General features: G+C 68.1%; 112 protein-coding genes and 1 tRNA gene (2 of these 113 only partly in view). 46 read left to right on the forward strand and 67 right to left on the reverse strand.

All coding sequences use genetic code 11. The features are described 5' to 3' along the window. Positions 1–417, reverse strand: the 5' portion of a protein-coding gene (locus BLV57_RS15745; RefSeq protein WP_245757341.1) for a choice-of-anchor P family protein. It extends 258 nt beyond the left edge of the window; the window shows 417 of its 675 coding nt (coding positions 1–417); the start codon lies at positions 415–417; the stop codon falls past the left edge of the window. 190 nt (positions 418–607) lie between these two features. Between BLV57_RS15745 and BLV57_RS15750 the strand changes: the two genes are divergently transcribed. The 4 genes from BLV57_RS15750 (at position 608) to BLV57_RS15765 (ending at position 3,980) form a co-directional block, all read left to right on the forward strand. Then, complete coding sequence (locus BLV57_RS15750) at positions 608–1,192, forward strand: biotin transporter BioY (RefSeq protein WP_091289485.1); 585 nt, start codon at positions 608–610, stop codon at positions 1,190–1,192. 96 nt (positions 1,193–1,288) lie between these two features. Next, a complete protein-coding gene (locus tag BLV57_RS15755; protein WP_425426000.1) occupies positions 1,289–3,334 on the forward strand; it encodes an ATP-dependent DNA helicase in 2,046 nt (681 codons plus the stop codon). A 56-nt stretch (positions 3,335–3,390) separates the two neighbouring features. Beyond that, positions 3,391–3,738, forward strand: coding sequence for a hypothetical protein (locus tag BLV57_RS15760; RefSeq protein WP_091289487.1), 348 nt, complete (start codon positions 3,391–3,393; stop codon positions 3,736–3,738). After that, on the forward strand, positions 3,735–3,980 hold the full coding sequence (locus BLV57_RS15765; RefSeq protein WP_091289488.1) for a hypothetical protein: 246 nt from the start codon (positions 3,735–3,737) through the stop codon (positions 3,978–3,980). Before BLV57_RS15760 ends, BLV57_RS15765 begins: the two co-directional genes overlap by 4 nt. Here the strand turns inward: BLV57_RS15765 and BLV57_RS15770 are convergent. The 5 genes from BLV57_RS15770 to ctaD all read right to left on the reverse strand — a co-directional run bounded on the left by BLV57_RS15770 (position 3,977) and on the right by ctaD (position 10,122). After that, entirely contained in the window at positions 3,977–5,755 is a 1,779-nt protein-coding gene (locus BLV57_RS15770; protein ID WP_091289489.1) for a serine/threonine-protein kinase, read from the reverse strand. The two genes, BLV57_RS15765 and BLV57_RS15770, sit on opposite strands and share 4 nt — an antisense overlap. Before the next feature lie 87 nt (positions 5,756–5,842). Beyond that, positions 5,843–6,250, reverse strand: coding sequence for an OsmC family protein (locus tag BLV57_RS15775; protein WP_091289490.1), 408 nt, complete (start codon positions 6,248–6,250; stop codon positions 5,843–5,845). A 21-nt stretch (positions 6,251–6,271) separates the two neighbouring features. Further along, the gene (locus BLV57_RS15780; protein WP_091289491.1) at positions 6,272–7,036 is read right to left on the reverse strand and encodes a peptidyl-tRNA hydrolase; all 765 of its coding nucleotides are present in this window, start codon (positions 7,034–7,036) and stop codon (positions 6,272–6,274) included. Then, positions 7,033–8,262 carry a phosphoserine phosphatase SerB gene (gene serB, locus BLV57_RS15785; protein WP_091289492.1) on the reverse strand — a complete coding sequence of 410 codons (1,230 nt, stop codon included), beginning with the start codon at positions 8,260–8,262 and terminating at the stop codon, positions 7,033–7,035. The genes BLV57_RS15780 and serB overlap by 4 nt, the downstream gene beginning before the upstream one ends. Positions 8,263–8,340: 78 nt before the next feature. Beyond that, positions 8,341–10,122 carry an aa3-type cytochrome oxidase subunit I gene (ctaD, locus tag BLV57_RS15790; protein ID WP_091289493.1) on the reverse strand — a complete coding sequence of 594 codons (1,782 nt, stop codon included), beginning with the start codon at positions 10,120–10,122 and terminating at the stop codon, positions 8,341–8,343. A 126-nt stretch (positions 10,123–10,248) separates the two neighbouring features. Here ctaD and BLV57_RS15795 point away from each other — a divergent pair, with 126 nt between their 5' ends. Beyond that, positions 10,249–11,076 carry a phosphotransferase gene (locus BLV57_RS15795; RefSeq protein WP_091289494.1) on the forward strand — a complete coding sequence of 276 codons (828 nt, stop codon included), beginning with the start codon at positions 10,249–10,251 and terminating at the stop codon, positions 11,074–11,076. Positions 11,077–11,556: 480 nt separating this feature from the next. Here BLV57_RS15795 and BLV57_RS15800 read toward each other — a convergent pair whose 3' ends face one another. Further along, positions 11,557–12,309 carry an alpha/beta fold hydrolase gene (locus BLV57_RS15800; RefSeq protein WP_091289495.1) on the reverse strand — a complete coding sequence of 251 codons (753 nt, stop codon included), beginning with the start codon at positions 12,307–12,309 and terminating at the stop codon, positions 11,557–11,559. 39 nt (positions 12,310–12,348) lie between these two features. Between BLV57_RS15800 and BLV57_RS15805 the strand changes: the two genes are divergently transcribed. Continuing rightward, a complete protein-coding gene (locus tag BLV57_RS15805; protein ID WP_091289496.1) occupies positions 12,349–12,855 on the forward strand; it encodes a GNAT family N-acetyltransferase in 507 nt (168 codons plus the stop codon). 39 nt (positions 12,856–12,894) lie between these two features. On the opposite strand, the gene BLV57_RS15810 is transcribed toward BLV57_RS15805, so the two are convergent. Together BLV57_RS15810 and BLV57_RS15815 are read right to left on the reverse strand one after the other, a co-directional pair. Continuing rightward, the gene (locus tag BLV57_RS15810; RefSeq protein WP_091289497.1) at positions 12,895–13,188 is read right to left on the reverse strand and encodes a hypothetical protein; all 294 of its coding nucleotides are present in this window, start codon (positions 13,186–13,188) and stop codon (positions 12,895–12,897) included. A gap of 23 nt (positions 13,189–13,211) precedes the next feature. Next, the gene (locus BLV57_RS15815) at positions 13,212–13,958 is read right to left on the reverse strand and encodes an AraC family transcriptional regulator (protein WP_245757342.1); all 747 of its coding nucleotides are present in this window, start codon (positions 13,956–13,958) and stop codon (positions 13,212–13,214) included. Between the two features lie 55 nt (positions 13,959–14,013). Between BLV57_RS15815 and BLV57_RS15820 the strand changes: the two genes are divergently transcribed. Then, complete coding sequence (locus BLV57_RS15820) at positions 14,014–14,583, forward strand: class I SAM-dependent methyltransferase (protein WP_091289499.1); 570 nt, start codon at positions 14,014–14,016, stop codon at positions 14,581–14,583. On the opposite strand, the gene BLV57_RS15825 is transcribed toward BLV57_RS15820, so the two are convergent. Both BLV57_RS15825 and BLV57_RS15830 read right to left on the reverse strand, forming a co-directional pair. Next, a complete protein-coding gene (locus tag BLV57_RS15825; RefSeq protein ID WP_245757343.1) occupies positions 14,570–15,619 on the reverse strand; it encodes an NAD/NADP-dependent octopine/nopaline dehydrogenase family protein in 1,050 nt (349 codons plus the stop codon). The genes BLV57_RS15820 and BLV57_RS15825 overlap by 14 nt on opposite strands. Before the next feature lie 79 nt (positions 15,620–15,698). Further along, positions 15,699–16,772 carry an alkaline phosphatase family protein gene (locus tag BLV57_RS15830; RefSeq protein ID WP_091290402.1) on the reverse strand — a complete coding sequence of 358 codons (1,074 nt, stop codon included), beginning with the start codon at positions 16,770–16,772 and terminating at the stop codon, positions 15,699–15,701. 99 nt (positions 16,773–16,871) lie between these two features. Between BLV57_RS15830 and BLV57_RS15835 the strand changes: the two genes are divergently transcribed. After that, positions 16,872–17,096: an FmdB family zinc ribbon protein gene (locus BLV57_RS15835; protein WP_091289500.1), complete on the forward strand. Its 225-nt coding sequence runs from the start codon at positions 16,872–16,874 to the stop codon at positions 17,094–17,096. Between the two features lie 27 nt (positions 17,097–17,123). Here the strand turns inward: BLV57_RS15835 and BLV57_RS15840 are convergent, their stop codons facing one another. Next, positions 17,124–18,242 carry a trans-sulfuration enzyme family protein gene (locus BLV57_RS15840; RefSeq protein WP_091289501.1) on the reverse strand — a complete coding sequence of 373 codons (1,119 nt, stop codon included), beginning with the start codon at positions 18,240–18,242 and terminating at the stop codon, positions 17,124–17,126. A 58-nt stretch (positions 18,243–18,300) separates the two neighbouring features. Here BLV57_RS15840 and BLV57_RS15845 point away from each other — a divergent pair, with 58 nt between their 5' ends. Continuing rightward, positions 18,301–18,786, forward strand: coding sequence for an Lrp/AsnC family transcriptional regulator (locus BLV57_RS15845; protein WP_091289502.1), 486 nt, complete (start codon positions 18,301–18,303; stop codon positions 18,784–18,786). Between the two features lie 32 nt (positions 18,787–18,818). Here BLV57_RS15845 and BLV57_RS15850 read toward each other — a convergent pair whose 3' ends face one another. The 12 genes from BLV57_RS15850 to nucS form a co-directional block, all read right to left on the reverse strand. Next, positions 18,819–20,600 (reverse strand): 3-hydroxyacyl-CoA dehydrogenase family protein, encoded by a 1,782-nt coding sequence (locus tag BLV57_RS15850; RefSeq protein WP_091289503.1) that lies wholly within the window; start codon positions 20,598–20,600, stop codon positions 18,819–18,821. A gap of 95 nt (positions 20,601–20,695) precedes the next feature. Then, a complete protein-coding gene (locus tag BLV57_RS15855) occupies positions 20,696–21,610 on the reverse strand; it encodes a hypothetical protein (protein ID WP_091289504.1) in 915 nt (304 codons plus the stop codon). Further along, positions 21,607–22,278, reverse strand: a complete 672-nt coding sequence (gene dhaM, locus BLV57_RS15860) for a dihydroxyacetone kinase phosphoryl donor subunit DhaM (RefSeq protein WP_091289505.1) — start codon at positions 22,276–22,278, stop codon at positions 21,607–21,609. Before dhaM ends, BLV57_RS15855 begins: the two co-directional genes overlap by 4 nt. Further along, positions 22,275–22,907: a dihydroxyacetone kinase subunit DhaL gene (gene dhaL, locus BLV57_RS15865; RefSeq protein ID WP_091289506.1), complete on the reverse strand. Its 633-nt coding sequence runs from the start codon at positions 22,905–22,907 to the stop codon at positions 22,275–22,277. Before dhaL ends, dhaM begins: the two co-directional genes overlap by 4 nt. Before the next feature lie 2 nt (positions 22,908–22,909). Next, positions 22,910–23,911, reverse strand: a complete 1,002-nt coding sequence (gene dhaK / locus BLV57_RS15870) for a dihydroxyacetone kinase subunit DhaK (RefSeq protein ID WP_091289507.1) — start codon at positions 23,909–23,911, stop codon at positions 22,910–22,912. Positions 23,912–23,980: 69 nt separating this feature from the next. After that, positions 23,981–24,937, reverse strand: coding sequence for a DUF3558 family protein (locus BLV57_RS15875; RefSeq protein ID WP_091289508.1), 957 nt, complete (start codon positions 24,935–24,937; stop codon positions 23,981–23,983). A 74-nt stretch (positions 24,938–25,011) separates the two neighbouring features. Continuing rightward, positions 25,012–25,269: a hypothetical protein gene (locus tag BLV57_RS15880; protein WP_091289509.1), complete on the reverse strand. Its 258-nt coding sequence runs from the start codon at positions 25,267–25,269 to the stop codon at positions 25,012–25,014. A 9-nt stretch (positions 25,270–25,278) separates the two neighbouring features. After that, a complete protein-coding gene (locus BLV57_RS15885) occupies positions 25,279–26,976 on the reverse strand; it encodes a sodium:solute symporter family protein (protein WP_091289510.1) in 1,698 nt (565 codons plus the stop codon). A gap of 67 nt (positions 26,977–27,043) precedes the next feature. Then, a complete protein-coding gene (locus BLV57_RS15890) occupies positions 27,044–27,643 on the reverse strand; it encodes a rhomboid family intramembrane serine protease (protein WP_091289511.1) in 600 nt (199 codons plus the stop codon). A 132-nt stretch (positions 27,644–27,775) separates the two neighbouring features. Then, positions 27,776–28,552, reverse strand: coding sequence for a hypothetical protein (locus tag BLV57_RS15895; RefSeq protein ID WP_091289512.1), 777 nt, complete (start codon positions 28,550–28,552; stop codon positions 27,776–27,778). A 358-nt stretch (positions 28,553–28,910) separates the two neighbouring features. After that, positions 28,911–29,552 carry a hypothetical protein gene (locus tag BLV57_RS15900; RefSeq protein ID WP_091289513.1) on the reverse strand — a complete coding sequence of 214 codons (642 nt, stop codon included), beginning with the start codon at positions 29,550–29,552 and terminating at the stop codon, positions 28,911–28,913. A 149-nt stretch (positions 29,553–29,701) separates the two neighbouring features. Continuing rightward, positions 29,702–30,361 (reverse strand): endonuclease NucS, encoded by a 660-nt coding sequence (gene nucS, locus BLV57_RS15905; RefSeq protein ID WP_176968639.1) that lies wholly within the window; start codon positions 30,359–30,361, stop codon positions 29,702–29,704. Between the two features lie 37 nt (positions 30,362–30,398). Here nucS and BLV57_RS15910 point away from each other — a divergent pair, with 37 nt between their 5' ends. Further along, complete coding sequence (locus BLV57_RS15910) at positions 30,399–30,947, forward strand: NUDIX domain-containing protein (protein WP_091289515.1); 549 nt, start codon at positions 30,399–30,401, stop codon at positions 30,945–30,947. 31 nt (positions 30,948–30,978) lie between these two features. On the opposite strand, the gene BLV57_RS15915 is transcribed toward BLV57_RS15910, so the two are convergent. After that, a complete protein-coding gene (locus BLV57_RS15915) occupies positions 30,979–31,752 on the reverse strand; it encodes an enoyl-CoA hydratase-related protein (protein WP_091289516.1) in 774 nt (257 codons plus the stop codon). A gap of 11 nt (positions 31,753–31,763) precedes the next feature. After that, entirely contained in the window at positions 31,764–32,705 is a 942-nt protein-coding gene (locus tag BLV57_RS15920; RefSeq protein ID WP_091289517.1) for a GlxA family transcriptional regulator, read from the reverse strand. Between the two features lie 71 nt (positions 32,706–32,776). Between BLV57_RS15920 and BLV57_RS15925 the strand changes: the two genes are divergently transcribed. Beyond that, positions 32,777–33,304: a cysteine hydrolase family protein gene (locus tag BLV57_RS15925; RefSeq protein ID WP_091289518.1), complete on the forward strand. Its 528-nt coding sequence runs from the start codon at positions 32,777–32,779 to the stop codon at positions 33,302–33,304. A 38-nt stretch (positions 33,305–33,342) separates the two neighbouring features. Here BLV57_RS15925 and BLV57_RS15930 read toward each other — a convergent pair whose 3' ends face one another. Both BLV57_RS15930 and BLV57_RS15935 read right to left on the reverse strand, forming a co-directional pair. Then, positions 33,343–35,367 carry a protein meaA gene (locus tag BLV57_RS15930; RefSeq protein ID WP_091289519.1) on the reverse strand — a complete coding sequence of 675 codons (2,025 nt, stop codon included), beginning with the start codon at positions 35,365–35,367 and terminating at the stop codon, positions 33,343–33,345. 125 nt (positions 35,368–35,492) lie between these two features. After that, positions 35,493–36,665 carry a DUF418 domain-containing protein gene (locus BLV57_RS15935; RefSeq protein ID WP_091289520.1) on the reverse strand — a complete coding sequence of 391 codons (1,173 nt, stop codon included), beginning with the start codon at positions 36,663–36,665 and terminating at the stop codon, positions 35,493–35,495. 90 nt (positions 36,666–36,755) lie between these two features. Here BLV57_RS15935 and BLV57_RS15940 point away from each other — a divergent pair, with 90 nt between their 5' ends. The 4 genes from BLV57_RS15940 to BLV57_RS15955 are packed head-to-tail and all read left to right on the forward strand — an operon-like array spanning position 36,756 to position 39,480. Continuing rightward, positions 36,756–37,460 carry a TetR/AcrR family transcriptional regulator gene (locus tag BLV57_RS15940; RefSeq protein WP_091289521.1) on the forward strand — a complete coding sequence of 235 codons (705 nt, stop codon included), beginning with the start codon at positions 36,756–36,758 and terminating at the stop codon, positions 37,458–37,460. 49 nt (positions 37,461–37,509) lie between these two features. After that, positions 37,510–38,136: a LysE family translocator gene (locus BLV57_RS15945; protein WP_091289522.1), complete on the forward strand. Its 627-nt coding sequence runs from the start codon at positions 37,510–37,512 to the stop codon at positions 38,134–38,136. Positions 38,137–38,145: 9 nt separating this feature from the next. Then, positions 38,146–38,760, forward strand: a complete 615-nt coding sequence (locus BLV57_RS15950) for a LysE family translocator (protein ID WP_091289523.1) — start codon at positions 38,146–38,148, stop codon at positions 38,758–38,760. A 57-nt stretch (positions 38,761–38,817) separates the two neighbouring features. Then, entirely contained in the window at positions 38,818–39,480 is a 663-nt protein-coding gene (locus BLV57_RS15955; protein ID WP_143047068.1) for an LPXTG cell wall anchor domain-containing protein, read from the forward strand. Positions 39,481–39,522: 42 nt separating this feature from the next. Here BLV57_RS15955 and murA read toward each other — a convergent pair whose 3' ends face one another. Both murA and BLV57_RS15965 read right to left on the reverse strand, forming a co-directional pair. Then, positions 39,523–40,797 carry a UDP-N-acetylglucosamine 1-carboxyvinyltransferase gene (gene murA, locus BLV57_RS15960; RefSeq protein WP_091289524.1) on the reverse strand — a complete coding sequence of 425 codons (1,275 nt, stop codon included), beginning with the start codon at positions 40,795–40,797 and terminating at the stop codon, positions 39,523–39,525. A 72-nt stretch (positions 40,798–40,869) separates the two neighbouring features. Next, the gene (locus BLV57_RS15965) at positions 40,870–41,778 is read right to left on the reverse strand and encodes a DMT family transporter (protein ID WP_091289525.1); all 909 of its coding nucleotides are present in this window, start codon (positions 41,776–41,778) and stop codon (positions 40,870–40,872) included. An 81-nt stretch (positions 41,779–41,859) separates the two neighbouring features. On the opposite strand from BLV57_RS15965, the gene BLV57_RS15970 reads away from it, so the two are divergent. Both BLV57_RS15970 and BLV57_RS15975 read left to right on the forward strand, forming a co-directional pair. Beyond that, positions 41,860–42,735 carry a LysR family transcriptional regulator gene (locus tag BLV57_RS15970; RefSeq protein ID WP_091289526.1) on the forward strand — a complete coding sequence of 292 codons (876 nt, stop codon included), beginning with the start codon at positions 41,860–41,862 and terminating at the stop codon, positions 42,733–42,735. A 473-nt stretch (positions 42,736–43,208) separates the two neighbouring features. Continuing rightward, on the forward strand, positions 43,209–43,586 hold the full coding sequence (locus tag BLV57_RS15975; RefSeq protein WP_091289527.1) for a hypothetical protein: 378 nt from the start codon (positions 43,209–43,211) through the stop codon (positions 43,584–43,586). Here the strand turns inward: BLV57_RS15975 and BLV57_RS15980 are convergent. The 10 genes from BLV57_RS15980 to BLV57_RS16025 form a co-directional block, all read right to left on the reverse strand. Then, positions 43,579–44,013 (reverse strand): DUF2550 domain-containing protein, encoded by a 435-nt coding sequence (locus BLV57_RS15980; RefSeq protein WP_091289528.1) that lies wholly within the window; start codon positions 44,011–44,013, stop codon positions 43,579–43,581. The genes BLV57_RS15975 and BLV57_RS15980 overlap by 8 nt on opposite strands. Positions 44,014–44,038: 25 nt before the next feature. Beyond that, a complete protein-coding gene (locus BLV57_RS15985; RefSeq protein ID WP_091289529.1) occupies positions 44,039–44,404 on the reverse strand; it encodes a F0F1 ATP synthase subunit epsilon in 366 nt (121 codons plus the stop codon). A gap of 114 nt (positions 44,405–44,518) precedes the next feature. Beyond that, a complete protein-coding gene (gene atpD / locus BLV57_RS15990; RefSeq protein WP_091289530.1) occupies positions 44,519–45,943 on the reverse strand; it encodes a F0F1 ATP synthase subunit beta in 1,425 nt (474 codons plus the stop codon). Continuing rightward, positions 45,943–46,851, reverse strand: a complete 909-nt coding sequence (locus BLV57_RS15995; protein WP_091289531.1) for a F0F1 ATP synthase subunit gamma — start codon at positions 46,849–46,851, stop codon at positions 45,943–45,945. Before BLV57_RS15995 ends, atpD begins: the two co-directional genes overlap by 1 nt. An 11-nt stretch (positions 46,852–46,862) precedes the next feature. Next, positions 46,863–48,503 (reverse strand): F0F1 ATP synthase subunit alpha, encoded by a 1,641-nt coding sequence (gene atpA / locus BLV57_RS16000; protein ID WP_091289532.1) that lies wholly within the window; start codon positions 48,501–48,503, stop codon positions 46,863–46,865. Positions 48,504–48,564: 61 nt separating this feature from the next. Next, the gene (locus BLV57_RS16005) at positions 48,565–49,368 is read right to left on the reverse strand and encodes a F0F1 ATP synthase subunit delta (RefSeq protein WP_091289533.1); all 804 of its coding nucleotides are present in this window, start codon (positions 49,366–49,368) and stop codon (positions 48,565–48,567) included. 6 nt (positions 49,369–49,374) lie between these two features. Continuing rightward, positions 49,375–49,926, reverse strand: a complete 552-nt coding sequence (locus tag BLV57_RS16010; RefSeq protein ID WP_425426001.1) for a F0F1 ATP synthase subunit B — start codon at positions 49,924–49,926, stop codon at positions 49,375–49,377. Between the two features lie 33 nt (positions 49,927–49,959). Beyond that, positions 49,960–50,214, reverse strand: a complete 255-nt coding sequence (locus tag BLV57_RS16015) for an ATP synthase subunit c family protein (protein WP_091289535.1) — start codon at positions 50,212–50,214, stop codon at positions 49,960–49,962. A gap of 63 nt (positions 50,215–50,277) precedes the next feature. After that, complete coding sequence (atpB, locus tag BLV57_RS16020; RefSeq protein WP_091289536.1) at positions 50,278–51,057, reverse strand: F0F1 ATP synthase subunit A; 780 nt, start codon at positions 51,055–51,057, stop codon at positions 50,278–50,280. A gap of 337 nt (positions 51,058–51,394) precedes the next feature. After that, the gene (locus BLV57_RS16025; protein ID WP_091289537.1) at positions 51,395–51,841 is read right to left on the reverse strand and encodes a Cg1360 family ATP-synthase-associated protein; all 447 of its coding nucleotides are present in this window, start codon (positions 51,839–51,841) and stop codon (positions 51,395–51,397) included. A gap of 114 nt (positions 51,842–51,955) precedes the next feature. Here BLV57_RS16025 and BLV57_RS16030 point away from each other — a divergent pair, with 114 nt between their 5' ends. Then, positions 51,956–52,342: a hypothetical protein gene (locus tag BLV57_RS16030; protein WP_091289538.1), complete on the forward strand. Its 387-nt coding sequence runs from the start codon at positions 51,956–51,958 to the stop codon at positions 52,340–52,342. Here the strand turns inward: BLV57_RS16030 and BLV57_RS16035 are convergent. Beyond that, positions 52,339–53,484 carry a glycosyltransferase family 4 protein gene (locus BLV57_RS16035; RefSeq protein ID WP_091289539.1) on the reverse strand — a complete coding sequence of 382 codons (1,146 nt, stop codon included), beginning with the start codon at positions 53,482–53,484 and terminating at the stop codon, positions 52,339–52,341. The genes BLV57_RS16030 and BLV57_RS16035 overlap by 4 nt on opposite strands. Then, on the reverse strand, positions 53,481–54,131 hold the full coding sequence (locus BLV57_RS16040; protein ID WP_091289540.1) for an L-threonylcarbamoyladenylate synthase: 651 nt from the start codon (positions 54,129–54,131) through the stop codon (positions 53,481–53,483). Before BLV57_RS16040 ends, BLV57_RS16035 begins: the two co-directional genes overlap by 4 nt. A 198-nt stretch (positions 54,132–54,329) precedes the next feature. On the opposite strand from BLV57_RS16040, the gene BLV57_RS16045 reads away from it, so the two are divergent. After that, entirely contained in the window at positions 54,330–55,223 is an 894-nt protein-coding gene (locus BLV57_RS16045; RefSeq protein ID WP_091289541.1) for an endonuclease domain-containing protein, read from the forward strand. A gap of 55 nt (positions 55,224–55,278) precedes the next feature. Here the strand turns inward: BLV57_RS16045 and prmC are convergent, their stop codons facing one another. After that, positions 55,279–56,151 (reverse strand): peptide chain release factor N(5)-glutamine methyltransferase, encoded by an 873-nt coding sequence (gene prmC, locus BLV57_RS16050; RefSeq protein WP_091289542.1) that lies wholly within the window; start codon positions 56,149–56,151, stop codon positions 55,279–55,281. Between the two features lie 139 nt (positions 56,152–56,290). Here prmC and BLV57_RS42840 point away from each other — a divergent pair, with 139 nt between their 5' ends. After that, complete coding sequence (locus BLV57_RS42840) at positions 56,291–56,896, forward strand: hypothetical protein (RefSeq protein WP_143047069.1); 606 nt, start codon at positions 56,291–56,293, stop codon at positions 56,894–56,896. Positions 56,897–56,948: 52 nt separating this feature from the next. Here BLV57_RS42840 and prfA read toward each other — a convergent pair whose 3' ends face one another. Together prfA and rpmE are read right to left on the reverse strand one after the other, a co-directional pair. Then, complete coding sequence (gene prfA / locus BLV57_RS16060; protein WP_091289544.1) at positions 56,949–58,019, reverse strand: peptide chain release factor 1; 1,071 nt, start codon at positions 58,017–58,019, stop codon at positions 56,949–56,951. A 79-nt stretch (positions 58,020–58,098) separates the two neighbouring features. Beyond that, positions 58,099–58,329, reverse strand: coding sequence for a 50S ribosomal protein L31 (gene rpmE / locus BLV57_RS16065; RefSeq protein WP_091289545.1), 231 nt, complete (start codon positions 58,327–58,329; stop codon positions 58,099–58,101). Between the two features lie 229 nt (positions 58,330–58,558). On the opposite strand from rpmE, the gene BLV57_RS16070 reads away from it, so the two are divergent. Next, positions 58,559–59,110 carry a CHAP domain-containing protein gene (locus BLV57_RS16070; protein WP_091289546.1) on the forward strand — a complete coding sequence of 184 codons (552 nt, stop codon included), beginning with the start codon at positions 58,559–58,561 and terminating at the stop codon, positions 59,108–59,110. Positions 59,111–59,247: 137 nt separating this feature from the next. Here the strand turns inward: BLV57_RS16070 and rho are convergent, their stop codons facing one another. The 6 genes from rho to argS form a co-directional block, all read right to left on the reverse strand. Beyond that, positions 59,248–61,239 carry a transcription termination factor Rho gene (gene rho / locus BLV57_RS16075; protein WP_091289547.1) on the reverse strand — a complete coding sequence of 664 codons (1,992 nt, stop codon included), beginning with the start codon at positions 61,237–61,239 and terminating at the stop codon, positions 59,248–59,250. A 320-nt stretch (positions 61,240–61,559) separates the two neighbouring features. Then, entirely contained in the window at positions 61,560–62,438 is an 879-nt protein-coding gene (gene thrB, locus BLV57_RS16080; protein WP_091289548.1) for a homoserine kinase, read from the reverse strand. Positions 62,439–62,538: 100 nt separating this feature from the next. Further along, positions 62,539–63,600 carry a threonine synthase gene (gene thrC, locus BLV57_RS16085; protein ID WP_091289549.1) on the reverse strand — a complete coding sequence of 354 codons (1,062 nt, stop codon included), beginning with the start codon at positions 63,598–63,600 and terminating at the stop codon, positions 62,539–62,541. After that, the gene (locus BLV57_RS16090; RefSeq protein WP_091289550.1) at positions 63,597–64,910 is read right to left on the reverse strand and encodes a homoserine dehydrogenase; all 1,314 of its coding nucleotides are present in this window, start codon (positions 64,908–64,910) and stop codon (positions 63,597–63,599) included. The genes thrC and BLV57_RS16090 overlap by 4 nt, the downstream gene beginning before the upstream one ends. 3 nt (positions 64,911–64,913) lie before the next feature. Next, positions 64,914–66,347, reverse strand: coding sequence for a diaminopimelate decarboxylase (gene lysA / locus BLV57_RS16095; protein ID WP_091289551.1), 1,434 nt, complete (start codon positions 66,345–66,347; stop codon positions 64,914–64,916). Positions 66,348–66,353: 6 nt separating this feature from the next. Then, positions 66,354–68,015 (reverse strand): arginine--tRNA ligase, encoded by a 1,662-nt coding sequence (gene argS / locus BLV57_RS16100; RefSeq protein ID WP_091289552.1) that lies wholly within the window; start codon positions 68,013–68,015, stop codon positions 66,354–66,356. Positions 68,016–68,078: 63 nt separating this feature from the next. Here argS and BLV57_RS16105 point away from each other — a divergent pair, with 63 nt between their 5' ends. The 3 genes from BLV57_RS16105 to BLV57_RS16115 all read left to right on the forward strand — a co-directional run bounded on the left by BLV57_RS16105 (position 68,079) and on the right by BLV57_RS16115 (position 70,341). Further along, the gene (locus tag BLV57_RS16105) at positions 68,079–68,711 is read left to right on the forward strand and encodes a thioredoxin-like domain-containing protein (protein WP_245757390.1); all 633 of its coding nucleotides are present in this window, start codon (positions 68,079–68,081) and stop codon (positions 68,709–68,711) included. Between the two features lie 83 nt (positions 68,712–68,794). Continuing rightward, positions 68,795–69,643, forward strand: coding sequence for a thioredoxin-like domain-containing protein (locus BLV57_RS16110; protein ID WP_091289554.1), 849 nt, complete (start codon positions 68,795–68,797; stop codon positions 69,641–69,643). A 5-nt stretch (positions 69,644–69,648) separates the two neighbouring features. After that, entirely contained in the window at positions 69,649–70,341 is a 693-nt protein-coding gene (locus BLV57_RS16115) for a DUF305 domain-containing protein (protein WP_425426006.1), read from the forward strand. A 107-nt stretch (positions 70,342–70,448) separates the two neighbouring features. Here BLV57_RS16115 and BLV57_RS16120 read toward each other — a convergent pair whose 3' ends face one another. From BLV57_RS16120 to BLV57_RS16130, 3 genes are all read right to left on the reverse strand, one after another. After that, positions 70,449–71,372, reverse strand: a complete 924-nt coding sequence (locus tag BLV57_RS16120; protein WP_091289556.1) for a cation diffusion facilitator family transporter — start codon at positions 71,370–71,372, stop codon at positions 70,449–70,451. Between the two features lie 161 nt (positions 71,373–71,533). Further along, positions 71,534–72,091 carry a GNAT family N-acetyltransferase gene (locus BLV57_RS16125; RefSeq protein ID WP_091289557.1) on the reverse strand — a complete coding sequence of 186 codons (558 nt, stop codon included), beginning with the start codon at positions 72,089–72,091 and terminating at the stop codon, positions 71,534–71,536. Between the two features lie 8 nt (positions 72,092–72,099). After that, positions 72,100–72,510, reverse strand: coding sequence for a MarR family winged helix-turn-helix transcriptional regulator (locus tag BLV57_RS16130; RefSeq protein WP_091289558.1), 411 nt, complete (start codon positions 72,508–72,510; stop codon positions 72,100–72,102). Positions 72,511–72,607: 97 nt separating this feature from the next. Here BLV57_RS16130 and BLV57_RS16135 point away from each other — a divergent pair, with 97 nt between their 5' ends. The 3 genes from BLV57_RS16135 to BLV57_RS16145 all read left to right on the forward strand — a co-directional run bounded on the left by BLV57_RS16135 (position 72,608) and on the right by BLV57_RS16145 (position 74,212). Further along, the gene (locus tag BLV57_RS16135; RefSeq protein ID WP_091289559.1) at positions 72,608–73,435 is read left to right on the forward strand and encodes an SDR family NAD(P)-dependent oxidoreductase; all 828 of its coding nucleotides are present in this window, start codon (positions 72,608–72,610) and stop codon (positions 73,433–73,435) included. An 87-nt stretch (positions 73,436–73,522) separates the two neighbouring features. Further along, positions 73,523–73,595 (forward strand) — tRNA-Arg (locus tag BLV57_RS16140). Between the two features lie 233 nt (positions 73,596–73,828). Next, the gene (locus tag BLV57_RS16145; RefSeq protein WP_143047070.1) at positions 73,829–74,212 is read left to right on the forward strand and encodes a hypothetical protein; all 384 of its coding nucleotides are present in this window, start codon (positions 73,829–73,831) and stop codon (positions 74,210–74,212) included. 5 nt (positions 74,213–74,217) lie between these two features. On the opposite strand, the gene BLV57_RS16150 is transcribed toward BLV57_RS16145, so the two are convergent. Continuing rightward, entirely contained in the window at positions 74,218–74,880 is a 663-nt protein-coding gene (locus tag BLV57_RS16150) for a response regulator transcription factor (protein ID WP_091289561.1), read from the reverse strand. Further along, a complete protein-coding gene (locus BLV57_RS16155; RefSeq protein WP_091289562.1) occupies positions 74,877–75,947 on the reverse strand; it encodes a sensor histidine kinase in 1,071 nt (356 codons plus the stop codon). The genes BLV57_RS16150 and BLV57_RS16155 overlap by 4 nt, the downstream gene beginning before the upstream one ends. A 209-nt stretch (positions 75,948–76,156) precedes the next feature. On the opposite strand from BLV57_RS16155, the gene BLV57_RS16160 reads away from it, so the two are divergent. The 3 genes from BLV57_RS16160 (at position 76,157) to BLV57_RS42845 (ending at position 79,183) form a co-directional block, all read left to right on the forward strand. Then, the gene (locus tag BLV57_RS16160; protein WP_245757344.1) at positions 76,157–77,593 is read left to right on the forward strand and encodes an alpha/beta hydrolase family protein; all 1,437 of its coding nucleotides are present in this window, start codon (positions 76,157–76,159) and stop codon (positions 77,591–77,593) included. A 109-nt stretch (positions 77,594–77,702) separates the two neighbouring features. Beyond that, on the forward strand, positions 77,703–78,407 hold the full coding sequence (locus tag BLV57_RS16165) for an excisionase family DNA-binding protein (protein ID WP_091289564.1): 705 nt from the start codon (positions 77,703–77,705) through the stop codon (positions 78,405–78,407). Beyond that, the gene (locus tag BLV57_RS42845; protein ID WP_143047071.1) at positions 78,404–79,183 is read left to right on the forward strand and encodes a hypothetical protein; all 780 of its coding nucleotides are present in this window, start codon (positions 78,404–78,406) and stop codon (positions 79,181–79,183) included. The genes BLV57_RS16165 and BLV57_RS42845 overlap by 4 nt, the downstream gene beginning before the upstream one ends. Positions 79,184–79,185: 2 nt before the next feature. Here BLV57_RS42845 and BLV57_RS16170 read toward each other — a convergent pair whose 3' ends face one another. Genes BLV57_RS16170 through BLV57_RS16180 form a run of 3 tightly spaced genes read right to left on the reverse strand, consistent with a single transcriptional unit; the run spans position 79,186 to position 83,179 of the window. Continuing rightward, a complete protein-coding gene (locus BLV57_RS16170) occupies positions 79,186–80,481 on the reverse strand; it encodes a TfuA-like protein (RefSeq protein WP_091289565.1) in 1,296 nt (431 codons plus the stop codon). Further along, complete coding sequence (locus BLV57_RS16175; protein WP_091289566.1) at positions 80,474–81,685, reverse strand: YcaO-like family protein; 1,212 nt, start codon at positions 81,683–81,685, stop codon at positions 80,474–80,476. Before BLV57_RS16175 ends, BLV57_RS16170 begins: the two co-directional genes overlap by 8 nt. Before the next feature lie 36 nt (positions 81,686–81,721). Next, positions 81,722–83,179 carry an MFS transporter gene (locus BLV57_RS16180; RefSeq protein WP_091289567.1) on the reverse strand — a complete coding sequence of 486 codons (1,458 nt, stop codon included), beginning with the start codon at positions 83,177–83,179 and terminating at the stop codon, positions 81,722–81,724. Positions 83,180–83,370: 191 nt separating this feature from the next. Here BLV57_RS16180 and BLV57_RS16185 point away from each other — a divergent pair, with 191 nt between their 5' ends. From BLV57_RS16185 to BLV57_RS16205, 5 genes are all read left to right on the forward strand, one after another. Beyond that, a complete protein-coding gene (locus BLV57_RS16185) occupies positions 83,371–85,023 on the forward strand; it encodes an AMP-dependent synthetase/ligase (RefSeq protein WP_091289568.1) in 1,653 nt (550 codons plus the stop codon). 843 nt (positions 85,024–85,866) lie between these two features. Further along, positions 85,867–86,454: a flavoprotein gene (locus BLV57_RS16190; protein WP_091289569.1), complete on the forward strand. Its 588-nt coding sequence runs from the start codon at positions 85,867–85,869 to the stop codon at positions 86,452–86,454. Between the two features lie 59 nt (positions 86,455–86,513). Continuing rightward, positions 86,514–86,930, forward strand: coding sequence for a cupin domain-containing protein (locus tag BLV57_RS43270; protein WP_176968641.1), 417 nt, complete (start codon positions 86,514–86,516; stop codon positions 86,928–86,930). A gap of 25 nt (positions 86,931–86,955) precedes the next feature. Continuing rightward, on the forward strand, positions 86,956–87,888 hold the full coding sequence (locus BLV57_RS16200; protein ID WP_091289570.1) for an NAD(P)/FAD-dependent oxidoreductase: 933 nt from the start codon (positions 86,956–86,958) through the stop codon (positions 87,886–87,888). Between the two features lie 73 nt (positions 87,889–87,961). Further along, positions 87,962–88,669, forward strand: coding sequence for a DUF899 domain-containing protein (locus tag BLV57_RS16205; protein ID WP_091289571.1), 708 nt, complete (start codon positions 87,962–87,964; stop codon positions 88,667–88,669). Between the two features lie 648 nt (positions 88,670–89,317). On the opposite strand, the gene BLV57_RS16210 is transcribed toward BLV57_RS16205, so the two are convergent. The 3 genes from BLV57_RS16210 to BLV57_RS16220 form a co-directional block, all read right to left on the reverse strand. Beyond that, on the reverse strand, positions 89,318–90,292 hold the full coding sequence (locus tag BLV57_RS16210; protein ID WP_091289572.1) for an NAD-dependent epimerase/dehydratase family protein: 975 nt from the start codon (positions 90,290–90,292) through the stop codon (positions 89,318–89,320). Continuing rightward, on the reverse strand, positions 90,289–91,635 hold the full coding sequence (locus BLV57_RS16215; protein WP_091289573.1) for a nucleotide sugar dehydrogenase: 1,347 nt from the start codon (positions 91,633–91,635) through the stop codon (positions 90,289–90,291). The genes BLV57_RS16210 and BLV57_RS16215 overlap by 4 nt, the downstream gene beginning before the upstream one ends. An 83-nt stretch (positions 91,636–91,718) precedes the next feature. Beyond that, positions 91,719–92,432, reverse strand: coding sequence for a class I SAM-dependent methyltransferase (locus BLV57_RS16220; RefSeq protein ID WP_091290403.1), 714 nt, complete (start codon positions 92,430–92,432; stop codon positions 91,719–91,721). 105 nt (positions 92,433–92,537) lie between these two features. On the opposite strand from BLV57_RS16220, the gene BLV57_RS16225 reads away from it, so the two are divergent. Both BLV57_RS16225 and desII read left to right on the forward strand, forming a co-directional pair. Beyond that, positions 92,538–93,734 (forward strand): aminotransferase class I/II-fold pyridoxal phosphate-dependent enzyme, encoded by a 1,197-nt coding sequence (locus BLV57_RS16225; protein WP_091289574.1) that lies wholly within the window; start codon positions 92,538–92,540, stop codon positions 93,732–93,734. Further along, entirely contained in the window at positions 93,731–95,131 is a 1,401-nt protein-coding gene (gene desII / locus BLV57_RS16230; protein WP_091289575.1) for a dTDP-4-amino-4,6-dideoxy-D-glucose ammonia-lyase, read from the forward strand. Before BLV57_RS16225 ends, desII begins: the two co-directional genes overlap by 4 nt. A gap of 283 nt (positions 95,132–95,414) precedes the next feature. Here desII and BLV57_RS16235 read toward each other — a convergent pair whose 3' ends face one another. Beyond that, entirely contained in the window at positions 95,415–97,328 is a 1,914-nt protein-coding gene (locus tag BLV57_RS16235; protein ID WP_091289576.1) for a KedN5 family methylcobalamin-dependent radical SAM C-methyltransferase, read from the reverse strand. A gap of 208 nt (positions 97,329–97,536) precedes the next feature. Between BLV57_RS16235 and BLV57_RS16240 the strand changes: the two genes are divergently transcribed. From BLV57_RS16240 to BLV57_RS16260, 5 genes are read left to right on the forward strand one after another with little or no spacing between them, the layout of a single operon-like run. Next, positions 97,537–98,250, forward strand: a complete 714-nt coding sequence (locus tag BLV57_RS16240; RefSeq protein WP_091289577.1) for a class I SAM-dependent methyltransferase — start codon at positions 97,537–97,539, stop codon at positions 98,248–98,250. 13 nt (positions 98,251–98,263) lie between these two features. Next, entirely contained in the window at positions 98,264–100,102 is a 1,839-nt protein-coding gene (asnB, locus tag BLV57_RS16245; protein WP_091289578.1) for an asparagine synthase (glutamine-hydrolyzing), read from the forward strand. Beyond that, on the forward strand, positions 100,099–101,523 hold the full coding sequence (locus tag BLV57_RS16250; RefSeq protein ID WP_218134823.1) for a DHA2 family efflux MFS transporter permease subunit: 1,425 nt from the start codon (positions 100,099–100,101) through the stop codon (positions 101,521–101,523). Before asnB ends, BLV57_RS16250 begins: the two co-directional genes overlap by 4 nt. Next, complete coding sequence (locus BLV57_RS16255) at positions 101,520–102,227, forward strand: DUF899 domain-containing protein (protein ID WP_091289580.1); 708 nt, start codon at positions 101,520–101,522, stop codon at positions 102,225–102,227. The genes BLV57_RS16250 and BLV57_RS16255 overlap by 4 nt, the downstream gene beginning before the upstream one ends. A 5-nt stretch (positions 102,228–102,232) precedes the next feature. Beyond that, a complete protein-coding gene (locus tag BLV57_RS16260; RefSeq protein WP_176968642.1) occupies positions 102,233–102,646 on the forward strand; it encodes a DUF3224 domain-containing protein in 414 nt (137 codons plus the stop codon). A 90-nt stretch (positions 102,647–102,736) separates the two neighbouring features. On the opposite strand, the gene BLV57_RS16265 is transcribed toward BLV57_RS16260, so the two are convergent. Next, positions 102,737–103,822, reverse strand: coding sequence for a DegT/DnrJ/EryC1/StrS family aminotransferase (locus tag BLV57_RS16265; RefSeq protein WP_091289582.1), 1,086 nt, complete (start codon positions 103,820–103,822; stop codon positions 102,737–102,739). Between the two features lie 151 nt (positions 103,823–103,973). Between BLV57_RS16265 and BLV57_RS16270 the strand changes: the two genes are divergently transcribed. From BLV57_RS16270 to BLV57_RS16280, 3 genes are all read left to right on the forward strand, one after another. After that, positions 103,974–104,654, forward strand: a complete 681-nt coding sequence (locus BLV57_RS16270) for an alpha/beta hydrolase (protein ID WP_091289583.1) — start codon at positions 103,974–103,976, stop codon at positions 104,652–104,654. A gap of 78 nt (positions 104,655–104,732) precedes the next feature. After that, the gene (locus tag BLV57_RS16275) at positions 104,733–106,022 is read left to right on the forward strand and encodes an activator-dependent family glycosyltransferase (protein WP_091289584.1); all 1,290 of its coding nucleotides are present in this window, start codon (positions 104,733–104,735) and stop codon (positions 106,020–106,022) included. Positions 106,023–106,049: 27 nt separating this feature from the next. Further along, positions 106,050–107,588 carry an MFS transporter gene (locus BLV57_RS16280; protein WP_091289585.1) on the forward strand — a complete coding sequence of 513 codons (1,539 nt, stop codon included), beginning with the start codon at positions 106,050–106,052 and terminating at the stop codon, positions 107,586–107,588. A gap of 49 nt (positions 107,589–107,637) precedes the next feature. On the opposite strand, the gene BLV57_RS16285 is transcribed toward BLV57_RS16280, so the two are convergent. Together BLV57_RS16285 and BLV57_RS16290 are read right to left on the reverse strand one after the other, a co-directional pair. Next, a complete protein-coding gene (locus BLV57_RS16285; RefSeq protein WP_091289586.1) occupies positions 107,638–108,129 on the reverse strand; it encodes a YybH family protein in 492 nt (163 codons plus the stop codon). Between the two features lie 112 nt (positions 108,130–108,241). Then, the gene (locus BLV57_RS16290) at positions 108,242–108,946 is read right to left on the reverse strand and encodes a DUF2306 domain-containing protein (protein WP_143047072.1); all 705 of its coding nucleotides are present in this window, start codon (positions 108,944–108,946) and stop codon (positions 108,242–108,244) included. Between the two features lie 169 nt (positions 108,947–109,115). On the opposite strand from BLV57_RS16290, the gene BLV57_RS16295 reads away from it, so the two are divergent. Continuing rightward, positions 109,116–110,663, forward strand: coding sequence for a GMC family oxidoreductase (locus tag BLV57_RS16295; protein WP_091289588.1), 1,548 nt, complete (start codon positions 109,116–109,118; stop codon positions 110,661–110,663). 191 nt (positions 110,664–110,854) lie between these two features. Here BLV57_RS16295 and BLV57_RS16300 read toward each other — a convergent pair whose 3' ends face one another. Then, a protein-coding gene (locus BLV57_RS16300) for an acyl-CoA dehydrogenase family protein (RefSeq protein WP_218134834.1) crosses the window boundary here: on the reverse strand, positions 110,855–111,936 show its 3' portion. It continues 97 nt past the right edge of the window; 1,082 of the gene's 1,179 nt are visible here — the last part of the coding sequence; its start codon lies off the right edge, out of view — the gene reads right to left on this strand; it ends in the stop codon at positions 110,855–110,857.

Genomic DNA, 111,936 nt, shown 5'->3' on the forward strand with positions numbered 1-111,936 from the left:
GTTGCTGCCGACCGCGGTGGTGCTGCACTTGACATCGAAGGTGCGGACGGTGATCACCGGCCCGCCGAACTGTTTCAGTATCGAGGTCTCGAAGCGCGAACCCCGCGCCTGCCCGACGGCGACATAGGTCCCCTCCTGTGTCGTCCAGCCGCAGTCGGAGTCCGCGACCCCGTACTTGATCATGTCGCCGACCGAGCCGCCGTTGGACTTGGCCTTCTTCGGCCCGGCCACCGAGCACAACGCCAGTGAGTCCATGTAGAGGTGGTCGGTGCCGACCGTGACATCGACCTTGCCCGCCGACGCCCAGGCCGACGGCGGTTTGTCCTCGTCCGCGTTCGCCACGGCCGGTGCCGCCACCAGCCCGCCGCACGCCAGCGCGGCCATCGCGGCCGCACGCGTCCTCTCGCCCCACGCCATGGGCGCCTCCTTACCTCGTGTTTCCCCACTTCGACATCGGCGTGTGACGGATTCACCCTGACTATCCGGTGAAAACACCACCCGAAGGTGTAGACGTGATCCACGAGTGAGGAATGCGACTTTGCCCAGCCGTGCACGAGCGGTGGCGATTAGTCTCGCCTGGTTCCACGATGATCTCTGGAGGACACCCATGGCATCGCTGTCCGTCGACGCGCGGCGCACCGTACTCGCCGACCTCATCCCCGGCACGCTCGCGCGCGACCTCGCGCTGGTGGCGGGCGGCGCGGGGCTCACCGGCCTCGCCGCGCAGCTGTCGGTGCACATCCCCGGCACGCCCGTGCCGCTGACCGGCCAGACCTTCGCCGCGCTGCTGGTGGGCGCCGCGCTCGGCTGGCAGCGCGGCGCCGCGTCGATGCTGGTGTACCTGCTCGTCGGCGCGGCAGGCGTGCCCTGGTTCCAGAACGGCACCTCGGGCCTGACCGGCGCCAGCGCGGGCTACATCGTCGGCTTCGTCTTCGCGGGCGCGCTGGTCGGCGCGCTGGCGGGCCGCGGCGGCGACCGCACCCCGCTGCGCGCCGCGGGCACCATGGTGCTCGGCAACGTCGCGATCTACGCGTTCGGTGTGCCGTGGCTGATGGCCTCGACCGGCTTCGGGCTGGCGACCGCGCTCGACAAGGGTGTCGTCCCGTTCCTCGTCGGCGACGCGATCAAGATCGTGCTCGCCTCGGCGCTGCTGCCCGCGACCTGGGCGCTGGTCAACCGCTTCCGCCGCTGATCCGAACGGACCGTTGCCCCCGGATTTCGCGGGCAACGGTCACCGATGGCCCGGTACCGCCCGATCTTGACGGTGGTCCGGGCTATCTTCTTGGGCGTGGCCCGCTCTGAACTCCCCGGCGTACTCGAACTCCTCACCCACGCGGTCGAGGCGGTCGGCGGCGCCGAGCGCGCGGGTCAGGTCGAGATGGCGGACGCGGTCGGCCGCGCCATCCGCACCGGCGAGCACCTCGCCGTGCAGGCGGGCACCGGCACCGGGAAGTCACTGGCCTACCTCGTGCCCGCCATCCGCCACGCGGTCGAGAAGGAGGCGACCGTCGTCGTCTCGACGGCGACCATCGCGCTGCAGCGCCAGCTCGTCGACAGGGATCTGCCGCGCCTGGCGAAGGCGTTGAAGAAGGTGCTCGGCCGCGAGCCGACATTCGCCATCCTCAAGGGCCGCCGCAACTATCTCTGCCTGCACCGGCTCGACACGGGCGCCCCCGACGAGCCCGACGACCAGGCGCTGTTCGACCCGTTCGCCGTGTCGCGGCTGGGCAAGGACGTCAAACGGCTCTTCGAATGGTCATCCGACACCGAGACCGGTGACCGCGACGAGCTGGTGCCCGGCGTCGCCGACCAGGCGTGGCGCCAGGTTTCGGTCACCGCCAAGGAATGTCTCGGCGCCGCACGCTGCCCGATCGGCACGGACTGCTTCGCGGAGAAGGCGCGCGCCGAAGCCGGCCGCGCGGACATCGTGGTCACCAACCACGCGCTGCTCGCCATCGACGCGCTCCAGGGCTACCAGGTGCTTCCCGAGCACGACGTGGTGATCATCGACGAGGCGCACGAGCTGGTCGACAGGGTCACCTCGGTGGCCACCGGCGAGCTCACCGCGTCCATGGTCTCGGTCGCCGTCCGCCGCTGCGGCAAGCTCATCGACGCCGACATCGCGGACCGGCTGATGGAGTCCAGCGACGCGATGGCCCTCATCCTCGACGACCTGCCGTCCGGCCGCTTCGACACGCTGCCCAAGCCGCTGGCCGGCGTGCTCGCCGGGGTCCGCGACGCGGCGCACGCGTGCATCACCGCGATGGGCCCCGACCGCAAGGAAGAGGTCGAGGACGCGACAGCGCGCAAGCTCGCCCGCACGCTGCTCGACGAGATCCACGACAACGCCATGCGCATGCTCGAGGCCTTCGACCCGGACCAGGCGCACCAGCGCGACGTCGTCTGGATGACGGCGGACACCTTCTCGGCCAACCCGCGCCCGCCGTCACTGAAGGTCGCGCCGCTGGCGGTCGCCGGCCTGCTCCGCGAGAAGGTCTTCGGCCTCAACACGACCATCCTGACCTCTGCCACGCTGACGCTGGGCGGCAACTTCGACACCCTCGCCCGCCAGTGGGGCCTGCCCGCCAAGCAGCTCAAGGTCGTCAAGGCCGAGGGCGCCGCGACGGACAAGGAAGCCCCGTCCGACCTCGAGTCGATCAAGTGGACCGGCATCGACGTGGGTTCTCCGTTCGACCACAAGCGCAACGGCATCCTCTACATGGCCAAACACCTGCCCGCACCGGGCAGGGACGGGCTCCAGAAGTCCACATTGGACGAGATCGCCGAGCTGGTGGACGCGGCGGGCGGCCGCACGCTGGGCCTGTTTTCGTCGATGCGCGCGGCGAAGCAAGCCGCCGAGGAACTGCGGGACCGCATCAAGTACCCGATCTTGTGCCAGGGCGAGGATTCGACGTCCCTGCTGGTCCAGAAGTTCGCGGAAGACGCCCGCACCTGCCTGTTCGGCACGCTGTCGCTCTGGCAGGGCGTCGACGTGCCCGGCCCGTCGCTCCAGCTGGTGCTGGTCGACCGCATCCCGTTCCCCCGCCCGGACGACCCGGTGTCCTCGGCCCGCCAGCGCGCGGTGGAAGCCCGTGGCGGCAACGGTTTCTTGACGGTCGCCGCCACCCACGCGGCGCTCCTGCTCGCCCAGGGCACCGGCAGGCTCCACCGGTCCATCAGCGACCGCGGCGTCGTGGCCGTGCTCGACTCCCGCATCGCGACCGCACGCTACGGCGGGTTCCTCCGCGCGTCGCTGCCCCCGCTCTGGCCCACCACCGACCCCCAAGTGGTGCGCGACGCGCTGCGCAGGCTCGACGCGGCGGCCCCCGCCTGAGCTCACCCAGCGCGCCCGGCTACCGTTAAGGAATCAGAAGTTCTTAGGAGAACCGCTTGTCCCAGGACTCGGCCAACGCACAGTCCCGAACCGTCAGCGTCGACGACACCGGTGTCCGACGCCAGCTCGCCGACGGCAGCGAAGAAGCCGTCACCTGGCAGGAACTGACCGCGGTCGTGATCAGAGTGATTCCCGAGGGCCTCTCGAAGGAAGACGTGTTCTTCATGCTCGCGGGCGCCGACGGCAAGGGAACCGCCATCCCCAGCGCGGACCCGGCGGCGGACGCGCTGATCGAGCGCCTCCAGACGCTCCCCGGCTTCAACCACGAGAAGTTCGTCGAGGCCATGACCACGGACGCCGACGAGGCCTACGTGGTGTGGAGCGCCGACAAGGCCGCGAAGTGAACCTGCACTGCGGGGTCTGCGGCTCCGAGCGGCTGACCCCGCCAGGCGAGATCCAGGTGCCGGGCACGAGCGCCGTCACGTTCACGCTCAAGCCCCGCGCCGGCATGTTCAAGTCCCGTCCCAAGCTCGACATCACGAAAGCCCGTGCCTGCCGGGACTGCGGCACGATCTTCCCCGTCGTCAGCCGGACCCTCCTCGCCAGGCACCTCGACGAGGGCTCCACAGAGGACTACGGCGACTAGATCGCGGGCAGCCTGGCGGCGACCATCGCCGCGACGGCCTTCGCCACACCGCAGTGTGTCGATCCTTCGGTACCTCGTTGTTCGACATGCAGCATCACCGTCTCGACCCAGTGTTCACTCAGCGATCCGGCAGCTCCGGTGAAGGGCCGATGCGCGATTTCCGCCTTACAGCCCTCTTCCCAACCCTGGTCGCCGCCCTTCACGTACACCTCGCGCCCACCGATGGTTTCGCGTGTGCCTTCGTCGGCCTCCAACGGCGCCCACTCACGGTTGAACTCGACTGTCAGCTGACGATTCTGGCTCGTCCAGTAACAGGTCCAATTGCCGTAGCCTGCCTCCATCGTCGCTCGCCCACCAAGCTCTTTCGAGCTTTCCTCGCCACTGACCAACGCGCAAGCGTCGAGCGCTTGCAGTGATCCCTTGGCGGGCGGCTGCTGGCGTCGGGGAATCTGCCCCCGGTTGAGCACTTTCAGCGCCCCGTCGACAACCGGCTCAGCGATCCCACAAAGGTCGTGGAACCAGTTACCACTGTTGTGTTTGACGACCAACTTGACCTGGTTTCCGTCCGGCAGCCAAATGATCCTCTCGCATTTCTCGTCCTTCGCGGGCGGGCGCTCAGGTATGCCGATGTGCCCCGGTTCCGGCAGTTTCGGAGGTGGCGGCAATTCACCGGGCAGCTCGATCGCCACCCGCACGTCGACGAGGTTGCCCTTCTCAGGGCCGCGCTTGATATGCGCCTCGCAGCCGTTGAAATTCCCGTAATCGGGGTCCGGGCTCACCGGCCCGAACTTGGCGAGCACGACCGGGTCGAGCAGCGAGCACGGGTCCGCCGTGCGCTGATCCCCCACGGTCGCGGCGGTCACCGCGCCATCTCGAAACGCGAACAACAACCCGGCGACGAGCAAGGCGACCAGCGCCAGTGCGCCCCCGACGAGCACGCGGCGCGGCAACCGGCGGCGCCCCCGCCTGGGCGCACGCTGTTCGGGAACGGTGGCCCCGGCGACCTCCGCGAGCAGGCGCGCGGCCTCGTGCGCACTCGGTCTCCTGGCGGCCTGCTTGCTCATCAGTTCCGTGAGCACCGGTGTCAACGCGCCCGGCTTACGCGGCGCCTCCAGCTGAAACGCCGCGGCACGCCGCAGTTGCCGCAGCGGGGTGTCCTCGGAATCTCCCCACGGCGACCCGCCTTCGACGGCGGCGAACAAGGTCGCGCCCAGCGAGAAGACATCGGACGCCTTGGTCGCGTCGAGCCCGTCGGCGACTTCGGGCGCCAGGTAGGCAGGCGTGCCGCCGACCAGCCCGGATTCCGTCCTGGTCACTTCGGCCCATTGCGCGATCCCGAGGTCGGTCAGCTTCGCGGTGCCGTCCTCGGCCACCAAGACGTTGCTCGGCTTGATATCGCGATGCACGATCCCCTTGTCGTGCATCGCCGACAGCGCGTTCGCCAGCTGCACCCCGATCCTGGCGGCCTCTTCGTGAGACAGGACTCCGTCGGTCTCGAGGATCGTGGCCAGGCTTCGTGACGGCAGGTACTCCATGACCAGCCAGCGGTCATCCTCGTAGGTGACCGCGTCGTACACGCTGACCACGTTCGGATGCTGCAGCCCGGCGCCGATGCGTGCTTCGCGGCGGATCTGCCCGCCGTCACCCGATTGCGACTTCTTGAGCGCGACCGTCCGCCCCAGTTCCAGGTCGGTGGCACGCCAGACGATGCCCATTCCGCCGGCGCCGACCTGTTCCTCCAGCCGGTAACGCTCAGCGACCAGTCTCCCACCCATGGCGGGGATTGTAGAGGTCAAGAACGTCCGGGAGGCGAAAAGAGCGACTTATTTTTTGGGTCTCGCCGGGTATGACGGAATTGGCCGTCAAATGCCGGTCGGCAGGTTCTCGGTTACCGGAATGCCTTTCTTCAGCGTCCGGCTCACCGTGCACAGCCGCCCGATCGAGCGATCCACGGCCGCGGCCAGCGCCACCCGCTGTTCTTCGTCCAAAGACGACAGGTCGACATCGAATTCGACGTGCACGGCGTCCAGCTCGGACGCGCCTTCGCGCCGGTCCGCGGTCACCTCGACGCGGAACTTCGAGTCTTCACCGATCCGCCGGGTGATGAGGTTCTCCGCGGTCACCGCCGAACAGCCCGCGGCCGCTATCTGCAGCAGTTCAGCGGGCGAAAACGACCCCTGCTGCCCATTCCGGCCGATGCGGACCTCGGCCCCACGCTCGTTACGCCCGACGAACTCGTGCTCGCCCTCACGCTGAACTTCCAGTGCCATATCGAGGTGAACCGCCTCGGCTCAGCCGTTGTTCCATTGGCCGAGCACCGTCACAGTGCCCGGATCCACCTCGGTGAACCCGGCGTCCCGCACCGCGATCACCCGGCGCTCACGCCAGGCACCGGCCGGGTCGTCGCCGGGGTGCAGTTCTTTCCAGCGCGCGACGCTCGGTGTCCGCACCGCGCAGCGATACCCGTCGGCCGCCCAGGCGGCGACCTGCTCGGTGTCCAGGAGCGAAGCCAGGATCATCGTCGCGTGCCCGACTTGCGCCGCCGCCTTGCCGACCGTCATGGGCACCTCGGGGTTCAGCCACAGCACCGGGACCCCGTCCGGCACCGGCCCCGGCTCGTCCGCGGGCAGCTCGCTTCCGGAGATCTGCAGCCTGCTGACCTCCTTCGGCGCCTCCACGACCAATCCCGGCACCAACGCGCGCGCTTCGGCGCCGTCGACGGTCACCGTGATGCCCGGCAGCGCCTGCACGGCCTGCCAATGCGCACCCCGTGCCCGCCGCGCGACCTTGCGGATGCGCTCGTCGACCCACGCGCTGACCTCGGCGTGCCACTCGCCTTCCGGCTCGGCACGCTCGTCGAGGCAGACGGCGATCGCGGCCGCCGCGGCCGCCTCGAGCAGCGCGGTCCGCCCCGGCGGCTCTGCCCGCTCGATCCGCAGGATGATCGGCATCGCCCTGACCAGCTCGGGCACCTCGTCGGAGGTGTCGTTCGTGTCCTCGGCGGACAACCCGAGCCAGTAGGCGTAGCGCGCGCCCAGCGATTCCAGCACGCTCATGGCCGCTGCGATTCCAGCCCGTCGGCGGCGTCGGCCGCCTCGACCTCGGCACGCGTGACACCCAGGACGAACAGCACCGCGTCCAGGTACGGGTGCGAGATGGCAGTGTCCGCGACCTCGCGCAACGCGGGCTTCGCGTTGAACGCGACGCCCATACCGGCCACCGAAAGCATGTCGATGTCGTTCGCCCCGTCGCCGACCGCGACGCACTGTTCGAGCGGGATCTCGTACTCGGCCGCGAACCGCTGCAACGCCGTCGCCTTGCCCGCACGGTCGACGATCTCCCCGACGACCCGCCCGGTCAGCTTGCCGTCGACGATCTCCAGCTCGTTGGCCGCCGCGAAGTCCAGCCCCAGGTCCTCGACCAGGTTGTCGATGATCGTCAGGAACCCGCCGGAGACGACCCCGCACCGGAAGCCCATCCGCTTCAACGTCCGCACGGTTGTCCGCGCGCCCGGCGTCAGCTCGAGCGAGTCCGCGACGTCCTTGAGCACGCTGGCCGGGAGCCCTTCGAGCAGCGCGACCCGCTTGATCAGCGACTCCGAGAAGTTCAGCTCACCGCGCATGGCGGCTTCGGTGATCTCACGGATCTGCGCCTCGTTCCCGGCGTACGCGCCGAGCATCTCGATGACCTCGCCCTGGATGAGCGTCGAGTCGACATCGAACACGACCAGCCGCTTCGCCCGCCGTGCGATGCCCGCCCGCTCGACGGCCAGGTCCAGCTCGACCTTCGCCGCCAGGTCCGCCAGCTCCGATCGCAGCTGGGCATCGGCCTTCTCGGTGTCGTCGGCGACCGAGACGTACATTTCGAGACCGGTGACCGGGTAGTCGGCGACGCTGCGGATCGAGTCGATGTTCGCCCCGATCCCGGCCAGGCCCCGCGCGACCTCGGCGAACCCGCGCGCGGTCACCGGACGGCCGAGCACGACCACGACATGGGTGGAGTCGATCCGCCCCAGCGCGAACGGGTCCTCACCGATCTCCGAGCCGATCCGCACGTCGACCTGCATGCCGACCGAGGCCATCGCCTGCTCGACGGACTCCTGCAACCCTTCCGGGTCGCGGTAGACCCCGGCGAGCACTCCCAGGATGAGCTTGCCCCGGATGACGACCTGCTCGACGTCGAGCACGTCGACGTCATGCCGGGTCAGCACGGCGAACAGCGCGGAGGACACACCGGGCTTGTCGGGACCGGTGGTGGTGATGAGGACTGGGGTCTGCGTCACTGTGGTCTTCCTCTAGTCGGCGCATGAAAAACGACGCGTGCCCAAAGAGCAGGCACGCGTCGTTTTCCGGTCCATTTACTACTGCTCGCTCGCGTTGTCCTTGTCGTGGGACCCCGGCATCGCGGCTTCGGTCAGCACCTGCGAAGGAGCCTTCGCGTGTGAGTTGGGCTTCTGGTTGCCGAAGAAGCCAATCTCACCTTCGGCGTGCAGCCGCTCCACCATGTGCGGGTAGTGCATCTCGAACGCCGGGCGCTCCGAACGGATGCGCGGCAGCGAGGTGAAGTTGTGCCGCGGCGGCGGGCACGAGGTCGCCCACTCCAGCGAGTTGCCGTAGCCCCACGGGTCGTCGACCGTGACGATCTCGCCATACCGGTAGCTCTTGAAGACGTTCCAGATGAACGGCAGCGTCGAGGCACCGAGGATGTACGCGCCGATCGTGGAGATCGTGTTCAGCGTGGTGAACCCGTCGCCGGCGAGGTAGTCCGCGTATCGGCGCGGCATGCCCTCGTTGCCCAGCCAGTGCTGGACGAGGAAGGTGCCGTGGAAGCCGATGAACGTGGTCCAGAAGTGCCACTTCCCGAGCTTCTCGTCCATCATCCGGCCCGTGATCTTCGGGAACCAGAAGTAGATGCCCGCGAAGGTGGCGAACACGATCGTCCCGTAGAGCACGTAGTGGAAGTGCGCCACCACGAAGTAGCTGTCCGAGACGTGGAAGTCGATCGCCGGGGCGGCCAGCAGGATGCCGGTGAGGCCACCGAAGAGGAAGGTCACCAGGAAGCCGATCGAGAAGATCATCGGCGTCTCGAAGGAGATCTGCCCCTTCCACATGGTGCCGATCCAGTTGAAGAACTTCACCCCGGTCGGGACCGCGATCAGGAAGGTCATGAAGGAGAAGAACGGCAGCAGCACCGAACCGGTCGCGTACATGTGGTGCGCCCACACCGCGATGGACAGCGCGGCGATCGCCAGCGTCGCCCAGACCAGGCTCTTGTAGCCGAACAGCGGCTTGCGGCTGAAGACCGGGAAGATCTCCGACACGATCCCGAAGAACGGTAGCGCGACGATATAGACCTCTGGATGGCCGAAGAACCAGAACAGGTGTTGCCAGAGGATCACGCCGCCGTTCGCCGGATCGAAGACGTGGGCGCCGAGATGCCGGTCCGCCAGCAGGCCCATCAGGGCCGCGGTCAGGATCGGGAACGCCAGCAGGATCAGGATACCGGTGATCAGGATGTTCCAGGTGAAGATCGGCATCCGGTACATCGTCATGCCGGGCGCGCGCAGGCAGATCACCGTGGTGATCATGTTGACCGCGCCGAGGATGGTGCCGAGACCGGACACCACCAGGCCGGAGATCCAGAGGTCCGCGCCGACACCCGGCGAGTGGATCGCGTCGGACAGCGGCGTGTAGGCGAACCAGCCGAAGTCCGCGGCGCCACCCGGGGTGAGGAAGCCGGACATCACGATGAGGCCGCCGAACAGGTACAGCCAGTACGAGAACGCGTTCAACCGCGGGAACGCGACGTCGGGCGAGCCGATCTGCAGGGGCAGGATGAAGTTCGCGAAGCCGAAGAGGATCGGGGTCGCGTACAGCAGCAGCATCACCGTGCCGTGCATGGTGAACAGCTGGTTGTACTGCTCCTGCGAAAGGAACTGCTGCCCTGGGCGGGCCAGCTCCGTCCTGATGAGCATCGCCATCGCGCCGCCGCCCATGAAGAAGGCGAACGACGTCACGAGGTACATGATGCCGATCTGCTTGTGGTCCGTCGTGCGGAACAACCGCAGCAGGTACGAACCCTTAACCGACTCGCGCGCGGGGTATGGGCGCGTGGCGATCGGCTTGGGGGCTACGGCCGTCACTCCTGCCTCCAACACTGTGGTGGTCATCATCGGGTCGTCGAAGCGCGCTCGGGCCCACTTCGACGGCTGAGGGGATCGTAGCCCTCACTACCGACAGTCGCGCGCACCGGCTGGCAAGATCACGCGATGCGCGACGAGTACACGGTTTCAGGGGTGGCCGCTGCGGTACAAGTGGCCAAGCGTCTGGGTCTTCCGCACGAGGACCCCGAGTTGCTCCACGAGCGGTCGAACGTGCTGGTGAGACTGGGTTCGGTGGTCGCACGCGTGCCCGCGACCACCAGCCTGGTCCGGCCGGAGCCACACGATTGGCTGGCACGCGACGTCGCGGTGTCGTCGTTCCTCACCGAGCGTGGTGTGCGAGTTGTCTCACCTTTGTCAGATCCGGGGCCGGGCCCGCACTTCGCCGCAGGTCACTGGGTCACTTTGTGGCATTTCACCCCGCATGACCCCAACCACCGGTTCACCGCCTCGGAGGTCGCCACGTCCTTGCACGCGGTCCATGTCGCGCTCAGTGACTACGAGGGCCCGCTCCCCTCCGATGGGCCGCTCGCGGAGACCTACCGGGCGCTCGATCTCTGGGAGCACGTGCTCGAAGGCGCCGCCGACCGGCTGCGCGCCGAGACGGACCGGATCGCCGCGACCCTGCCTGTCGGGCCGGTGCAGGCGCTACACGGTGACGCGCACCCGGGCAACCTGATCGCCACCGCGGCCGGGCCGTGCTGGCTCGACTTCGAAGACACCTGGCGCGGACCGCTCGCCTGGGATCTCGGCGTCCTGCGCGGCAGCTTCCCCACCGCGCTCGACGCCTACCCAGCGCACGCCGATCCGGCCGCTTTGGACCCGTTCGAAAATTTGCGGAAACTTTTTGAAGTGCCTTGGCGATTCATTGTGGCACAACGGTTTCCGAATGAAATCGAGGCCGCCCGCGAGTGCCTCGCGAGGTACTTCGCGTGAAACTTGTCGGTGCGCCCCGCTAGCGTCCTGAGCGTGAAGATTGACAACCTCACACCGAGCTCGCGGCGCTCCGGCGCCGCACTGGAACCGGCGGCTCACAACTGAGCCTGCCGAGCCCGGACTGTCCGGAAAAGACGGTCTGGAGCCCCGGTATCACGTGGGCGAGGTGCGCCTTCTCCGGTATCCACTGGCTTCCCGGGAGTCAGCCGGACCGGAGAACGGACGCACCGAGCGACGCATTGAACGTGGGCTCCGGCCGCCATCGGCGAAGTGGCCAATTCGCCGGGCTGGATCGACGAGTTCCTGGAGCCGTGACAGCGCTCCGCTGACCGGAGGAACTCGTCGATGCGGTCTCCGCAGTACGGACGACGGGGGATGGTGATCGCTCAGCCCGACCGGCACGGGCTGAGCGATCACGCCCGCCCGCAGGCCATGAGCTCGGGCACCGGCTCGGACACGAAAACGGCCCCGCACAACCGGTCAGCCGCGTGGATACCACTCCAGGATCGCCCGCGAAACGAGGTCAGGGACCTCCAGCGGCGTCAGGTGGGCCGAATCGGGCAATACCTGGAGCGTCGAATTCGGCGCGGCCTCCGCGATCAGTTTCGCCTGATCGACCGGGGTGACTTTGTCGTGCTCGCCGACCAGGACGAGCGTCGGCACGTCGGTCTCGCGCAGCAGCGCGAGCGAATCCGGCCTGGCGGCCATGGCACGGGCCGCCCAGGCGATCCCGGACGCGGGCTGCGCTTCGATCAGCTCACGCGTCGAAGCGACGAGATCGGGACGCTCGGCGAGCGTGGCGTCCGCGAACATCAGCGGCATGGCGAAGTCGGCGAGCCAGCCGTCGATGCCGTCCGCCTCCGCTCGGTTCGCCTGGTCGAGCCTGGCCTGCGCGGCCTCCGGCGCGTCGGCGGTCGCCTTGGTGTCGATGAAGACGAGCCCGCCGACCCGGTCCGGCGCGGCGCGCAGCACGGCCTGCGTCAGGTAGCCACCCATCGAGCAGCCGCCGAGCACGACCTGATCCAGCTCCAGCTTGTCGAGCAGGGCGATCACGTCGCGCGCGGCGTCGTCGAGGCTGGGCTCGCGGTCCGTCTCGGGCAGCGGTGACCTGCCCAGTCCACGCTGATCCGGCGTGATCACCCGGATTTGCGCGGCGAGCGGCGCTCGGACCGCGTTCCACATGCGGGAGTCGACAGGAAAGGCGTGCAGCAGGACCAAAGGCAGTTCGACCATGACAACATTCTGTCGGACATCGCCGCTACCGTCCTCGATATGACGATCAAGTTCGGAGACCTGGCCACCGCCCGCCTGCTGCTGCGCCAGGTCCGTGAGACGGATCGCCAGGCCGTGGTCGAAATCCAGACCGACCCGGAAGCCAACCGCTTCCACCCCGAGCCGCCGGACGAGCAGGCCGCGGTCAAGGAACTGGGCAACTGGCTCGAGCACTGGACGGAGTACGGCTATGGCTACGTCGCCGTGCTCGAAGCGGGCTCCGACGAGATCATCGGCATCGGTGGCATCCGTCACCGCCGTTTTCACGGCAGACGGGTGCTGAACCTCTACTACCGGTTCCGACCCAGCGCCTGGGGCAAGGGCTACGCGCTCGAGACGGCACGCGCGATCGTCGACTGGGCCGAACGCGAGCTACCGGAATTCCCGGTGGTGATCAGCGCGGCGGAGGTGAACGAGCCGTCATGGCGGCTCGCGGAACGCCTCGGCTTCACGGACTACGTCGTCGAGCCCTATGCGGGCTTGATGACGCGGCATTACCGACGCTGAGCTTGATCACCGGGCCTTGCCGATGAGCCTGCCGCGGCGCTACCGGCGCTGACTCGGCCGCCGCCTGGCCCGTGCCTCCCAGCATGGCCGGTGCCAATGCCTGCGATCGGCGACGGACCCGGTCTCGTCGGCAGGCCAGACCACCACGTGTGGTGTGCCCGGCCGGATCTCGTGGTCACAGCCGGGGCAGCGGTACTCCTTGGTCGCCTGCGCGCCCGGCACGCTGCGCACCAGCCATTCGCCGTCCTGACCGGCCTCGGCCCGCGCCCAGCCCATCGAAGCTCCCATTTCGGGTGCGCGGCGGCCGGGATCAGGGCGATTGCGTCGAGGCACGTGCTCCACGCTAACGCCCACTTCTAGCCGGAGAAGTACTGACCCGGCGGTATCCCGACGGCCCGCCGGAAGGCCGCCACGAACGCGCTCGCCGACGAATACCCGACCCGCCTGGCCACGCCGTCGAGCGGCAAACCCTCGGCCAGCCAGGGCAGGGCCGCCCGCAGCCGGGCCTGAGTCCGCCAAGCACCGAACGTCAGATGGCACTCGGCGAGGAACAGCCTGGCGAGTGTGCGTTCCGCGGCGCCGACCACCTGCCCGAAGCCGGCGAGCCCCCGATCGTCGGCGGGATCGGCGACCAGCATCTCGGCCACCTGGCGAGCGCGAGGGTCAGTGGGCATCGGCACGGTGATCGGCACGACGTCCACCGGCTCAAGCAGGTCGAAGGCCACCGCTTCGGCCCGGCGGCGGGGCTCGTCGCCGATATCGCCGGTCAGGTACTCCAACAGCTCGCGCAGCAAGGGCCGGACGGTGAGCAGCCTCGGCTCAGGCCAGTCGACCGGGCAGCGGCCGACCTCGGCATAGATGCCGCGCAGCAGCGCGTGGTCCATCGCGCCGGTCCGGTGCACGACACCCGCCGGGATCCACAGCGCCCTGGTCGGCGGGAGCACCCACTGCGCGTCGCCGACGTTCACCGCGACCACGCCCTGCGCCGACCAGGCCAGCTGGTGCGACTCGTGGGCGTGCCACGGGAACCAGGTGCCCGCCGGCAGGTCGAGGACGCCCAGGATCATGGCCGTGGACGAGGGTGAAAGTCCGGATTGCGACATCGGTTGTCAGGCTATCGCCTTTCGGCCACTCACCTCGGTCTCTTAGCGTCGAGGTATGCCAATGAACCTCCTCCACCGCAAGCTGTGCTCGTCGGGAAAATGGGCGGACTACGTCGCCGAGGAACTGCCCCGGCGGCTCGAAGGCTTCGAGCTGGGCGACAACGTGCTGGAGCTCGGGCCCGGGTTCGGAGCGACCACCAGCGTGCTGGCCGAGCTCGCGCCGAAACTGACGTCACTCGAGATCGACGACGCCTCGGTCGCGCATCTGCGCGCGAAGTTCGGGGATCGTGTGACGGTCGTGCACGGCGATGGGGCGCGAATGCCGTTCGAGGACAACACTTTCTCCGCGGTCGTCTGCTTCACGATGCTCCACCATGTGCCGACGACCGCGCTCCAGGACGCGATCTTCGCCGAGGCACACCGGGTGTTGCGGCCAGGCGGCATCATCCGGGCGACCGACAGCCAGCTGAGCTTTTGGTTCCGGTTGCTGCACATCGGCGACACGATGAACGTCCTGGACGTGTCCACGCTGCCGGACCGGCTCGCCCGCGCGGGGTTCGCCGAGGTCGAGATCGAGCACGTCCCGAAGCAGATCGTCACGTTCTCGGCCGTTAAATCCGGCTGAGGATCTCCTTGTGTGACAAGGCTTCCCAGTCCAGACGAGCCAATGTCCGGCCGCTCGCCGCGTAGTCGGCCCTGCCGATCGCGGACTTGATGGTGATCGCCGCGTCGACCATCGGCGTCGCGACGCCCGCCCGGGCGGCGAGCGCTTGGAGCGGGACGAGCGTCGAGGAGATGTCCTCGCGCAGGAAACGGTGGTCGAGGCTCTGCGGCGCCTGGATCGCCTTGTACGGCTCGACCGAGCGGATCGCGTCGAGCAGGCTCGTGGTCGTGCAGCCGTAGTACCGGTCGAGCACTTCGGTCATCGGGAGCAGCTGGGCGCCGTAAGCGGCGGCGACCGCGCCGAACTCGCGCTCGACCTGCTCCAGCAGGACGACCGTGCGCTCGGACAGGCCTTCGACGTAGAACAGCAGGTCCTCGGCGCGGTCGATGGTGCCGAGGTTGGCCAGTGCGATCGGCACGTGGGCGACGGCGCCGAAGTCGGTCAAGCCGCGCTCGATCGGGTTGCGGGCCCGCTCCAGCATCGGGAACCACTCGATGAGCATGTCCGCGTGGCGGTCGACGGCGCCGGGGGTGGCGCCCGAGATGAGGTTCCATCCCTTCATGCCGAGCACGTCGACGCCGTCGTCGCCGTCAGGGCGAGCCGCGAACAACGCGTCGGTCTCGACCACGTCGACGCCGGTCACCCCGGCTTGGCGCAGGAGGCACGAGAACTCGACGCTGCCGCACAGCTTGCTCGAGAACAGCACCACCACGTGCTCCGGCGTCAAGTGCGGCGCGAGCTTGGCGGCGACCTCGGGGTAAGCGGTGGTCACGGTCGCGACGAAGACCACCCGGCAGGCGGCCAGCAGTTCCGCGGGGTCGTCGGTGACCAGGCTGAGCGGGAACGCGCCCTTGAGCCGGCCTCGTGCGTTGAGCGTGCCGCCCACCCGGGTGTCCCGGGTGCACAGGTGCACGGGCAGTCCTCGCGACGCCAGGTAGGCGGCGAGAGCCCGCCCTTCACCACCGGCTCCGACGACCCCGATTCCGTTCAGCGTCACGTTTCCTCCTCGCGCTCGGCCTCTGCGCAGGAGTGGTCGGGCGAATCAGGGGGAAAGTTCCTCTCTCATCGGACGGGATTCACGAAAACGCGAGCGCGAGAGGAACGTGCTGCTCCGCCGTGGTCAGCGAACCGTGCTGACCGATCAGCGACGACTCGACCGCCTCGGCCATCTCCAGCTTCATGCCGAAGCGGTCGCGTGCGGCCGCCACGACATCGCCGATGCGGGGGCGGACCCAGTCGTTGACCCGCGGGCCGAACCAGCCCGCCGCGATCGCCTCGTCGCGGGAGAGGATCCAGGCACGCTCGCCGATCACCGCGCGCCAGGCGGCGAGCACGTCGGCTTGGGCGCCGTCTTCGGTGTAGACGTGGCGTGCGCGTACCTCACCGCCGATCGCGCGGACGCCTTCCAGCAACTCAGGAGTCGCTTCCACGTCGAGGGCGTCCTCGACGGTCACCATGCCGTGGTCGGCGACGACGGCGAGCATCGCGCCGGGAGGCAGGTTCTCGACGATCGACTCGACGAGCCGGTCTACCTGGCGCAACTGCATCCGCCACGCGGTCGAACCGGGACCGTAGACATGGCCGAGCATGTCGAGTTCGCTGTGATAGGCGTAGCAGAAGCTCGGCTTGGCCTCCAGCACGCGCAAGGTCTGCGCGGCGAGGTCGCCGAACGCGCGGACACCCACATACTGCCCGCCGCGCTGCACCGCCCTGGTCAGGCCGGAGCGTTTGAACTGCGCGTAGTTGACGACGCTCGTGGTGACCCCGGCTTTGGCCGCGCGCTCGAAGGTGGTCGCCAGCGGCTGCGCCTCCTCGGGCACGAGCACGCCCAGCAGGTTCGACCCGTCGACGTGGCTGGTCCAGCGCAGTGCGTTGAGCACGCCGGCGCCCGGCACCTCGAAGGTGTAACCGGCCATCCCGTGTTCGCCCGAAGCGACGCCGGTGCCGATCGCGGCCACTCCGGCGGCGGTGGTGGACGGGAAGCCCACCCGCAACGGGCGTTTCACCAGTTCGGTCAGCACGGGCGCGCAGTCGGCGTGTTCCGCGAGCAGTTCCCAGCCGAGGCCGTCGACGAGCAGCACGCAGGCGCGGGCGACGGTCGGTAAGCCGAGGGTGTTGGCGAAGCCGTCGACGCCGAGCGCGGCGAGCATCGACGGGACGACCTGGCTCAGATGCGGGCGGTCGTCGGGTAGCGGCAGGTGCACCGGGCCAGCTTCCCACCCGGGGCCCGGTGCGGCGATAATCCGGGTATGCCGACTTACGCCTATCGCTGCCGTGAATGTGGCGGCACCTTCGACCTGATGCGCCCGATGAGCGAGTCCGGCACCCCGGCCACCTGCCCGGACGGACACCAGGACACCGTCAAGCTGCTCACCACCGTCGCGCTCACCGGCTCGGGTTCCGGCTCCGGCGCGAGCGCCCCCGCGCCCTCGGGTGGGGGCGGGGGCTGCTGCGGCGGCGGGTGTTGCGGCTAAAAAAGGGCGCGTTACCGGGAAACTCGCCTAGCTCGCCTTCAGCGCCTGGTCGAGGTCGTGCCAAAGGTCCTCGACGTCTTCGAGGCCGACCGACATCCGAAGCAGGTTGTCGGTCACGCCCGCGCCATGGCGATCGCCCTCTTCGACGATGCGGTGGCTGATCGAAGCCGGGTGCTGGATCAGCGTGTCGACACTGCCCAGGCTGACCGCGGGCGTGATCAGCCGGACCGCGGCGATGACCGCGTGCGGGTCGCCTTCGACCTCGAACGCGACCAGCGGCCCGCCGATACCCGGGTAGTGCACGGCACGGACACCCGGGTGCTCGCGCAACCGCTCGACCAGCACGGCCGCGGTCGCCGAAGCGGCCGTCACGCGTAGCGGCAGCGTGGAAAGCCCGCGCAGCAACAGGTACGCGGCAAGCGGGTGCAGGATTCCGCCGGTGGCAAAGCGAATCTGACGCAAACGCGCGGCTTCCTCGGCGCCACAGGCGACAACGCCGCCCATGACGTCTCCGTGCCCGCCGAGGAACTTGGTCGCGCTGTGCAGCACCAGGCTCGCGCCGAGCCTGCCAGGACGCTGCAGCACCGGCGTCGCGAAGGTGTTGTCGACCAGCAACGGCACGTCACCGCACACGGCGACGAGCGCGGCGATGTCGACCTCGCTCAACGTCGGGTTCGCCGGTGTCTCAACGAAAACGAGGCCGGTGTCGGGACGCAGCTCGCTCGCGAGCGTCTCCGGCGAGGCCCAGGTGACCTCGGTGCCGAGCAGCCCCGACGTCAGGATGTGGTCCGTGCAGCCATAAACCGGGCGGACCGCGACCACGTGCCGCTTGCCCTGCGCGACCGCCGCCAGCAGGCTCGCCGAGACCGCGGCCATCCCGCTCGCGAAGGCGACCGCGTGCTCGAAGCCTTCGAGTTCCGCGATGGCCCGCTCGAACCGCTCGACGGTGGGGTTGGAGATCCGGCCGTAGACCGGGGTGCCCGGATCGAGCGCACCGGTCGCGAACACGTCCAGCCTGCGCGCCTCGTCGGCGCTGTCGCGGGACGGGTAGGTGGTGGACAGGTCGAGAGGGGCAGCGTGCAGGCCGAGGTCGGTGAGATCGTCACGCCCGGCATGCACGGCTCGGGTCCGCATCGCTGAGGTCATGCGGGAAGGGTCGCCCGTTCACCGGAACATCCGCAATGGACTCGGATATAATTCGCGGATGTCCGGATCCGTCGAACTGAGTACGGTTGATCTTGAAATCCTGCGCATCCTGCAGAACGATTCGCGGGTCACGAACAAGGAGCTCGCGGCCGCGGTCGGCATCGCGCCGTCGACCTGTCTCGACCGCGTCAACCGCTTGCGCGCCACCGGCGTGATCACCGGCCAGCGCGCCACAGTGGACGCCGCGAAACTCGGCCGTCCGCTGGAGGCGTTCCTGTTCGTCCAGGTCCGCCCGCACCGCCGTCCGCTGGTCGACCCGTTCATCGAACACCTGCTGGCCCAGCCCGAAGTCCGCGCCGTCTACCACCTCACCGGTCCCGACGACTTCCTCGCGCACGTCGCCACCACCTCGGCCGGTGACCTCCAGCGCCTCGTCCTCGACGAACTCACCGCGCGCGACGAGGTCGCCCGCGTCCACACCAACCTCGTCTTCCAGCACTGGGCAGGCGGGCCACTGCTCCCGCCCACGGCGGGAGCGGAGTAAAGCGGGCTTTGTCCCGTACCGGCGCGACCGGCTTACCGCGCGGTGTAGTCCTTGAAGCCCTTGCCGGTCTTGCGGCCGAGCCGCCCGGCGGTCACCAGGTGCTCCAGCAGTGGCGCCGGCGCGAAACCTTCTTCGCGGAACTCGTTGAACAGGGTGCGCTGGATCGCCAGCGACACGTCGAGGCCGACGACGTCCAGCAGCTCGAACGGCCCCATCGGCAGGCCGCAGCCGACCTTCATGGCCGTGTCGATGTCCTCGGCCTCCGCGTAGTGCGCTTCCAGCATCTTCACCGCGTCGTTCAAATACGGGAACAGCAGCGCGTTGACGATGAAGCCCGCCCGGTCGCCGCAGCGCACCGGGTGCTTGCCGAGCGCGCCGCACAATGCCCGCACGGTCGCGAGCACGTCGGGCGCGGTCGAAATCGTCGACACGATCTCGACCAGCTTCATCACCGGGGCCGGGTTGAAGAAGTGCAGGCCGACCACATCGGACGGCCGGGAGGTCGCGGCCGCGCATTCGATGACCGGCAAGGAGGACGTGGTGGTCGCCAAGATCGCGCCCGGCTTCACGACGTCGTCGAGCGCGGCGAACACGGCCTGCTTGATCGCGAGTTCCTCGGCCACGGCCTCGACCACCAGGTCGACGTCGGCCAGTTCCTCGAACTCGACCGCGGGCGTGATGCGGGACAGCGCCGCCGCAGCGTCCTCTTCGGACAGTTTGCCCTTCACCACGGCCTTGTCCAGCGACTTCTTCACCCGCGCGACGGAAGCCGCCGCCTTGTCCGCGCTGCGTGCCCGCAGGATGACGTCGTAACCGCGCTTGGCGAAGACCTCGACGATGCCGGTGGCCATCGTGCCCGTGCCGACCACGCCGACCTTGCGCACCGGGCGCACCGCCGCCGAGTCCACAGTGGCCGAAGGCGTCTCACCGTCGGTGACCACGTTGGGCGAGTCGACACCGTCGTAGCTGTAGAAACCACGGCCGGACTTACGGCCGAGCAGGCCCGCGGTGATCATCTGCTTCAGCAGCGGAGCCGGTGCGTGCAAACGATTGCGCGACTGGTGATACATCGTGTCGAGGATCTCGTACGCGGTGTCCAGGCCGATCAAGTCCAGCAGCGCCAGCGGCCCCATGGGGTAGCCGCAGCCGAACCGCATCGCGGCGTCGAGGTCCTCGCGGGTGGCGTAGCGCTGCTCGTACATCCGCACCGCGTGGTTGAGATAGCCGAACAGCAACGCGTTGGCGATGAAACCCGCCCGGTCACCGATCACCACCGGTGTCTTGCCCAGCTTCTCGGCGAACGCGACCACGTCGGCGACCACGTCCGGCTCGGTGACCACGCTGCGGACGACCTCGACCAGCTTCAGCACGGGAGCGGGGTTGAAGAAGTGCATCCCGACGACCTTGCCGGGGCGCGAAGTGTGCACACCGATCTCGGTGATCGACAGCGAAGACGTGTTGGACACGAAGATCGTTTCGGGGCCGGTGATCTTGTCCAGCTGGATGAACAAATCGGCCTTGGCGTCGAAGCTCTCCGGGATGGCCTCGATCACCAGGTCCACATCGGACAGATCCGAGAGCGAGGTCGTGTAGCGCACCCGATCGAGCAGTTCCACACGCGACGCCTGATCCAGCTTGCCACCGCTCAGCGCTCGCTCGGTGGAGTGCTCGAGGTGCCCACGCCCCCGCTTGACGCCCTCGTCGTCGATCTCGACGGCGACTACCGGCACGCCACTCCTGGCCAGGACCTCGGTGATCCCCGCACCCATGGTGCCGAGACCGATCACTCCCACACTCGCGATTTCCCGTGCCACAACCGGCCTCCGGTGGTTACTCGCTGGTAGTTTCTCCTGATAGTGCCATGCGAGACCGCCCGAAGCCTGTCGGAATCGAGTCAGAACGACCTAACTCACGCCGCGGGCAGCTTCGGCCAGGCCACGCTCGCGAGTGCGCGGCCGACCTCGCACGGCTCCTTGTCGGTCGTCGAGTTGACCGTCAGCGAAGCGAACTCGACCTCGCCGACCTTCGCGCCGGGTGCGGGTCCGAGCACCTTCTGGACCTTGCAGAGCTTCGGCGGATACGGGGTGACCTCCGACGCGCCCGGCGGGAGGACGTCGTTGACGAAATTGAGCAACACCGACGAGCCGCCGTGCGCCACCCACTCACAGCGATGCTTCGACGGGATGACCGACTTCGACACGGTCGCGCCGAGCTCCGCGCTCACCCGCGCGTCGTCGAGCAGCGCGCAGGCGTCGGCCGTGCCGAGCGACCCCGCCCTGAACAACTGATGGCGGACCTGGTTCGCCGAGACTGACGCGATGATCCCGTCCAGCACGTCGGCGCTGATGTCACACAACGCCGACTTCGGCACTCCGTCGTTCGGGTACCGGCTCGCGGTCGCCCGGACGGTGACCTGGTCGACGAACCGGAGGTAGTACGCGCAGTCCCCCTCGCCGGACGACGTGCCGCGCTCGGCGACCAGACCGTGCGGGAGTTTCTTGCTTTCGTCGGGCACGCGGTCGCCTGCCCGGCGGGATTCCTTGGTGCCGAGATAGCCGACCTCGACGGTGACCTCTTTGCCGCCGACCTTGACCAGCAGCGAGCAGTAGTCGAACGACGAAAGCCCCTTGGTCGGCTCAGTGCCACCGTGCTTGGTCGCCGCGGCCGGGTCGAGCAGGCTGCAGTAGTCGACGGTGTTGAAGTCGCCGAAGACGGCACGCCCGGCCAGCTGCAGGTAGTCCGGGGTTCTCTCGGGCCCTTCGGGGACCGTCGCGGTGCACCCCGCCAGCGCCAGCACGGCGGCGAGCACCGCGAACAGTCTCATTCCCCGAAGTTTCCTTCCACCAGGCTCTTGACCTTCGCGACGGCGTCGGCCGCCTGGGCGCCACGCGCGCGCACCACGATCCGGTCGTCTTGGCGCGCGCCGAGCGACATGAGCGCGAGCACGCTGTGTGCGTCGGCCTCCTGCTCGCCGAGCCGGACGCTGACTTCCGCGTCGAGGTCCGCGATGCTGCGCGCGAGCAGCGCCGCCGGCCTGGCATGCAGGCCGACGTCGTTGCGCAGCCGCAGTTCGACGACGAGGTCGCCTTCGACCTCCGCCAGCTCGTCGAAATCGGGCGGAGCGCCTGCCGCCGCCGCGGCACCGGCGACATCCGAGACCGAAGCCCCGCCTTGCGCGGCGACGGCGGCCGCGACGGCGCCTTCGACGAGCGGGGCGTCCGCGACGAGCGCGGTCGACGGGTTGGGCAGCGACTCGACGGCCAGCTCGGCCGTCATCTGGGCGCTGCCGAGGTCGTAGAGCAGCACCACGCCGTCGCCGGAGTCGGCGCGCTGCGCGGCGGCGACCACTTCGTCGTAGTCGGTGCCGATGCTGCCGTCCTCAAGGCCACCGGCCGGGATGATGACCACGTCGGGCGCCATCTGCGCGGCCAGTTCGGCCAGGCCTTCGGCGAGTTTCGCGCTGTGTGAAACGAGAACCAGGCCGACGGTCACCGTGCCGCCTCCGCGAAGGCGCGCAGGATCAACGCGGTCGAGCGCGCGCCGGGATCCATGTGCCCGACCGCCCGCTCACCCAGATACGACGCCCTGCCCTTGCGCGGCACGAGGTCCACTGTGGACTCCGCGCCCTGGTCGGCCGCGTCGGCCGCCGCGCTCAGCACGGCCGCGATGTCCGCGCCCGCCACGGCCGCGGCCGCTTCGGCGGCGGCGACGGCCGGGGTCAGTGCGTCGATCATCGTCGCGTCGCCGACCTCGGCCTTGCCGCGCGCCCGCACGCCGTCCAGCGCCGCGCGCAGCAGCTCGACGACGGCCTGAGCGTCTACTTCGGACTGATCGGCCGCCTTGGTCGCGGCGCGCAGGAAAGCCGTGCCGTACAGGGGCCCGGCCGCACCGCCGACCTTCGAGATCAGCGTCTTGGCCGCGATCTTCAGCACCTCACCCGGGGTTTCCGGGGTGGCGTCCGCGAGCGCGGCCACGACCACGGTGAACCCGCGGTTCATGTTCTCGCCGTGGTCGGCGTCGCCGATCGCCCGGTCGAGCTCGATCAGTTCGGTCCGGTGCTCGGCGACCACCCCCGCGGCCGCGAGCACCGCCTTCGTCACCCCTTCGGCTCCACAACCCATGGTCAGATCCCCCAGCGCAACGCCGGTGTGTTGACCGGTGCGTCCCAGAGCGCGGTGAGTTCGGCGTCGAGCTTCAACAGTGTCAAGCTGATCCCCTGCATTTCGAGGCTGGTGATGTACGGTCCCACCAGTCTGCGGGTGACGGTGATCCCGCGCTCCGCGAGCAGCTTTTCGGCGATGCCGTGCGCCAGGTAGAGCTCGACCAGCGGGGTGGCGCCCATCGAGTTGGTGAACAGCAGCACCTCGTCGCCCGAAGCGAACGGCAGGTCCTCGACGATGGCCGTGACCAGCCGTGCGACGAGCGCGTCGGCGGATTCGAGCGGTATCCGCTCGCGGCCGGGTTCGCCGTGGATGCCGATGCCGAACTCGATCTCGTCGTCGGCGAGGTCGAAGCTGGGCGTGCCCGCGTGCGGCACGGTCGGCGCGGTGAGCGCGACGCCGATCGAGCGGACCTGGCCGATCACCTTGCGCGCCAGCGTTTCCACGTCGTCAAGCGAATCACCGCGCTCGGCGGCCGCGCCAGTGATCTTCTCCAGTAGCACGGTCCCGCCGACGCCGCGGCGGCCCGCGGTGTACGTCGAGTCCTTGACCGCGACGTCGTCGTCGATCACCACGCTGCGCACCGGGGTGCCTTCGGCCTCGGCGAGCTCGGCCGCGGTCTCGAAGTTCAGCACGTCACCGGTGTAGTTCTTGACGATCAGCAGCGCACCCGCCGGGCCGGCGGTGGCCGCGACGGCGGCTTCGACCGCGTCCGGCGTCGGCGAGGTGAACACCGCGCCGGGCACGGCGGCGTGCAGCATCCCGGTGCCGACGAAGCCGCCGTGCAGCGGCTCGTGGCCGGAGCCACCGCCGGAGATCACCGCGACCTTGCCCTCGACCGGCGCGTCGGCGCGGATGACCAGCGCCGGATCCTCCTGGACACGCAGCACGTCGCCGTGGGCGAGCGCGAGCCCGCGCAGTGACTCCGCGACCACGTCCGCCGGATCGTTGATGATCTTCTTCACGACTTGCCTCCGTGCATCTTCGGACAGGGCAAAGCCTGTCTACCGCGCAGCGGAGCTGACGACAACCCGCTACGGCTTCGGCAGTTTCGGCACGACGGTCTTCGCCGCCTTGACCGCCTTGGCGCAGGAGCCGTCCGCGACCGGGTCCTTGCTGTGGTCGTTCTGGAAGCCCACGGTGACGAGCTCGACGCGGTCGCCTTCGAGCGGCAGGTGCGTCCACCTGACGCTGCATTTCGCCATGCCGGTCTCCGGCTTCTGGAACGCGGTCACCCCTGGCACGTCGGCCTTGACGTAGCCGCGGCCCTCGGAGGGCGCGATACCGTCGTTGTCGTACTCGATCGTCAGCCGCTGACCGCTGCCGCTCCAGGTGCAGTGATGCAGGTCGACGATCACCTTGTTGGCCGCGGGCGCGAGTTCCTTGATCACCGCGTCGTCCACGCTCACGCACGGGTCCGCCGCGACCAGCGAGCCCTTCGCCAACGCGTACTTGGGCGGGTTCGCGTCACGCAGCCGCTTGACCACCTTCTCCATCAGCGCGGTCGCGGTCTTGCACGCGTCGCCGCCCGGGTAGGTCACGTTGACCGTGATGCCGATCCCGAGCTGCTTGGACGTCACCGCGCCGAGCGCGCACTCCGGGGCACCGTCCTTACCCGGCCTGAGCACCTGCGGAAGCCCCGCGACCACGCCCTGCGGGTTGGACGCCTGGAGAATGGCGGTGCCCAGCTCGAGCGAGATGTCGATCTTCTTGCCACCGACGTCCTTGACGTCGTTGCGGCAGTTCGAGGGATCGGACATCCTCGGCTCGGAGGCCGTGCCCAGGTCCGCGAGCGCCGTCTTGTCGATCAGCTTGCACGTGTCGATCGCGCGCAGCGCGTCGGCGGACACCGCCTTGTCGGTGATCTCACCGGTCGGCACGCCGTCGCCGCTCGCCGCGGGGATCGTGGTGCGCGCGAAGTTCTCCTTGCCCAGGTCGGCGCCGCAGCCGGCCACGAGCAGGAGGGCTCCGAGCAAAACCGTGCCGGACAAGGGCGTGAGACGGTATCGAGGTAGCACGCGGAGCACGGTAGCGGGCTGATCGACGGTGTGCTGGGACAACCCGGTTATTCGCCCTGTTCTTCCGGCGGCGTCACCACGATCGGCCTGACCTTCGCCCACACCACGAAGAGCAGGGTGAACACCAGCATGCCGATCCCGGCCCACAGGTTGATGTTCACGCCAGCCGCCTTCGCCAGGTCGGCGTCGGTGGTGAAACCGATCCCCATGATGGTGAGCACCAGCCCGTACACGCCGGTGAGCATCGCGATGATCAGGCGGATGTCGAAGGCACCGGCCTTCTGTGTCTTCTTCGGATCAGCCATGGTTACCTCCTAGAAGGCGATGTTGAGGGCGATGGTGATGACCAGCACGATGCCGGCGAGCAGCGCGGGCTTGCGATACCACCCGGAGTTCTCCCCGGTGTCGTCGTGCTTGAGCGAGTCCTTCGGAGTCAACGAGTAGACGAGCCCGACGAGCTCGCTGTCCGGCTTCGGCTTGGTGGCCAGCGAAACGACCACGCTCACCAGGATGTCGACGGCGAACGCGACACCCGCGGCGACGAAGCTGGTGCCCTGGCCCTTCAGCCCGATCACCTCGGCCTGCGACAGCGCCCAGATGGTGATGGCCGAACCCGTGCCCGCGACGAGGCCGATCCAGCCGGCGGCGGGCGTCATCCGCTTCCAGAACATGCCGAGGATGAAGGTCGCGAACAGCGGCGCGTTGAAGAAGGAGAACAGGTCCTGCAGGTAGTTCAGGATGTTCGCGGAGTTCGACGCGATGAACGCGGTGCCGATCGCCAGCACGGTGGCGGCGGCGGTGACGATCCGGCCGAGGTTGAGGTAGTAGCCGTCCGGCTTGTCCTTCTTGACGTAGGTCTGCCAGATGTCATAGGTGAACACCGTGTTGAAGGCGGACAGGTTCGCCGCCATGCCCGCCATGAACGACGCCAGCAGACCGGCGATCGCGACACCGAGCATGCCGTTCGGCAGCAGGTCGCGCATGAGCAGCAGCAGCGCGTTGTTGAAGGTGACGCCGCTTTCGGCCTTGCCGCCGTCGAGCAGCACCTGCTTGTCCTTGACGTACTCGGACACGCTGACCGCGGCGATCATGCCGGGGATGATCACGATGAACGGGATGAACATCTTCGGGAAGGCGCCGATGATCGGCGTCCGGCGGGCCGCCGACATGCTCTTCGACGCCATCGCGCGCTGGACCTCGACGAAGTTCGTCGTCCAGTAGCCGAACGAGAGCACGAACCCCAGTCCGAAGACCAGGCCGAGGATGGAGAGGAAGTTGTTGCCGAAGCCGGTGAGGTTGTCACCGGGCCACGAGTGCAGCTGCTCGGCGCCGCCCGGCGAGTTGGTGACCTTGTCGACCAGGCCCTGCCAGCCGCCGACCTTGACCAGGCCGACGATCGTCAGCGGCAGCAGCGCGGCGACGATCACGAAGAACTGCAGCACCTCGTTGTAGATGGCGGCCGACAGCCCGCCCAGCGCGGTGTAGGAGAGCACGATGAACGCGGCGGCGACGATCGACACCCACAGCGGCCAGCCGAGCAGCAGGTTCACCACGCTGGCCAGCAGGAACAGGTTCGCGCCCGCGATGAGCACCTGCGCCGCGGCGAAGCTGATGCCGTTGACCAGGTGCGCGGGCTTGCCGAACCGGCGGCGCATGAACTCGGGAACGCTGCGCACCTTCGAGCCGTAGTAGAACGGCATCATCACGATGCCGAGGAACAGCATCGCCGGGACCGCGCCGATCCAGAAGTAGTGGAACGTCGGCATCCCGTACTGGGCGCCGTTGGCGGACATGCCCATGACCTCGACCGCGCCGAGGTTCGCCGAGATGAACGCGAGACCGGTGACCCAGGCGGGCAGCGAACGACCGGAGAGGAAGAAGTCGAGGCTGCTCGACACCTGCCTCCTGGCCAGCGCGCCGATGCCCAGCACGAGAACGAAGTAGAACGCCAGCAGCACGTAGTCGATCGCGCTGGCGTCCAGCCGCAGATTCGCCTCCGCAAGGACGTGCACCGAGCCACCTCCAGTTGTCCACCAAAAACGCTGGTATCGCGTTAATCGCGGACCCTACTGCATGGATTCAGGCGCGGCAGCCCGGCCGGGTGACAGTCCGTCGGTTGTCCTGCTTTTTTGTCCGCACCAGTAAGAACCCGGCGGCCGCGCCGGCCAGTATCGCGGGCCCGTGGATGTCGGTGCTCACGCTCAGCACGGCCGCGCCGGCGAGCACGATCCCGGCCGCGACGACCTGGCGCCGCCGGCTGAGCGAGTACACGGCCAACGCGCCGAGCGGACCGCAGAACGCCACGGACACACCACCGGAAAACGGTTGCCACAGCTCGCCCACGCCATGGCCGGCGAGCGCCCCGGCCGTCAGCAGCACGACGAGGCGACCGGTTCCCAGCGTCCGCTCGGCGATGGTCCCGACCACAGCTGCCAGCACGGCCAGCCCGAGTACGGACGGCAGCGGGTCCGGCTGGACCAGGACGGGTGAGATCAGCCGCCACACCTGCCCGGCCGCCAGCGCGTCCGGATCCCGTCGCACCGCCAAGAACAATCCGACGGCCCCGAGGTGGTACAGCGCCGTGCCCGTCGCCCAGCAGGCGAGAACCACGATCGTGCCCACCGGGACACGGGTCCGCACATCGGGCAGCGGCGGAAGCGGGGTGGCGTTTTCGGTCATGCGGCGAGCTTAAGAAGCCCACGCCTTCGAAACGCCCGTCGTCTGTCACGGCTCTCCCATGACAAATGGCACGGCCGTCGTGACGGGCTCGAAAACGCCGGGCAGGGCGGGGCCTGCCCGGCGCATCGGGGTTCAGCGGTCGGTCGGGACGGCGATCTCGCCTTCCTCCTCGAGCAGGCGGGCGAGCACGTCGTCGGGCATGTAGGTGCGGTGCGGATAGCCCATGCCCCACGAGTTGAGGAAGGGCACCGCGCCGAGCTTGTCGGCGCGCTCGTTGCCGAGTACGGCGTGGACGTCCTCGACGTTCTTGGCCCAGCGGAAGACCTTGAGTCCCTTGTTGACGTCCGGTGTGTACTTCTCGCGCTTGTGCCAGTCGTCGTCGACGTACATGTCGCTCCAGGTCACGTGCCCGAGTTCGACGAGTGCCTCGGCGGCCGCGCGGACCGAGGTGCCGTTGTCGTCGCCGGGGTTCGTCTCTGGCCACTGGTCACGCTTCTTGGCCGTGTCCCACAGCCAGCGCGCGGCGTAGAGGTCCGAGTTGAAGATCGACATCGCTCGCGACCAGCCGAAGCCGACACAGGCGCCTTCACGGCCCTGGTCGTAGAACTTCTGCCGCCCGTCGGTGTCCGGGTCGCCGCCGGGCTCGAGGCAGACGCAGTGCCCGCCGCGGATGCGGGTGAGCGACTTCGCGCCCTTCTTGGCGACGAAGAACTCGCCGGAAACGGCGTCTTTCTCCGGCTTGTCGAATTCGGTGTACCAGTTGACTCCGATGACGACGGGGACGCGCGTGGGCAGTTCGTCGGCGGCGAGCGCGGTGAGCGGATAACGCTCAACGTGGCGCCAGTCATCCGGAATGAAACGGCCGAGTCTGGGGTCGGCCGGATCGGTGTCCATCGGGCGATAACGCATGGGATTCCTCCTGTCCCGTTACAGCGGGCGAGCATGGAGGCGGACGAAAAACCATTGGTACGACGGCAAGTCGTGCGACCAGGCGGCCACCCCTCCAGCCACGACGGGCGTCCGTCATGGCTCCTCGAATTCGAGTGTGACACAGCACACAACGGCCAGGTGGGGATCTCACCTGAATGGCGCAGGGATTTCCGGAAAAGTAATGATCGTGCACCATTCAACTAAGCTAATCCGTTACTTTCTCGCGCCCCGTGAGAGGCGCGGGACACGCAATAAATACGCGAACAAGAGAACGGTTTGGTCTCGGATCCACAGAGGAACGCAGCGAGGCCATACCGGACAAAGGGCGTTTACGACGCTACCGAAGGCTTACTTTCGATGCGTACTCGTCGCAGTGGGCCACTTCGAGTGACTCCGGGATATGCACCCAGCCGCGATGCTGGATCCCCGCGAGCTGCAACGTGACGAGCGGGGCGAACCGGCCGACGTCGATGCCCTCATAACCGTGCTTCACCACGCAGCGGTAAATGTCATCGGAAACCACCAAAGCGACCGGCTCGTCCGTCTGCTCCAATGCCGCTTTGACCGCGGGCGCGTCCAGCAACCGGAAGGCGACGTCGAGCGCTTCGCCGAAGTTGCCGTGGCCGTCGTGGTGGACCTCGCCGGCGTGGACCACCGCGCGCAGGCGGAAGCGGTGGTCGGGGTGGAGTGAGTCGTGGGCGGCCAGCAGCTTGCTCAGCGTCGGGATGACCGGGTTGAGCAAGGCCGTCTTCGGGACCTCGTCGACGGGGCGGATCAGGGCGAGCACGCCGTCGCCGCGGTCGACCAGCGCGTCGCGGTGGGCCTCGGAAATACCGCCGGCGAGCAGGGCCTCGTCGAGCAGTTCGTACATGACGCGGCGCAGTTCGGCCTTGGCGGGGTTCGTTCTGGCGGTCGAGCCTTCGATGTCCAGCGCCAGCATGACTCGGTAGCGCGGCAGGTCCGGAGGCTCAGCAGTCATGTCGAAATCTCCCCTCGCCCTGGGCTCGACCGTGCAAATGCATGTGCCAGATGCACGTGCACCAACGGTACCGCGTTCGGCGGTTGCTTGGGGAATTTCAGCCGGGACAGGCGGGGAAATTCTTGCCGGTGGCCTGAGCCACAAACCCTTTAGAACAGGCGGAATTCGTCGCTTTCGATGCCGCGCAGCGCGTCGTAGTCCAGGGTCAGGCAGCGGATGCCGCGGTCCTCGGCGAGGGTGCGGGCCTGCGGCTTGATGATCTGGGCCGCGAAGACGCCCTGCACGGGGGCGAGGAGCGGGTCGCGGTTGAGGAGCTCGAGATAACGGGTGAGCTGCTCGACGCCGTCGATCTCGCCGCGGCGCTTGATCTCGACGGCGACACTGCGGCCGTCGGCGTCGCGGGCCATGATGTCGACCGGGCCGATGGCCGTCGGGAACTCGCGGCGGACCAGGGTGTGGCCCTCGCCGAGGGTGGTGATGTGCTCGGCGAGCAGTTCCTGCAGGTGCGCCTCGACGCCGTCCTTCTGCAGGCCGGGCTCGGCGCCGAGTTCGCGCGTGTGCTCGTGGAAGATCTCTTCGATCGTGATGACGAGCTTCTCGCCCGCCTTGTTCTCGACGATCCACGTCTTGCCGTCCTCGATGAGCCAGCACGGCGGCGTCATCCAGTTCAGCGGCTTGTAGGCGCGGTCGTCGGAATGCACGGACACGGAGTTGTCCGACTTGACCAACAGCAGCCTGTTCGCCATGGGCAGGTGGGCGGTCAGACGGCCGGCGTAGTCGACCTGGCAGCGAGCGAGAACGAGGCGCACCCGCCGAGGGTAGGACAACACCGGAGATACTGATCGGGTGGACCCCATTGAGAGCGTGAGCTCACGCGAGGTGTATCGCAACGCCTGGATGACCGTGCGCGAGGACGAGATCCGGCGCCCCGATGGCTCCGCCGGGATCTACGGCGTGGTCGACAAACCGGCCTACGCGCTGGTCATCCCGTTCGACGGCGACCGGTTCCGGCTGGTCGAGCAGTTCCGGTATCCGCTGGGGCTACGGCGCTGGGAATTCCCGCAGGGCACCGCTCCCGACCTCGCCGACGTCGAACCGGGTGAGCTCGCCGCGCGTGAGCTGCGCGAGGAAACGGGGCTGCGGGCCGGTTCCCTGGTCGAGCTCGGGCTGATCGACTGCGCGCCGGGGTTCGTCAGCCAGCGTGGACGCGTCTTCCTCGCGCTCGACCTCACCGAAGGCGAGCCCGAGCGCGAGACCGAGGAGCAGGACATGCGCAGTGCGTGGTTCAGCCGCGCGGAGCTCGAAAAGATGATCTCCACCGGAATGATCACCGACTCGCAGTCGATCGCCGCGTACGCGCATCTCCTGCTCTACGAACGGGATAAAGCCCGCTAAATCTCGCGGAGTTCAGCGGGCTTTATCCCGGTCAGTCGGTCCATTCGGGGGCGCGCTTTTCGAGGAAGGCGGCCATGCCCTCACGGGCGCCGGGCAGCTGGGACGCCGCGGCCATCACTTCGAGCGCGAGCGCGTAGGCGTCCTTCTCCGGGCGGTCGAGCTGGGCGTAGAGCGTCTGCTTGCCCAGCGCCTTGCTCGCGCGGCTGCCCCTGGTGGCGCGGGCGAGCAGGTCGGCGACCGCCGTGTCGAGCTCGGCGTCGGGGACCACGCGGTTGACCATGCCCCAGTCGAGCGCGGTCGCGGCGTCGATGACGTCGCCGGTCAGCGCGAGCTCCATCAGGCGCTTGCGGCCGACCGCGCGGGCGACGGGCACCGCGGGCGTGTGGCAGAACCAGCCGCCTTTGCCGCCGGGCAGGGCGAAACCGGCCGACTCGGCGGCCACCGCGAGGTCGCACGAGGCGACCAGCTGACAACCCGCCGCAGTGGCGAGGCCGTGCACCCTGGCGATGACGACCTGCGGGATGGACTGCATGGTCGCCATCAGCTCGGTGCACAGCTGCAGGAGCTCGCGCACGCCCATCAGGTCACGCGAGGAGACGTCGGCGAAGTCGTGCCCGGCGGAGAAGACCGGCCCGGCACCGGCGAGCACGACGCCGGTCGCGTCCGAGTCCCCGGCCTCCAGGAACGCGACGAGCAGCTCGGCCAGGTGCTGGTCGGACAGCGAATTGCGGCGCGCGGCCCGGTTCATCGTGATGGTGATGGTGTCTTCCTCGCGCTTGACGAGGATGTGCTCGTACTCAGCCATGGTCAGGGACGTTACGCGCTTTGCCGGAAGGTGCGCCGGTAGGAATCGGGGCCGACGCCGAGTTCGGCGTGCATCCGGCGGCGCAGGTTCGCCGCGGTGCCGAGTCCCGAACGCCGCGCGATCCGCTCGACCGGCAGGTCGGTGGCTTCGAGCAGGCGCTGCGCATGCCGGACGCGCTGCACCCGCAGCCACCGGCCGGGGGTGGCGCCCGCGGCGGCGGTGAACTCCCGGTGGAACGTCCGCGCGCTCATGCCCGCGTGCGCCACCAGGTCCTCGACGCCAATCTCGCTGCCGAGCCTGGTCATCGCCCAGTCCATTGTGGACGCGATGCCGGGGCGCGACGGCCGTGGCGGCACCGGCAGGTCGACGTACTGCCGTTGCCCGCCTTCCCTGGCGGGCGGCATGACCAGCCGCCTGGCGAGCGCGGCGGCGACGTCCGCGCCGTGGTCCTTGCGCACCAGGTGCAGGCAGAGGTCGAGGCCGCCGACGACGCCCGCCGAGGTGAGCACGTCGCCGTCGTCGGTGTACAGCACGTCGCGCTGGACGTCCGCGGCGGGCGCGACGCGTTCGAGGTCGTCGAGCAGGCGCCAGTGCGTGGTGGCGGCGCGGCCGTCGAGCAGCCCGGCGGCCGCGAGGGTGAACGCGCCGGAGCACAACGCGGCGACCCGGTCCGCGCTCCGCAGTGCGCGGACGGCCGAATCGGGGACGGCCGCGAGCGGGTCGACGCGGCCGCTCGCGAGCACGAGATCGCAGTCCTTGAGCCCGGAAAGCCCATGCGTGGCAACGACTTTGCCAACCGGACGCAGGTCGACCGGCGCGCGGCCGGCACTGCACAACCGCAGCTCGAACGGGCCGATGCCGTCGTCGGTGCGGTCGACACCCCAGACCTCCCCGATCACGGCGAGGTCGAACGACCGGCTGCCCGGCAGCAGGAGGACACCCACGGTACGCATGGCAGAAAAGTACCGCATCGCGCGTTCTTCGCCACTCCCGTCCGGCAGGGCGACGCGCGCAGACTGGCCGTATGACGACCGCATTGATCGTGATCGACGTGCAAAAAGGCTTCGACGACCCGTACTGGGGCAAGCGCGACAACCCTGACGCCGAGGCGAACATCAAGGCGCTGCTCGACGCGTGGCAGGAGCGGAGGCAGCCGATCGTGCTGGTGCACCACGACTCCACCAAACCGGACTCGCCCCTGCGGCCCGGTCAGGAAGGCAACGACTTCCAGTCCATTCTGGACGGTGTGCGCGCGGATCTGGTGTTCGGCAAGAAGGTGAACTCGGCGTTCCACGGCGACGTCGACCTCGACGGCTGGCTGAAGACGCGGGGCATCACGAGCATCGTGATCGCGGGCATCCAGACGAACATGTGCTGCGAGACCACGAGCCGCGTCGGCGGAAACCTGGGCTACGACGTCACTTTCGCACTCGACGCCACGTACACCTTCGACCTGGAAGGCCTCACGGCCGGCCAGCTCAGCGAAGCCACCGCCACCAACCTGCGGGGCGGCGGCTTCGCGAAAGTCGTGACCACCAAAGAACTTCTGTAGTCGTGAGTGGTACGGCCGGTTCTAACCGGCCGTACCACTCACGACTCCTTCAACCCATGCCTTTCCCGGACCAGGCTCACGATGCCGTCCATGATGTCGGTCAGCTCGTAGTCCTTGGGCGTGAACACCCGCGCGATCCCGCGATCGGTCAGCAGCTTCGCGTCGTCGGGCGGGATGATGCCGCCGACGATCACCGGCACGTCACCCGCGCCCGCGGCGCGCAGGCCGTCGACCACCTGCGGCACGACCTCCAAATGCGAGCCGGACAGCACCGAAAGCCCGACGACGTGCACGCCTTCCTGCACGGCGGCCGCGACGATCTGCTCCGGAGTCAGCCGGATGCCCTGGTAGACGACCTCGAACCCGACGTCACGCGCGCGCACGGCGACCTGCTCGGCGCCGTTGGAGTGACCGTCGAGCCCGGGCTTGCCGACCAGGATCCGCAGCCGTTCGCCTATTTCCTCGCCGGTCGCCTTGACCCGGTCACGCACGCGCAGCAGCTCGGCGTTGCCACTGCCGGTCATGGCCGAGGCCGAAACCCCGGTCGGCGCGCGGTATTCGCCGAACACCTCGCGCAGCGCGCCCGCCCATTCGCCGGTGGTGACCCCGGCACGCGCGCACGCCAGCGTCGCCTCGAAGAGGTTGTCGGTCGTCTTGGCGGTGAGCTTCAGCTTCTCCAGCGAACGCTCGACGAGGTCGTTGTCGCGCTGGTTGCGCCATTCTTCGAGCGCCGCGACGGCTTCCTTCTCCACCGCGGGGTCGATCGTTTCGATGGCCTTGGCGCCTTCGGCCTGCAACGGGCTCGGCTCGGTCGTGTCGAACTTGTTGACACCGACCAGGATCCGCTCGCCGTTCTCCACCCCGCGCCGGTATTCGGCGAGCGAGGTCACGAGCTGCGACTTCATGTAGCCGCTTTCGACGGCGGCGACCGCGCCGCCGAGATCCTGCACGCGCGCGATCTCCTCGCGAGCGCCGGTCATGATCTCGTCGACCTTGGCCTGGATGACGTGCGAGCCGTCGAAAATGTCTTCGTACTCAAGGAGATCGGTCTCGAACGCGAGCACCTGCTGCATCCGCAGCGCCCACTGCTGATCCCACGGCCTCGGCAGGCCGAGCGCCTCGTTCCACGCGGGCAACTGGATCGCGCGCGCCCGCGCGCCGCGCGAGAGCGAGACCGCGAGCATTTCCAGGACGATGCGCTGGACGTTGTTCTCCGGCTGCGCCTCGGTCAGCCCGAGCGAGTTGACCTGCACGCCATAGCGCAGGCGGCGGGCCTTCGCGTCGGTCACGCCGTAGCGTTCGCGCGTGATCTCGTCCCAGAGCGCGGTGAACGCGCGCATCTTGGACATCTCCTCGACGAACCGCACGCCCGCGTTGACGAAGAAGGAGATGCGGGCGACCACCTTCGCCATGTCGCCGGGCTCGACCTGACCGGAGTCACGGACGGCGTCGAGCACGGCGATGGCGGTGCACAGCGCGTACGCGACCTCCTGTGTCGGCGTCGCGCCCGCTTCCTGCAGGTGGTAGCTGCAGATGTTGATCGGGTTCCACTTGGGCACGTGGTGCACGGTCCAGGCGATCATGTCGGTGATCAGCCGCAGGCTCGGCCCCGGCGGGAAGATGTAGGTCCCCCTGGACAGGTATTCCTTGATGATGTCGTTCTGGGTGGTCCCGGTGAGCTTCGCGAGCACCTCGTCGACGGGCCTGCCCTCGGCGTTGGCCTGATCCTCGGCGACGCTCACGTACAGCGCGAGCAGCCACATCGCGGGCGCGTTGATGGTCATCGAGGTGTTGGCCTCGGCCAGCGGGATGCCGTCGAACAGCCGCGCCATGTCACCGATGTGCGCGATCGGCACGCCGACCTTGCCGACCTCGCCCTTGGACAGCTGGTGGTCGGCGTCGTAGCCGGTCTGCGTCGGCAGGTCGAACGCGACCGAAAGCCCGGTCTGGCCCTTGGCGAGGTTGCGGCGATACAGCTCGTTCGACGCCTTCGCCGACGAATGGCCCGCGTAGGTGCGCATGACCCACGGCCGGTCCCGTTCGCGATCCGTTGGATAGGGCACGTGAACCTCCCGGCTCGGACACAGCACGATTCATCGACTATACCCGCCGGTAACATGCCCGACCCAGTGGAATCAGACACGTCTGGGGTGTCCCCCGACCCCTAAAGAGGCCGGGGGACACGAGGTCACCGGCGGCCGTAGGTCAGCCGCCGCAGCACGAACTCCGCGGGACCGGGCCGCGACCCGAGCCTGCCCGCCGCGAACACGCTGACCAGCCACACCACGACCGCGAGCAGGATCGCCGTGACCGTCGGGCTGCCGAAGCGGGTGCCCAGCGCGAGCGTGAACGGCGCCAGCGCCAGCAGCCACACGACCGACTGGAGCAGGTACCCCGACAGCGAGCGCTGCCCCAGCGCGGCGATCGATCCCACGAACGGGCCCGGCTTGGCCAGCCGCAGCGCGAGCAGGCCGAACAGCGCGACATAACCGGGACCGGCGAACATGCCGCTCACGCCGTGCAGCATCAGCATCGCCGACGCGGACGACTCGTCGACCGAAAGCAGCCCGGCGCTGACCAGAGCGATCGGCAGACCACCGACGACAGCGACGCTCAGACCGCCGACCGCGACGCGGCGCAGGAGGACGCGGTTGGCCGCCGGGTCTTCCAGCAAACGCTTGCGTGCCGCCCACATGCCGAGCCAGACGATGAGGATGAAGCCCAGCACGGTCGCGGTGTGCGCCGGCCATTCGCCGAGCCGGTCGAGCACCGAGGTCGCGTAGTCCGGCGCGACCAGGGAACCGACCTGCTCGACCGGGACGCTCGCGGTGCCCGTGGTGACCCCGGTCAGCGTGATCACGAACAACACGAGCGCGTACACCAGCTCGGCGCCCCAGATCCACGGCACGAAGCGGTAGACGCGATCGCTCCGGCGCAGCAGCAAGAGTGTCGCGACAATGCCGACCAGGCCGTACGCGCCGAGGAAGTCACCGAAGTAGAGCAAAACCCCGTGCACCAGGCCGAAACCGACCAGCCAGGCGTTGCGCCGGAGCAGGACCGAGCGCACTTGGCCCGGCTCGGCGCCCGACCGCTCCTGCCGCCGGGCGAGCTGCACGAGGCCATAGCCGAACATCACCGCGAACACCGGGTACGCGCGGCTGTGCACGAACGTGAACATGAAGAAGTCGAGCCCGCGGTCGAGACCGGACGCCGTCGGGACGAAGCCGGGCATGCCGCCCGCCACGCAGCCGAGCGCGTTCGCCACCGCGATGAACAGCAGCATTCCCCCACGCGCCAGGTCGGGCGCCAAGGCCCGCTCGGTGCGCTGTACCGGGCCACGAGTGGCCGTGTGAACCGTCATGAGTTCCCCCGAACTTTCCATACGTCATAAACTATATAAGTTATACTATATAGGTGCGACATACTGCAACCAGCTTCGAGAGGGGATGCCATGACCGACGACCTGCCGGACCAGCTGCGCAGGCTTTGGGGAGTTCCGGCGGAGTCCCGGCTGGGGCGCCCGGCCGAACTCGATGTCGCACGCGTGGTCGGCGCCGCCGTCGACCTGGCGGACCGTGATGGGCTGCCCGGCGTGACGCTGCCCAAGGTGGCGAAGGAACTCGGCGTCACGCCGATGTCGCTCTATCGCTACGTGGGCTCCAAGGACGAGCTGCTGGAGCTCATGCGCGACTTCGCCATCGGACCCGCGCCCGAGCTCTCCCCTGACGCGGGCTGGCGCGAGGGCCTGACGCTGTGGGCGTACGCGGAACTCGAGGTCTACCAGCGGCGGCCGTGGCTGCCCCAGGTGCCGATCAGCGGCCCGCCGTCCGGCCCGAACCAGATCGCCTGGATGGAAAGCGCGCTGCGCGTGCTGCGTGACACCGGGCTGGCCTGGCCCGCGAAGGTCGGCACGCTGATGCTGTTCAGCGGCTACAACCGCAACCACGCGCTGCTCTTCCAGGAACTGGGCGAGGACCGGCTCGAAGAGGAGCAGCGCTACGGCATGGCGCTGATGAAGCTCATCGATCCCGAACGTTTTCCCGAGACCGCGAAACTGTTCGCCTCGCCCACGTTCCAGACGCCGGGCGACGACTACGCGTTCGGCCTCGCGCGGCTGCTCGACGGTACGGCGGCCGCCATCGCGCAGGCACTGTGACGGAAATCCGCGAGCTTTCACCCGGCCCGGCCGTCTACTGTCGACAGCTGTGACGTGGAGTGTTTACGGCAGCTATCTGCTGATCGTCGTACTGATCGTGCTGGCGCCCGGCCCGGACACCATGGTCGTGCTGAAGAACTCGCTCGCGGGCGGCTGGCGCGGCGGGCTGCTGGCCAGTTTCGGCATCTTCGTGGGCAACGCCGTGCAGGGCAGCGCCGCGGCGCTCGGCCTCGGCGTCGTCATCGCCCGGTCGCAACCCGTCTTCGTCACGCTCAAGTGGGTCGGCGCCGCGTACCTGGCGTACCTGGGTTTCCAGGCGCTGCGCGGAGCCTGGCGCGGTGACTACACCGGCCTCGAGGACTCCGGGCGCTCGCGCGCCAAGGGGTTCCGCCGCTTCCGCGAGGGCTTCCTGTCGAACATCACCAACCCGAAGGTGCTGGTGCTGTACCTGTCGGTGCTGCCGCAGTTCCTCGACCCGGCGACGACCTCGACGTGGGACGCGCTGCTGCTCGCCTACACCGTGGCCGTCCTCGGCATGGCGTGGCTGCTGGTGCTCATGCTCTTCATCCACCGCGTGCGCGCGTGGCTCGGCAAGCGCAAGGTCCGCCGCACGCTCGACGGCGTCACCGGCACCGCTCTCGTGGGATTCGGTGCGGCGCTCGCGCTCGAAGGCTAGCGTGGCCTCATGACCTGGGGTTTGTACGGCAGTTACGTGCTTTTCGTGCTTCTGGTGCTCGCGGTGCCCGGTCCGGACACCGCCGTGGTGCTCAAGAGTTCACTGGCGGGCGGCACTCGCGGCGGGGTGCTGGCGAGCGTCGGCATCGGCGCCGGGAACCTGACGCAGGGCGTCGCGGCAGCGCTCGGGCTGAGCGCGCTGATCACCCGCTCCGAGCCGGTGTTCCTCACGCTGCGCTGGGCAGGCGCGGCGTACCTCTGCTATCTGGGCGTCCGCGCGCTGATCGGCGCGTGGCGTGGCGACTACCGCGCGCTCGAACCCGCGCAGGCGAGCGGCGGACGTTATTGGCGCCAAGGGTTGCTGTGCAACCTGACCAACCCGAAGGTGCTCGTGTTCTACGTGTCGATGCTGCCGCAGTTCCTCTCGCCCTCGTTCAGCGTCGGCGAGGCGTTGCTGCTGGCGGGCACCGTCGCGACAATGGCGACGCTGTGGCAGCTCGTGCTCGTGTTCTTCGTGCACCGGGTGCGCGCGTGGCTCGGCAAGCGCAAGGTCCGCCGCGCGCTCGACGGCGTCACCGGCACCGCGCTCGTCGGCTTCGGCGCGGCCTTGGCCTTCGATAACTGAGTGTAACGCCAGTCACAGTTCGGCCGATCTTGCCTGGGGGCCGAGCTTGGAGGCGTCATGAAGTCCAAGACCATGGTGGGCGCATCGGCGGCGCTGTTGACCATGCTGCTGCTCACCAGTCCCGCCTGGGCGGACCAGGGCGGAAATCCGAACGCCAACGCGCAGGACCACGCCAAGCACTCGAAGTCCACACCGGACACGAACAGCCCGCAACCACCGTCCGGCGCCGACTTTTCCGGCCACGGCGCGAACACGCACGGACCGTACGACTCCACCCGTGACGGCTCGGCCTCCGCCAATGGCAACGGCGGCGGCCAGGCCAACGGCAAGCCGTGCGCGGGCTGTGTCGGCAAGGCGGACAACAAGAATCCGCACGGCCAGCTACCCGGCGGCTCCGACGCCAACGCGGGCTACGAATGCGACACCAACCACGGCGTCGGCCGTGGCAACCCGGCACACACCGGGTGCACGCCCGGCGAGACCCCGCCGGGCAAGACGCCGCCCGGCGACACGCCTCCCGGTGGGCGGCCGCCCGCCGGTCCCGAGACCCCGGCGATGGTGGTCGCGGCCGTGGCGCCTGCCGACGTCGCGACCGAGCGCGCGCAATCGCTGGCGCACACCGGGTTCGACCTCGAACTGCCGCTGCTGACCGGGCTCGGCCTGCTCGGCGCCGGTGGCGCGGCGCTGGTCGCGGTCCGCCGACGCCGCCAGGGGTCGTGAGTGTTTTGGCCGGTTAGAACCGGCCAAAACGCTCACGAGCCCTTAGGTGCGGTCGGGGTCGCCCGCGACGCGCTGGATCCGCGCGCCGAGGCGGTTCAGGTTCTCGACGAAGTGCGGGTAGCCGCGGTCGATGTGGAAGACGTCCCAGACCTCGGTGACGCTGTCCGCGCACAGCCCGGCCAGCACCAGGCCGGCGCCCGCGCGGATGTCCGACGCCCACACCGGCGCGCTCGACAGCTTCTCGACGCCGCGGACGACGGCGTGGTGGCCGTCGGTGCGCGCGTCGGCCGACAGGCGCATCATCTCCTCGATGAAACGGAACCGGGCCTCGTAGAGGTTCTCCGTGATCATCGCGGTGCCCTCGGAGACCGCGGAGAGCGCGACCGCGAACGGCTGCAGGTCCGTCGCGAAGCCCGGGTAGGGCAGGGTGACGAAGTCGACCGACTTCGGCCGGTCGTGCTGGACGACCCGGAAGCCCTTCTCGTCGAACGTGGTGATCTCGGCGCCCGCGTGCCGCAGCTTCTCGAGCACGAGGTCGAGATGATGCGGGTTGACGCCGGTGACCGTCAGGTCGCCGCGGGTCATGACCGCGGCGAACGCCCACGTCGCGCCGACGATCCGGTCGCCGATCACGCGGTGCTCGGTCGGGTGCAGCGTCTCGACGCCGTGCACGGTCAGCGTCGAGGTGCCCGCGCCTTCGATCTTGGCGCCCATCTCGGTGAGCATCGTGCAGATGTCGACGATCTCGGGCTCGCGCGCGGCGTTGTCGATGACCGTGGTGCCCTCGGCGAGCACGGCGGCCATCAGGATGTTCTCGGTGGCGCCGACGCTCGGGAAGTCCAGCCAGACCTGCGCGCCCTGCAGCGTCTCCGCGTCCGCGACGACACAGCCGTGCTCGATGGTGGTGGTGGCGCCCAGCTTGCGCAGGCCGCTCTGGTGCATGTCCAGCGGGCGCTGGCCGATCGCGTCACCGCCCGGCAGCGCGACGATGGCCTTCTTCAGCCGCCCGACCAGCGGGCCCAGCACGCAGACGGACGCGCGCAGCTTGCCCATCGCTGGCGAGTCGGCGCGGTGCGACAGCTCAGCCGGGGTGGTGATGGTGGCCGTGCCACCGTCGATGACGACCTCACAGCCGACACTGCGCAGTACGTCCGCCATCAGGGGGACGTCGAGGATCTGGGGACAGTTGGTGATGGTCGTGGTGCCCTCGGCCAGCAGTGCCGCGGCCATCAGTTTGAGCACGCTGTTCTTGGCGCCGACGACCTCTACCTCGCCGACCAACCGGGCCCCGCCATGGACGTCGAAGTGCTCGCTCATGGGGGCCAATCATGCCTTCCCGCCTGGTTTTGCCTTCCGGCAGGGCGGTGGTCCCGGCGGCGCCGAAGCGCGCTAGGCGGACTGCCGCCGCCGGGAGATGGCGACACCGAGCAGGCACAGCGCTCCGCCGAGCAGCCCCAGCGCCGCCGGGATCTCGGCGAGCAGCAGCCAGGACAGCAGCACCGACACGGCGGGCACCGCGTAGGTCACCGCCGACAACCTGCTCGCGTCCGAGCGGCGCAACGCGTACGCCCAGGCGACGAACCCGATCGCCGTCGGGAACACCCCGAGGTAAGCGGCGCTGAGCATGGCCCCGGCGGGCGCCGTGCTCAGCTCACCCAGCAGCTGCGGCAGCCACGGAAGCAAGACCACGGTGGCCACGACGCTCCCGAGCCAGATCACGGTGAGCCCGTCGGCGTGGCGCAGCGCCACCTTCTGGATCATCACCCCGGCGGCGTAGAGCACGGCGGCCAGCAGGCACAGCAGCACACCGCCCCACTCGCGCTGCGCGGACGCGCCCGTCGCGATGAGCGTGGCGCCGGCGAGCGCGACCACCGAGCCGATGATGAGCCAGCGCGAGACGCCTTCGCCGAGGAACTTCCCGGCGGTCACGGCGACCAGCAGCGGCGCGAGGTTCACCAGCAACGCCGCGGTGCCGGCGTCGACGTGCCGCTCGGCCGCGTTGAGCGCGACGGTGTAGCCGGCGAGCCACAACACCGCGTAGGCCGCGATCAGCAGGAAGGCCTTGCGGGACAACCGCACCCGGAGGCCACGCTTGACTCCGACGAACACGGTGAGCGTGACGGCCGCGACGCCGAGCCGGAACAACGCCAGCGGCGCCGGTGACAACGCGTGCCCGATCCCGCGGATCGCGACGAACGACGAGGCCCACAGCAGCACCGCCAGCCCTGCCGCGGCGGAGGTCTTTCCCCAGGCCGTCTTCGCGGCTTCCTGCCGGGTGAATTCCAGAGTTGTGGTCACCCAGCCATCGTCATGGCGTCATCCGTACAGCACAAGCGATGATTTCTACCCTATTGTTAAGTGATGCCGTACAGTTGACGGATGCTGGACATCCCCCGGCTCCGCGTGCTGCGGGCCGTGATCGCGACCGGTTCGATCCGCGCGAGCGCCTCCGCGCTCGGCTACACCCCCTCAGCGGTGAGTCAGCAGCTCACCACGCTGCAACGGGAAACCGGCCTGCGGCTGTTCGAGCGGTCCGGCCGCGGCATCGAGGCCACCGCCGCCGCGCGCACGCTCGCGGAGGAGGCCGACGCGGTGTTCGCGGCGTTCGGCCGGGTCGAGCAGATCGTCGGCGATCTGCGTGCCGGGCGAGTGGGCAGCCTCTCGATCGGCTACTTCGGTTCGGCTGGCGCGGCCTGGCTGGCGCCGACCGTCGCGACCTTGCGTGCCGAATTCCCCGAGCTGCGGCTGGATCTGCGGCTGTCGGAGTTCACGCCCGGCGACCCGGACCTCGACATCTTCGTCGAGGAGACCGGTGCCGAGCACTCCGCGGCCGTCGACGTCCGGCGGCTCGCCGAGGACCCGTACCTCGCCGTCGTCCGCGCCGACGATCCGCTGGCCGGAGCAGGCGAGGTGCCGCTCGCGGAGCTCGCCACGCGGCACTGGGTGGACAACGACCACCGCGCGGGTCCGTGCCGCCAGGTGCTGCTGAACGCCTGCGCGCAGGCCGGGTTCTCCCCCGGCTTCGTGGTGGAGACCCACGACTACCGGACGGCGATGGCCTTCGTGGCGACGGGGATCGGGCTGACCGTGGTGCCGTCGCTCGGCATCGGCGAGCTGCCGGAGACGCTGGCGACCGTGGCCGTGGTGTCGCCGACCCCGGTGCGGACCATCAGCGTCGCGGTGAAGAAGTCGGCGGCCGAGCACCCGGCCGCCCGGCGCGCCGTGGAGGTGCTCGAAGAGCTCGTGCGGTCGTGAGTGTTCCCGGCGGTTCTGTTTGGGCGGAAGGTCAAAGGTGGCGCGTTTCGTTTGCTCGGCCGCGGCCGAGGTGCCTGTGGTGGAAATGCGTCGTTGAACGCCGCAAAACCCGCACAGCCAAGCCACTTGACCAGGTACGGGGGCGTTCGGGATGAGGTGAGTGCGGTTTGCGGCGTTGAACGACGCAAACGGCACTCAGCCAGGTACGGAGCCCAGGTATGAGGGGAGCCCTCATCCACGCTCGGCGTGAGTGAGGGCCTCCCTCACCCGGGTCGAGCGAGTCAGGGCCTCCCTCACCCGCATATACGGTCGAACTAGGACCCCACCCCACGGATCCGAGCGGAGTAGGCCCTCACCCGCACTCGACCACGCCACCGACACGGGCGAAGCAGCCGAAAAGGGGTCGTGAGTGTTTTCGCCGGTTAGAACCGGCCGTACCACTCACGACCGGCCTGAGGTGCCAAGCTGGGGGCATGCATGCCGATGAGGTCAGGCTGGGCGAGACGTACCGCGTCCGCGTCACGCACGAGGACAACCCGGCGCAGTACGCGACGGGAAACGTCGAGTTCATGACGATCTTCGCGTTCTCGATGGAATCGGCGATCGAGTTCGACTTCACGGTGACCGCGACCGGCGAGACGCTCAGCGGCGAGCCCGCGGTCACCGGGATCCGGGTGTCCGAAAGCTCGCGGGTCAGCACACCGCTGCCACCGGAGATCGCGGAACGGCTCGCGTTGCCGCCCGACGGCGATTACGTCGTGGAAGGCGTGCTCAAAGATGCCAAGACGGGCCAGATCGTCACGCTGCCGACCGATCACACACTGACGATCCCGGCGGCGTGGCTCAGCTAGCGCGGCGGATGCGGTGCCCGGGCGGCGCCGATTCGAGCCAGGACAGGAAGCCGGTCAGCGCGCCGGGGCCCATCGCGATCTCGATCGCCTCCTGGGTGTCGGACTCGCACCGCAGCACGGTCGAACCGGCGGGGACGGCGTACGCCTCGGAGCCGGACGGGTCACGGCGATCGGCGATTTCCAGCGCATCGCGTTCGAAGACGCGATCTGGGCCGGTACGCAGGCTCCAGACCCGGTACCAGGCGAAAGACTCACCTTCGTAGCGGCCGAGCCCCAGATGCCAGCCCGCGCGAGCCGAATCGGGGCTCCAGCGCAGCGCGACACTGACGCCGCCGCCACGGCGCATGCGCACCCACCGCAGCGAGTACCACAGCGCCACTACGACGAGCACGAGCAGGAGCCCTAGGACAACCAGTGTGATCGCCACGTCCGGCCCCTGCCCGTCGCTCGCTCTAGACCGACTGGCCGGCGGCGCGAAGCCTCGCGGCGGCCCTGGCTCGTTCGGCCTCGTCCTCGGCCGACAGCGCGGCCTTGGCCTCCGCCACGTCGATCTCGTCCGACAGCTCGGCGCTTTCCGCCAGGATGCTGACCCCGGTGGCCGTCACCGACAGGAAACCGCCGTGCACCGCGGCGCACACCGTCTCACCATCCGTGGTGGTCACCTTCACCACGCCACCCTCGACGAGCTGGCCCAGCACGGGCTCGTGACCGGGCAGAATGCCGATCTCACCCTCGGTGGTCTGGGCCACCACGAACGAGGCCGTGCCCGACCACAGACGGCGTTCGACGGCCACCAGCTCGACAGCGATCTCAGCCACGTCGCACTCCTTCAACTCGGGCGCTACAACCGAGTGTAATAGTTCCAAGTCCAGTTACGAGAACGACGGGGCCCGGGTCCACAAAGGACACCCCGGACCCCGCCGCCACCGAAATCACTTCTTGGTGATTTCCTTGTACTTCTTCTCGAGGTCTTCGAGGCCACCGATACCCAGGAACGCCTGCTCCGGGTAGTGGTCGAAGTCACCCTTGGCGATGCGGTCGAACGACTCGATCGTCTCGGCCAGCGGCACGGTCGAGCCCGGGATCTGCGTGAACGCCTCCGCGACCAGCATGTTCTGGGAGAGGAAACGCTCGATCCGGCGGGCGCGCTGGACGGTCAGCTTGTCCTCTTCGGACAGCTCGTCCATACCGAGGATCGCGATGATGTCCTGGAGCTCCTTGTACTTCTGGAGGATCCGGATGACCTCGGACGCGACGCGGTAGTGCTCCTCACCGACGATGGCCGGGTCGAGGATGGTGGAGGTCGACGCCAGCGGGTCGACCGCCGGGAAGATGCCCTTCTGGAACACCGACCGGGAAAGCTCGGTGGTGGCGTCCAGGTGGGCGAAGGTCGTCGCCGGTGCCGGGTCGGTGTAGTCGTCCGCGGGCACGTAGATCGCCTGCATCGAGGTGATCGAACGACCCTTGGTCGAGGTGATCCGCTCCTGGAGCTGACCCATCTCGTCGGCCAGCGTCGGCTGGTAACCCACCGCGGAAGGCATGCGGCCCAGCAGGGTCGACACCTCGGAACCCGCCTGGGTGAACCGGAAGATGTTGTCGATGAACAGCAGCACGTCCTGGTTCTGCACATCGCGGAAGTACTCCGCCATGGTCAGCGCGGACAGTGCGACGCGCATACGCGTGCCCGGCGGCTCGTCCATCTGGCCGAACACGAGCGCGGTGTCGTTGATGACGCCGTCCTCGCTCATCTCCAGGAAGAGGTCGTTGCCCTCACGGGTGCGCTCGCCGACACCGGCGAACACCGAGGTGCCACCGAAGTTACGGGCGACACGGGTGATCATCTCCTTGATGAGCACCGTCTTGCCGACGCCGGCACCGCCGAACAGGCCGATCTTGCCACCCTGCACGTACGGGGTCAGCAGGTCGACGACCTTGAGGCCGGTCTCCAGCATCTGGGTCTTGCCCTCGAGCTGGTCGAACGACGGCGGGTTGCGGTGGATGCCCCACCGCTCCAGGTCGTCGCCGTAGCCGGGGGTGTCGAGGCACTCGCCGAGCGCGTTGTAGACGTGACCCTTGACCTTGTCACCCACGGGCACGGTGATCGGGCCGCCGGTGTCGGTGACCTCGGCGCCACGCACCAGGCCGTCCTGCGGCTGGAGCGAGATGGTGCGCACGAGGTTGTCGCCGAGGTGGCTGGCGACCTCGAGGGTCACGGTCTTGCGGAGCTGCTCGAACTCGATCTCGACCTTGAGCGCGTTGAACTGGTCGGGAACGGAACCGCGCGGGAATTCGACGTCGACGACCGGGCCGGTCACCGAGACGATGCGCCCCTTGGCACGGGCTTCAGTACTGGTCATCAGTCATCACTTCCTGCTGCGGTGAGCGCGTTCGCGCCACCGACGATTTCGGAGATCTCCTGGGTGATCTGCGCCTGGCGGGCCTGGTTGGCCTCCCGGGTCAGCGTGTTCACCAGTTCGTTGGCGTTGTCCGAGGCCGCCTTCATGGCGGTACGGCGCGCGGCGAGCTCGGACGCGGCCGATTCCAGCAACGCCGCGTAGATCCGCGTGTTGATGTACTTCGGCAGGAGCGCGCCGAGCAGCGTCTCGGCACTGGGCTCGAACTCGTAGGTGGACTGCAGGCCGTCCGGGGCCTGGTCCGCCTCCTCGGTGTACTCGACCTCGAGCGGGGCGACCCGCTTGGCGATCGGGCGCTGGGTCAGCATCGAGACGAACTCGGTGTAGACCACGTGGATCTCGTCGACGCCCTCGGTCTCGGCGAGGAACGACTCGACGAGCGCCTCGCCCGCCGCGACCGCGTTGACGTAGCCGGGCTGGTCGGAGAAACCGGTCCAGCTTTCGACGACGGGACGGCCGCGGAACCGGTAGTAGCTCAGCCCCTTGTTGCCGACGATGTAGACCTGCGGCTCCTTGCCCTCTTCGCGCAGCAGGGCGAGCAGCTCTTCGGTCTGCCGCAGCACGTTGGAGTTGTAACCACCGCACTGCCCCTTGTCACTGGTCACGACCAGCACGGCGGCCCGCGTGGGGTTCGGCCGCTCGGTCAGCAGCGGGTGGTCCAACGAGGACGCGCCGCTCGCCAGCGCCGAGAGCACGTTGGTGATCTCGTCGCTGTACGGGCGGGAAGCGGCCACCTTGGCACGCGCCTTGGTGATGCGCGAGGTGGCGATGAGCTCCATCGCCTTGGTGATCTTGCCGATCGACTTCGTCGCCTTGATCCGCGACCGGAGTTCTCGGAGTTGTGCGGCCATGAGCTACCAGCTCACTTCTTCGGCGCGGGCTTGTTGACCTTGACGGTCTCGTGCCCGACCTGGTCGGCGTCCATCGCCTCGGCACCGGCCTCGATCAGGGGCTTGCCCTCGGAGGTGGTGAACTCCTTCTTGTACTCCTCGGCCGCGTCGACGATCGCCTTGGCGGTCTCGTCCGAGAACTTGCCGCTGTCCCGGATGTCGGCCAGCAGGTCCGCGTGACGGCGGCGCAGCGCGTCGGCCAGCTCGTGGTTGAAGCGGCGCACGTCCTCGGTCGGGACCGAGTCGAAGTGACCGTTCGTGCCCAGGTACACCGTGACGACCTGCTCCTCGACCGGGATCGGGGAGTACTGCGGCTGCTTGAGCACCTCGTACAGGCGGGCACCACGCTCGAGCTGCGCCTTGGAGGCGTCGTCGAGGTCCGAGGCGAAGGCGGCGAACGCCTCCAGCTCGCGGTACTGCGACAGGTCGATACGGAGCGAGCCCGCGACCGACTTCATCGCCTTGACCTGCGCGGCGCCACCGACTCGGGAAACCGAGATACCCACGTCGATGGCCGGGCGCTGACCGGCGTTGAACAGGTCCGACTGGAAGAAGCACTGGCCGTCGGTGATCGAAATGACGTTCGTCGGGATGTAGGCCGACACGTCGTTGGCCTTCGTCTCGATGATCGGCAGACCGGTCAGCGAGCCCGCGCCCAGCTCGTCGGAGAGCTTCGCGCACCGCTCGAGGAGACGCGAGTGCAAGTAGAAGACGTCGCCGGGGAACGCCTCGCGGCCCGGCGGGCGGCGCAGCAGCAGCGAGATCGCGCGGTAGGCGTCGGCCTGCTTGGTCAGGTCGTCGAACACGATCAGGACGTGCTTACCCTCGTACATCCAGTGCTGGCCGATGGCCGAGCCGGTGTAGGGGGCGATCCACTTGAAGCCGGCGGAGTCGGAAGCCGGGGCGGCGACGATGGTGGTGTACTCCATCGCGCCCGCGTCCTCGAGCGACTTCTTGACCGAGGCGATCGTGGAGCCCTTCTGGCCGACCGCGACGTAGATGCAGCGGACCTGCTTCTGCGGGTCGCCGGTCTCCCAGTTGGCCTTCTGGTTGATGATCGTGTCGACCGCGACCGCCGTCTTGCCGGTCTTGCGGTCACCGATGATCAGCTGGCGCTGGCCGCGGCCGATCGGGGTCATCGCGTCGATCGCGGTGATACCGGTCTGCAGCGGCTCCGACACCGGCTGGCGCTCGACCACCGAAGCGGCCTTGACCTCCAGCGGGCGGCGGTCGGTGGTCTCGATCTCGCCGAGGCCGTCGATCGGCGCGCCGAGCGGGTTGACCACGCGGCCGAGGTAGCCGTCGCCGACCGGGACCGAGAGGACCTGGCCGGTCCGCTTGACCTGCTGGCCCTCTTCGACCGTCTCGAAGTCACCCAGGATCGCGGCACCGATGGAGCGCTGCTCCAGGTTCAGCGCGACGCCGAGCACCCCGCCGGGGAACTCGAGCAGCTCGTTGGCCATGGCCGAGGGCAGGCCCCCGACGTGGGCGATGCCGTCACCGGCGTCCAGGACGACGCCGACCTCTTCCCGGCTTACATCCGGGGCGTAACTCGAGACGTAGTTCTCGATCGCACTGCGGATCTCATCCGAGGAGATCGTCAGCTCCGCCATTTCGTTCCCGCTCTCGCTTCGTTCTTACCAGTGTCAAAAGTCTGTGGTTGCCGGCGCCGGGTCAGCCGGCCAGCCGCTTGCGCAGCGCTTCGAGCTGACCCGCGACGCTGCCGTCGATGACCTCTTCGCCCACCCGGACGACGAGACCTCCGCCGAGCTTCTCGTCGACCTCGACGTGCAGCGCGATGGCCCGCCCGTAGATGCGCGTGAGCTTCTCGGACAGCTGGGCCTTCTGCTCGTCGGACAGCGCGCTCGCGCTCGTCACGTGGGCGACCGAGCGGTCACGCCGCTCCGCGGCCAGCTCGACCAGTTCGTCGAGGCCCTTGCCACGCAGGACGGTCGCCTCGACCAGTGTCTTGGTGACCAGGTCCACCTTGTCGGCGAACAGGCCTCGCACCAGGTTCCGCTTGGCTTCGGCTGGCGCCGTCTGGTCGGACAGTGCCCGCTCGAGCTCCGGCTCACCCTCAACGATACGGGCGACCTGGAACAGCTGTGCCTCGACGGCGTCGAGCGTTCCGCTCTTCTCCGAGCTGGTCAGCAGTGCCGAGCGCCCGAGGGACTCCACACCGTCGACCAGTTCGCGGGGGCTGGACCACCGGCTGCCTGCCACGGTGTCGAGCACCTGCAGCGTCGGCTCGGAGATCTTGCCCGCCAGTACGGACCTGATCAGCGCCTTCCGCGACTCTTCAGAGGCGGAGGCGTCACTGACGGCCCGGCGCAGGGTGATCTCCCTGCCGAGCAGGTCGACGACCGAGAGCAGCTCGTCGCCGACGGTGGCGGGGTCGGTGCCCGCGTCCGCCAGAACCTCGCTGAGACGGGTCTCAGCGAGGCCGAGCGCTTCGCGGCTCGCAGCATGCAGCGTCATCTGGTTCTACTTCCCCGCTCCGGTAGCAGCGGCACTGGTTTCGAGCTCGGCGAGGAACCGGTCGACCGTGCCCCGGCGGCGCACCTCATCCTCGAGCGACTCGCCGACGATGCGGCTGGCCAGCTCGACGGCGTTGCGGCCGAGTTCGGCACGCAGTTCGGCGACGATCTGCTGCTTCTGCGCCTGCAGCTGGGCGTGGCCCTGAGCGACGATCCGCTCGGACTCCGCCTGTGCCTCGGCACGCAGCTCCACCTTGATCTGCTCGGCTTCCTGCCGGGCGTCATCGCGGATCTTCGCGGCCTCGGTCCGCGCCTCGGCCAGCTGCGCGTTGTACTTCTCCAGCGCGGCCTCAGCCTTGGCCTGAGCCTGCTCGGCCTTTTCGATCCCGCCCTCGATCTTCGCGGTCCGCTCGGCGTACATGGTCTCGAAACGAGGAACCACGAACTTCTTGAGCAGGAAGAGGAGGATCAGGAACGAGATGAAACCGAGAATGAGCTCAGGAACGTGCGGCTGAATCGGATTCACGGCCTCTTCGGCCAGAATCAACTCCGTGTTCATCACGACGTCTCCCTAAGAACGGTGAAAGGTCGATCAGCCGGCGGCGATGAAGTAAAGAACGAAGCCCAGCAGCGCGAGCACCTCGACGAGGATGAAGGTGGTGAAGGCGATGCCCTGCAGCTTGCTCTGGGCCTCCGGCTGGCGGGCGGTGCCGTTGATGACGGCGGCGAAGATCAGACCCACACCGATGCCGGGGCCGATGGCGCCCAGGCCGAAGCCCATGGCGGCCAGACCCTTGTTGAGGTTGACCGTCTCAGCGGCTGCCTGCGCAAGAACGATGTTGCTCACTTGCATTTCCCTTCGAACTCGGTCCGCAACTCGCGGATCGGGGGCTTGTGTTGGTTTATCTCTTTAGTGGTCGCTCGCCAGCGCCGCACCGATGTAGCCGGCGGCGAGGATCGCGAAGATGTAGGCCTGCAGCACCTGGATGAAGGCTTCCAGCAAGGTCATCGCGATACCGAACGCGAACGAGACCAGCGAGACACCCTTGAGTGCGAAGTTCTGCTCCAGCAGGAAAGCGCCGCCCAGCGTGAACACCCCGATGATGAGGTGACCGGCGAACATCGCGGCGAAAACACGAATCGCCAGCGTGAGCGGGTTCATGATGAACTTCTGGAAGAACTCGATCGGCGTCAGCAGCACATACACGAACTTCGGAATGCCCGGCGGGAACAGCTGGTTCTTGATGTACCCGGCGAAACCGTGGCGCTTGATACCGACGTAGTGGTAGACCGGATAGACCACACCGACCGACAGAGCCAACGCGAACCCGATGTGCGACAGCGACGGGAACTGGATGAACGGAATGATCCCGAAGATGTTGTTCACCAGCACGAAGGTGAACAGGCTGAGGATCAGCGGGATGAAGGGCTGGAAGTCCTTCGCGCCGATCTGCTCACGGGCGATGTTGTTACGGCTGAAGTCGTAGATCGACTCGGCAATGAACTGGCCCTTGCCGGGGATCAGCTTCATCTTCCGCGTGGAGATGAGAAAGAAACCGGCCACGATGATGACCGAGAGCACCACGAGGATCATCGGCTTGGTGACTTCGCCGAAGATCGGGGGCAGCTCGAAATCCTTGGGGCCGGGGGCGACGAACTCGCCACCCTCGGCTCGTACCAGCGCGCCCAACTGGGCTCCTTCCGGTTCTCCCGGCCGGCGTTCACTCCGCCGGGGGAATCGTCACGATCTGGACTTAACGTACCCGATGGGCATCGGGCACCCGGAGGCGGCTACCACTGGTCGCATGGTGCGGAACGTCGGGACGTCCGGTCACACAGCGTGGCCACTGCCGGGCCCTCCCGGGAGCGAGATCCAGGTCCAGCACGCGGGGAAGAACGACACGATGCCACGGTGCTGGTCGCTGGTCACGAACCGGGAGAACGGCTGAGCCCGCCTCCACGACGCGGACGATACCAGCCGGTGAAACACCACCGTACAGGCGTACTCCTTAACAGCGCGGAGTCTGTCAGGAAGCCGGGATGATGGTGGGAATCTTGGTGGTCTTGAAAGCCCGCACCTCGGCGGCGGCGGCCACGACGACGACCGCGAGCATGGAGAACGCGAAGGCGTTGGCGCTCAGCCCGTCGATCCCGCGCAGCGCGAACGACACTCCGAAAAGGACCATCAGTTTCAGCACGTAACCACCGAGCGCGACCACCATGACGAACATCGGCGGCAGGTTCGCGCTGAACCGCATCATCCCCAGCGTCGTCATCGACGAGGCGAAGCCGAGCACCACCCCGATGCCCGAGCCGATCAGCCCGGGCTGATCGGCCACCAGCAGCGACACCACGACCGCGATCACCGCGACGGGCGGCACCACGATCAGCGTCGCCTTCAGCATCGCCGACGCCAGCTTCAGCATGGCTTCGGCGTGCGGGTTCGGCTGCTCTGTTTCGGCGCTCTCGCTCACACTGACTCCCTATCGATCGGACTCCAGTGTAGAGAGCCCGCCGACCGGTCGGCGGGCCCCCTGCCTGCCCGTTCAGACGCTGACCGCGCCCGGCGCCGCTGGTTCGCTGCGGACATGAAGAGAAAACTGTACGGCGCGGTGCTCGCGGGTATGGCTCTCACGGCCATCTCCGGCTTCACGGCCGGCGCGTCCGCCGATGTGGAATATCCGTTCTCATTGTCGTTCGAAACGGCTTCCGTTTCCGGTAAGGCCGTTCCCCACACGCAACTGCGGGGAGAACTGTCCAACACCGATGCGGGATGCTATTCGCTGTGGATCGGGGAGCCGGGCGGGATCATCCCCGGTCAGCCCGGTTTCCTGAGGTACCACAAGGAAACCACCGTCTGTGGTGTGGCTTCGGCCAAAGTGGACTACCTCGCCGCGGCCTGGTATCCCGAGGTCCGCGCGAAGCTCTGCCGCGACGAGACCGAACTCGTCTGCGGTAAGTCCATTCCGCTTTAAACGCCCTGGTTCCGCGATTTCAATCTCGGGATGACCGAGACGAGAACCGCGATCACCAGTCCGCAGCCGAACACCCAGAACACGGCGGGATTGTCGAACAGCGTCACCGAAACGGCGCCGAACGCGAGCAAGCCCGCCCAGAAGTAGATGAGCAGTACGGCGCGGCGCTGGGAGTGGCCGATCTCCAGCAGGCGGTGGTGCAGGTGCATCTTGTCCGCCGCGAACGGGCTCTCCCCGCGCCGCGTGCGCCGGATGACGGCCATGATCAGGTCCAGCAGCGGGACGAACAGCACGGCGGCGACCACGACCAGCGGCGAGAGCAGCGCGAGCGCGTCCGAGGCGCCGAACTGGGTGTAGCTGACCCGGCCGGACGCCGAGGTGGTGGCGGCCGCGAGCATCAGGCCGATCATCATCGAGCCGGAGTCGCCCATGAAGATCTTGGCCGGCTGGAAGTTGTACGGCAGGAAGCCCAGGCAGGCGCCCGCGAGCGTGGCGGCGATCAGCGCGGGCGGGTAGGCCTCGACCGCGTTGCCGGAGCTGCCGAGCAGGCCGAGCGAGAACGCGCAGGTCGCGGCGGCCGCGATGAAGCCGAGACCGCCGGCGAGTCCGTCAAGTCCGTCGACGAAGTTCATCGCGTTGACCATGACGACCACCATGATCACGGTCAGCAGCGCGCCCTGGGTCTGGTTGAGGACGATCACCGAGCCGAGCGAGTCGGCGCCGCCGCCCCACGGGACCCAGAACTGCACCCACTGCAGGCCGAAGATGACCAGGATGCCCGCGCACATGACCTGACCGGCGAGCTTGGTCCAGGCGTCGAGCTCGAACCGGTCGTCGAGCGCGCCGATCAGCACGATCACGCCCGCGGCGAGCAGCACGCCGACGGAGTCGTACGAGAACTCGAAGCCGCGGCGCAGCACCGGCAGCTGGTGCGCGAGCGCCATCCCGCCGAGCACGCCGAGGTAGATGCCGACGCCACCCATCCGCGGGATCGGCGTGACGTGCACGTCGCGGGCACGCGGGTTGGCGATGGCGCCGACCTTGATGGCCAGCCGGCGCACCACGCCGGTCAGCAGGAACGTCACCACCGTGGCGGTGAGCGCGACCAGCAGGTACTCCCTGATGGGGAGGCCTTCGTTCATGCCAGTGATTCCGCCGGGATCCCGAGCACCTCGGCGACGGCGGCCCTGCTGACCGCTCCTTCGCGCAGCACGACAGGGTCACCGCCGGTCAGGTCGACCATGGTCGACGGCACCGGCTCACCGGACGAGCCCCCGTCGAGGTACACCGAGACGGAGTCGCCGAGCTGCTCCTGCGCCTCCTCGACGGTGGAGGCGGGCGGCTGGCCGGAGACGTTGGCGCTGGACACGGCCATCGGGCCGACGTCGCGCAGCAGTTCGAGGGCGACCGGGTGCAGCGGCATGCGCAGCATCACCGTGCCGCGCGACTGGCCGAGGTCCCACTGCAGGCTGGGCGCGTGCGGCAGCACGATCGACAGGTCACCGGGCCAGAACGCCTCGATCAGCGCGCGGGCCTGCGGCGGCACGCCGAGCACCAGACCGTCTATTGTGGACCAGGAGCCGACCAGCACGCCGACCGGCATGTCGGGGCCGCGATTCTTGGCGCGCAGCAGTGACTGCACCGCGCCGCCGTCGAAGGCGTCCGCACCGATCCCGTACACCGTGTCGGTCGGCAGGACGACCAGGCGGCTGGACCGCACCGCGCCCGCCGCCGCCGCCAAGCCGTCGGCCCGTGATTCCCGGCGGCTGCAGTCGTAAACCGAGCTCATGCCCGGAGCCTATCCCCCGGGATAAAGCGGGCTTTAGTCCAGCCCGGGATAAAGCCCGCTTTATCCCCTTAGCCGATCGACGACGCCGTGTCCAGGCCCACCGGGAAATCTGGGGATGGCTGAACCACTTGTGCACAACTCGGGCCTGAGCGGCTGTTTTCGCCACGTGGGCTCCGGGGTGCGGGTGACGATGGCGACGTGGACCGACTAGAACTGGGCAGCGGACTGTTCCGCGGCTCCGAAGCGATCGGCGAGGGCGCGCTGACCTCTCGCCAGCTCTCCTGTGGACCTTTCCGGCGAGTGCTGCGCAACGTGTACATGCCCGCGAACGAACCACTCGACTACCTCACCAAGTGCCGCGCCGCCGCTCTCATAGCGCCAAGCAACGCGGTGCTGACCGGCCGGTCGGCCGCCGCAGTCCGCGGACTCGACCTGGCGGTCACCACGGATCCCGTGGAGTTCGTGGTACGCGAGCGGGACCGGTTCGGACCCGTACGCGAGCTGCGTATCCGGCGCACGACCCTCAACCCCGGCGACTACGAACCGTGGCAGGGGATCCAGCTGGCGACGCCCGGCCGTATGGCGCTCGACGTGCTGCTGCGGCATACCCCTCGAACGCAAGCGAAGCGCCGATGTCTCAGGACCGCGGTCGCGGATCTCGACTGTCTGCTGCGAGCAGGCCTTGTCCGCGAGGAGGTGGTGGCCGCGACGCTGCGCGGTCGCCGCGACCGCGGCATCGGGCTCGCGCGCGAGGCCTTCGAACTGGCCGACGCGAGAGCGGAATCCCGGCCGGAGTCCGAGTACCGGGTGATATTGACCTTGGCCGGCTACCCGCCAGAGCCGCAGGTGGTCGTCAGCTGCCCGGATGGCTTCGAAGCAAGACTGGACCTGGCGTACCGGGATCACCGCATCGCCGTCGAATACGACGGCGAATGGCATGAGAACGACGATCAACCGGCACGTGACCAAGCGCGTCGAGCCCGCCTCGCAGCGCTGGGCTGGCGCATCCTGGTCTACCGGGCGCGCGACCTCCGGGACACACCCGACCAGGTGATCGAGGATGTCCGCGACCTCATGAACCAACCGGGATAAAGCGGGCTTTATCCCGGTCCGGAGTAAAGCCCGCTTTATCCCGGTTGGCTGTCACTCACGCGTCTTGCACTCGCCTCGCGGTTACGAAGCGGGGGCGGCCGGTGAGGTCGAGGTGACCCTCGACGTCGGTGAGCACCCTGCGTGCCCGCACGAGCGCCGGCACGGCCGTGCCGTGGGTGTCGTCGTGTTCGATGGCGAGGCCGCCGCCAGGACGCAGCAGGCGGGCCGAAACGGCCAGCGCGTGGCGGATGGCGGCCAGGCCGCTCTCGGCGGCGAACACGGCGCGTGCCGGGTCGTAGTCGGCGACCTCCGGCGGGACCGGGGTGCCCTCGGGAACGTACGGCGGGTTGCACAGCACGAGGTCGACGAGTCCGTCGAGTTCGGCGAACAGGGTGCTGTCGGCGATGTCGCCGGAGTACAGGCGGATCGGGGTGTCCCCCTCGGCCGCGCGCGCGTCCGCGTTGTGGCGTGCCCAGGCGAGCGCCTGTGCGTCGATGTCCACGGCGTAGACGACCGCGTCGGGCACCGCGTGCGCGACCGCGAGCGCCAGCGCGCCCGATCCGGTGCACAGGTCGACCACGACCGGGAATTCCCTGCCGCGCAACAGTTTCAGGCCCCATTCGAGCAGCAGCTCGGTCTCGGGCCTGGGAATGAACACCCCGGACCCGACATCGACGGTGATGTGCCCGAGCGCGGCCCAGCCGGTCAGGTGCTGCAACGGCACCCGCTTGGCGCGCTGCGCGACGAGCTGGCCGATCGCGTCGACGACCGGCGGGTCGACCAGCGGGATCATCGGCAGGCGGCTGCGCTCCACGCCGAGCACGTGCGCGGCGAGCAGTTCGGCGTCGAAACGGGGGGACGACACACCGGCTTCCTCCAGGATCCTGGTCGCCTCGATGATCGCCAGGCGCAAGGGCTGCCGCTTCACTGTCCGCCTCTCCACTGCTCGTCGTCAGTCACCAGAGTATCGATCGCGGCGGCCGACCTGCGGTTCAACCCGCTGAAGACGCCGCCGTGCCCGTTTCAAGATCAACCACCCGATCAGCCTATTCCACGCTTCGCCCGGCATGGCTACGTTGAAGAACAGCCAGCTGCTGGTTTCTCTCGGCCGGCCAGGACACATCTGGGGAGTCTTGGCGACCGGCCGTTCCTTCATTCGACGAGTTCTCATCGCGCGCTTTGTGCGTCGTTTCGGCCGATCGACGTCGTCCGCGCGCCCATCCGACTCCGTCGATCATGACAATTTTGGGGATGAAATGCGACGTTCACTTGTTGTTTTCGCGACCGCGTTGACCTGCATGGCGGGAATGGCGGGCACTTCCAACGCCACCGAAGCCCAGAGTGCCTGGAGCTGTGACGGGGACGCGTGCATTCGCGTGGTCCCCGATGGCGGCGCGACGACCTTCGACATGCACGGCTGCAACCACAAGGTCTGCGTCAACGTCACCGGGAACTCTTCCAGCTACAAGACAAGCGGCTACTACAGCGGTTCCAACCGCTTTTACGGCCACGTCAATGTCTGGGGACCCGGCGGTATGTGGGTTGAAGGCAAGGACAGCGCTTATCCCGGCGTGGCGGGAGTCGGCCGGGGCTCCGGCCAGACCTGCGCCGAAGGCTGGGAATGGACGGGATCGGGTTACGTTTCCGTCGGGCTGCCCTGCCAAAACCTCTGATTAAAAGCTCGTGAGTGGTATTGCCGGTTCTAACCGGCAATACCACTCACGATCAGCCGGAGTGCGAGGCGAGGCGCTCTTCGCGGTCCGCCGTCACGAGCGCGTCGAGCACGCCGTCGAGGTCGCCGTCGAGCACCTGGTCGAGGTTGTAGGCCTTGTAGTTGACCCGGTGGTCGGCGATGCGGTTCTCGGCGAAGTTGTAGGTGCGGATGCGCTCCGAGCGGTCGACCGTGCGGACCTGCGAACGGCGGGCGTCCGAGGCCTTCGCGGCGGCCTCCTCCTCGGCGATGGCCTGCAGGCGGGCCTGCAGCACCAGCAGGGCGCGGGCGCGGTTCTGGATCTGCGACTTCTCGTTCTGGCAGGAGACGACGATGCCGGTCGGGAGGTGGGTGATCCGGACCGCGGAGTCGGTCGTGTTGACGCTCTGGCCGCCGGGGCCGGACGAGCGGAACACGTCGATGCGCAGGTCGTTGGGGTCGATCTCGACCTCGACGTCCTCGGGCTCCGGGTAGATCAGCACGCCGGACGCGGAGGTGTGGATGCGGCCCTGCGACTCGGTCGCGGGCACGCGCTGGACGCGGTGCACGCCGCCCTCGAACTTCAGGCGGGACCAGACGCCGTCGACGGCCGCGGCCTTGCTCTTGATCGAGACCGTGACGTCCTTGAAGCCGCCCAGGTCGGAGTCGGTCGAGTCGAGCACCTCGGCCTTCCAGCCGTGCCGCTCGGCGTAGCGCAGGTACATGCGCAGCAGGTCGCCCGCGAACAGCGCCGACTCCTCGCCGCCTTCACCGGACTTGATCTCCATGACGACGTCGGAGCCGTCGTACGGGTCGCGGGGCAGCAGGAGCTCAGTGAGCTTGGTCTCCAGCGCGGGGATGCGCGCGGCGATCTCCTCGGCCTCGGCGGCGAAGGTGGCGTCCTCCGCGGCGAACTCCTTGGCCGCGGCGAGGTCCTCGCGCGCCGTCTCGAGCTCGCCGACCGCCTTGACGATCGGGCTCAGCTCGGCGTAGCGGCGGCCCAGTTTGCGCGCGCGGCCCTGGTCGGCGTGCACACCCGGGTCGGCGAGCTGTTTCTCCAGGTCAGCGTGCTCTTCGAGCAGACCCTTGAGCGAAGTCGAATCCACCCTTTGTCACCTTTCTTCCTGACCACCGACACAAGCAAAACGGCGCCTACCCAGGAGTGGGTAGGCGCCGTCGAGCAAGCTACTTGGCTTCGTCGGCCTTCTTCGTCCGCTTGCCGTAGCGAGCCTCGAAGCGCGCGACCCGGCCACCGGTGTCCAGAATCTTCTGCTTGCCGGTGTAGAACGGGTGGCAGTTCGAGCAGACCTCGACGTGGATTTCGCCCGACGTCTTGGTGCTACGGGTGGAGAAGGTGTAGCCGCAGCCACAGGTCACATTGGTGACCACGTACTCGGGGTGAATACCGCTCTTCATGGTGTCCTCTCTCGTTGGCCGCCGGGTCCCCACTTTCCACGGGGTGAACCGGAGCCGGACTTCAGCGGGTCATTCTGCCAGACGCGCTGGCCACGACTGGAACGCGGGCCACCCCGCCGGTATTCCGTACAACCTCCGGGCGGCCCGCATGTACGGTTTTTGTACTCCCCGCCGAGAACCTGGCGTTGTTCGAAAATCACCGACAACGCACAGGAAGAAGGCGGTTGACGTGGCCCTCACCACTCAGACCCTGCTTTCCCGCATCGTCAAGCCCGCCACGGTGGCCGCGCTCGCCGTCTCGGCACTCGCCATCGCCCCGATCGCGGGCGCCACCACCCAGGCCGCGCCCCAGGGCGCCGAGATCACCGCCGCCGACATCAACCCGGCCGCGGGCACCTTCAGCACCGACGCCGAGTTCACCGTCCAGGGCGCTGGCGACGGCACCCCCGCGGGTGCGATCCAGTGGTACAAGAACCACCTGGGCAGCACCGCCTGGCAGGGCCTCTGCGAGAAGGCCGCCGAGAACGCCTACGGCACCACCGGCGTCTGGGCCTCCGCGAACGCGCACTGGAACGGCGCCAGCCCGAAGCACACCACCGGCACCCCGCCTGCGGGCTCGTTCGTGTACTGGAACATCAGCGCGTACGGCCACGTGGGCATCGCCGACGGCAACGGCGGCATCTACGCCACCAGCATCGGCGGCAAGATCGGCCACGCGTCGAGCGTGAACTACTTCAACAACTACCGGGGCTGGACCCCGGCGGCTCGCCCCCACCAGTGACCCGGCGCCCGTGAAACCCCGAAAGTGGCTTTCGTCAGATGAGACCTGACGAAAGCCACTTTCGGGGTTTCGGCCAGGTCCGAAAAACGCCCCGCCCGGAGATTTCCGGGCGGGGCGTTTTCCAGAAGTACTGAAACTCAGTCTTCGTCGTTCGAACCGAGAGCGGTCTTCGAGACCTGCATGAGGAACTCGATGTTCGTCTTGGTCTTGCGCAGCCGCGAGATCAGCAGGTCGATGGCCTGCTGCGAGTCGAGCGCGTGCAGCACCCGGTGCAGCTTGTGGGTGACGGCCAGCTCGTCCGGCGAGAGCAGCAGGTCTTCCTTGCGGGTGCCGGACGGGTTGACGTCCACCGCGGGGAACACGCGCCGCTCGGCGATCTTGCGGTCGAGCTTGAGCTCCGCGTTACCGGTGCCCTTGAACTCCTCGAAGATGACCGTGTCACCGGTGGAGCCGGTCTCGACCATCGCGGTGGCGAAGATCGTGAGCGAGCCACCGTTCTCGATGTTGCGCGCCGCGCCGAGGAACCGCTTCGGCGGGAAGAGCGCGGTCGAGTCGACACCACCGGACAGAATCCGGCCGGACGCCGGGGCCGCCAGGTTGTAGGCGCGGCCGAGGCGGGTGATCGAGTCGAGCAGGACGACCACGTCGAGGCCCATCTCGACCAGGCGCTTGGCCCGCTCGATGGACAGCTCGGCGACCGAGGTGTGGTCTGACGGCGGGCGGTCGAAGGTGGAGGCGATGACCTCGCCCTTCACCGACCGCTGCATGTCGGTGACCTCTTCCGGACGCTCGTCGACCAGGACGACCATCAGGTGGCACTCGGGGTTGTTCGTCGCGATGGCGTTCGCGATGTCCTGCATGATCGTGGTCTTACCGGCCTTCGGCGGCGACACGATCAGCGCGCGCTGTCCCTTGCCGACCGGCATCACCAGGTCGATGACGCGGGTGGTGAGCTTGTGCGACTCGGTCTCGAGGCGCAGGCGCTCGTTCGGGTACAGCGGGGTCAGCTTGGTGAAGTCGGGGCGGTTCTTCGCCTCGGACGACTCCAGGCCGTTGATCGAGTCGACGCGCACCAGCGGGTTGAACTTCTGCCGCTGCTGCTCGCCGTCACGCGGCTGGCGGACGACGCCGGTGATGGCGTCGCCGCGGCGCAGGCCGTACTTGCGGACCAGCGACAGCGAGACGTAGACGTCGTTCGGCCCGGCCAGGTAGCCCGAGGTGCGGACGAACGCGTAGTTGTCCAGCACGTCCAGGATGCCCGCGACGGGCAGCAGGACGTCGTCCTCGCGGATCTCGGTGTCGGGCGAGCCGCCCTCGACCCGGCCGCCGCCCGCGCCGCGGCGACGGCGGTCGCGGAAGCGGCGGCCCCTGCGGTCGCCACCGTCCTCGTCGTCGTCACCGGGGCGGTTGCCGCCCTGCTGGCCGCGCTCGGCCTGGTTCTGGTTGCGGTTGCCGCCGCGGTTGTCCTGCTGGTCGCGGTTGCGGCCGTCGCGGTTGCCCTGGCGGTCGTTCCGGTCGCCACGGTCGTTGCGGTCGTTCCGCTCGTTGCGGTCGTTACGGCGCTGCTGCTGCTCGCCCGAGCCGGAGCCCTGCTGCTCGCCACCGCGCTGCTGCTGGTCACGCTGCTGCTGGCCGCCGTCAGTGCTGCCCTGCGCGCGGTTGGAGCCGCGGCGGCGACGGCTGCGGCCGCCTTCCTCCGGGGCCTGCTGCTGGCCATCGGCCTGCGGTGCGCTCTCCTGCTGGGGAGCGGGCTCCTGAACCGGGGCCGGAGCCTCGGCGACCGGCTGCTTGGCGGGCTTCTCGGCCTTCTCGACCGGCTTCTCGGCCTTCGCCACGGCGGCCGCCTTCGGGGCCTTCGCGGCGGTCTTGCCCGCGTCGATCCCCTCCAGGGGCAGCGTTTCGGCCTCGGTGCTGCCGCGGCGCTTCGACTTGCCCTGGCGCTCACGGATGGCAGCGATCAGGTCTCCCTTGCGCATGCCCGTGGTTTCGCTCAGGCCCAGCTCACCGGCGAGCTGACGCAGCTCGGCGATGACCATGCCGGAAAGTCCCCCGGTGCGGCGCTTCGGTGCCGCGCTGCCATTGGCAGCCGCTGTTTCCACGTCGCCGCTCAAAAGATCGGTGTTGCTCACACATGTCCTTCCTGACCGATCCACGCCTCCAGTGGATCAGCGGACTGCCGTTCGCTCTGTGATTGCGAAACGACATTCATATTTCCCCAACGAACAGGGACCCGATGCAGGCGATCGCAGCCTAGACGTGCGCGTCGCGGCGAAAGCGCCACCAGCACGGGGGTTTACGTGCTCCAAATGGAGCACGCGAGATTCGTCACCGACCCCAGGAGCAACACGGAATCGAACCCGGGTGCGGAAACGCACGGTGATCGAACGCCCCCGAGGGTAGACCGCCCCCGGTCCAGGTGCAACAACCACCCCCCGCGTGGCGTGCGGGGTTACTGAGCCGCAACCTGCACACCGCGCGTGTCCACCGGTAGCTCGGTGACGTCGAAACCTTCAACACCGACCGTACGGGGCATTATTCCCTCGAGTGTGAGCGCCAGCACGGTCGGGCCCGCGCCGGAGATCGACGCGGCGACCCCGGAAGCCCGCAGCTCACGGACCAGACGGGCGCTCTCCGGGTAGGCCGAGGACCGGTAATCCTGGTGCAGGCGGTCCTCCGAGCCGGGCAGCAGCAGGTCCGTCCGCTCGGTGAGCGCGAGCACCGCCAGCGCGGCGCGCCCGACGTTGAAAGCGGCGTCCACGTGCGGCACATGCCCAGGTAGCAGGCCACGCGTGGCCTCGGTGGACGAGCGGACGGCCGGCACCGCCAGCAGCGGCCTGATCGACGGGTGCGCCGTCAACCTCTCGGCGTGGAAACGTTTACCTTCCGTCCACGCGAGCACGAGACCGCCATACAGGCTGGCGGCGACATTGTCAGCGTGACCTTCGAATTCCGCCGCGAGTTGAAGCGCGTCGTCGTTTAGTGGAACTTCGGCGATCGCGTACGCGGCGGCGATGCCGGTGACGACCGCGGCGGCCGACGAGCCGAGGCCGCGGGCGTGCGGGATCGCGTTGCGGCACACCAGGCGCAGGCCGGGGGTTTTCACCCCGAGGTGCTCACAGGTTCGCCTGATCGCGCGCACGACCAGGTGCGATTCGTCGCGCGGCACATCCTCGACACCGCCGGCGCCCGCGTCGATCACGTCGATGTCGAGCCCCTGCTCGGTGACCTCGACGTCGACGACGTCGTACAGGCCCAGCGCGAGCCCGAACGCGTCGAACCCCGGTCCCAGGTTGGCGCTCGAGGCCGGGACGGTCACCCGGAAGCTCATGACGTTGCCCCAAAGTGGCTTTCGTCAGATGTGATACCCCGAAAGTGGCTTTCGTCAGATAAGACCTGACGAAAGCCACTTTCGGGCAAAAAACGGGGGGTCATCGCAGGTCCAGGGCGGCGGCGACGGCTCCGGGGTCGACGGCGAGGGGTTCGACCTCGACGTTGCCCTCCAAGGCGGTGGCGGGGTCCTTGAGGCCGTGGCCGGTGACCGTGCAGACCACCGTGGAGCCCGCCGGGATGCGGCCGTCGGCGGCCGTGCGCAGCAGGCCTGCGACGCTGGTGGCCGAGGCTGGCTCGACGAAGACGCCCTCCTTGCGTGCCAGCAACCGGTACGCCTCAAGGATCTTCTCGTCGGTGACGGCGTCGAAGAGGCCGTCGGACTCGTCGCGCGCCTTGACCGCGGCGGTCCAGGAGGCCGGGCTGCCGATGCGGATCGCGGTCGCGATCGTGTCGGGTTCGGTCACCGGTTCACCAAGTACGAGCGGCGCCGCGCCCGCCGCCTGGAAACCGAACATCCGCGGCGTGTTCTTCACCACACCGTCATTCGCGTATTCGCGGTACCCGGCCCAGTAAGCCGTGATATTGCCCGCGTTGCCGACGGGCAGGCAGTGGAACTCCGGCGCTTCGCCGAGCACGTCGCAGATCTCGAACGCGGCGGTCTTCTGGCCCGCGATGCGCACCGGGTTGACCGAGTTGACGAGGGTGACAGGGTAGTCGGCGGCGGTCTTGCGCGCGAGCTCCAGGCAGTCGTCGAAGTTGCCGTCGACCTGGAGGATCCTGGCGCCGTGCAAGACCGCCTGGGCTAGTTTGCCCATCGCGATCTTGCCCTGCGGGACCAGGACGGCGCAGGTCAGCCCGGCACGCGCGGCGTACGCGGCCGCCGAGGCCGACGTGTTGCCGGTGGACGCGCAGATGACCGCCTGCAGGCCGCTCGCCAGCGCGTGCGTGATCGCCACGGTCATCCCGCGGTCCTTGAACGAGCCCGTCGGGTTCGCGCCCTCGACCTTCAAGTACACCGAGCAGCCGGTCAGCTCGGACAGGTGCGGCGCGGGCAGCAGCGGCGTGTTGCCCTCCCCCAGCGTGACGACCTTCGCGCCGTCGGGGATCGGGATCCGTCCGGGGTAGGCCTCGATGATGCCGGGCCAAGCTTGCGTCGTCACTGGTCTTCGCCTTCCACCCGCATCACGCTGACAACCTCGTGCACCACATCGAGTTTGGCGATCTGGTCCACAGTGGACTTGAGGGCCGCGTCCGTCGCCAGGTGGGTGATCACGACCAGGCTGGCCGACCCCTTGGAATCGCTCTGCCGCACCGCGGCGATGCTGACGCCGTGGTCGGCGAACACCTGCGCCACCTGCGCGAGCACACCAGCCACGTCGGCGACGTAGAGGCTCAGGTGATACCGCGTCGGCGTCTGGCCCATCGGGCGCACCGGCAGCGCGGCGTGCGCCGACTCGCGCGGGCCACGCCCGCCGAGCACCAGATTCCTTGCCACGGCAACGAGATCGCCGAGCACCGCGCTCGCGGTCGGTGCGCCGCCTGCGCCTTGGCCGTAGAACATCAGCTCACCGGCCGCGTCGGCTTCGACGTACACCGCGTTGAACGCGCCGTTCACGCCGGAAAGCTGATGCGACAACGGGATCATCACCGGGTGCACGCGCACCGCGACCGACTCGACGCCGTCTTCGTCGGTGACGCGCTCGCAGATGCAGAGCAGCTTGACCGTCCGGCCGAGCGACCGTGCCGCCGCGATGTCCGACGCGGTGACGTCCGCGATGCCCTCGCGGTGCACGTCCGCGGCGGTGACCCGGGTGTGGAACGCGAGGGACGCGAGGATCGCGGCCTTCGAGGCGGCGTCGTAGCCGTCTACGTCCGCGGTCGGGTCCGCCTCGGCGTACCCGAGCCTGCTGGCCTCGTCGAGCGTCTCGGCGTACCCGGCGCCCGTCGCGTCCATCGCCGAGAGGATGAAGTTGGTGGTGCCGTTGACGATGCCCATCACCCGGGTGATGCGGTCACCGGCGAGCGACTCGCGCAGCGGCCGCAGCAACGGGATCGCACCGGCGACGGCGGCCTCGAAGTACAGGTCCACACCGGACGCGTCGGCGGCTTCGAACAGCTCGGCCGAGTGGTCCGCGAGCAGCGCTTTGTTCGCCGTGACAACGGATTTCCCGGCTTTGAGCGCGTCGAGCAGCCAGCCGCGCACCGGCTCGATGCCGCCGACCAGCTCGACGACCACGTCGACGTCGTCACGCGTGACGAGCCCGGTGACGTCGGCGGTGAGCAGCTCCTGCGGCAGCTCGGGGTGCTTGTCGGGGCGCCGCACGGCGATACCGGCGATCTCCAGGCGCGCGCCCGCGCGCGCGGCCAGCTCACCGGCCTGCTCGGTGAGCAGGCGGGCGACCTCACCGCCGACCGTCCCGCAGCCGAGCAGTGCGACTCTGACCGTGTCCTTGGGGTCCTTTGTGGACAAGACCTACACCTCCAGGCGCAGCATGTCGTCTGTGGTCTCACGCCGCAGCAGCAGCCGGGCGCTGCCATTGCGGACGGCGACCACGGCTGGGCGCGGCTGCCGGTTGTAGTTGCTCGCCATCGAGTAGCAGTACGCGCCGGTCGCCGCGACCGCCAGCAGGTCGCCGGGAGCCAGCGTGTCGGGCAGCCAGCAGTCTCGTACGACGATGTCGCCGGATTCACAGTGTTTTCCCACGACCCGGGAAAGCGCGGCGGTGGCGGGCGTCGTGCCGCCGTCGTCGCTCGAGCGCGAGACGAGGCGGCAGTCGTAGACGGCGTCGTAGAGCGACGTGCGGATGTTGTCGCTCATGCCGCCGTCGACGCTGACGTACCGGCGCGCCTTGTGGTCGCCGAGCGTGACGTCCTTGGTGGTGCCGACCTCGTAGAGCGTGATCGTGCCGGGACCGGCGATGGCGCGGCCGGGCTCGCCCGCGATCTTGGGCACCGGAAGTCCGGCGTACGAGCATTCCTTGCGGACGATCTCCCGGATCTGGGTGATCATCTGCGCGGGCGGCGGCGGATTGTCCTTTTCGGTGTAGGCGATACCGAAACCACCACCGAGGTCCACAATGGACATCTGCTCGAGCAGCGCGTCGCCGTGTTCCTTGGCGAGCTCGGCGAGCAGGCCGACTACGCGGCGCGCGGCCACCTCGAAGCCGTCGGCGTCGAAGATCTGCGAGCCGATGTGGCTGTGCAGGCCGATGAGCTTGAGCGAGGGCGCGTTGAGCGTGCGGCGCACGGCCTCGGCCGCGTCACCGGAAGCCAGCGAGAAGCCGAACTTCTGGTCCTCGTGCGCGGTCGCGATGAACTCGTGGGTGTGCGCCTCGACGCCGACCGTCACGCGAATGAGCACCGGCTGGACGACCTCGCGCTTGGCGGCGACCTCGGCCAGCCGCGCGATCTCGTAGTACGAGTCGAGCACGATGGTGCCGACGCCGGCGTCGACCGCCATTTCCAGCTCTTCGATCGACTTGTTGTTGCCGTGCAACGTGATCCGCTCCGGCGGGAACTCCGCGCGCTGCGCGACCGACAGCTCGCCGCCGCTGCAGACGTCGAGGCTCAGGCCCTGCGCGGCGACCCAGCGGGCGATCTCCACCGACAGGAACGCCTTGGACGCGTAGTGCACGAGCGACGGGTCGTCGAAGGCCTCGGCGTACTCGGCGCAGCGCGACTTGAAGTCGGCCTCGTCGACGACGAACAGCGGCGTGCCGTAGGTCTCGGCGAGCTCGCGGACGTCGACGCCGGCGATCCGGACGACACCGTCCGGCGCGCGATACGTGTTGCGGGGCCAGACTTTCGGGTACAGGTGGTCGAGTTCGGCGGCACTGGTCGGCGGGAACCCGGACGCGTCGGCGTGCGGGTAGACGTCGGCGTGACGCGGGCCTGCGGGGTGGGCCATTTCTTGTTACATCCGTTCCGGGGCAGAGACACCGAGCAGGGAAAGACCGTTGGCGAGCACCTGTCGGGTGGCTTCGCACAGCACGAGCCGGGCGTGGTTCTGAGGGGTCGCCTCGTCGTCGCCCTGCGGCAAGATCTTCAGTTCCCTGACCGCGAAGACCCTGTGGAAGGCTCCGGCCAGCTCTTCCAGATAGCGCGCGACCCGGTGCGGTTCACGCAGCTCGGCGGCTTTCCTGAGGATCTTCGGGAATTCTCCGATGGTGCGAATCAGCTCACCTTCGCGCTGGTGCGTGAGCAAGCCCAAGTCGGCGTTGGGGTCGAGTTTGAGGCCGAGGTCGGCCGCGTTGCGCTGCAGCGACGAGAGCCGGGCGTGCGCGTACTGCACGTAGTAGACCGGATTGTCGTTGGAGTGCTTGCGAAGCAGGTCGAGGTCGACGTCCAAGGCGGAATCGACCGAGTAGCGGATCAGCTCGTACCGCGCGGCGTCCACACCGACGGCCCCGACCAGGTCTTCCATGGTGATGACGGTGCCCGCACGCTTGCTCATCCGGACCGGCTTGCCCTCGCTGACGAGGTTCACCATCTGGCCGATGAGCACCTCGACGACGGCCGGGTCGTCGCCGAACGCGGCAGCGGCGGCCTTGAGACGCGCGATGTAGCCGTGGTGGTCGGCGCCGAGCATGTAGATGCACAGGTCGAAGCCGCGGCTGCGCTTGTCGTGGAAATAGGCGATGTCACCGGCGATGTAGGCCGGATTGCCGTCGCCCTTGATGACGACGCGGTCCTTGTCGTCGCCGTAGTCGGACGAGCGCAGCCACCAGGCGCCGTCTTCTTCGTAGAGCTTGCCGTTGTCCTTGAGCTCCGCGACGAGCCTGGCGACCTCGCCGTTCTCGTGCAGGGAGTTCTCGTGGAAGTAGACGTCGAAATCGGTGCCGAAGTCGTGCAGGCTCTGCTTGATCTCGGCGAACATCAGGTCGATGCCGATCCGGCGGAACGTCTCCTGGCACTCGGCCTCGGGCAGCGAGAGCGCGCTCGGCTCCTGGCGGATGACCTCGGCGGCGATGTCGGAGATGTAGCCGCCCGCGTAGCCGTCCTCGGGAGCGGGCTCGCCCTTGGCGGCGGCGATGAGCGAGCGGGCGAACCGGTCGATCTGCGCGCCGTGGTCGTTGAAGTAGTACTCGCGGGTCACCGCGGCGCCCTGCGCGCTCAGCATGCGGCCGAGCGCGTCGCCGACGGCGGCCCAGCGGGTGCCGCCGAGGTGGATCGGGCCGGTCGGGTTCGCCGAGACGAACTCGAGGTTGATCTTGGTGCCCGCCAGCGCGTCGCCGAGGCCGTAGCCGTCACCGGCGGAGAGGACCTGGCTGATGACCTCGCCCTGGGCGTCCGCGGCGAGGCGGAGGTTCAGGAAGCCGGGGCCCGCGACGTCGGCCGCGTCGATGCCGTCGGCGCCCGCCAGCACCGCGGCCAGCTCGACGGCGAACTCACGCGGGTTCATCCCGGCCTTCTTGCCCACCTGCATCGCCAGGTTGGTCGCGTAGTCTCCGTGCTCGGGGTTGCGCGGGCGCTCGATCGTCACCTGCTCGGGCAGGATGGCGTCATCGATGCCTCGTGCGGCGAGAACCTGCACGGCGGAACTGCGGACCAGGTCGGCGAGAGCTGCGGGAGTCACCTGCGGAATTCTATGGGTGTGGGTTGACCGGCCAAGACAAGGGTGGAGGCGGACCGGGTGCGCGTGATTCCGATCATCATCGGCGCGACGTTGCTGGTGACCGGGTGTTCGACCGCGATCGCGGGCAAGGCGCAGCCGGATCCGGCCGCGGACTTCGTGCCGAGCGCGGCGGACAGGGATCCGTCCAAGCGGATACCCGGTGTGGTGACGGAGAAGGCCGAGGGCGTGCACGTGCTGCCGGGGCAGCGGGTCGCCTACGACCACCTCCCGCCCTTCGGCGGCAAGCACGACCCCGTCTGGGCGGCGTGCAACGGCGCCGTCTACGCCAAGGCCGTGCGCACCGAGCACATGGTGCACGCGCTGGAGCACGGCGCGGTCTGGATCGCCTACAACCCCGACCAGGTCTCGGGCGGCGCGCTCGACCAGCTGAAGGCCCGCGTCGACGGCAAGCCGTACATGCTGCTTTCGCCGTACCCCGGTCTCGACAAGCCGGTCTCGCTGCAGTCGTGGGAGCACCAGCTCAAGGTCGACACGGTGGACGACCCGCGCATCGGGCAGTTCATCGTCGCGCTGCGGACGAACCCGAACACGTATTTCGAGGTGGGAGCCCCTTGTGACAGCCCCCAGTTCGACATCGACAACCCGCCGCCGTTCGACCCGGCGCCACCGGGAGCGGATGCCGTACCGCCGAAGTGATATGGGGCTTCTTCACAGGCACCTCGCAGGCCGTGCCTAAACTGGCCTGCGGCAGACACTGACCTGAAGAGAACGCGGGAGCCATGGCTAACGGGGCAACTAAGAAGAACACGCCTAAGAAGGTTGTTAAGGCGACCCGCAGTTCCGTCGTGTCCAAGAAGGGCGTGCCGTGGGGCACGATCATCGCGGTCGTCGGCGTGATCGCGCTGGCAGGCGCGGTGCTCGGCTACTACCTCGTGCAGTCCGCGCCCAAGCGTGACCAGAAGGCACGCGAGGAGGCCGCGGCGGCGTTCGCGCCGACCAAGGACAACCCCGACCCCTCCGCCAAGATCGAGGGCGTCATCAAGAAGGACTACAAGGGCACCGTGCACGTGCTGCCGACCGAGCGCGTCGCGTACGACCAGACGCCCGCCTTCGGTGGCCCGCACGACCAGTCGTGGGCCGCGTGCACCGGCGTCGTCTACCCGAAGGCCGTGCGCACCGAGAACATGGTCCACGGGCTCGAGCACGGCGCGGTCTGGATCGCGTACAACCCCGACCAGGTCTCCGGCGACGCGCTCAAGGCGCTCGAGGTCCGCGTCCAGGGCAAGCCGTTCACCATGCTTTCGCCGTACCCCGGCCTCGACAAGCCGATCTCGCTGCAGTCGTGGGGTCACCAGCTGAAGCTCGACAAGACCGACGACGCGCGCATCGACCAGTTCGTCGCCGCGCTGCGCAGCAACCCGAACACCTACCCCGAGGTCGGCGCGACCTGCGACAACCCGCAGTTCGACATCGACAACCCGCCGCCGTTCGACCCGTCGAAGCCCGGCCCCGACGCCAAGCCGATGGACTACGCGGGCTCGCAGGGCGCCCAGGGTGAGAACGGCCAGCCGCCGTCCTCGCCTGCCGCGCCGCCCGCCACGTCCTCGTCCGCTCCGGCTGGTCAGTGACCTCGCTGGAGGAGCACACCGAGGAGTCATCACCCGAGCGGCCCGCGTGGTCCCGGGTGGTGATCATCGGCGGCGCCCTGCTCGCGGTGCTGCTGGTCGGCGTCAGCATCGGTGTGTTCCTGTCCAACGTGCTCGGCGGCCCTGCCGACTCGACGCCGGACGCCGGGTCGATCGAGGTCGGCTTCGCGCAGGACATGTCGGTGCACCACCTGCAGGCGGTCACCATGGCCAACTGGGCCCGCGACAACTCGACGGACGGCGCGGTCAAGCAGCTCGCGTTCGACATCGAGACCTCGCAGACCGAGCAGGTCGGCCGCATGAAGGGCTGGCTGATGCTCTGGGACAAGCCGGAGCAGGCGACCGGCGCGTACATGACCTGGATGACCGAGCCGATGGCCGGGCACCAGCACGGCGCCCCGGTCACGGCCGGTGACGCGGTGATGCCGGGCATGGCGACGTCGGCGGAGCTGGCTCGGCTGCGGTCGTTGAAGGGCCAGGAGATGGACGTCTACTTCCTGCAGCTGATGCTCCGGCATCACCAGGGCGGCACGTCGATGGCCCAGTACGCGAAGGACCACTCGAAGAACAACGCGGTCCAGCTCCTGACGTCGAGCATCCTCAAGGCCCAGGGCGCCGAAATGACCCTGATGACCCAGATGCTGGCGGCCAAGGGCGCCCAGCCCCTCCCCGCCTCCTAACCCCGGTCAAAAAAATCCCAATGTGGCTTTCGTCAGCTTTGGTCTGACGAAAGCCACATTGGCGGCGTGGAAGCTGACCAATGCCACATTGGGATTTTTTTGGCGGTCTACCAGGGGAGCTGCTCGCAGCGCTTGGCGCATTGGGGGGCCTCGACTTGCAGGGTCGCGTGCTCGATCGAGTAGCGCGAAGACAGCAGGTTCTGCGCGGCCGTGAGGACCGTCGACTGCTCGGCCTCCGTGCTCACCGTCAGGTGCGCCGACGCGACCTCCATGCCCGACGTCAACGTCCAGACGTGCAGGTCGTGGACGTCGTCGACACCCGGCAGCGCGGCCAGCTCGGCGCTGATCTCGCCGACGTCGACGCCCTGGGGCGCGTGCTGGAACAGGATCCGCAGCGCGCGCCTGGCGAGCGCGTACGTGCGCGGCAGCACGAACAGGCCGATCGCGACACCGATGATCGGGTCCGCGTAGCGCCAGCCGGTGAGCAGCGTCAGCGCGCCGCTGATCAGCACGCCGACCGAGCCGATCAGGTCGGCCAGCACCTCGAGGTACGCACCGCGGACGTTGATGCTCTCCTCGGCGCCCGAGCGCAGCAGCGCGAACGAGACCAGATTGGCGATGAGACCGGCCGTGGCCGCGAGCAGCACCGGCAGGCCGGGCACCTCGGGCGGGTCGCTGATCCGGCCGATGGCCTCGAACAGCACGTAGCCGGCGACGCCGAACAGCAGGATCGCGTTGCCGAGCGCGGCCAGCACCTCGGCGCGGTAGAGGCCGAACGTGCGGCTGAACGTGGCCTTGGAGCGGCGCGCGACCATGATCGCGGCGAGCGCCATGCCGACGCCGAGCACGTCGGTGAACATGTGCGCGGCGTCCGAGATCAGCGCCAGCGACGAGGTCGCGAAGCCCACCACGAACTCGAGGACCATGAAGGTGGCGCCCACCAGCAGCGAGATCGTCAACGCCCTCAGGTGGCGGCCGGACGCGCTCTCCCCCGCCGCGATCGCCTGGCCATGACCGTGCCCGTGTCCCATTCCACGCCTTCCTGTGCTCACCTCGCCAGACCGAATATATAGTCGCATGCGCATATGTGCAATACAGGTGAGCCTAAGTTCTCCCCCTCATCGGAAAGGTAACGTGGAAGACGCGGACCCCGTTATCCCCCAACCGAGCCTTCTCGGACTGCGGGAAGTAATCAGCGGGCCGCCCACTCCTCGCGGGTGATCGCATACTCGACTTCGCCGTGTTCCGTGCCCGGAATCGGGTCAGGCCAGTCGAGATGAAAGTTCTTCACGAATCGGAGCCCGCATTTCTCCATCACGCGCCGCGAACCGGCGTTGATCGCCATGGTCTGCGCGTAGACGCGGCGCACGCCGAACTCGGTGAACCCCTTGTCGATGAGGGCACGCGAGCCTTCACTGCCATAACCCTTGCCCCAGGCGGACTTGCGCAGCCGGTAGCCGAGCTCGACGTCGTCCGGCGCGTCGGAAGGCTGTGGCCGGAAGTGAAACCAGCCGAGGAATTCCCCGGTCGCCTTCTCGATCGCGGCCCAGAAGCCGTAGCCGTCGAAGCGGTCGTAGTAGCTCAAAAAGGCGGGCAGATAGTCATCTCGGATTTCTTCGAGCGACGTCGGCTTGCCCCCGGTGAGGTAGCGCATGACCTCCGGGTCGCCGTCGAGTCCGACCAGGTTGTCGACGTCACCGGAGGTGAAGCGACGCAGCACAAGCCGTTCCGTCTCCAGGAAAATGTGCACCCGTCCCCCTAATCGACCATGCGCTCCAGCAAGTCGCGCAGCTTCACGCGGTCGCCGGGCGTCAGCGCGGCCAGCGGCTCCGCGGCGAAACTCAGCGACCGCCGGAAGTTCCCGGCGAGCTCACGGCCCGTCTCGGTGGCGACGATGTTCTTGATGCGGCGGTCCCGCGTGTCCGCGTGCCGCTCGACCAGCCCGCGCGCTTCCAGCCGGTCAATGATGCCGGTCACGTTCGACCGTTCGGAACCGAGTTTTTCGGCGATGCGGTGCATTGGCATCGGCTCAGCGAGCGCGGCGAGCACCTTGGCCTGCACGGTCGTGAGGTCCTGCGCACCGGCGGCGGACTCGTAGTCCTTGGTGAACCGCTCCACGATGCGCGCCAGCAGCGCGATCACCTCACCGGTGACCTTGTCCTCCGTCATGACACCGAGTGTAGGCCACTAGTTGACTACATGAACCATCCATGGTTATAGTCATTTCGTTCACTCCATGAACCATCATCGACATGAAGGACTTTTCATGACCCGCGTCGCACTGATCACCGGCACCTCTTCGGGCATCGGCCTCGCCGCCGCCGTCCAGGCCGCGAAGGCCGGTTACCGCACGGTCGCCACCATGCGCGACCTCTCCCGCGCCGGAAAGCTCCGCGCCGCGGCGGCCGAAGCGGGCGTCGAGCTCGACATCCGCGCCCTCGACGTCACCGAGGACCCGTCAGCGGTGGTCGCGGCCGTCCTCGCCGACCACGGCCGCATCGACGTGCTGGTCAACAACGCGGGCGCGGGCCACGTCGGCACGGTCGAGCAGGACAGCGTCGAGAACTTCCGCAAGACGATGGAGGTCAACTTCTTCGGCGTCGTCCAGCTGACCAAGCTCGTCATGCCCGCGCTGCGCGCCACCGGCGGCAGGCTGATCACGGTCACCAGCGTCGGCGGCATCGTCGGCCAGCCGTTCAACGAGGCCTACTGCGCCGCGAAGTTCGCCGTCGAAGGCATGATGGAAAGCCTCGCCCCGCTCGCCGAGAGCCACGGCGTCAAGGTCAGCGTGATCGAGCCGGGCGCCGTCGCCACGGAGTTCGTGAACAACGTCGGCCTGGACCTGGAAACCGCCATCGCGGCCGCCGGCCCGTACGGCGACCAGTTCCGCAACTACGTCTCGCGCACCATGCAGTCCTTCTCAGCCGCCCAGACCCCGGACGAGGTCGCCGAGGTGATCCTCAAGGCCATGACCGACGAGTCGCCCGCGTTCCGCATCCAGACCTCGCAGTGGGCCGAGGGCTTCACCGGCCTCAAACTCGCTGATCAGGACGGTTCGGCCGTGCAGAAGCTCACCGGCGGATGGGTGGCGTGACGCCTTAGGGAAACCGCCGTGCACCCCGAACGGGGCATAGGCTAGGCTTCTTCCAAGTCGCACGGCGATATGTCGCACGGCGACCGCGCCCTCGTAGCTCAGGGGATAGAGCACTGCCCTCCGGAGGCAGGTGTCGCAGGTTCGAATCCTGCCGAGGGCACAGCAACGGCCGGTACTCGAAAGCATCTTCAAGGTGCGAGTACCGGCCTTTTTGATTTCTCCCCGCCGGTCCGCCACGGCGGAAATACCGGCAGCGAGCGGCCGAAGTGCCCTCGCCGAACGGCTGGAGATTTCGGAGATTTCCCTTAGGTGGTACCGAAAAATGGGGTCGCCGATAATCTTGGAGGTGCGCTCGATCACGGGTCGATCGGGTCCATCGAGAGGGGAATTCTCATGTCACGTGTCAGCAGAGCGGGTCTGGCCATGGCCAGTGCGGTCGCCGGGCTGGCGCTGGCCACCGCGCCCGCGCAGGCCGCCACACAGAGCGTTACCCAGACGCAGATCAACCAGTGCGGCTGGCTGCCCATCCCGGCGGGCTGGATCGACACCGGCCACTTCTACAGCGGGGCGTGCGGCAGCTCGATCACGCTCAACACCTTCGTGCTCGTCCAGGGCTCCAGTGTGCCGGTCGGCTCGCAGCTCACCATGTGCGCGACGACCCAGTACCAGCCGCCCGCCGGGTGGAACATCGTCTCCGGCCTGTTCAACCAGCCGAGCTGCGCGACGTTTTCGCCCACATTGGACAAGAACGCCTACCGCGTGCAGCGCTTTTCCTGACCGGGTCATGCCGGACGGATGAGGCGGCTTTCGTAGGCGAAGATCACGGCCTGGATCCGGTCGCGGAGTTCGAGCTTGTGCAGGATCCTGCCCAGGTGGGACTTCACGGTCGCCTCCGCGAGATGCAGGGTGGCGGCGATCTCGGCGTTGGACAGGCCAGAACCCACCTGGACGAGCACCTCGCGCTCGCGGGCGCTGAGCCTGCTCAGCCGCTCATCGCGGGCGGTGGTGACGGCGTCGGGGAGGTGCGGGCGGAATCGCTCCAGCAGGCGTCGGGTGATGCGCGGGGAGACCACCGCGTTGCCCGCGGCCACGGTGCGGATCGCGGTGAGCAGCTCCTCGGGCCTGGTGTTCTTCAGCAGGAAGCCCGAGGCTCCGGCTTTCAGCCCGGCGAAGGCGTACTCGTCCAGGTCGAAGGTGGTGAGGATGAGCACTCTGGTCCGCGGGCAGGTCCGGATGATCTCCCGGGTCGCCTCGATGCCGTCGGTTCCCGGCATGCGAACGTCCATGAGGACGACATCGGGGCGCAGGTCGGTGGCGAGACGGATGGCGTCGGCGCCGTTTTCGGCCTCGCCGACCGTCGCCAGGTCCGGTTGGGCCTCCAGGACCATGCTGAACGCCATGCGCAGCAGCGCCTCGTCGTCGGCGATGAGCACGCGGATCGTCATGCCGGATCACCGAACACCAGGCGGGTGTGCACGCCCCAGCCGCCACCGGGCAGTGGTCCGGCGCGCAATTTCCCGCCGTAGACGGCTGAACGCTCACGCATGCCGGTGATGCCGTGGCCTGCGGCAGTGGCGCGGGGAGCTGGGCCGGTGTCAGTGATGTCCACGGTGACGGTCTCGGCCGTGCACTCGATCCGGACGTGCGCCCGGGTGCCGACGGGCGCGTGCTTGAGGGTGTTGGTCAGGGCTTCCTGCACCAGGCGGTAGACGGTCAGTTGCGCGATCGCGGGTATGTGCGCGTGGCCGCCGTCGATGTCGAGGCCGGTCGGCAGCCCGGCGGCGCGCATCTGGCCGGTGAGGGCCTCGAGCTGCGCGATTCCGGGCAGCGGGTGGCGTGCCGCGTCCGGTTCGTCGGTGCGCAGGACGCCGAGCGAACGCCGCATGTCGGTCAGCGCCTGCCTGCCCGTTTCGGAGACCTGGAGCATCGCGGTGGTGGCCTTGCCAGGCGACCGGTGCTGCGCGGAGACGGCGGCGTCGGTGAGCGCGACCATGACGGACAGGTTGTGGGTGACGATGTCGTGCATCTCCCTGGTGATCCGGGCCCTTTCCTCGGCTATGGCCCGTTCCCGCTGGGCGGCGAAGCAGGCGCGCGTGGTCCGGACGTTCATGCCGAGTACGGCCGCGGCGACGACCATCGCGGTGAGCGCGGCGAACAGGGTCAGGAAGGCACCGTCCGTGGTCCAGCGCAGGCAAGCCAGGACGGCCCCGAGCTCCACAATGGCGCCGGCGACCAGGGTCACGCGCCTGCCCGAGTTCGCGGCCACCGTGTAGAGGGCCACCAGCAGCGCGATGGCCGCGGGCAGCTGCACGTTCACCAGCCACTGGACGAAGGCCGCGGCCGTCACAACGGCGAACACCGTGAGCGGGGCACGGCGCCGCCACACCAGTGGCAGCGCGAGTGCGGCGGTGAGGGCTGCGGCCACCGGCAGCTCCGCGGGCGGCCACGTGATCAGGACGTGGAGCAGGAGAAGCGCGGGGAGCAGCGAGTCCCACAGCCGCTCCGTCGTCACAGGGTGATCATAAGTCGCCTGCCCGCCTCACACATGAGTCCGCCGTCTGATCACGGCGAGCCGGATTGCGACCACAGGATGAGTCCCGGTACCTCCCGCGGTCGTAATCCGGCCGCTAGTCCCGGGTGTTCGATTACCACTGGAGACGGCTTGGGGATCGCGACCGGGGAGCGATGTGGCCGCACGGGTCCGGCGCCGAACATGGCCAGGTGACCGAGATCATCACGGGACTGAACCTGTCCACGCTGGAAGTCCTGACGTCGCTCAGCGCCGTCGTGCTGGTGGTGGCGCGCTGGCTTCCCGCCGCCGCCCGCCCACACGTCACCATCGCGGCAGGAGCCGTGTTCCTGCTGTCCGCGATCACGCTCGGCGTGACAGGGATCCGCTGGCAGATGCTGCCGGTGCTGGCGGGCGCCGTCGTCGCGGCGCCGTTCGCCCTCTTCCCGCTGGTGCGAAGCCGTGCGCGGCGGGCCCGCTGGTGGCTTGCGTTGCCGGGATCGGTGGCCTGCGTCGGCCTGATCACCATGGGCCCCGTGACCGCGTGGGCGTTTCCCGTCCCCGTCTTCCCCGAGCTCACCGGCGGCCTCGCGGTCGGCACCCGCGTGCTGCAGTGGACCGACCCGGACCGGCCCGAGACCTTCACCCCCGATCCCGGAGACCGGCGCACGGTCGTGGCCCAGCTCTGGTACCCCGCACGGCCCGGCCCGGCGGACGCACCCCATGCCCAGTACCTCGGACGCACGGAGGACGAAGCACACACCGTCTCCTCGGCACTCGCCGCGGGCGTCGGCCTGCCGGGTTTCCTGTTCGACGGTGTCCCGCTCGCCCGTACCCACGCGACTCCCGACGCACCAGTGGCCGAGTCGGGAGGACGCTTCCCGATGGTGCTGTTCTCGCCGGGGTCCAGCGGCGTGCGCACCCAAAACACCGCGTGGGCGGAGGAAATCGCCAGCCACGGCTACGTGGTTGCCGCGCTCGACCACCCGTACGACTCAGCCGCGGTCGTGCTCGCCGACGGCCGGACGATCACCACCGCGACCGTCTCCAGCGGCGACCGGGACACCGACGACAGGCTGGGCGACGACTGGACGGCGATCCGCGCCGCCGACCTCGGCTTCGTGCTGACCAGGCTGGAGGGCCTCGACCGAGGCGGCGACGCGCTGACCGGGCGTCTGGACACCGGCCGGGTCGCCGTGACCGGTCACTCCATGGGTGGCGCGGCCGCGTTGCAGGCCGCCAGGCAGGACAAGCGGTTCGACGCCGTCATCGATCTGGACGGCTACCCTCGCGGTCCCCTGTCGCCTGCCCTCGACCAGCCGACGCTCGCGCTCACCCAGGCCATCACCCCGGACACCGATCCGCGCTACCTGCCTCAGCTCACCGAGGTGCTCACTCGCGGCACGGCGACGAACTACCGGCTCACCATCCCCGGCGCCGCGCACCTCACCTTCATGGACGGCCCCTTGTATCTGCCGCCGGTGCCCTCGATCGTCGGCTCACTGGGGCGCGCCGAGAGCCCGCGTGTCGTCGCCGCCACCACGCTCGCTTTCCTGGATTCCTTACTACGCAACGGATCCAGCGACTTGACCAGCGCTCTGTCGAGCTATGGCGAGCTCAGCGTGTTTCGCCATGGGAACGGCCGCTGACCAGCTCGTCGTGAGGTAGTCGCCGCAGGGCCCTGATCAGCTCATACTTACACAATACCCCTTGACTCATGGGGTATTGTGTAAGTATGAGCTGATCAGAGGGGTTACGATGGAGCGACTGCCGGGCTGGTTGTCAGTGCGAGAAGCCGCGTCCAGGCTGGAGGTCGCGCCTGAACACGTCTACGAACTCATCGCGGCGGGGCGCCTGGAGGCGGTTCAGCCAGGACGTGAGCTGCTGGTGCGTTCAGACTCGGTGTGGCACCGGACTCATGTGGTCCGGCCGCAAGCCGGACGCCCGTGGTCGCCACGGATGGCCTGGGCGGTCATGTGGCAGATGTCGGGTCTGCGGCCGACTTGGCTCTCCTCCTCCGAACAGGTACGCGCACAAAGGTACGTTCGGCGCCCGCCGGAGCAATGGCCGCGGCTGCTGTCAGCACGCGCGCAAAAACACGAGGCACTAATGCTTCCTGCCGCGCTTAAGAAGCTTCTTAACCGCAAAGCCGTCTGCGTCGGGGGTTTGGAAGCCGGAGTAGCTCATGGCGCTCAACTGGTCTCCGATGAAAATCATCGACGCGAACTGTATGTCTCACCAAAGATCTTCGACGAGCTGCGCGGCGCTCGCGGCATCCGATGGAATTCCGAAGCACCCAATGTCACTTTCCGAGTGGTGCCCGGTCCCATCGTTGATCAGGTCACGCTGCCGGACATCGCTCCTCCGGCCGTGGCGGCGGCGGACCTGCTGGACACCGGCGACGAACGCTCGACGCAAGCCGCCAAAGAACTTTTGAGGCGGGCGGCTATCCTTCGTCGATGATCGTTTCTCGCTGGCCAAAACTGCCTGTGCTCGGCACAGCCGAGTTGCCGCGGCTGGCCGGTGGAGTGGATACGTTCTTGTGGCCGGGATTGATGACATTGGCAGCACATCTTCCACCGGCACATGTCGTTATCGGTGGCGTAATGGTCCATTTGCACGGCGCGGTCGCAGGAAGCACTCCCAGGCGTGTCACCAGCGATGTCGACGTGCTGTTCGATCTGGCCATCGCTCCGGAGTGTCTGCGAGATGCCGTCAGCGTACTCAAAGGACTTGCCTACAAAGTCGATCCCGCCAGCCCGGAAGGCGCCACCCATCGATATCACGGCCCAGCAGGCGAGACCGTTGACATTCTGGCTCCGGCGGGGCTGAAACCGAAGCCAGACCTCACCACTACACCGCCTGGGCGGACGATCGAGGTTTTCGGCGGCCAGCGCGCGCTGCGTAACAGGGTGCTGGTCGAAGTCCACTACGAAGATCGCGGTGCGCTGGTTCCCATACCCGATCTTTCCCACGCAATCGGCATCAAGTGCTGTGCATTCCAGGACGAGAGCCGGCAACGCCCGGCTCGCTCCTTCACGTCACGTCATCTCCAGGACATCGCGTTTCTGACCAGCCTCCTCGAAGACCCTGACGAATTCGAAAGCCGGACCTCCGGTCAACTGGGCGATCTTCTCGAAGCGGCATCGCCTTTGGATGATCGGGAACATTCCGCATGGCGAACGGTCACCGATGCGGCAAGTGCGCACCTCATGTGGGAGACACTGCGACAACGGTGAAGCTACGCGACCTTTGACGGTGTCGAACGCATTCCGACGAAGGCGCGGGCCGCGATGAAATACGGCCGGGCTTGCTCGCGGAACTCCTCGGGTGAGCGGAAGCCGCGGTCGAGTACGTGGGTCACCAATTCCGCGGTTCCCCACAGCTCGCCGAACGTCTTGTCCAGCTCGGCCGAGGGAATGTCGCCGGGGTGGAAGTTCGGGTTGAGCTGAATCGCCTGGCTGGTCAAGCCGAGCAGCCTCGCGCTCTGGTCGGCCAATTCGGCCAGATCGGGCGGGAACTCGTCGTAGACCAGGCGGCCTGAACGGCGGCGGAAAGTGCGGACGAGGACGCGAGTGGCGAGAGCGTCCTGGTCGAGGGTCGCCAGTTCGTCGGCGGACAGGATGCCGCGGCGGACGAGTTCTTCCGGGGGAAGGGCTTCCTGCCACGCTGGGTCGCCGACCTCGGGGTACTCGGGGGTGAGGTTGGCGAGGACGTGCGCGGTGTGGCGGTCCGGGAAATCGGGAAGGAAGAGCTGGGCGAAGGCGAGGACCTGGCGCAGGGTCGGGCCTGCCGGGTCGGAGGTGGCCGGGGTGTGCTGGAGGCTCCACTCCTTGCGCCACGTCGTGAGCGGGACGTCGACGGTCGCGGGCGGAGTCACGGTCCCTGCGAGCAGGTCGTGGATCGCGGCCTCGGCGTCGAGGCGCTTGATGTCGCCGAGGCGGTCGCTGTGCAGCTCGGACAGGGCGAGGCGCATCTGGTCGGCCAGGCCTTGCTTGGCCGCGGCCGCCTGGAGTGCGCCGTTCGTGCGGGTGCTGAAATGCAGTGAGCGGGCCAGGTCGACGACGGCGTCGGCGTCGGCCTGGTCCAGCCGGCCTGCGGAGACCAGGCGGTCGGTGACGCTGATGATGCTCACCAAGGCCTGGGTGAAGGCGCGGTAGCCGACGTCGGCGTCGCCGTGGGTGAGTGCCACGTCGGCGTCCGAGATGAGCCTGCCGTCGCGGTACCAGCCGAAGACCGTGCCGACGCCGGTCATGCCGTGGCCCTGGTGCTCGGTGGCGCGCAGTGCGCCGAGGCTCGCCGTTCCGTAAATGGGGACGCCCGCCGCGTGCAGTGCGAGGATCTCCTTGTGGCGCACCGGGGCCGTGTGCTGGTAAATGCCGTCGACGATGAGGACGGAGTCGCCCTCGTTCAGCTTGAGACGGTAGAGGTCGCCGTGCGCGATCGGGGGATGGGCGCAGACGCCGTCGAGTTCCAGCACGGCGGAACCGGACAGGGAGGGTCCGGCGAAGACGTGGATCGTCTGGGTGTCAGGCATGCGCCGGCTTCCTGTCTTCCGGGTCGGGGTAGCGGGGCAGGTCCTCGCTCGCCTCGTGGAGCTTTTCGGGCAGGCCGGGCACGACCACCTTACAGACGGCGAAAGGCTCGCCGGGTGGGCTCATGTCGACGCGCAGCACCGGGCGGCCGGACATGATGCTCACCTGGGCGGCCAGCCAGGCCAGCACTTCGGCGCTGGGCACGTCCGGGCCCAGGGCGGGCGGGGAAATGGCGTCCCAGGTGTGGTTCGGCTCGACGGTCACCGGCGCCACGGGGTAGCGGACGCCGCGGTAGGCGCTGATGCCGATGTCCTCACGAGCTCCGCTGATCACCGACATGCGGCTCTGGACCGACTCGGTCAGTGCGCGCTGGACGGCGATCTCGGGCAGGAAGTGGCTCCCGGATCCGGCGTAGAGGCCGGGCATGTCGGGACTCCAGACGAAGGTCGCGAACGTCGACACACCCGGCACGGTGGAGCAGTCGACGACCTCCACCCAGAAGTCGAGATCGTGCAGATGCTCGATGAGATCACGGCTCCAGCAGGCGGGCATGGTCTCCAGATCCAGCACTTTCCGTTGCCGGATGGACGTTTTCGCCATGCCCGCGGTCGAGAACCGCTCGATGACCTCGAGCAGCGCGTGGATCGTGGCTTCCGCGAGGTTGTTGCCGCTGGCCAGCCCATTGGCCGAACAGAACTGCGTTGGCGGGCGCCACGTCCCGTCCGCGATGCCGTCCATGGCGACCGCGCGGAGCGGGACGAAGGTCGGCGACCCGTCGCCCAGAGCCACGGCGGGCACCCACTTCAGCGGGAAGCGATCGGAGATGACCGATCGGTCCGTGGGCGTGATCTCCGTTGTGGCGTAGGGGAGATCGAGATCCGCGGCCAGTGCGACGAAGGCGTCGGGAGTGGTGAAATACCGCTCACAGACGGACATCTCGATGGATTCCATGACCGCCGACAGCCGCGCCAGCAGCGGGGTGGCGCCCTTGCCCTGGCTCACCCCCACCGTGGTGGCGAGCGGCCGGACGGCCATGAACACCGGCATGCCGACGATGTCTAGCCCGGTCAGCTCGGCGACCCTGGTGATGCCATAGGCACCCAGCCGGGGCCGCACGAGCTCCCAGGTGTCCTCAGGAGAACGGTCCCGCAACGTGCCGGGGAGTACGACCGGGCCACCGCTCGGCGCGACCTGAGTAACCATCATTGTCCATTCCTGTGAGCGACGGGGGAATTCCGTGCGTCAGGCGACCGCGCCTTCGTTCTCCGCGACCGCGCTTCCCGAGTCTGCCGCTTCGGCGGGCCGGGACTTCTTCCGGAACAACACCGCGGCGAGCAGACCGGTCACGACGGCGATACCGGCGCCGATCGTCAGAGCCGTGTCCATGCCGTCGGTGAGCGAGGTGAGGGCGTCGTTCCCGCGCTCGGCCGACCGTGCGGTGGACATCGCGGCGATCGAGCTGAGCACCGCCAGGCCGATGGCGCCACCGAGCTGCTGGGTGACGTTCACCAAGCCGGAAGCCAGGCCCGCGCTGCTCGCCGGCGCTTCGGCGGTCGCGGCGATCATCAGTGCGACGACGCTGAGCACGGCGCCGATCGCGGTGACGGTCAGCGGACCGAACACGTCGGCGAAGTAATTGCCGCCCACCTCCGCCTGCGCCAGCCAGTACAGCCCGGCCGCGGCGATGATGCTGCCGACGGTCGCCGGGATGCGGAACCCGATCTTGCTGACCAGGTTGCCGACATGCGTGCCCAGCAAGGTGAAGCACAGCGCGGCGGGCATCTGGGCCAGGCCTGCCTGCAGCGGCGTGAAGCCGAGAACGTGCTGCACGTACAGAGTGAGCAGGAAGAACATCGGCATGACCGCGCCCTGGGTGAGCAAGGTGAGGCCGTTGCCATTGCGCAGTGACGCGATACGGAAGATGCCCAGCGAGATGAGCGGGTTGCTGCTGCGCGACTCGATCACCACGAACGCGGCGAGCAGGACGACGGCGCCGGCGAACAGGCCGAGCGTCTGCGCGCTGCCCCAGCCACTGGTGCCGGCATTGAACAACGCGTACACCGTCAGCGAAACACCGCCGGTGACGGTGACGGCGCCTGCGAGGTCGAACGAGGTGTGGCTCGGGTCCTTCGCCTCGGGCAGCAGGCGCGGGGCCAGCAGCACGACGACGGCGACGATCGGCAGGTTGACCCAGAACACCGACTGCCAGCCGAACCATTCGGTGAGCAGGCCACCGAAGACGTAGCCGGTCGCGGCGCCCGCGGCGGCCACGGAACCCCAGACACCGAGCGCCTTGTTGCGTTCCTTCTCCCCCGTGAACAGGGTCATGACCAACGCGAGCGCGGCGGGCGAGACCAGCGCCGCGCCGATCCCCTGGACCACGCGGGCGATGATCAGCCACAGCGGGGCGGTGGAGAGCGCGCCGGCGAGCGACCCGACCGCGAACAGCGCCAAACCGGCGATGAAGATGCGGCGGCGGCCCAGAATGTCACTGGCACGGCCGCCGAGCAGCAGCAGGCCGCCGAACGCGAGCGCGTAGGCGTTGGTGACCCAAGGCAGGCTTTCCTGGGAGAACCCGACCTTCTCCATCGAGGGGGCGGCGATGATCACGATCGCGGTATCCACGACGAGTACGAACTGGGTCATGGCCAACAGCACCAGTGCGAGCCACTGCCGGGTGGGTGCGGGTGGTGACGTCATCGTATCTCCCTGAATATAACTGTGTTACCGGAAAGTGAGGATCCAACTGGCGCTGATTGGGTACAACGTTACCGAGCTTCTTCTCGAATATTTTCTTCGCTAATGCTGAGCCGCCCAAAGCATTTTCGAAGATGCGCCGAGGTGCCCCGGTCCTATAATGGGAAAGCCGAAGACGCTGAGGAGACCACGAAATGTCGCGACCCAGCACCTTCCCTGAGGCATTCCAACTGACCGTGGCGGCACACCCTGACGCGGTGGCGCTGCGCACGCCTGGGGATACAGTTCAACTCACCTGGAAGCAGTACGGCGACGAGGTGCGCCGGATCTCGTCCGGCTTGGCGGCGCTGGGTTTGCGGCGGGGCGACACGTTCGCCGCGATGCTGACCAACCGCCCCGAGTTCAACCTGACCGAGGTCGCGGCCTCCCATCTGGGGGCCACCACCTTTTCCATTTACAACACGAGTTCACCGGAGCAGATCCAGTATCTGCTCACCCACTCCGATACGAAGATCATGGTCTGTGAACGGCAATTCGCCGACCAGATCCGGGCTTCCGGAGCCACGCTCGAGCATTTGCTGGTCGTCGAGGACGGCGACCTGGACCGCCTCGAGCCGGCCCCGGATTTCGATTTCGAGGCCACCTGGCGGGCGGTGACGCCCGACGATCTCCTGTGCCTCATCTACACCTCGGGGACGACCGGTCCGCCCAAGGGCGTCGAGCACACCCACCGCGGCTGGCTGCGGATGATCGACGCGATGGCCACCATCTGGCCGATGGAACCGGGCGACACGACGATCTCCTATCTCCCGTCCAGCCACTCGGGCGACCGGTTCTTCCGGCACTACTACCCCATCGCCAGCGGCGGCCAGGTCACCTGCCTGGCCGAGCTGGGCAAGCTGGCGGAGACGATCGCCGAGCTGCACCCGACGACTTTCGCCGCCGTGCCAAGGACTTGGGAGAAACTCAAGGCGGGCGTCGAGCGGGAACTGCTGGCAGACCCCGAATCCGCGGCCGCGTTCGAAGCGGGCGACCCGGAGTTCCTGGCGTCGATCCGCGTCAAGACCGGGTTCGACAAGCTGAAGTGGGCACTCACCGGCACGGCCGCGATCCCTGAGCATGTCTATGGCTTCTGGGAAAAGCTCGGTGCGGCGGTCAGCGTCGGCTGGGGCATGTCGGAGTGCGGTTTCGGCTCCGGCTCGTCGCCGTCGGAGTCGAAGATCGGCACTATCGGGCAGCTCGCTCCCGGCGCCGAGGCAAAGCTGGCCGAGGACGGCGAGCTACTGGTACGCATGCCGTGGATGATGCGGGGCTACCGCAAGGATCCCGAGAAGACCGCTGAGGCGCTGGACCCGAACGGCTGGCTGCGCACCGGGGATCTGGCCACGGTGGACGACGAGGGCAACTACCGGATCATCGGCCGTAAGAAGGAACTGATCGTCAACTCCGGCGGGAAGAACATGTCGCCGAGCAACATCGAGCACGCGATCTCGGCGGGCTCGCCGTTGATCGGGCCGATGATGGCCGTCGGGGACAACAGGCCGTACAACGTCGCGCTGATCACGCTGGATCCGGAGGCGGCGGCCGCGTTCGCCGCCGAAGCCGCCATCGCGGTGGACGCGGCCGTGCTGGCCAAGGACGAGCGCGTGCTGGCGGAGATCACGGCCAGTGTGCATGCCGGGAACCTGAAACTTTCACGCATCGAACAGATCAAGCGATTCGTCGTGCTACCGAGGTTCTGGGCGGCGGGCGGGGACGAGCTGACCTCCAACCTGAAACTCAAGCGCGCGGCCATCTCCGAGAAGTACGCGACCGAAATCGACGCGCTCTATGCGCCGAACGGCTGATATGCCCCACGAACGCGAGATTGCCTTCCCACGGTGTGAACGGGAAGGCAATCTTGTTGACAGACCGGGGAGCAGTACGCACCACCCGCAATCCAGGAGTGGTTTTCCCGGTTCCGCGGCTGCATTATTTATCTAGCCCCCCGGGCAATGCTCACCACATCAACCAGGAGGAATCCATGTTCGACATCACCAAGGTCTCCGACGCCGAACTGCTCGCCACCGCGGGTGCCGCCACCGTCGAGTTCGCTCTCTCGGCCGTCGCGCCGTCGGTCATGACCGGTGAGCCCTGCGACTGATCTTCAGTTCGCGCAAGACGCACTCCTGGCGGCTATCCAGGAGTGAGCCTTACCCGATCTTCTGCCGCGATACCCCCATATTCCAGGAGGACATCATGTTCGACATCACCAAGGTTTCCGACGCCGAGCTGCTCGCCACCGCGGGTGCCGAGACCGTCGAGTTCGCCCTGTCGGCCGTCGCGCCGTCGGTCATGACCGGTGAGCCCTGCGACTGATTTCGTCGCAGCAGCACAACCGTTCCCACCGCCGGCTTATTCCCTAATGGGAGCAATCCAGAAGGGGGTTTCCCGAGCCGGATGACGCATCATTGAACTTAGGCAAGCCCCAACATCAAGGAGAACATCATGTTCGACATCACCAAGGTTTCCGACGCCGAGCTGCTCGCCACCGCGGGTGCCGAGACCGTCGAGTTCGCTCTCTCGGCCGTCGCGCCGTCGGTCATGACCGGTGAGCCCTGCGACTGATCGTAGCTCTCGCACGCTAAAGCGATTGTTGGGGTGTTGCCGTTCCCGCGGCAACACCCCTTCATTCTACGAAGGAATCTTCGATGACGCAATCCACCACCGCCATCGAGCCGGCGTCCGCGGCAGGCTCGGTCTTGGGCTCCTTGCTGATCGGTGTCTGTGGCTCCAGCTGTGCGACGTCGGCTGCGCAACTGATCGAGGAAGCCTTGACCTACACACCCGACGTCACCGTCGTGGCGACGCCGACCGCGTGCAACCTGTTCCTGAGCGAACAGCTTCCGGTGAACGTGTACACCGACACGGACTGGTCCGATGTCCCCCTGCACGTGAAACTCCTGGAACGCACCGACACCTTCATCGTCGCGCCGACGACCGCGACGACCTTCGCCAAAGCCGTGTCCGGCATGGCGGACACCCTCGTGACGGCCTTGATCCTGGCACACGGACCCGGTATTTATTTCCAGCCGTGCATGAACGCGTGGATGTGGAACAGCCCCTCGATGCGCCGCACGATCGGCACATTGCGCGGTGACGGGCATTTCGTGCTCGAGCCGCCGCCCAACACTTCCCGCGCCAGCAGGGATCTCGGCTCCGGCGTCGGCGCGGTGCCCGGCACCGTGATGCCCGACGTCACGGCGCACAAGTTGGGCATTCAGCAAGCTCAGAGATGAGCCTCGGATGTCCTAGCCCCTAACGTTCTTGATATCGACCGAACGAAGGAGCTACTGCCATGCCGAAGGTTTCGTGGAACAGCGCCACGCAGGTCGAGGAACTCGGCCCCGTGAGGGACCGCTACGAGGTCCTCGAGGGTTATTCCGCCAACTTCACCATTTTCGACGAGGACATCGACGCGACCAAGCTGCTCAAGGGCTTGCCCCAGGACCAGTGTCAGTGCCCGCACTGGGGCTACGTCATCAAGGGCCGGATGACCGTGCTGACCGCCGACGGCGAAGAGGTCTACGAAGCGGGTGACGCGTTCTACACCCCCGCCGGCCACGCTCCGTCGCAGCACCAGGCAGGCACCGAGGTCATCATGTTCAGCCCCGAGGCCGAGCTGAACAAGACCAGCAAGGCCGTCGCCGCCAACGCGGAAGAAGAAGGCCTGCACGTGCTGAAGACGGAACGCCAGCCCGGCGCCGACGACTAGCCGTCCCCATTTCGAGGAGACCCCAGTGTTTGACGTGATCGTCATCGGCGGGGGGCCGGCCGGTCTCTCAGCTGCTCTCACTCTCGGCCGCGCGCTCCGGCGCGCGCTGTTGATCGACTCCGGTGAGTACCGCAACGAGCGGGCTTCCAACATGCACAACTTCGTCACGCGCGACGGCACGCCTCCCCCGGAGTTCCGTGCCATCGCCCGCGACGAGCTCAAGCAGTACCCGACCGTCGAGACCCGCAGCGTGAGCGTCGAAGACGCCAAGCAGGTCGACGGCGGGTTCGAGCTGACGCTGGGCGACGGTTCGGCCGTCCAGACACGGCGCCTGATCTTCGCGACAGGCCTGCAGGACGACCTGCCCCAGATCGAAGGTTTCGCGGACCTGTGGGGCCGCAGCATCTTCCACTGCCCGTACTGCCACGGCTACGAGGACGCCCGCGACAAGCCGATCGCGGTGCTGTTCAACGACCCGATCATGATCGAGCTCGCGCTGCACCTGCGCCGGTTCAGCACCGACGTGGTGCTGCTCGCCGACGGCCGAGGCGACGAGATCGACGAGACGGCCCGCGGCAGGCTCGCCGACGCCGACCTCCCGGTCCGCGAGGAGAAGATCGCCCGCCTCGACGCCGTCGACGAGCGGCTGGACCGGATCGTCTTCGAGTCGGGCGAACCACTCGCCCGTACCGGCATCTTCGCCGTCGGCAAGTACCTGCAGCGGTCCAAGCTGCCGGAACAGCTGGGCTGCAAGATGACCCCGGACGGCTGTGTGGAGATCGACGACTTCCAGGTGACCAGCGTCCCCGGCGTCTACGCGGCAGGCGACATGGCACACCGGCCGACGCTGCCGATGGCGATGCCGTTCGTCACCAACGCGGTGTCCAGCGGCATGATGGCGGGCATCGCGTCCGACAAGAACCTGGTCTTCACCGACACCGCTCCGCGTTCCGCGTAGCACCAGCCAGGAAACCCGGGTTGACCGTTCACTGTGGACGGTCGGCCCGGGTTCCGTCGTTTCGGAGGTTTCCATGAACTTGCCCGAGGTGGTATCCCGGGAAGAATGGCTCGACGCCAGGAGGAAGTTCCTCGAGGAGGAAAAGGCCTTCACGCGCGCCAGGGACGAGCTGAACGCCAACCGCCGCAGGCTGCCGATGGTACGCATCGAGAAGGACTACGTGTTCCACGGTCCTGACGGTGATCTGGGCCTGCCCGAGCTGTTCGACGGACGGCGCCAGCTGATCGTGTACCACTTCATGTTCCACCCGGACTGGGACGCGGGCTGCCGCGGCTGCTCGAAGGTCACCGACCACATTGGACACCTCGCGCACCTGCACGCGCGTGACACGAACCTGGTGCTGGTGTCGCGGGCGCCGTTCGCGAAACTCGCTGCTTTCAAGGAGCGGATGGGCTGGACCGTGCCGTGGTTCTCTTCGCACGGTGGTGACTTCAACTACGACTTCCATGTGACGCTGGACGAGTCCGTGAAGCCGGTCGAGTACAACTACCGGCGTTCGCCTGAGATCAGCGGGGACCGGTCTGGGCTGAGCGTGTTCCTGCGTGACGGGGAGGACGTCTTTCACACGTACTCGACTTATGCGCGTGGTACGGATTTGCTGACGAGCACGTCAAACTATCTCGATCTGACTCCGCTGGGCAGGCAAGAGCACTGGGAGCTGCCTGCTGGGCGGAGTAACTCCGGGCCTGGGGAATGGTGGCGGCTGCACGACGAGTACTAGGGTTCGCGCGCTCTTGCGGGTGGCTGTTGGTCTTGGTGCGTCCCGTCCCGGGCTGTATGAAGGCTCCCCTCATCCAGCCCGACTTGTATGAAGGCTCCCCTCATCCAGCCCGACTTGTATGAAGGCTCCCCTCATCCAGCCTGGTTGTATGAAGGCTCCCTTCATCCGCCTACACGTGATGAAGGCTCCCCTCATACGGCCGGACTTGGATGAGGGGAGCCTTCATACAGGTCGGCTTGGGTGAGGGCCTCCCTCACCCAGCCACTCGGGTCAGGGCCTCCCTCACCCAAGCCGGACCACGCCCACAGCCCCGCCGCAGCAAGTGGTCGTGAGTGTTGCGGCTGGTTATTGAGGGGCAGGCCGGATATGGCGTGTACCGAGGCTGGCCGGTGGATTTCCTTGGCCGAGTCCGAGGTGGTTGCGCAGCGAAGCGAGGGTGCCCTTGAGTGCGTAGTAAGCACTCGGGGGTCCCCTCGCTGCACGACCAAACTCGGATCAGGGCACCACCCGCGCGAGTGGTACCTCTGCTGCATCCAACGGAGCAGAAGTACCACTCGCGCAAGCCTTGTCAGGCTGGAGCCCCCGCCCCACCAGGTGGGGTCGTGAGTGTTTAGGCCGGTTAGAACCGGCCGCAACACTCACGACCCCTTAGGCCACACCGCTGTCGGGCAGGTCCAGCCACCACTGGCTCGCACGCGCCCACTCGATCGTCTTGATCAGGCCATCGCGCAAGGTCGTCTCACACGTCCAGCCGAGCACCTCGCGCGCCTTGGTCGCGTCGGGGACGCGCCGGGACAGGTCCTCGTACGCCGGGCCGACGCGGACGGCCGTGTCGACCTCGGTGCGCGGCTCCGGGGCGCCGGTGAGCTCGGCGATCAGCCGGACGACCTCGCCGACCGTCGTCTCGGTCATCGAGCCGATGTTGAACGACTCGCCCGCGGCGGCCGGGTGGGTCGCGGCGAGGATCGTGCCGTCGATCGCGTCGTCGATGTAGGTGAAGCAGCGGGTCTGGACGCCGCGGTCGTAGACGACCATCGGCTGCCGGTTGAGCGCGCGGTGCACCGAACGGCTCACGATGTACGCGGGGCGCTGGCGCGGGCCGAAGACGTTGAAATACCTGATGATCCGGGCGTCGAGCCCATGATGAGCGGCGAACGCGAACGTCAGGTGCTCGGCCAGCGCCTTCGAGGTCGAGTACGACCAGCGAGCGGCCGACGTGGCGCCCAGCACGCGGTCGCTGTCCTCGCGCCACGGCACCGCGGGGTTCTTGCCGAACACCTCGCTGGTGCTGCTGAGCACCACGCGCGCGCCCGCGCGATGCGCGAGCTCGAGCACGTTGCGGGTGCCGAGGAAGTTGACGTCGACCACGTCGAGCGGGCTCGACAGGTACTTGTCGACGCCGACCACGGCGGCCAGGTGGTAGACGACCTCGGTGCCCGTGCCGAGCGCGCCGGCGAGGTCGGGCAGGTTCCGGATGTCGCCCGTGACGTAGCGGACGCCTTCGACCGGGTGCGCTGGCGCGAGACCGTCGAACACGGTGACCTCGTCGCCGCGCGCGACCAGCCGCTCCACGAGATGGCTGCCGACGAACCCGCAGCCGCCGGTGACCACGGCGCGGCTCATCGGCCGATCCCGCGGTACGCGTAGCCCAGCGACCTCAGCTCGGCGATCTTTTCCTTGCTGTAGTAGGCACGACCGTCGAGCACGAGGCAGCCGCCGGCCACCGGCAGCGCCGCGAAGTCGATGCCTTCGAACTCCCGATGCAGCGCGAGCACGGCGATGCAGTCCACGCCGTCGACGGCCTCCTCGAGGCTCGGCGAGAGCCCGATGCCGTACATCTGCTCGACGCGCTCGGGATCGACCAGCGGGTCGTACAACCGGACCTGGGCGCCCGCCTTCGCCAGCGTCTCGGCGACGCCCTGGGTCGGGGTCGCGCGCAGGTCGCCGGTGTTGTTCTTGAAGGCCAGCCCGAGCACGGCGACCTTGGCCGACGCCGGGTCCTTGCCGAGGGTCACCAGCTCGTCGACGATCACCTGGGCGGTGTACTCCGGCATGCCCGAGTTGACCTCGCGCCCGGTCACCGCCGTCCTGATGTCCACCCCGAGCCGGTCGGCCGAGCGCCAGACCATCCACGGGTCCTTGGTCAGGCACGAGCCGCCGACGCCGACGCTCGGGAGCAGGACGTTGACGTTGCCGGCGCCCTTGGGGATCGTGTTGGTCGCGCTGATCACGTCGAGCACGTCGACGCCGTAGAGCGAGCAGAACTTGGCGAGCTCGTTGGCGAGTGCGATGTTGACGTCGATCCACCAGTTGCTCGCCAGCTTGACGATCTCCGCCGACTCCAGCGAGTCGTGCGGGATCACCTCGACGCCCAGCGCGCCGCGCCAGAACGCGGCCGCGGCCGCGGCGCTCTCCGCGCCGAGCCCGCCGACGACGATCGGGAACGTCCGCAGCTCGCGCAGCGCGGTGCCCTCGGCGAGCCGTTCCGGGGTGTACGCGAGCCCGAAGTCGACCTCGCCGATCAGCCCGCTCTCCTCCAGCAGCGGCAGCACGATTTCGCGGGTGGTGCCGGGCGGGACCGTGCTCTTGAGCACGATCAGCTGGCCCTTGCGCAGGTGACGGCTGAGCTCGGCGCACGCGGCGCGCAGCTGCTCGTCGGCGAGCGAGCCGTCTTCGAGCACCGGGGTGCCGACGCTGATCAGCACGACGTCGGCGTCCGCGAGGCCGGCCGGGTCGGTGCTCACCCGCAGCGTGCCCGCGCCGAGGCCGTCGAAGATCAGTTTCGCCAGCCCCTCCTCCTGGAACCGGCAATGCCCCCTGGCCAGCTCCTCCGGCAACCGGGGATCGGTGTCGACGGCGAGCACGTCGAAGCCGCGATCCGCCAGCGTCGCGGCGATGCACGAGCCGACATAGCCGAAGCCGATGACCGCCACCGAAAGTTTTTCGCGGCCGGACAGAAAACGCATGTGCGTCCCCAATCGATAGTGTCCGTTTCGATACTGGTGCGGTCGGCGGCGCCGCCGCTTCTTGTGCCTTGCCTGGCTCGGCGTCAGCGGCGGGTTCCGACGAAGAGCCCGCGCCCGAGCGGGCCGCCTTCGACGTATTCGGCGTCGATTCCGGCCTGTGCGAACGCCTTTTCATAGCGTGCCTGCTCGAACAGCGAGAGCAGGCCGACCTCGGTCACGTGCCGGAGCCCGCGTTCGGCGTCCGCGATGGCCATGTGGACGGTGATCTTCGTGGCGTCGCCCTCCCTGACCGAATGGGAGAGCCGGACCATCTTGCGTCCGTCTACTTCGGACACTCCACTCGCGACATAACCGTCGATGAAGTTCTCGGGGAACCACCATGGCTCCACCACCAGCGTGCCACCGGTGACGAGGTGCTCGGCGAAGCAGCGCGCGGTCGCGTCGAGGCCGTCCGGCCCGCCGACGTGGCCGATCGAGCTGAACATGCACGTGACGGCGTCGAACTTCCGGCCGAGGTGGAAGTCGCGCATATCTCCTTGGTGCAGCGTGAGTTCCGGGTAGTGCACCCGGCCGAACTTGACCATGCCCTCGGACAGTTCGACGCCCTCGCTGTGCGCGAAGAGCTGGTTGAACCGCCGCAGATGCGCGCCGGTGCCGCAGGCGACGTCGAGCAGCGAGTCGGCGCCCGGCGTCCGTTCGCGGATCAGCCGGGTGATGTCTTCAGCCTCGGCCGCGTAATCCTTGCCCTGGCCTTCGTAATAGGACACATAGACTTCGGAGAATTCGTCACCGTACATGATATCGATCGTCACATCGGCGCCCCGGCGGCACATCTCGCGGCATGCTCAGTCCGCGCAACCTCAGAGATGCGGCATGATTCGCGCGCGCGGACCATGGCAAGCGTGAAACACGACCTCGACGACCTGGCCCTGTTCGGCGGGCGGAAGGCGTTCCTGACGCCGTTGCACACCAACCGCCCCAACCTGATCGATCGAGCGCGCCTGTTCGACAGGCTGAATTGGGCGCTGGACAACCAGTGGCTGTCCAACGGCGGCCCGCTGGTGCTGGAGTTCGAGGACCGGGTCGCCGAGATCGCCGGCGTCTCGCACTGCGTCGCCACCTGCAACGCCACGGTCGCGCTGCAGCTGCTGGTGCACGCCGCCGGGCTGACCGGCGAGGTGATCATGCCGTCGCTGACCTTCGCCGCCACCGCGCACGCCGTGCGCTGGCTCGGCCTGGAGCCGGTGTTCTGCGACATCGACCCGGCGACCAGCTGCCTCGACCCGAAGCTGGTGGCCGCGGCGATCACGCCGCGCACGTCGGCGATCTTCGGCGTGCACCTCTGGGGCAGGCCGTGCGCGGTCGACGAGCTGGAGAAAGTGGCCGCGGACAACGGGATCCCGGTGTTCTTCGACGCCGCGCACGCGATCGGCTGCACCACCGAGGGCAGGCTGATCGGCGGTTTCGGCGCGGCGGAGGTGTTCAGCTTCCACGCCACGAAGGTGACGGGCGCGTTCGAGGGCGGCGCCGTCGTCACCAATGATCCCGAGCTGGCCGACCGGGTGCGCGCGCTGCACAACTTCGGCAAGGGGCTGAAGACCGTCGTCGACGCGGGCGGCACCAACGGGAAGATGAGCGAGGCCGCCGCGGCCATGGGCCTGACGTCACTCGACGCCTTTCCCGACACCGTGCGGCACAACAGGTCCAATTACGATCTTTATCTCGCCGAACTCGGCCCGATCGACGGCCTGAGCTTTTTCACTCATGACACCGAAGAAAGCAACAACTTTCAGTACGTGATCATGAACGTCGACGAACGGGTCACTGGAATTTCGCGTGATCTGCTGCTCGAATTGCTCAAGGCCGAGAACGCGATCGCGCTCACCCCGATCGGCTCGCCCGCCTGCCATCAGCTGGAGCCGTACCGCTCGCGCGGGCCGGTGCACCTGCCACACACCGAGGCGATGGTGGCCAGGGTGATCGCGCTGCCGAGCGGTTCGTCGGTGTCCCGTGAAGAGATCAGGCGCGTCTGCGCGCTCATCCGGTTCGCGGTCGCGCACGGCGCCGCAGTGACCTCCCGACGGAAGGACACCCCATGACCGCGTTCTGGACCGCTCCCGACCCGCGCGCCGCCCTGCGCGAGCTGCTGAGCACGGCCTACCCGCGCGCGGTCGCCGACGCGGACCTGCTGCTCTCGCTCACGCGCAAGTACGGCACCAGCCCGTTCACCACCCTCGAGACCGCCCGGCGCGAGCTGGCCGTCGACCGCGTGGTGTTCGAGCGCCTGCTCGACACGTTCGACCAGGTGCCGGAACTGCGCGCCGCGGTGGTCGCCGGCCCGGCCGGGAAGTATTGGTCGAACACCGTGCTCCCGCTGGAGAGCAAGGGAATCATCGACAACATCCTCGAGCGGCGGACGGTGACCCCGCACATCGTCGCTCTCTACCCCGGCCCGACGTGTATGTTCCGCTGCCACTTCTGCGTGCGCGTGACCGGCGCCCGGTACGAGAACTCCTCGCTGGAGGCCGGGAACGCGATGTTCGCCTCGGTCATCGACGAGATCCCGAACGACAATCCCTACGCCATGTACGTCTCCGGCGGTCTCGAGCCGCTGACGAACCCCGGCCTTGGCGGGCTCATCGCGCGTGCGGCCGGTCGTGGATTCAAGATGGTGTTGTACACCAACGCTTTCGCGCTGACCTCGCAGACGCTCGAGCGGCAGCCCGGGCTGTGGGACCTGCACGCGATACGCACTTCGATGTACGGTCTCAACGACGAGGAGTACGAGGAGACCACCGGCAAGCGCAAGGCTTTCGGCCGGGTGAAGGCGAATCTGCTGAACTTCCAGAAGCTGCGCGCCGCACGTGAACGTCCGGTCCGGCTGGGGTTGAGCTACATCATCCTGCCGGGACGCGCGTCGCGGCTGACGCGGCTGGCCGACTTCATCGCCGAGCTGTCCGACGCGGCGCCCGATCAGCCGATCGACTTCCTCAACCTCCGCGAGGACTACAGCGGCAGGCCCGACGGCAAGCTCCCGCCCGGCGAGCGCGCCGAGCTTCAGGACGCGCTGAACGCGTTCGCCGAGCGTGTCGCTTCGCGGATTCCGTCGCTGAACGTCGACTACGGGTACGCGCTGCACAGCATCCGCTCCGGCACCGAGGCCGAGTTGATCCGGATCAAGCCGTCGACCATGCGGCCCGGCGCGCACATCCAGGCAGGCGTGCAGGTCGACCTCTTGGGTGACGTCTACCTCTACCGCGAGGCGGGTTTCCCGGGCCTCAAGGGGGCCGAGCGGTACATCGCGGGCCGGATCGAGCCCGGCACGACACTGGCCGACGTGGTCGCGAAGTTCGTGGCCGACGACCGCAGGATCGAGCCACGCGACGGCGACGAGTACTTCCTCGACGGCTTCGACCAAGCGCTCACCGCCCGCCTCAACCAGCTCGAGACCGACATGGCCGACGGCTGGCACACCTCTCGGGGGTTCCTCCGCTGAGCCTGGGCATTGGGCTTTTGTATGAAGGCTCCCTTCATCCACGTCTGGCTGGATGAAGGGAGCCTTCATACGTCCGGCCCACGCTGAGGCCCCCGTCACCAAGGGCGGGCTTGGTGACGGGGGCCTCGACGTGGGGCCGATTGATGTGCGGAAGGCCAACTGTGGTGTCTCGCGGGATAAAGCGGGCTTTATCCCGGTCCGGAGTTAAGCCCGCTTTATCCCGGAAAGAGTGAGGGCCGCCCGGGGTCCTGGTTCCCTGGCGGCCCTCACGGTCCAAAGCACCTCAGCTGGCGCGCCCCAGAAGACCGAGCGCGTCGGTCTTGCGCGGAGTCGCCAGGTGCTGCGCGGCGATCTCGTAGTTGTCCAGGTTGTGGTAGTAGCCCGGCCTGGCGTCGAAGATGAAGCTGGTCTCTTCTTCGACGGGACCGTCGGCGAGCGTGGTCTCCCAGTTCTCCAGCGCGGCGGGCATGTCGTACGGCAGCGAGACCAGGTCGCTCTGGTACCACTCGAGGCCGTTGCGCTCCGAGAGGTACCAGCCCTTGGGGAGGTCGCCGTCCGGAATGACGTAGACCTGCCGCGACCACGACTCGAACTCGTAGAGCGCCGCGGCGAACTTGCGCCACTCGGCCGGGAACATCGGGACCGCGACCTCCTGCCACCATTCGCGGACCAGGTCCTGGAGTTCGGGTTGGCTGTGCAGCGTGCGCAGTGCCTCAGCGATCGCGGGTGATTCGGCGAGCACCGGGATCTTGCTGAGCATCGCGACCGCCAACGGGTCCGACGACTTCTCGAAGTACTCCTTGACGCTGCGGATCGCCTGCGATTGGGTGACGCCGGCGATGTCGTACAGCGGCTGCCAGACGTGGCGCAGGAACTGCTGCTCGCCGAGCACGCGGGCCCAGAAGACGAAGCGCTGCATCTCCAGGTTCTCGGCCAGTGTCGACGTCCTGTTCGCCAGCACGTACTCGAAGTCGTCGTCCTCGCCGCGGATCGTGACGAAGCCGTGCACCTCGCGATGCTCCACATAGGACGTGTTGGGCAGCAGGAGCATCGGGTACACCGCGATGCGCGAGACCTTCTTCGCGAGCCGGTCGTAGCCTGCCAGGAACGACTCCGGCGTCTCGCCCGGCGCGCCCCAGATGAGCTCGCCGTAGCATTCGAGGCCTTCCTCGGCGAGCCAGTCGACCAGGCTTTCCCACTGGTTGACCTTCATGTTCTTGCGGAGCATGTTGGTCAGCGCGGCGTCGTCGAGCGTCTGCAGCGCGAGCGTGAACAGGCTCTGCATGCCGTGCTCTTTGAGCTTGCGCACGATGTTGAAGAACCGGGCCGACTTGTTCTTGGCCCAGCTGGTGATCAGCGCCTCGGGGTAACGGTACTTCTCCTTGGTCTTGATGACCAGCTCGACGAATTCCTCGTCCGCTTCGAGCAGGCCGAAGTTCGAGTCGCAGAGCACGAGCGACGGCGCCTTGTGGTAACCGAAAAGGTCGACTTCCTCGGCGAGACGCTCGGTCGAGAACGACCGCATCTTCTGGCCGGTGGCGCCACCCCAGTAGCAGAACGAGCACTTGTACGGGCAGCCGCGGTTGGTCTCCATCAGCGCGACGTCGTAGCGGAAGTTGCCCGCGCCGTCGGACATCGGGATCGCGCCGGTCAGGAACGGCGACGGGACGACGTCGAGGTCGTTGATGCGGTCGCGGTCGGGCGCGGAATACGGGGTGCCGTCCGGGCGGCGGTAGGACAAGCCCTTGATGTCGACCGGGTCGAAGTCCTCGCCGCGGTGCTCGAGCAGGTAGTGCGTGAGCTCGTGGAAGGTGTGCTCGCCTTCGCCGTTGACGACGACGTCGATCCACGGCATCTCGCGGAAGACGCGCTCGGACTGGTACGCCACGTGGTTGCCGCCGAACACGACGAGCCCGCGCGGGTTGATCTGCTTGAAGGTTTCGGCGAGCGCGCCGAAACTGCGGTAGTTCCAGCCGAGCACCGAGAACGCGAGCACGTCGGGGATGTCACCGCCGAACAGCGCCATCGCCATCTCCTGCAGTTTCTGGCCACCCCGGAAATTGCAGATCTCCGCGACGGCCTCGCCGTCCAGGCTGCGGTCGGCGTCGATCACCGCCTTCAGATAGCCGACGGCCAGCGGCATCGAGTCGACCGGCATGTCCCAAGCACCTTGCTGAACCAGACGGATTTGCAGCATCTTCTCGGCCTCCCTGCTTGCCAACAGCGCACAACGGTAGTCATTCGAGAAGAAATCCACTTCTCCGTGGGTGCCTATTACCACTGCCCCGGGCCACAATTTCTCCGGACGTGCTTAATATGCGGACAAAAGGTAACAAAGGAGAAGAAACTCACCCGGTGGGAGCTAGCCTTGAGCCCGAGAGATCGCTGCGAAACGGAGTGTGGATATGTATGACATCGACGTCGCCGAGGTCTGGGACCCCGTTTACCGGGGACGCGGGCGGGATTACGTGGCGGAGGCGGCCGAGGTCACCGCACTGATCCGGGAACGCAAGCCCGACGCCACCAGCCTGCTCGACGTCGCGTGCGGCACCGGCGAGCACCTACGCAGCTTCCGTGACCAGTTCGACCGGGTCGCGGGTGTCGAACTGTCCGCGGACATGATCGCCGTGGGCCGGGTGCGCTCGCCGGAGCTTTCCCTTACCCAGGGCGACATGCGCACGTTCGACCTCGGCTCCCGGTTCGACGCGATCACGTGCATGTTCAGCTCGGTCGGGCATCTCGACACCCCCGCCGAGCTCGCGATCTCACTCAAGCGGTTCGCCGCGCACCTGGAGCCCGGCGGCGTGGCGATCGTCGAGCCGTGGTGGTTCCCGTCGACGTTCCTCGACGGTTACGTCACCGGCGACATCGTCGAAACCGGCGGCCGGACCATTTCCCGCGTCTCACATTCCTCGCTCGAAGGCGGCAAGAGCCGCGTCCGGATCCATTTCACTGTAGCGAGTCCCGGTGAAGGCATCCACCACTTCACCGAGAGCATCCTCATTTCACTGTTCACGCAGCAAGAGCACGAAGCCGCCTTCGAAGAGGCGGGCTTCGCTGTCGAATACGTCGAAGGCGGCCCTCAGGGTCGCGGCCTGTTCTTAGGTGTACTCAAGTAGGGAGAGCACTCTCATGTGCGGAATCGCCGGCTGGGTTTCGTTCGACCGCGATCTACGCCAGGAACAGGCGATCCTGGACGCGATGACCGACACGATGGCCGCGCGAGGTCCGGACGAACGGGGCACCTGGGCCGACGAGCACGCCGCGCTGGGCCATCGGCGCCTGGCGATCATCGACCTGCCCGGTGGCAGGCAGCCGATGAGCGCCGAGACGCCGCGCGGCAAGGTCGTGACGGTGTATTCCGGCGAGGCCTACAACTTCGTCGAACTCCGCGAGGAGCTGCGCGCACGCGGCCACCGGTTCACGACGAAGTCCGACACCGAGGTCGTGCTGCGCGGCTACCTCGAATGGGGCGAGGCCGTCGCCGACCGGCTCAACGGCATGTACGCCTTCGCCATCTGGGACGCGGCCGAGCGCAAGCTGGTGCTGATCCGCGACCGCATGGGCGTCAAGCCGCTCTACTACTACCCCACCCCGGACGGCGTGCTGTTCGGCTCCGAGCCGAAGGCGATCCTGGCCAATCCGCTCGCCAAGCACGTGGTGGGCGCCGACGGCCTGCGCGAGCTGTTCGCGTTCGTCAAGACCCCCGGCGACGCCTTCTGGCAAGGCATGCGGGAGGTCAAGACGGGCAGTGTGGTCACGGTCAGCCCCGCCGGAATTCGCGAGCACACCTACTGGCGCCTGCGCACCCAGGAGCACACCGACGACCAGGCCACCACGGTCGCGCGGGTCCGCGAGCTGCTCGAAGACATCGTGCGCCGCCAGCTCATCTCCGACGTGCCGCGGTGCACGCTGCTCTCCGGCGGACTCGACTCGTCCGCGATGACCGCGATCGCGGCCGGGCAGCTCGCCGAATCGGGCGAGGTCGTCCGCAGCTTCTCGGTCGACTTCGAGGGCCGGACAGACGGTTTCGTCGCCGACACGATCCGGCCGGACGCCGACACCCCGTTCGCGCACGAGGTGGCGCGGTGGGTCCGGTCGGATCATCAGGACATCGTGGTCGACGCCGCGCACCACGCCGATCCGGCCATCCGGGGCCACGTGCTGCGCGCCAGGGACATGCCAGCGGGCAACGGCGACATCGACACCTCGCTGTACCTGCTGTTCCGGGAGATCCGGCGGCACTCCACGGTCGCGATCTCGGGCGAGTCGGCGGACGAGGTGTTCGGCGGTTACCTGTGGTTCAGGGATCCGCTCGTGCAGCAGGCGGACATGTTCCCGTGGCTCGTGCGTTGGGCCGAGTACTTCGGCGACGACACACAGGTCCTCACCCCGGCCGCGCGGAAGGCCCTCGATCTCGAAGCCTATCTCCGCGACAACTACGCGGGCGCGGTCGCCGGGATCGAGCGGCTCGGCGGGGAGAGCGACTTCGAGTGGCGGCAACGCAAGATCAGCCATCTGCACCTGACGCGCTGGGTGCGCGTGCTGCTCGACCGCAAGGACCGCACCAGCATGGCCACCGGCCTCGAGGTGCGGGTGCCGTTCTGCGATCACCGGCTGGTCGAGTACGTCTACAACACGCCGTGGTCGTTGAAGACCTTTGACGGCAGGGAAAAGAGCCTGCTGCGTGCCGCGACGGCCGACCTGCTCCCGCGGTCGGTGCTGCAGCGCAAGAAGGCGCCGTATCCGTCCACACAGGACCCGACCTATGCACAGGCACTGCGGGAAGAAGCCCGCGCCCTGCTGGCCAACCCGGGCCATCGGGTTTTCGATCTGCTCAGCTACAGCTGGCTGAAGAACTGCGTGTCCGAGCAGGCGCCCCTGGCGACCTTGGCGTCCCGCGCCGCGCTGGAGCGGGCACTCGATCTCGCGCTGTGGTGGGACATGTATTCGCCGGAGGTGGCGTTGTGAGCACGGACCCTCGCAGATGGAAGGCGCTCGCGGTGTTGTGCGTCGCCAGCCTGTTCATCACGCTGGACTCGCAGATCGTGACGCTGGCGCTGCCGTCGATGAAGGACGACCTCGGGCTTTCCAGCGACAGCATGCAATGGGTGCTCAGCGGTTACCTGCTGAGCTTCGGCGGCCTGCTGCTGCTCGGCGGCCGGTCGGCGGATCTGCTCGGCGCGCGCCGGGTGTTCATGATCGGCACGTTCCTGTTCCTGGTGAGCTCGCTGCTGTGCGGGCTGGCCTGGAGTGCCGGCATCCTGCTCGGCGCTCGCGTCGTGCAGGGCATGTCCGCGGCGCTGATGGCGCCGAGCGCGTTGTCGATCCTGATGACCACGTTCACCGAGCCCGCCGAGCGCAACAAGGCACTCGCGTTCTGGTCGGGCACCATGGGCTTCGGCGCGACCGCCGCGCTGCTGGCCGGCGGCCCGATCACCGAGTTCCTGGGCTGGCCGTGGATCTTCCTCATCAACATCCCGGTCGCCGCGGCGCTGCTGGCGCTGAGCCCGCGCATCCTGCGGGAAAGCAAGCCGAGTGAGGGCAAGCGGTCCTTCGACCCGGTCGGCGCGCTGACGATCACCGTGGCGCTGGTCGCGGCCGTCTTCGCGATCGCCGAGGCACCGCGACGCGGCTGGGCCGATCCGGTCACGATCGGCATGCTGCTCGGCGCCCTGGCCCTGGTCGGCATCTTCGTGCTGGTCGAGCGGCGATCCGACGCGCCGCTCGTGCCGTTGCGGATCTTCCGCTCCCGCAGCCTGGTCGGCGGGAACCTGGTGATGCTGCTGCTCGGCGCGTCCGCGTTCGGCATGGCGCTCGGCGCTTCCCTGTACGGCCAGCAGGTTCTCGGCTACTCGGCCGTGGTGTTCGGCCTGGGCTTCCTCCCGATGACCGTGGTCAACATCGGCGGCTCGGCGCTCGCGCAGTCCATGGTCGCCAAGTTCGGCGTCCGCGCGGTCGCCGCGGCGGGCCTGCTCCTGATCGGCGGCGGCTGCCTGCTGCTGACCACGATCGCGGCGGACGGCGGCTACTGGAGCGACCTGTTCGTCGCGCTGGTGATCTTCGGGCCCGGCCTGGGCGCCTGCTTCGTCGCGGCGTCGATCGCGGCGCTCAGCGCGGTCGCGCCGCAGGAGTCGGGACTCGCCTCCGGCATCAACACCGCCGCCTTCCAGATCGGCGGCGCCATCGGCGTCGCGATCGTCACCTCGGTCAGCACGTCGTTCGCGACTTCCCCGGAACCCAAGGTCGCACTCACCGAAGGATTGCGCGCGGGATTCGGCGTCGTGGTCCTGTTCGCCCTTCTCGGTGTCGTCGTCACTTTCACCCTGCTTTCCCGCCCGCGTCCTGCCAAGATAATTCCTTTGGAGCCAACGCGAAGTGGAGAGAGATGAATTCGCCGAAGGTCGTATCCCGGGAAGAATTTACTGTCGCCCGAAAGAAACTGCTCGAGAGCGAAAAAGAACTGAGCCACGTCCGCGATCGGGTCAACGCCGAGCGCCGCGCGCTGCCGATGGTCGAGATCGACAAGGACTACGTCTTCGACGGTCCTGACGGCCCGCTCTCGCTCCTCGGCCTGTTCGAGGGACGCAAACAGCTGATCGTCTATCACTTCATGATGCCGCCCGGCTCGGATCATCTATGTCCCGGCTGCACGATGCTGTCCGACAATGTCGGCCACCTCGCCCATCTGCATGATCGCGACACCACCTTCGTCGCGGTCGCCCGCGCGCCACTGGCCGAGATCACGCCGGTCAAGGAACGCATGGGCTGGGTTTTCCCGTGGTATTCCTCGGAAGGCAGCGACTTCAACTACGACTTCCACGTGAGCCTGGACGCCGACGTCGCCCCGATCGAGTACAACTATCGCACCGCCGAAGAACTCGAAGCGGCCGGCCTCGACTGGATGCTGACCGGGCCCGGCGATTGGCACGGGCTCAGCGTGTTCCTCCGGCGCGGCAAGCGCGTCTACCACACGTATTCCACCTATGCCCGTGGCACGGATCTGCTGAACGGCACGTTCAACTACCTCGATCTGACCCCGCTCGGCCGCCAGGGCGACGGATTCTATTCGCCGTCCCGCACCGGAAAGGAGTGATCGACGTGGAAGGCCGCTACGCCGAGGGCACCATCGAAATAGTCACCTACGACGACCACGAGCTGGGTCCGCAGGACCCCGGCGGCACCCGGCTGCTGTACACGATCACCGAGTACCACTACACCGGCGAGATGAACGGCAACGGCCACCACGCCTACCTCCAGCGCATCAGCCCCTCGGGCACCGGCCCGTTCCTGGTGATGGCGCGCATCGTCGGCAGCCTCGGCGGCAAGCAGGGCTCCTTCATGACGGAGGGCTCCGGCACCCGCGGCCCGCGCGGGCCGATCGACGTCGACTGGCACATCGTCCCCGGCACCGGCACCGGCGAGCTGGCCGGCGCGACCGGGTCCGGCAAGGTCACCACCACCGGTGACGGCGTCGTCCGCTACACCCTCACCTACCACGTCCCCGGCCTGTGACATGGCCCAGCGGGATAAAGCGGGCTTTATCCCGGGTGCTTTTCCCGGGATAAAGCCCGCTTTATCCCGGTCCGTGACGCGAGCTCCAGCTCACGAGCCCAGGGCGTCGATCACGTGGTGGACTTGGTCGTCGGTGAGGTGGGGGCCGATGGGCAGGCTGAGCACTTCGTCGGCCAGCCGCGACGAGAGCGGGAACGGGCCCAGGCCGAGCGGAGCGTAGGCGGGCGAGGCGTGCACGGCGACCGGGTAGTGCACGAGCGTGCCCACGCCCGCCGCCTCCAGCCGCGCCGCCACCGCGGCCCGGTCCGAAGTACGCACCACGAACAGATGCCAAGCGTGCTCGGCCCACGAGGCGACGCGAGGCAGTTCGAGGTCCGACCCCTTGAGCCCGGCCAAGTACCGCTCCGCGACCCGAGCCCGCCGCGCGTTCCACTCGTCGAGCAACGGCAGCTTGACGCGCAGTACCGCGGCCTGGATCTCGTCGGTCCGCGAGTTCGTGCCGAGCACCTCGTGCTGGTACTTCACCCGCGAGCCGTAGTTGCGCAGCAGCCGGACCTTCTCCGCGAGCCCGCGATCCGACGTCACGACCGCGCCACTGTCACCCAACGCGCCCAAGTTCTTGCCCGGGTAGAAGCTAAAGGCCACAGTGGACGGTGAAGCGCCGATGCGCTGTCCATTGTAGACAGCATCAGGAGCCTGGGCCGCGTCTTCGACCACGGCCAGCCCGTGACGGTCCGCGACGGCGCGCACGGCGTCGAGGTCCGCGGGGTGCCCGTACAGATGCACCGGCAGGATCGCGCGTGTGCGGGGCGTGATCGCGGTTTCGATACGCGCGGGATCCATCGTGAACGTCACCGGGTCCGGCTCGACCGGGACCGGCGTGGCGCCCGTGTCCGACACGGCCAGCCAGGTCGCGATGAACGTATGGGCCGGAACGATCACCTCGTCGCCGGCGCCGATCCCCAGTGCGCGCAAGATCAGCGAGAGCGCGTCGCCGCCGCTGTTGACCGCCACGCAGTGGTCCGCGCCGCAGTAGGCCGCGAACTCGGCTTCGAACGCCTCGACCTCCGGTCCCAGCAGGTACCAGCCGGAGCGGAGCACCCGGGAAACCGCGTCGTCGATCTCCGCGCGCAGTTCGAGATAGGGCGCGCGGAGATCGAGGAACGGAACGTTCATGCCAGAAGGATGTCCCCGCCGTCTATGGGCGGACATCTTCGAAAATGCGGAGCTCATGCGAGAAAGGATGTTTCTGGGACGAAGTACGCCAAATGCGCGCTATGGTGAAATCGTCACGTTGAGTAACCAACTGTAAGGAAACGCAGAGACGATGACCACATATGTGTTGATCCATGGCGCCGGTGATGTCGGCTGGGCCTGGCACCTGCTGGAAGCGGAGCTGCGCGGGAACGGGCACGACACGGTGGCACCCGACCTTCCCATCGAGGACGACTCCGCGGGCCTCGCCGATTACGTCGACTCCGTCGTCGAAGCGGTCGGTGACCGCGACGGCGACGTCGTGGTGGTCGGGCACTCCTTCGGCGGCATCGTCGCGCCGCTGGTGGCAGAGCGGCTGTCCGCCAAGGTGATCGTGCTGCTCGCCGGCATGATCCCGGCACCCGGCGAGACCACGAACGACTGGTGGGGCAACACCGGCTACAGCGCGGCGTCGGCGAAGGCGGCCAAGCAGGACGGCGGCCTCACCGGCAATCCCGACCCGTTCGTCAGCTTCTACAACGGCGTTCCCCGCGAACTCGCCGAGCAGGCGATGAGCAAGGAGCGCGGGCAGTCCGAGTCGGCGATGAACGACCCGTGGCCGCTGAAGAAGTGGCCGGACATCACGACGAAGTTCATCCTGGCGACCGAAGACCGGTTCTTCCCGCCGGCGTTCTTCCAGAAGCTGGTGAAGGAACGCCTGAACATCACCCCGGACGAGGTCGCGGCCTGCCACTGCGCGGCGCTGTCCAAGCCGAAGGAAATCGCGGCACTGCTGGAGTCGTACACCGACTGAGCAGCTGGAGAGATGCAGGCCGCGCGAATGGGCTGAAACCCTGACAGATGCACCAAAAGCATCCTTGGGAGGACCTTCATGCGCGTCCTGTTCACCACCTGTCTCAACAAGTCGCAGGTCTACATCCTGGCGCCACTGGCGTGGGCGATGCGCACGGCCGGACATGACGTGCGCGTCGCCATCCCGCCGGACCTGGCCGAGGACGTCGCCGCGATCGGGCTGGCGGCCGCGCCGATCGGCGAGCTGATGCCGCACCTCAAAGAGGACCTGGCCGAGGCCGAGCCCGAGCAGAAGACCGCGTCGGACGCCGACCCTCTCAACCGCGTCAAGCCGCACCAGTCGAACTACGGCTGGGAGGACCCGCCCGCCGAGTTCGTCCATCTCGCCGAGGACTTCTTCCCCATGCTCACCCCGGACGGGATGTGGGAGGGGCTGATCGACTACGCCAAAGCCTGGAAGCCGGACCTGATCATCTGGAACACACTCGCCTTCGCGGGCCCGATCGCGGCACGCGTCACCGGCGCCGCGCACGCCCGCCTGCTGTGGGGTGTGGACGCGATGGCCCAGGTGCACGCCAAGTTCGTCGAGAAGCGGGACGCCGAAGGCATCGAAGACCCGATGAAGACCTGGCTGGGCCCGAAACTCGAGCGCCACGGCCACACCTACGACGACGAGATCGCGCTCGGCCAGTGGACGATCGACCCCGCGCCGCAGTCGCTGTTCCACCCCAAGAACACCGGCGTGCACTACGTGCCGGTGCGCCAGGTGGTGTTCAACGGCCCGGCGATCGTGCCCGACTGGGTCAACGAACCCCTTGAGCGCAAACGGGTTTGCCTCACACTCGGCTTCTCGCACCGCGAGTCGCACGGCATCGAGGCCTCCACCGCCGATCTGCTGGAAGCGGTGTCGGACCTCGACGTCGAGGTGGTCGCGACGTTCAGCGCCAAGCAGCTCGCGTCGCTGGATCGCTTGCCGGACAACGTGCGCCCGGTCGAGTTCGTGCCGCTCGGCGCGCTGCTGCCGACCTGCTCGGCGATCGTGCACCACGGCGGCACCGGGACGTTCGGCACCGCGATCGAGCACGGCGTGCCACAGCTCATCGTGCCCGGCACGTACTGGCACGAGAAGTGGTGGGCGCCGGTTTCGCAGGCGAACCTGCTCGAGGAGCGCGGCGCGGGCATCTACGTCGGCGATTCCGACCAGCTGACCCCGGAAAAGCTCCGCTCGGACCTCGCCAAGGTGCTGGACGACCCGTCCTACAAGCGCGCCGCCGAGCGTTTGCGCATCGACCAGCTGAGCGTGCCGAGCCCCAACGAGATCGTTCCGCAATTGGAGCGGCTCACCGCGGAGCATCGCAAGAACGGATAGGAACGCTCCAACAGAAAGGAACCCGTGATGAGTTCGGACCCCGCGGCGACGACCGCAGGCCGGCGAGAATGGCTGGGGCTGGCGGTGCTCGCACTGCCGACACTGCTGCTCGCGATCGACCTCGGCGTGCTCTATCTCGCGCTGCCGAAGCTGAGCGAGGACTTACACCCCAGTAGCACCCAGATCCTGTGGATCATGGACATCTACGCCTTCATGACCGCGGGGTTCCTGGTCACCATGGGCACATTGGGCGACCGGATAGGCAGGCGGCGGCTGCTGATGATCGGCGCCACCGCGTTCGGCATCGCCTCCGTGCTCGCCGCTTTCTCGTCCTCGGCCGAGATGCTGATCGTCACCCGCGCGCTGCTCGGCATCGCGGGCGCGACGCTGGCACCGTCCACTTTGGCCTTGATCAGCACCATGTTCACCGACGAGGGTGAGCGCGGCAAGGCCATCGGCGTGTGGATGAGCTGCTTCATGGCGGGCACCGCGCTCGGCCCGGTGGTCGGCGGCGTGCTGCTGCAGTGGTTCTGGTGGGGCTCGGTGTTCCTGCTGGGTGTCCCGGTGATGATCGTGCTGGTGATCGCCGCGCCCAAGCTGCTGCCCGAGTACCGCGATCCCAACGGTGGCAAGCTCGATCTGCTGAGCGTGGCGCTCTCACTGGCCACGATCCTGCCGGTCATCTACGGCATCAAGGAGATCGCGCACGACGGCGCCGGCCTCTCGCAGCTCTCGATCGTCGCCGCCGGGCTCGTGGTCGGCGTGATCTTCGTGCTGCGCCAGCGCAAACTCGCCAACCCGCACGTCGACGTCGGGCTGTTCAAGTTCCCCGCGTTTTCCGGCGCGCTCGGCATGCTGCTGCTCGGCCCGGCCGTGATGGGCGGGGTGGGGCTGTTCGCGAACCAGTTCCTGCAAATGGTCGAGAACCTTTCGCCGCTGCAGGCCGGGCTCTGGGCCGTGCCGTCGGCACTGGCCACTGTGGCCAGTGCGATGTACGCACCCGCGCTGGCCCAACGGATCCGCCCCGGTTACATCGTCAGCGCGGGCGCGGTGATACTGGCGATCGGCGCGCTGGTGCTGACCCAGGTGACCGCGGAATCCGGGCTGGCGACGCTGGTGATCGGGATGACGCTGGTGTTCTTCGGGTTCGGGCCGATGGCCTCGCTCGGCACCGAGCTGATCATCGGCGCGGCACCGGAGGAGAAGGCCGGTTCGGCGGCCTCGATGTCGGAGACCTCCAGCGAACTCGGTGTGGCGCTGGGCGTCGGCATCCTTGGTGCGGTCGGCACGGCCGTCTACCGCAGTGAGATCGCGGACACCCTGCCCGCGGGCGCTCCCGACGCCGCCAAGGACACTCTGGCCGGCGCGATCTCGGCTGTCACCGACGGCGGAAGCGCCGTGCTCACCGCGGCGCGGACCGCGTTCACCAGCGGCCTGACCACGGTCGCGCTGGTGTGCGCCGGGATCGGCGTCGTGCTGGCGGCACTCGCCGCGTCCCTGCTGCGGCGGGTCGGCGCGCCGGAGCCGTCGGCGGAGACCGAGACGGAAGCCGTCGAAGTCGCCTGACCCGCAACCGGAAAAGGGCTCCCACGCGCCGTGGGAGCCCTTTTTCGGGCTAGGGAAGCTCGGTCGTGTGCAGGTTCGCGCTGATGGTGATCAGGACACGCCAGCGGCCCCAGCGGTCGCGGGTGTAGGTCTGTGAGCTGATGAAGGTCTCCTGGAAGTGGTCGTCGGGGAACGTCAGCGTCGCGTTCGTGAGCACCAGTGCGGTGTTGCAGTCGACGACCTCCTTCAGTACCGGGAACGACGACGTGAAGTTCATCGAGAACAGGCCGGCGAACAGCTCCTTGATCGCGGCCTTGCCGTACTGGATGGTGCCGTCGGGGTCGACCTTGGTGGCGTCCTCACGGAAGAACTCGGCGAAGCGGTTGACGTCACGAGCGTCGAAGGCGTCGTTGTAGGCCTGCTTCACCTGGTCGAACTGGGTACGGCAGGCGGCGACCGGGTCGTAGGACTGATGCTGGGCTCCGGCCCGCGCGGGCGCGGTCAGCAGGCTGGTCGCGCCGAGCAGCACGGCCGCTATGGCGGTTTTCCGGAATTTCCTCATGGAGTTCTCCTGAATACGGTTGGGGGTTGACCGTTTTCCTTTTCTTTCCGCCACAAAGCGCCGCCGGAGGATGATTCCTCCGTCGGCGCCAGGTGGTGACTCTGGGTGCTCTTCAGCCGGGGAGCACCGCCTTTTTCGCCGACCGGCGCAGCCACCAGGCGACCAGTGCGATATTGACCAGCCAGTTCAGCCAGAAACCCGCGAACTGGGCGATGGCGAGCACGGCCATTTCGTCTTCCGGGAACACCGGAGCGACGGCATACCAGGCGCCCGTGAAGAACAACCGACCGGTGAGAATGCTCGTCGCGAGCGCGAAACTGTAGAGCATGTACTTGCGGTGCCGGTCCCATTGCCGCCGCCTGGCGGTGACGTAGCCCGCGGCGGTGACCCCCAGTGTCAGCACCGCCCACAGCGCGGACCCGATGGCGCTCAGCCCGGTCAGGATGCCGAACGGCACGATCACCAGCGAGAGCACCGCTGACGGGCCGATACCGGCGAAAACGTAGAGCCTGCCGCTGATCCGGTGCGCGCGCGGATGCCGCTCGCGCAGCCACGCCCACACCTGCAGGCAGACGGTCAAGATCGCGATCGTGCCGGTGGCGATGTGACCGATCAGCAACGGATAGTGCAAACGGAAGCGCTCATTGATCGGAATGAGCGACTGCGCCGGGTCACCCGTCAGGTACCGTGGCAGATACATCAACATGAAGGCCGCGACCAGCAGCCCCAGGGGGATCATCCACGGCCGGAAGAAGCGCGCTCGCGCCTTTTCCGCCACCCGCGGTATCGGCCGTATCTGTTCCGGCGTCTGCGTCATGATCACTCCCCAGCTTCAAATCCAGGCGAATCCCTCGTTGCAGACACGCTATGTGCCGCGATGCCCGAATTCCTCTTTCATCGTGCGCAAACAGTGCACTACAGGAGTGGGAGGGAATTGACGTGCGCTCATATTCTGGCTACTGCCAAGCGCATCCAAGGAGGAGCAGATGTACGACTACGTGATCGTCGGAGCGGGATCGGCGGGCTGCGCGCTCGCCGCCAGACTGAGTGAGGACCCGGACGTGAAGGTCTGCCTCATCGAGGCCGGTCCGGCGGACACCTCGCCGAACATCCACGTGCCCGCGGCGTTCTCGAAACTGTTCCGTACCAACGTCGATTGGGACTACGACACCCACGACGAGCCGTTCCTCGACCGCCGCCGGATCTACCTGCCGCGTGGCCGCGTGCTGGGCGGGACGAGCTCGATCAACACCCAGATCTACATCCGCGGCAACCGGCTCGACTACGACGCGTGGGACCAGCCGGGTTGGTCCTTCGACGAGCTGCTCCCCTACTTCAAGCGCTCCGAGGACAACGAACGCGGCGAGTCCGAGTTCCACGGTGCCGGCGGCCCCCTCTCGGTCTCGGAGAACCGTTCGCAGAACCCGATGTCCACCGCGTTCGTCGAGGCGGGCGTGCAGGCGGGCTACGGCGCGAACGACGACTTCAACGGCGCTTCGCAGGACGGCTTCGGCTACTTCCAGCTGACCCAGAAGGACGGGCGCCGCGCGAGCACCTCCACCGCGTTCCTGCACCCCGCGCTGGGCCGCCCGAACCTCACGGTCGAGACCAACGTCCACGTGCACCGCGTGCTGATCGAGAACGAGTTCGCCGTCGGCGTCGTCGGCCAGCGCCTCGACGAGGAGATCACCATCCGCGCCGAGCGCGAGGTCATCCTCGCCGCCGGCGCCTACAACTCGCCGCAGCTGCTGATGCACTCGGGCATCGGCCCGGCCGCGCTGCTCGGCCCGCTGGGCGTGCCGGTGGTCGTCGACCAGCCGTTGGTCGGCCAGAACCTGCAGGACCACGCGCTGATCCCGCTGGTGTTCACGCACGAGCACCCGATCAGCATGATCGCCGCGGGCGCGCCGGAGAACTTCCAGCAGTTCATGGAGCAGGGCCGCGGCCCGCTGACCTGCAACGGCCCCGAGACCGGCGGTTTCGTCCGCACCAGGGCGGACCTGCCCGCCCCGGACGTCGAGTACCTGTCCGCGCCGGTCATGTTCATCGACAGCGGCCTCGCCATGCCGACCGGGCACGCGCTCACCTTCGGCCCGTCGATGCTCACCCCGCGCAGCCGCGGCGCCGTCACCATCGCCTCGGACGACCCGACGACCAAGCCCCGCATCCAGCACAACTTCTTCGTCGAGCCCGAAGACCTCACCGACGCGATCGCCGCGTTGCGCATCGGCCTCGAGATCTCGCGCCAGGAAGCGCTGCGCGAGTACACCTCGAACCCGTACCGCCCGCCGGCCTCGGAGTCCGACGCGGACCTGACCGACTACATCCGCAAGTTCACCCACTCCATCTACCACCCGGTCGGCACCTGCGCGATCGGTTCGGTGGTCGACACGGAGCTGCGCGTCGGCGGTGTCGGCGGCCTGCGCGTCGCGGACGCGTCGGTGATGCCCGTGATCCCGCGCGGCAACACCAACGCCCCGACCATCGCGGTCGCCGAGAAGGCCGCGGACCTGATCCGCAAGGCCACCGCCTAGGTCGCCGCTGCCACTAGCCCGAAAGCCACTTTCGCCAGGTCCAACCTGACGAAAGTGGCTTTCGGGCTTTTCTGGGCCGGTCTGAGCATGCGAAGGCCCCCTTCACCGCCGGCGGGGTGGTGAAGGGGGCCTCAGCGTGGGGGTCGTGAGTGGTATGCCCGGTTAGAACCGGCCGTACCACTCACGACCGCTTACAGGTAGTGCGTGTTCGGACCCAGGCCGCACGCGATGCGGCCGTAGAGCTCGAGGTTGGTGTTCGGATGCATCACCGCGTGCAGGTTCACCACGCGGATGTCGCGCTCGATGCGCTGCATCGGCACCGAGCTGTACGCCGACGAGCCGCCGCTGGCGGTGGCCAGGATGTCGACGGCCTCCTTGGCGCGCTGGCAGGTGGCGCCGAGGTCGAGGCGGACGCGGGCGCGCTCCTCCAGCGTCCACTCCTCGCCGGACGCGGTCTTGGCGTCGACCAGGTCCGCCGCGCGGAGTGCGTGGAAGCTCGACTCGTCGACCTTGATCGTGGCCTCGGCGACCTGGAGGTGGGTCAGCGGCGCCTCGGACTGGTTGGTGTAGTCCGTGTACGTGATCTTGCGTCCGGGGAGCCGCTCGAAGAAGTTCTCCTTGGCCGCCTTCGCCAGCCCGACCGCGATGGCGCTCACCGTGGCGCAGGCGGTCGGCAGCAGCGGGGCCTGGAAGATCGGGGAATCGGCGTTCTTGACCGACGAGTACTTCTGGTGCAGCACCGGGCCCATCTTCAGCACGCGCTCGGCCGGGACGAACACGTCCTGCGCGACCGTGCTGACACTGCCGGTGCCGCGCAGGCCCGAGGTGTGCCAGTCGTCGATGATCTCCAGGTCCTTCAACGGGATCGCCGTCATGATCGGCTCGGGGCCGTCGGCGTCGGGGTCGAGCAGGATCGCGGAGTTGGTGTTCCAGTGGCTCTGCTGGGCGCCGGAGTTGAACGTCCACTTGCCGTTCACGATGTAGCCGCCCGCGGTCGGCGTCGCGGTCGCGGTGGGGCTGAGGATGCCGCAGACGCGGACGTCGGGGGTCGAGAAGATCTCGTCCTGCACCTCGTCGGGGAACAGGCAGGCGATCCAGGTGCTGATCGTCCAGACGCTCGCGGTCCACGCGGTCGAGCCGTCGCCGCGCGCGAGTTCGGTGACGGTCTCGGACAGGGTACGCAGGCCGACCTCGTGGCCGCCGTAGCGCTTCGGGATGCGCATCCGGAAGAAGCCCGCGTCGGTCAGCGCTTCGAGTGACTCGGGGTGCAGTT

Origin of the sequence: Amycolatopsis xylanica (genome assembly GCF_900107045.1) — a bacterium.
Taxonomy (GTDB): domain Bacteria; phylum Actinomycetota; class Actinomycetes; order Mycobacteriales; family Pseudonocardiaceae; genus Amycolatopsis; species Amycolatopsis xylanica.

Coding starts and splice junctions, on each gene's coding strand:
- BLV57_RS15750 (WP_091289485.1), top strand. CDS start 608: ATGGCATCGCTGTCCGTCGACGCGCGGCGCACCGTACTCGCCGACCTC.
- BLV57_RS15770 (WP_091289489.1), bottom strand. CDS start 5,755: ATGGGTGGGAGACTGGTCGCTGAGCGTTACCGGCTGGAGGAACAGGTC.
- BLV57_RS15775 (WP_091289490.1), bottom strand. CDS start 6,250: ATGGCACTGGAAGTTCAGCGTGAGGGCGAGCACGAGTTCGTCGGGCGT.
- BLV57_RS15780 (WP_091289491.1), bottom strand. CDS start 7,036: ATGAGCGTGCTGGAATCGCTGGGCGCGCGCTACGCCTACTGGCTCGGG.
- BLV57_RS15795 (WP_091289494.1), top strand. CDS start 10,249: ATGCGCGACGAGTACACGGTTTCAGGGGTGGCCGCTGCGGTACAAGTG.
- BLV57_RS15800 (WP_091289495.1), bottom strand. CDS start 12,309: ATGGTCGAACTGCCTTTGGTCCTGCTGCACGCCTTTCCTGTCGACTCC.
- BLV57_RS15805 (WP_091289496.1), top strand. CDS start 12,349: ATGACGATCAAGTTCGGAGACCTGGCCACCGCCCGCCTGCTGCTGCGC.
- BLV57_RS15815 (WP_245757342.1), bottom strand. CDS start 13,958: ATGTCGCAATCCGGACTTTCACCCTCGTCCACGGCCATGATCCTGGGC.
- BLV57_RS15820 (WP_091289499.1), top strand. CDS start 14,014: ATGCCAATGAACCTCCTCCACCGCAAGCTGTGCTCGTCGGGAAAATGG.
- BLV57_RS15830 (WP_091290402.1), bottom strand. CDS start 16,772: ATGCTCGCCGCGCTCGGCGTCGACGGCTTCGCCAACACCCTCGGCTTA.
- BLV57_RS15835 (WP_091289500.1), top strand. CDS start 16,872: ATGCCGACTTACGCCTATCGCTGCCGTGAATGTGGCGGCACCTTCGAC.
- BLV57_RS15840 (WP_091289501.1), bottom strand. CDS start 18,242: ATGACCTCAGCGATGCGGACCCGAGCCGTGCATGCCGGGCGTGACGAT.
- BLV57_RS15845 (WP_091289502.1), top strand. CDS start 18,301: ATGTCCGGATCCGTCGAACTGAGTACGGTTGATCTTGAAATCCTGCGC.
- BLV57_RS15855 (WP_091289504.1), bottom strand. CDS start 21,610: ATGAGACTGTTCGCGGTGCTCGCCGCCGTGCTGGCGCTGGCGGGGTGC.
- dhaL (WP_091289506.1), bottom strand. CDS start 22,907: ATGGGTTGTGGAGCCGAAGGGGTGACGAAGGCGGTGCTCGCGGCCGCG.
- BLV57_RS15880 (WP_091289509.1), bottom strand. CDS start 25,269: ATGGCTGATCCGAAGAAGACACAGAAGGCCGGTGCCTTCGACATCCGC.
- BLV57_RS15890 (WP_091289511.1), bottom strand. CDS start 27,643: ATGACCGAAAACGCCACCCCGCTTCCGCCGCTGCCCGATGTGCGGACC.
- BLV57_RS15895 (WP_091289512.1), bottom strand. CDS start 28,552: ATGCGTTATCGCCCGATGGACACCGATCCGGCCGACCCCAGACTCGGC.
- BLV57_RS15900 (WP_091289513.1), bottom strand. CDS start 29,552: ATGACTGCTGAGCCTCCGGACCTGCCGCGCTACCGAGTCATGCTGGCG.
- BLV57_RS15915 (WP_091289516.1), bottom strand. CDS start 31,752: ATGGCTGAGTACGAGCACATCCTCGTCAAGCGCGAGGAAGACACCATC.
- BLV57_RS15920 (WP_091289517.1), bottom strand. CDS start 32,705: ATGCGTACCGTGGGTGTCCTCCTGCTGCCGGGCAGCCGGTCGTTCGAC.
- BLV57_RS15925 (WP_091289518.1), top strand. CDS start 32,777: ATGACGACCGCATTGATCGTGATCGACGTGCAAAAAGGCTTCGACGAC.
- BLV57_RS15935 (WP_091289520.1), bottom strand. CDS start 36,665: ATGACGGTTCACACGGCCACTCGTGGCCCGGTACAGCGCACCGAGCGG.
- BLV57_RS15940 (WP_091289521.1), top strand. CDS start 36,756: ATGACCGACGACCTGCCGGACCAGCTGCGCAGGCTTTGGGGAGTTCCG.
- BLV57_RS15950 (WP_091289523.1), top strand. CDS start 38,146: ATGACCTGGGGTTTGTACGGCAGTTACGTGCTTTTCGTGCTTCTGGTG.
- BLV57_RS15955 (WP_143047068.1), top strand. CDS start 38,818: ATGAAGTCCAAGACCATGGTGGGCGCATCGGCGGCGCTGTTGACCATG.
- murA (WP_091289524.1), bottom strand. CDS start 40,797: ATGAGCGAGCACTTCGACGTCCATGGCGGGGCCCGGTTGGTCGGCGAG.
- BLV57_RS15970 (WP_091289526.1), top strand. CDS start 41,860: ATGCTGGACATCCCCCGGCTCCGCGTGCTGCGGGCCGTGATCGCGACC.
- BLV57_RS15975 (WP_091289527.1), top strand. CDS start 43,209: ATGCATGCCGATGAGGTCAGGCTGGGCGAGACGTACCGCGTCCGCGTC.
- atpD (WP_091289530.1), bottom strand. CDS start 45,943: ATGACCAGTACTGAAGCCCGTGCCAAGGGGCGCATCGTCTCGGTGACC.
- BLV57_RS15995 (WP_091289531.1), bottom strand. CDS start 46,851: ATGGCCGCACAACTCCGAGAACTCCGGTCGCGGATCAAGGCGACGAAG.
- atpA (WP_091289532.1), bottom strand. CDS start 48,503: ATGGCGGAGCTGACGATCTCCTCGGATGAGATCCGCAGTGCGATCGAG.
- BLV57_RS16005 (WP_091289533.1), bottom strand. CDS start 49,368: ATGACGCTGCATGCTGCGAGCCGCGAAGCGCTCGGCCTCGCTGAGACC.
- BLV57_RS16010 (WP_425426001.1), bottom strand. CDS start 49,926: ATGAACACGGAGTTGATTCTGGCCGAAGAGGCCGTGAATCCGATTCAG.
- BLV57_RS16030 (WP_091289538.1), top strand. CDS start 51,956: ATGAAGAGAAAACTGTACGGCGCGGTGCTCGCGGGTATGGCTCTCACG.
- BLV57_RS16035 (WP_091289539.1), bottom strand. CDS start 53,484: ATGAACGAAGGCCTCCCCATCAGGGAGTACCTGCTGGTCGCGCTCACC.
- BLV57_RS16040 (WP_091289540.1), bottom strand. CDS start 54,131: ATGAGCTCGGTTTACGACTGCAGCCGCCGGGAATCACGGGCCGACGGC.
- BLV57_RS42840 (WP_143047069.1), top strand. CDS start 56,291: ATGGCTACGTTGAAGAACAGCCAGCTGCTGGTTTCTCTCGGCCGGCCA.
- rpmE (WP_091289545.1), bottom strand. CDS start 58,329: ATGAAGAGCGGTATTCACCCCGAGTACGTGGTCACCAATGTGACCTGT.
- thrB (WP_091289548.1), bottom strand. CDS start 62,438: ATGAGCTTCCGGGTGACCGTCCCGGCCTCGAGCGCCAACCTGGGACCG.
- lysA (WP_091289551.1), bottom strand. CDS start 66,347: ATGGCCCACCCCGCAGGCCCGCGTCACGCCGACGTCTACCCGCACGCC.
- BLV57_RS16110 (WP_091289554.1), top strand. CDS start 68,795: ATGGCTAACGGGGCAACTAAGAAGAACACGCCTAAGAAGGTTGTTAAG.
- BLV57_RS16120 (WP_091289556.1), bottom strand. CDS start 71,372: ATGGGACACGGGCACGGTCATGGCCAGGCGATCGCGGCGGGGGAGAGC.
- BLV57_RS16130 (WP_091289558.1), bottom strand. CDS start 72,510: ATGACGGAGGACAAGGTCACCGGTGAGGTGATCGCGCTGCTGGCGCGC.
- BLV57_RS16135 (WP_091289559.1), top strand. CDS start 72,608: ATGACCCGCGTCGCACTGATCACCGGCACCTCTTCGGGCATCGGCCTC.
- BLV57_RS16145 (WP_143047070.1), top strand. CDS start 73,829: ATGTCACGTGTCAGCAGAGCGGGTCTGGCCATGGCCAGTGCGGTCGCC.
- BLV57_RS16150 (WP_091289561.1), bottom strand. CDS start 74,880: ATGACGATCCGCGTGCTCATCGCCGACGACGAGGCGCTGCTGCGCATG.
- BLV57_RS16165 (WP_091289564.1), top strand. CDS start 77,703: ATGGAGCGACTGCCGGGCTGGTTGTCAGTGCGAGAAGCCGCGTCCAGG.
- BLV57_RS42845 (WP_143047071.1), top strand. CDS start 78,404: ATGATCGTTTCTCGCTGGCCAAAACTGCCTGTGCTCGGCACAGCCGAG.
- BLV57_RS16170 (WP_091289565.1), bottom strand. CDS start 80,481: ATGCCTGACACCCAGACGATCCACGTCTTCGCCGGACCCTCCCTGTCC.
- BLV57_RS16175 (WP_091289566.1), bottom strand. CDS start 81,685: ATGATGGTTACTCAGGTCGCGCCGAGCGGTGGCCCGGTCGTACTCCCC.
- BLV57_RS16180 (WP_091289567.1), bottom strand. CDS start 83,179: ATGACGTCACCACCCGCACCCACCCGGCAGTGGCTCGCACTGGTGCTG.
- BLV57_RS16185 (WP_091289568.1), top strand. CDS start 83,371: ATGTCGCGACCCAGCACCTTCCCTGAGGCATTCCAACTGACCGTGGCG.
- BLV57_RS16190 (WP_091289569.1), top strand. CDS start 85,867: ATGACGCAATCCACCACCGCCATCGAGCCGGCGTCCGCGGCAGGCTCG.
- BLV57_RS43270 (WP_176968641.1), top strand. CDS start 86,514: ATGCCGAAGGTTTCGTGGAACAGCGCCACGCAGGTCGAGGAACTCGGC.
- BLV57_RS16205 (WP_091289571.1), top strand. CDS start 87,962: ATGAACTTGCCCGAGGTGGTATCCCGGGAAGAATGGCTCGACGCCAGG.
- BLV57_RS16210 (WP_091289572.1), bottom strand. CDS start 90,292: ATGAGCCGCGCCGTGGTCACCGGCGGCTGCGGGTTCGTCGGCAGCCAT.
- BLV57_RS16215 (WP_091289573.1), bottom strand. CDS start 91,635: ATGCGTTTTCTGTCCGGCCGCGAAAAACTTTCGGTGGCGGTCATCGGC.
- BLV57_RS16220 (WP_091290403.1), bottom strand. CDS start 92,432: ATGTACGGTGACGAATTCTCCGAAGTCTATGTGTCCTATTACGAAGGC.
- desII (WP_091289575.1), top strand. CDS start 93,731: ATGACCGCGTTCTGGACCGCTCCCGACCCGCGCGCCGCCCTGCGCGAG.
- BLV57_RS16235 (WP_091289576.1), bottom strand. CDS start 97,328: ATGCTGCAAATCCGTCTGGTTCAGCAAGGTGCTTGGGACATGCCGGTC.
- BLV57_RS16240 (WP_091289577.1), top strand. CDS start 97,537: ATGTATGACATCGACGTCGCCGAGGTCTGGGACCCCGTTTACCGGGGA.
- asnB (WP_091289578.1), top strand. CDS start 98,264: ATGTGCGGAATCGCCGGCTGGGTTTCGTTCGACCGCGATCTACGCCAG.
- BLV57_RS16255 (WP_091289580.1), top strand. CDS start 101,520: ATGAATTCGCCGAAGGTCGTATCCCGGGAAGAATTTACTGTCGCCCGA.
- BLV57_RS16265 (WP_091289582.1), bottom strand. CDS start 103,822: ATGAACGTTCCGTTCCTCGATCTCCGCGCGCCCTATCTCGAACTGCGC.
- BLV57_RS16270 (WP_091289583.1), top strand. CDS start 103,974: ATGACCACATATGTGTTGATCCATGGCGCCGGTGATGTCGGCTGGGCC.
- BLV57_RS16275 (WP_091289584.1), top strand. CDS start 104,733: ATGCGCGTCCTGTTCACCACCTGTCTCAACAAGTCGCAGGTCTACATC.
- BLV57_RS16280 (WP_091289585.1), top strand. CDS start 106,050: ATGAGTTCGGACCCCGCGGCGACGACCGCAGGCCGGCGAGAATGGCTG.
- BLV57_RS16285 (WP_091289586.1), bottom strand. CDS start 108,129: ATGAGGAAATTCCGGAAAACCGCCATAGCGGCCGTGCTGCTCGGCGCG.
- BLV57_RS16290 (WP_143047072.1), bottom strand. CDS start 108,946: ATGACGCAGACGCCGGAACAGATACGGCCGATACCGCGGGTGGCGGAA.
- BLV57_RS16295 (WP_091289588.1), top strand. CDS start 109,116: ATGTACGACTACGTGATCGTCGGAGCGGGATCGGCGGGCTGCGCGCTC.